Annotated in this window: 102 protein-coding genes and 5 tRNA genes (1 of these 107 running past the window's edge); 48 read left to right on the forward strand and 59 right to left on the reverse strand. The window is 35.3% G+C overall.

Going from position 1 to position 115,343, the window contains the following annotated elements:
• Positions 1-100: 100 nt before the first annotated feature.
• The 8 genes from dnaA (at position 101) to scpA (ending at position 8,514) form a co-directional block, all read left to right on the forward strand.
• The gene (dnaA, locus tag LPC21_RS00005; protein ID WP_229317207.1) at positions 101-1,528 is read left to right on the forward strand and encodes a chromosomal replication initiator protein DnaA; all 1,428 of its coding nucleotides are present in this window, start codon (positions 101-103) and stop codon (positions 1,526-1,528) included.
• Between the two features lie 7 nt (positions 1,529-1,535).
• Positions 1,536-2,003, forward strand: a complete 468-nt coding sequence (locus tag LPC21_RS00010; RefSeq protein WP_229317208.1) for a low molecular weight protein-tyrosine-phosphatase — start codon at positions 1,536-1,538, stop codon at positions 2,001-2,003.
• Positions 2,004-2,037: 34 nt separating this feature from the next.
• The gene (locus tag LPC21_RS00015; RefSeq protein WP_229317210.1) at positions 2,038-2,760 is read left to right on the forward strand and encodes an SAM-dependent methyltransferase; all 723 of its coding nucleotides are present in this window, start codon (positions 2,038-2,040) and stop codon (positions 2,758-2,760) included.
• A gap of 82 nt (positions 2,761-2,842) precedes the next feature.
• On the forward strand, positions 2,843-3,724 hold the full coding sequence (locus LPC21_RS00020; protein ID WP_229317212.1) for an SDR family oxidoreductase: 882 nt from the start codon (positions 2,843-2,845) through the stop codon (positions 3,722-3,724).
• Between the two features lie 152 nt (positions 3,725-3,876).
• Entirely contained in the window at positions 3,877-4,488 is a 612-nt protein-coding gene (gene udk, locus LPC21_RS00025) for a uridine kinase (RefSeq protein ID WP_229317214.1), read from the forward strand.
• Between the two features lie 126 nt (positions 4,489-4,614).
• Positions 4,615-4,941 (forward strand): FtsB family cell division protein, encoded by a 327-nt coding sequence (locus tag LPC21_RS00030; RefSeq protein ID WP_229317216.1) that lies wholly within the window; start codon positions 4,615-4,617, stop codon positions 4,939-4,941.
• Between the two features lie 35 nt (positions 4,942-4,976).
• Positions 4,977-6,341, forward strand: a complete 1,365-nt coding sequence (locus LPC21_RS00035; protein WP_229317218.1) for a methylmalonyl-CoA mutase subunit beta — start codon at positions 4,977-4,979, stop codon at positions 6,339-6,341.
• Between the two features lie 46 nt (positions 6,342-6,387).
• Positions 6,388-8,514: a methylmalonyl-CoA mutase gene (gene scpA / locus LPC21_RS00040; RefSeq protein ID WP_229317224.1), complete on the forward strand. Its 2,127-nt coding sequence runs from the start codon at positions 6,388-6,390 to the stop codon at positions 8,512-8,514.
• A 56-nt stretch (positions 8,515-8,570) separates the two neighbouring features.
• On the opposite strand, the gene LPC21_RS00045 is transcribed toward scpA, so the two are convergent.
• The 4 genes from LPC21_RS00045 to dapF form a co-directional block, all read right to left on the reverse strand.
• A complete protein-coding gene (locus tag LPC21_RS00045) occupies positions 8,571-9,203 on the reverse strand; it encodes a peptidoglycan-binding protein LysM (protein ID WP_229317226.1) in 633 nt (210 codons plus the stop codon).
• A gap of 210 nt (positions 9,204-9,413) precedes the next feature.
• Positions 9,414-10,454, reverse strand: coding sequence for an endolytic transglycosylase MltG (gene mltG / locus LPC21_RS00050; RefSeq protein ID WP_229317228.1), 1,041 nt, complete (start codon positions 10,452-10,454; stop codon positions 9,414-9,416).
• A 12-nt stretch (positions 10,455-10,466) separates the two neighbouring features.
• A complete protein-coding gene (locus LPC21_RS00055; RefSeq protein ID WP_229317229.1) occupies positions 10,467-11,000 on the reverse strand; it encodes a GNAT family N-acetyltransferase in 534 nt (177 codons plus the stop codon).
• 9 nt (positions 11,001-11,009) lie between these two features.
• Positions 11,010-11,792, reverse strand: coding sequence for a diaminopimelate epimerase (gene dapF / locus LPC21_RS00060; RefSeq protein ID WP_229317230.1), 783 nt, complete (start codon positions 11,790-11,792; stop codon positions 11,010-11,012).
• Between the two features lie 133 nt (positions 11,793-11,925).
• On the opposite strand from dapF, the gene LPC21_RS00065 reads away from it, so the two are divergent.
• Positions 11,926-13,326, forward strand: coding sequence for a Do family serine endopeptidase (locus LPC21_RS00065; RefSeq protein ID WP_229317231.1), 1,401 nt, complete (start codon positions 11,926-11,928; stop codon positions 13,324-13,326).
• Between the two features lie 50 nt (positions 13,327-13,376).
• On the opposite strand, the gene LPC21_RS00070 is transcribed toward LPC21_RS00065, so the two are convergent.
• Complete coding sequence (locus LPC21_RS00070; protein WP_229317232.1) at positions 13,377-13,841, reverse strand: Lrp/AsnC family transcriptional regulator; 465 nt, start codon at positions 13,839-13,841, stop codon at positions 13,377-13,379.
• Positions 13,842-14,045: 204 nt separating this feature from the next.
• Here LPC21_RS00070 and ald point away from each other — a divergent pair, with 204 nt between their 5' ends.
• Positions 14,046-15,158, forward strand: a complete 1,113-nt coding sequence (ald, locus tag LPC21_RS00075) for an alanine dehydrogenase (protein ID WP_229317233.1) — start codon at positions 14,046-14,048, stop codon at positions 15,156-15,158.
• Positions 15,159-15,220: 62 nt separating this feature from the next.
• Here the strand turns inward: ald and LPC21_RS00080 are convergent, their stop codons facing one another.
• The 4 genes from LPC21_RS00080 to LPC21_RS00095 all read right to left on the reverse strand — a co-directional run bounded on the left by LPC21_RS00080 (position 15,221) and on the right by LPC21_RS00095 (position 22,993).
• The gene (locus tag LPC21_RS00080; protein ID WP_229318590.1) at positions 15,221-16,633 is read right to left on the reverse strand and encodes an APC family permease; all 1,413 of its coding nucleotides are present in this window, start codon (positions 16,631-16,633) and stop codon (positions 15,221-15,223) included.
• 130 nt (positions 16,634-16,763) lie between these two features.
• Complete coding sequence (locus tag LPC21_RS00085; protein WP_229317234.1) at positions 16,764-18,218, reverse strand: peptidoglycan endopeptidase; 1,455 nt, start codon at positions 18,216-18,218, stop codon at positions 16,764-16,766.
• Between the two features lie 256 nt (positions 18,219-18,474).
• On the reverse strand, positions 18,475-21,246 hold the full coding sequence (locus LPC21_RS00090) for a bifunctional aconitate hydratase 2/2-methylisocitrate dehydratase (RefSeq protein ID WP_229318591.1): 2,772 nt from the start codon (positions 21,244-21,246) through the stop codon (positions 18,475-18,477).
• Positions 21,247-21,562: 316 nt separating this feature from the next.
• Positions 21,563-22,993, reverse strand: a complete 1,431-nt coding sequence (locus LPC21_RS00095; RefSeq protein WP_229317235.1) for a peptidylprolyl isomerase — start codon at positions 22,991-22,993, stop codon at positions 21,563-21,565.
• Between the two features lie 323 nt (positions 22,994-23,316).
• On the opposite strand from LPC21_RS00095, the gene LPC21_RS00100 reads away from it, so the two are divergent.
• Positions 23,317-24,906 (forward strand): peptide chain release factor 3, encoded by a 1,590-nt coding sequence (locus tag LPC21_RS00100; protein WP_229317237.1) that lies wholly within the window; start codon positions 23,317-23,319, stop codon positions 24,904-24,906.
• Here the strand turns inward: LPC21_RS00100 and LPC21_RS00105 are convergent, their stop codons facing one another.
• Entirely contained in the window at positions 24,907-26,067 is a 1,161-nt protein-coding gene (locus tag LPC21_RS00105; RefSeq protein WP_229317239.1) for a histidine decarboxylase, read from the reverse strand.
• Between the two features lie 146 nt (positions 26,068-26,213).
• On the opposite strand from LPC21_RS00105, the gene LPC21_RS00110 reads away from it, so the two are divergent.
• On the forward strand, positions 26,214-26,669 hold the full coding sequence (locus tag LPC21_RS00110; protein WP_229317241.1) for an Lrp/AsnC family transcriptional regulator: 456 nt from the start codon (positions 26,214-26,216) through the stop codon (positions 26,667-26,669).
• A gap of 31 nt (positions 26,670-26,700) precedes the next feature.
• On the opposite strand, the gene LPC21_RS00115 is transcribed toward LPC21_RS00110, so the two are convergent.
• The 19 genes from LPC21_RS00115 to LPC21_RS00205 all read right to left on the reverse strand — a co-directional run bounded on the left by LPC21_RS00115 (position 26,701) and on the right by LPC21_RS00205 (position 44,235).
• Complete coding sequence (locus LPC21_RS00115; protein ID WP_229317243.1) at positions 26,701-27,003, reverse strand: DUF3467 domain-containing protein; 303 nt, start codon at positions 27,001-27,003, stop codon at positions 26,701-26,703.
• Positions 27,004-27,064: 61 nt separating this feature from the next.
• On the reverse strand, positions 27,065-31,375 hold the full coding sequence (gene rpoC, locus LPC21_RS00120; RefSeq protein ID WP_229317244.1) for a DNA-directed RNA polymerase subunit beta': 4,311 nt from the start codon (positions 31,373-31,375) through the stop codon (positions 27,065-27,067).
• Between the two features lie 266 nt (positions 31,376-31,641).
• On the reverse strand, positions 31,642-35,454 hold the full coding sequence (gene rpoB, locus LPC21_RS00125) for a DNA-directed RNA polymerase subunit beta (protein WP_229317246.1): 3,813 nt from the start codon (positions 35,452-35,454) through the stop codon (positions 31,642-31,644).
• A gap of 260 nt (positions 35,455-35,714) precedes the next feature.
• A complete protein-coding gene (gene rplL, locus LPC21_RS00130; RefSeq protein ID WP_229317248.1) occupies positions 35,715-36,086 on the reverse strand; it encodes a 50S ribosomal protein L7/L12 in 372 nt (123 codons plus the stop codon).
• An 82-nt stretch (positions 36,087-36,168) separates the two neighbouring features.
• Positions 36,169-36,663: a 50S ribosomal protein L10 gene (rplJ, locus tag LPC21_RS00135; protein ID WP_229317254.1), complete on the reverse strand. Its 495-nt coding sequence runs from the start codon at positions 36,661-36,663 to the stop codon at positions 36,169-36,171.
• Positions 36,664-36,685: 22 nt separating this feature from the next.
• Positions 36,686-37,375, reverse strand: coding sequence for a 50S ribosomal protein L1 (gene rplA / locus LPC21_RS00140; RefSeq protein ID WP_229317256.1), 690 nt, complete (start codon positions 37,373-37,375; stop codon positions 36,686-36,688).
• A gap of 13 nt (positions 37,376-37,388) precedes the next feature.
• Positions 37,389-37,826 carry a 50S ribosomal protein L11 gene (gene rplK / locus LPC21_RS00145; RefSeq protein WP_229317257.1) on the reverse strand — a complete coding sequence of 146 codons (438 nt, stop codon included), beginning with the start codon at positions 37,824-37,826 and terminating at the stop codon, positions 37,389-37,391.
• Between the two features lie 67 nt (positions 37,827-37,893).
• Positions 37,894-38,445 carry a transcription termination/antitermination protein NusG gene (gene nusG, locus LPC21_RS00150; RefSeq protein WP_229317258.1) on the reverse strand — a complete coding sequence of 184 codons (552 nt, stop codon included), beginning with the start codon at positions 38,443-38,445 and terminating at the stop codon, positions 37,894-37,896.
• Positions 38,446-38,456: 11 nt separating this feature from the next.
• A complete protein-coding gene (gene secE, locus LPC21_RS00155) occupies positions 38,457-38,654 on the reverse strand; it encodes a preprotein translocase subunit SecE (protein WP_229317259.1) in 198 nt (65 codons plus the stop codon).
• A 13-nt stretch (positions 38,655-38,667) separates the two neighbouring features.
• Positions 38,668-38,741 (reverse strand) — tRNA-Trp (locus LPC21_RS00160).
• Between the two features lie 61 nt (positions 38,742-38,802).
• Positions 38,803-39,987, reverse strand: coding sequence for an elongation factor Tu (gene tuf / locus LPC21_RS00165; RefSeq protein ID WP_229317261.1), 1,185 nt, complete (start codon positions 39,985-39,987; stop codon positions 38,803-38,805).
• A 57-nt stretch (positions 39,988-40,044) separates the two neighbouring features.
• A tRNA-Thr gene (locus tag LPC21_RS00170) sits at positions 40,045-40,116 on the reverse strand.
• Between the two features lie 177 nt (positions 40,117-40,293).
• A tRNA-Tyr gene (locus tag LPC21_RS00175) sits at positions 40,294-40,374 on the reverse strand.
• A gap of 35 nt (positions 40,375-40,409) precedes the next feature.
• Positions 40,410-40,483 (reverse strand) — tRNA-Thr (locus LPC21_RS00180).
• A gap of 92 nt (positions 40,484-40,575) precedes the next feature.
• Positions 40,576-40,878, reverse strand: a complete 303-nt coding sequence (hpf, locus tag LPC21_RS00185; protein WP_229317263.1) for a ribosome hibernation-promoting factor, HPF/YfiA family — start codon at positions 40,876-40,878, stop codon at positions 40,576-40,578.
• 32 nt (positions 40,879-40,910) lie between these two features.
• On the reverse strand, positions 40,911-41,807 hold the full coding sequence (locus LPC21_RS00190; RefSeq protein WP_229317264.1) for a tyrosine-type recombinase/integrase: 897 nt from the start codon (positions 41,805-41,807) through the stop codon (positions 40,911-40,913).
• Between the two features lie 70 nt (positions 41,808-41,877).
• On the reverse strand, positions 41,878-42,072 hold the full coding sequence (gene rpsU / locus LPC21_RS00195) for a 30S ribosomal protein S21 (protein WP_229317267.1): 195 nt from the start codon (positions 42,070-42,072) through the stop codon (positions 41,878-41,880).
• A 72-nt stretch (positions 42,073-42,144) separates the two neighbouring features.
• Entirely contained in the window at positions 42,145-43,314 is a 1,170-nt protein-coding gene (locus LPC21_RS00200) for an acyl-CoA dehydrogenase family protein (protein WP_229317268.1), read from the reverse strand.
• A 36-nt stretch (positions 43,315-43,350) separates the two neighbouring features.
• Positions 43,351-44,235 (reverse strand): ComEA family DNA-binding protein, encoded by an 885-nt coding sequence (locus LPC21_RS00205; RefSeq protein WP_229317270.1) that lies wholly within the window; start codon positions 44,233-44,235, stop codon positions 43,351-43,353.
• 201 nt (positions 44,236-44,436) lie between these two features.
• Between LPC21_RS00205 and LPC21_RS00210 the strand changes: the two genes are divergently transcribed.
• Complete coding sequence (locus LPC21_RS00210; RefSeq protein WP_229317271.1) at positions 44,437-45,903, forward strand: APC family permease; 1,467 nt, start codon at positions 44,437-44,439, stop codon at positions 45,901-45,903.
• A 53-nt stretch (positions 45,904-45,956) separates the two neighbouring features.
• Here LPC21_RS00210 and LPC21_RS00215 read toward each other — a convergent pair whose 3' ends face one another.
• The 5 genes from LPC21_RS00215 to LPC21_RS00235 form a co-directional block, all read right to left on the reverse strand.
• A complete protein-coding gene (locus tag LPC21_RS00215) occupies positions 45,957-46,178 on the reverse strand; it encodes a PspC domain-containing protein (protein WP_229318592.1) in 222 nt (73 codons plus the stop codon).
• A gap of 42 nt (positions 46,179-46,220) precedes the next feature.
• Positions 46,221-47,492, reverse strand: coding sequence for a DUF2851 family protein (locus tag LPC21_RS00220; protein ID WP_229317273.1), 1,272 nt, complete (start codon positions 47,490-47,492; stop codon positions 46,221-46,223).
• 80 nt (positions 47,493-47,572) lie between these two features.
• Entirely contained in the window at positions 47,573-49,531 is a 1,959-nt protein-coding gene (locus LPC21_RS00225) for a putative porin (RefSeq protein WP_229317275.1), read from the reverse strand.
• Between the two features lie 111 nt (positions 49,532-49,642).
• A complete protein-coding gene (locus LPC21_RS00230; protein ID WP_229317277.1) occupies positions 49,643-51,010 on the reverse strand; it encodes a RagB/SusD family nutrient uptake outer membrane protein in 1,368 nt (455 codons plus the stop codon).
• Positions 51,011-51,015: 5 nt separating this feature from the next.
• Positions 51,016-54,072 (reverse strand): SusC/RagA family TonB-linked outer membrane protein, encoded by a 3,057-nt coding sequence (locus tag LPC21_RS00235; RefSeq protein WP_229317278.1) that lies wholly within the window; start codon positions 54,070-54,072, stop codon positions 51,016-51,018.
• Positions 54,073-54,276: 204 nt separating this feature from the next.
• On the opposite strand from LPC21_RS00235, the gene LPC21_RS00240 reads away from it, so the two are divergent.
• Entirely contained in the window at positions 54,277-54,876 is a 600-nt protein-coding gene (locus tag LPC21_RS00240) for a ribonuclease HII (protein ID WP_229317279.1), read from the forward strand.
• A 19-nt stretch (positions 54,877-54,895) separates the two neighbouring features.
• Here LPC21_RS00240 and lipB read toward each other — a convergent pair whose 3' ends face one another.
• On the reverse strand, positions 54,896-55,606 hold the full coding sequence (gene lipB / locus LPC21_RS00245; protein WP_229317280.1) for a lipoyl(octanoyl) transferase LipB: 711 nt from the start codon (positions 55,604-55,606) through the stop codon (positions 54,896-54,898).
• A 275-nt stretch (positions 55,607-55,881) separates the two neighbouring features.
• Here lipB and lysS point away from each other — a divergent pair, with 275 nt between their 5' ends.
• Positions 55,882-57,591, forward strand: coding sequence for a lysine--tRNA ligase (gene lysS / locus LPC21_RS00250; protein WP_229317281.1), 1,710 nt, complete (start codon positions 55,882-55,884; stop codon positions 57,589-57,591).
• 54 nt (positions 57,592-57,645) lie between these two features.
• Here lysS and LPC21_RS00255 read toward each other — a convergent pair whose 3' ends face one another.
• From LPC21_RS00255 to LPC21_RS00270, 4 genes are all read right to left on the reverse strand, one after another.
• Complete coding sequence (locus LPC21_RS00255; RefSeq protein ID WP_229317283.1) at positions 57,646-58,599, reverse strand: transporter; 954 nt, start codon at positions 58,597-58,599, stop codon at positions 57,646-57,648.
• An 11-nt stretch (positions 58,600-58,610) separates the two neighbouring features.
• Positions 58,611-59,651, reverse strand: coding sequence for a cytochrome-c peroxidase (locus LPC21_RS00260; RefSeq protein ID WP_229317285.1), 1,041 nt, complete (start codon positions 59,649-59,651; stop codon positions 58,611-58,613).
• A 53-nt stretch (positions 59,652-59,704) separates the two neighbouring features.
• On the reverse strand, positions 59,705-60,499 hold the full coding sequence (locus LPC21_RS00265; protein WP_229317287.1) for an MbnP family protein: 795 nt from the start codon (positions 60,497-60,499) through the stop codon (positions 59,705-59,707).
• A 130-nt stretch (positions 60,500-60,629) separates the two neighbouring features.
• Positions 60,630-61,004, reverse strand: a complete 375-nt coding sequence (locus LPC21_RS00270; protein WP_229317289.1) for a hypothetical protein — start codon at positions 61,002-61,004, stop codon at positions 60,630-60,632.
• Positions 61,005-61,144: 140 nt separating this feature from the next.
• Here LPC21_RS00270 and LPC21_RS00275 point away from each other — a divergent pair, with 140 nt between their 5' ends.
• A complete protein-coding gene (locus tag LPC21_RS00275; RefSeq protein ID WP_229317291.1) occupies positions 61,145-61,576 on the forward strand; it encodes a hypothetical protein in 432 nt (143 codons plus the stop codon).
• 45 nt (positions 61,577-61,621) lie between these two features.
• On the opposite strand, the gene hemL is transcribed toward LPC21_RS00275, so the two are convergent.
• The 3 genes from hemL to LPC21_RS00290 are packed head-to-tail and all read right to left on the reverse strand — an operon-like array spanning position 61,622 to position 64,635.
• The gene (hemL, locus tag LPC21_RS00280; RefSeq protein WP_229317292.1) at positions 61,622-62,908 is read right to left on the reverse strand and encodes a glutamate-1-semialdehyde 2,1-aminomutase; all 1,287 of its coding nucleotides are present in this window, start codon (positions 62,906-62,908) and stop codon (positions 61,622-61,624) included.
• A 19-nt stretch (positions 62,909-62,927) separates the two neighbouring features.
• The gene (locus LPC21_RS00285) at positions 62,928-63,731 is read right to left on the reverse strand and encodes a glucosaminidase domain-containing protein (protein WP_229317294.1); all 804 of its coding nucleotides are present in this window, start codon (positions 63,729-63,731) and stop codon (positions 62,928-62,930) included.
• Entirely contained in the window at positions 63,724-64,635 is a 912-nt protein-coding gene (locus LPC21_RS00290; protein WP_229317297.1) for a 1-aminocyclopropane-1-carboxylate deaminase/D-cysteine desulfhydrase, read from the reverse strand. The genes LPC21_RS00285 and LPC21_RS00290 overlap by 8 nt, the downstream gene beginning before the upstream one ends.
• A gap of 86 nt (positions 64,636-64,721) precedes the next feature.
• Here LPC21_RS00290 and LPC21_RS00295 point away from each other — a divergent pair, with 86 nt between their 5' ends.
• The 3 genes from LPC21_RS00295 to ilvA all read left to right on the forward strand — a co-directional run bounded on the left by LPC21_RS00295 (position 64,722) and on the right by ilvA (position 66,848).
• Positions 64,722-64,901, forward strand: a complete 180-nt coding sequence (locus LPC21_RS00295) for a C1orf53 family protein (protein ID WP_229317301.1) — start codon at positions 64,722-64,724, stop codon at positions 64,899-64,901.
• Between the two features lie 64 nt (positions 64,902-64,965).
• Complete coding sequence (locus LPC21_RS00300; RefSeq protein ID WP_229317303.1) at positions 64,966-65,505, forward strand: DUF4136 domain-containing protein; 540 nt, start codon at positions 64,966-64,968, stop codon at positions 65,503-65,505.
• 98 nt (positions 65,506-65,603) lie between these two features.
• Complete coding sequence (ilvA, locus tag LPC21_RS00305) at positions 65,604-66,848, forward strand: threonine ammonia-lyase IlvA (RefSeq protein ID WP_229317305.1); 1,245 nt, start codon at positions 65,604-65,606, stop codon at positions 66,846-66,848.
• Here ilvA and LPC21_RS00310 read toward each other — a convergent pair whose 3' ends face one another.
• Positions 66,849-67,802, reverse strand: a complete 954-nt coding sequence (locus LPC21_RS00310) for a GSCFA domain-containing protein (RefSeq protein WP_229317307.1) — start codon at positions 67,800-67,802, stop codon at positions 66,849-66,851.
• Positions 67,803-67,905: 103 nt separating this feature from the next.
• Between LPC21_RS00310 and LPC21_RS00315 the strand changes: the two genes are divergently transcribed.
• Positions 67,906-68,292, forward strand: coding sequence for a hypothetical protein (locus LPC21_RS00315; protein ID WP_229317309.1), 387 nt, complete (start codon positions 67,906-67,908; stop codon positions 68,290-68,292).
• 48 nt (positions 68,293-68,340) lie between these two features.
• Here LPC21_RS00315 and alaS read toward each other — a convergent pair whose 3' ends face one another.
• Entirely contained in the window at positions 68,341-70,980 is a 2,640-nt protein-coding gene (gene alaS, locus LPC21_RS00320; RefSeq protein ID WP_229317311.1) for an alanine--tRNA ligase, read from the reverse strand.
• A gap of 174 nt (positions 70,981-71,154) precedes the next feature.
• On the opposite strand from alaS, the gene LPC21_RS00325 reads away from it, so the two are divergent.
• The 8 genes from LPC21_RS00325 to LPC21_RS00360 all read left to right on the forward strand — a co-directional run bounded on the left by LPC21_RS00325 (position 71,155) and on the right by LPC21_RS00360 (position 78,243).
• Positions 71,155-72,132, forward strand: a complete 978-nt coding sequence (locus tag LPC21_RS00325; RefSeq protein ID WP_229317313.1) for a M23 family metallopeptidase — start codon at positions 71,155-71,157, stop codon at positions 72,130-72,132.
• The gene (locus tag LPC21_RS00330) at positions 72,132-72,464 is read left to right on the forward strand and encodes a MerR family transcriptional regulator (protein ID WP_229317315.1); all 333 of its coding nucleotides are present in this window, start codon (positions 72,132-72,134) and stop codon (positions 72,462-72,464) included. Before LPC21_RS00325 ends, LPC21_RS00330 begins: the two co-directional genes overlap by 1 nt.
• A gap of 56 nt (positions 72,465-72,520) precedes the next feature.
• A complete protein-coding gene (locus LPC21_RS00335; RefSeq protein WP_229317318.1) occupies positions 72,521-73,114 on the forward strand; it encodes a LemA family protein in 594 nt (197 codons plus the stop codon).
• A gap of 19 nt (positions 73,115-73,133) precedes the next feature.
• A complete protein-coding gene (locus LPC21_RS00340; protein ID WP_229317320.1) occupies positions 73,134-73,571 on the forward strand; it encodes a TPM domain-containing protein in 438 nt (145 codons plus the stop codon).
• Positions 73,571-74,371 (forward strand): TPM domain-containing protein, encoded by an 801-nt coding sequence (locus LPC21_RS00345; protein WP_420828057.1) that lies wholly within the window; start codon positions 73,571-73,573, stop codon positions 74,369-74,371. Before LPC21_RS00340 ends, LPC21_RS00345 begins: the two co-directional genes overlap by 1 nt.
• Positions 74,372-74,425: 54 nt before the next feature.
• Positions 74,426-74,839, forward strand: a complete 414-nt coding sequence (locus LPC21_RS00350) for an RrF2 family transcriptional regulator (protein ID WP_229317322.1) — start codon at positions 74,426-74,428, stop codon at positions 74,837-74,839.
• Positions 74,840-75,057: 218 nt separating this feature from the next.
• Positions 75,058-77,628: a TonB-dependent receptor gene (locus tag LPC21_RS00355; RefSeq protein ID WP_229317324.1), complete on the forward strand. Its 2,571-nt coding sequence runs from the start codon at positions 75,058-75,060 to the stop codon at positions 77,626-77,628.
• 102 nt (positions 77,629-77,730) lie between these two features.
• Positions 77,731-78,243 (forward strand): hypothetical protein, encoded by a 513-nt coding sequence (locus LPC21_RS00360; protein ID WP_229317327.1) that lies wholly within the window; start codon positions 77,731-77,733, stop codon positions 78,241-78,243.
• A 17-nt stretch (positions 78,244-78,260) separates the two neighbouring features.
• Here LPC21_RS00360 and LPC21_RS00365 read toward each other — a convergent pair whose 3' ends face one another.
• Positions 78,261-79,049: an SDR family oxidoreductase gene (locus LPC21_RS00365; protein WP_229317328.1), complete on the reverse strand. Its 789-nt coding sequence runs from the start codon at positions 79,047-79,049 to the stop codon at positions 78,261-78,263.
• A 69-nt stretch (positions 79,050-79,118) separates the two neighbouring features.
• Between LPC21_RS00365 and LPC21_RS00370 the strand changes: the two genes are divergently transcribed.
• Positions 79,119-79,853: a DUF2490 domain-containing protein gene (locus tag LPC21_RS00370; protein ID WP_229317329.1), complete on the forward strand. Its 735-nt coding sequence runs from the start codon at positions 79,119-79,121 to the stop codon at positions 79,851-79,853.
• 35 nt (positions 79,854-79,888) lie between these two features.
• Here the strand turns inward: LPC21_RS00370 and der are convergent, their stop codons facing one another.
• Together der and era are read right to left on the reverse strand one after the other, a co-directional pair.
• Complete coding sequence (der, locus tag LPC21_RS00375; RefSeq protein ID WP_229317330.1) at positions 79,889-81,199, reverse strand: ribosome biogenesis GTPase Der; 1,311 nt, start codon at positions 81,197-81,199, stop codon at positions 79,889-79,891.
• A gap of 151 nt (positions 81,200-81,350) precedes the next feature.
• A complete protein-coding gene (era, locus tag LPC21_RS00380) occupies positions 81,351-82,232 on the reverse strand; it encodes a GTPase Era (protein ID WP_229317332.1) in 882 nt (293 codons plus the stop codon).
• 117 nt (positions 82,233-82,349) lie between these two features.
• On the opposite strand from era, the gene LPC21_RS00385 reads away from it, so the two are divergent.
• From LPC21_RS00385 to LPC21_RS00405, 5 genes are all read left to right on the forward strand, one after another.
• Positions 82,350-82,422: transfer RNA gene (locus LPC21_RS00385), tRNA-Met, on the forward strand.
• Between the two features lie 114 nt (positions 82,423-82,536).
• Complete coding sequence (locus LPC21_RS00390) at positions 82,537-83,472, forward strand: polysaccharide deacetylase family protein (protein ID WP_229317334.1); 936 nt, start codon at positions 82,537-82,539, stop codon at positions 83,470-83,472.
• Positions 83,473-83,574: 102 nt separating this feature from the next.
• On the forward strand, positions 83,575-84,693 hold the full coding sequence (locus LPC21_RS00395; RefSeq protein WP_229317336.1) for a vWA domain-containing protein: 1,119 nt from the start codon (positions 83,575-83,577) through the stop codon (positions 84,691-84,693).
• Positions 84,694-84,709: 16 nt separating this feature from the next.
• On the forward strand, positions 84,710-86,179 hold the full coding sequence (locus LPC21_RS00400; protein WP_229317338.1) for a magnesium chelatase ATPase subunit I: 1,470 nt from the start codon (positions 84,710-84,712) through the stop codon (positions 86,177-86,179).
• Between the two features lie 68 nt (positions 86,180-86,247).
• On the forward strand, positions 86,248-87,399 hold the full coding sequence (locus LPC21_RS00405; RefSeq protein ID WP_229317339.1) for a peptidogalycan biosysnthesis protein: 1,152 nt from the start codon (positions 86,248-86,250) through the stop codon (positions 87,397-87,399).
• A gap of 4 nt (positions 87,400-87,403) precedes the next feature.
• Here the strand turns inward: LPC21_RS00405 and LPC21_RS00410 are convergent, their stop codons facing one another.
• A complete protein-coding gene (locus LPC21_RS00410; RefSeq protein ID WP_229317340.1) occupies positions 87,404-89,314 on the reverse strand; it encodes an ABC-F family ATP-binding cassette domain-containing protein in 1,911 nt (636 codons plus the stop codon).
• A 64-nt stretch (positions 89,315-89,378) separates the two neighbouring features.
• Here LPC21_RS00410 and LPC21_RS00415 point away from each other — a divergent pair, with 64 nt between their 5' ends.
• Positions 89,379-89,762 carry a DUF983 domain-containing protein gene (locus LPC21_RS00415; protein WP_229317341.1) on the forward strand — a complete coding sequence of 128 codons (384 nt, stop codon included), beginning with the start codon at positions 89,379-89,381 and terminating at the stop codon, positions 89,760-89,762.
• 5 nt (positions 89,763-89,767) lie between these two features.
• Here the strand turns inward: LPC21_RS00415 and LPC21_RS00420 are convergent, their stop codons facing one another.
• The 7 genes from LPC21_RS00420 to topA form a co-directional block, all read right to left on the reverse strand.
• Positions 89,768-90,817 (reverse strand): NAD(P)/FAD-dependent oxidoreductase, encoded by a 1,050-nt coding sequence (locus tag LPC21_RS00420; protein WP_229317342.1) that lies wholly within the window; start codon positions 90,815-90,817, stop codon positions 89,768-89,770.
• A gap of 95 nt (positions 90,818-90,912) precedes the next feature.
• Positions 90,913-91,803: a type IX secretion system ring subunit PorN/GldN gene (gene porN, locus LPC21_RS00425; protein ID WP_229318594.1), complete on the reverse strand. Its 891-nt coding sequence runs from the start codon at positions 91,801-91,803 to the stop codon at positions 90,913-90,915.
• A gap of 36 nt (positions 91,804-91,839) precedes the next feature.
• Positions 91,840-93,378: a type IX secretion system motor protein PorM/GldM gene (gene porM, locus LPC21_RS00430; RefSeq protein ID WP_229317344.1), complete on the reverse strand. Its 1,539-nt coding sequence runs from the start codon at positions 93,376-93,378 to the stop codon at positions 91,840-91,842.
• Positions 93,379-93,428: 50 nt separating this feature from the next.
• Positions 93,429-94,064, reverse strand: coding sequence for a type IX secretion system motor protein PorL/GldL (gene porL / locus LPC21_RS00435; RefSeq protein ID WP_229317346.1), 636 nt, complete (start codon positions 94,062-94,064; stop codon positions 93,429-93,431).
• 32 nt (positions 94,065-94,096) lie between these two features.
• Complete coding sequence (porK, locus tag LPC21_RS00440) at positions 94,097-95,512, reverse strand: T9SS ring complex lipoprotein PorK/GldK (protein ID WP_229317347.1); 1,416 nt, start codon at positions 95,510-95,512, stop codon at positions 94,097-94,099.
• Between the two features lie 109 nt (positions 95,513-95,621).
• Complete coding sequence (locus LPC21_RS00445; RefSeq protein WP_229317349.1) at positions 95,622-96,773, reverse strand: formimidoylglutamase; 1,152 nt, start codon at positions 96,771-96,773, stop codon at positions 95,622-95,624.
• A gap of 3 nt (positions 96,774-96,776) precedes the next feature.
• On the reverse strand, positions 96,777-99,293 hold the full coding sequence (gene topA, locus LPC21_RS00450; RefSeq protein WP_229317351.1) for a type I DNA topoisomerase: 2,517 nt from the start codon (positions 99,291-99,293) through the stop codon (positions 96,777-96,779).
• A 285-nt stretch (positions 99,294-99,578) separates the two neighbouring features.
• Here topA and miaB point away from each other — a divergent pair, with 285 nt between their 5' ends.
• From miaB to groL, 8 genes are all read left to right on the forward strand, one after another.
• A complete protein-coding gene (miaB, locus tag LPC21_RS00455; protein WP_229317353.1) occupies positions 99,579-101,024 on the forward strand; it encodes a tRNA (N6-isopentenyl adenosine(37)-C2)-methylthiotransferase MiaB in 1,446 nt (481 codons plus the stop codon).
• Positions 101,025-101,074: 50 nt separating this feature from the next.
• Positions 101,075-101,581, forward strand: a complete 507-nt coding sequence (locus LPC21_RS00460) for a YcxB family protein (protein WP_229317355.1) — start codon at positions 101,075-101,077, stop codon at positions 101,579-101,581.
• Between the two features lie 84 nt (positions 101,582-101,665).
• A complete protein-coding gene (locus LPC21_RS00465) occupies positions 101,666-102,925 on the forward strand; it encodes a sigma-54 interaction domain-containing protein (protein WP_229317357.1) in 1,260 nt (419 codons plus the stop codon).
• A gap of 46 nt (positions 102,926-102,971) precedes the next feature.
• Entirely contained in the window at positions 102,972-103,475 is a 504-nt protein-coding gene (locus LPC21_RS00470; RefSeq protein ID WP_229317358.1) for an LptE family protein, read from the forward strand.
• A gap of 66 nt (positions 103,476-103,541) precedes the next feature.
• Entirely contained in the window at positions 103,542-104,372 is an 831-nt protein-coding gene (locus LPC21_RS00475) for a tetratricopeptide repeat protein (RefSeq protein ID WP_229317359.1), read from the forward strand.
• A gap of 2 nt (positions 104,373-104,374) precedes the next feature.
• Entirely contained in the window at positions 104,375-104,701 is a 327-nt protein-coding gene (secG, locus tag LPC21_RS00480) for a preprotein translocase subunit SecG (protein WP_229317360.1), read from the forward strand.
• A gap of 136 nt (positions 104,702-104,837) precedes the next feature.
• Positions 104,838-105,113 carry a co-chaperone GroES gene (locus LPC21_RS00485; protein ID WP_229317362.1) on the forward strand — a complete coding sequence of 92 codons (276 nt, stop codon included), beginning with the start codon at positions 104,838-104,840 and terminating at the stop codon, positions 105,111-105,113.
• Positions 105,114-105,146: 33 nt separating this feature from the next.
• Positions 105,147-106,772, forward strand: a complete 1,626-nt coding sequence (groL, locus tag LPC21_RS00490; RefSeq protein WP_229317364.1) for a chaperonin GroEL — start codon at positions 105,147-105,149, stop codon at positions 106,770-106,772.
• A 60-nt stretch (positions 106,773-106,832) separates the two neighbouring features.
• Here the strand turns inward: groL and LPC21_RS00495 are convergent, their stop codons facing one another.
• The 4 genes from LPC21_RS00495 to LPC21_RS00510 form a co-directional block, all read right to left on the reverse strand.
• On the reverse strand, positions 106,833-107,510 hold the full coding sequence (locus LPC21_RS00495) for a DedA family protein (protein ID WP_229317366.1): 678 nt from the start codon (positions 107,508-107,510) through the stop codon (positions 106,833-106,835).
• 97 nt (positions 107,511-107,607) lie between these two features.
• Entirely contained in the window at positions 107,608-107,949 is a 342-nt protein-coding gene (locus tag LPC21_RS00500) for a heavy-metal-associated domain-containing protein (RefSeq protein ID WP_229317368.1), read from the reverse strand.
• A gap of 52 nt (positions 107,950-108,001) precedes the next feature.
• The gene (locus LPC21_RS00505) at positions 108,002-110,011 is read right to left on the reverse strand and encodes a TonB-dependent receptor plug domain-containing protein (RefSeq protein ID WP_229317370.1); all 2,010 of its coding nucleotides are present in this window, start codon (positions 110,009-110,011) and stop codon (positions 108,002-108,004) included.
• Positions 110,012-110,081: 70 nt separating this feature from the next.
• Complete coding sequence (locus LPC21_RS00510) at positions 110,082-110,486, reverse strand: HYC_CC_PP family protein (RefSeq protein ID WP_229317372.1); 405 nt, start codon at positions 110,484-110,486, stop codon at positions 110,082-110,084.
• Between the two features lie 129 nt (positions 110,487-110,615).
• Between LPC21_RS00510 and LPC21_RS00515 the strand changes: the two genes are divergently transcribed.
• From LPC21_RS00515 to LPC21_RS00535, 5 genes are all read left to right on the forward strand, one after another.
• Positions 110,616-111,071 (forward strand): GAF domain-containing protein, encoded by a 456-nt coding sequence (locus LPC21_RS00515; RefSeq protein ID WP_229317374.1) that lies wholly within the window; start codon positions 110,616-110,618, stop codon positions 111,069-111,071.
• A 15-nt stretch (positions 111,072-111,086) separates the two neighbouring features.
• On the forward strand, positions 111,087-112,058 hold the full coding sequence (locus LPC21_RS00520; RefSeq protein WP_229317380.1) for an energy transducer TonB: 972 nt from the start codon (positions 111,087-111,089) through the stop codon (positions 112,056-112,058).
• Positions 112,059-112,077: 19 nt separating this feature from the next.
• Complete coding sequence (locus LPC21_RS00525) at positions 112,078-113,022, forward strand: energy transducer TonB (RefSeq protein WP_229317383.1); 945 nt, start codon at positions 112,078-112,080, stop codon at positions 113,020-113,022.
• A gap of 99 nt (positions 113,023-113,121) precedes the next feature.
• Entirely contained in the window at positions 113,122-113,391 is a 270-nt protein-coding gene (rpsO, locus tag LPC21_RS00530; RefSeq protein WP_229317385.1) for a 30S ribosomal protein S15, read from the forward strand.
• A 142-nt stretch (positions 113,392-113,533) separates the two neighbouring features.
• Positions 113,534-115,343, forward strand: partial view of a polyribonucleotide nucleotidyltransferase gene (locus tag LPC21_RS00535; protein ID WP_229317387.1) — the 5' portion only. It continues 326 nt past the right edge of the window; only the first 1,810 of its 2,136 coding nucleotides appear in the window; the start codon lies at positions 113,534-113,536; the stop codon falls past the right edge of the window.

Consider the following 115,343-nt stretch of genomic DNA (forward strand, 5'->3'; position numbering starts at 1 on the left):
AATTTGTTCACATATTTGTTGTCCCAGAAAAATACAAGAATTGCCCCATCTTTTTTTCTACTAATATAGTAACCAAACTTAAATAATTTTAACCGAATATATGAACAAAACTGCTCAATCAGTATGGGAAAACTGTTTATCTTTCATAAAAGATAATATTCAAGACCAAGCCTACAAAACTTGGTTTGAACCAATCAAGTCAGTTGAGCTTACCGATAACGCATTATATATTCAAGTACCAAGTAAATTTTTCTACGAATGGTTAGAAGAACATTACGTTAAATTATTAAAAGTTGCGTTGACCAAAGAACTTGGAAAAAACGCAAAGTTACTTTATAAAATTAAAATGGAGAATACTTACGGTAATAAACAACCGTATACGGAACAACTACCTTCTGCCAACAGAGCGCAAATGAAACCGCAAGATGTTGATGCTCCATTAAAAAATTTAAACCCTGAACTTAAAAATCCGTTTGTAATTCCTGGAATTCGTAATTTAAAAATCGAATCCCAGTTGAATGCCAACTATAGCTTTGACAATTTCTTAGAAGGAGATTCTAATCGATTGGCTCGTTCTGCAGGTATGGCAGTTGCAAACAAACCTGGTGGAACTTCTTTCAATCCATTGTTAATCTTTGGAGGAGTTGGTTTAGGAAAAACACACTTAGCGCACGCTATTGGTGTTGAAATTAAAGACAAATACCCAGAAAAAACAGTTTTATATATTTCAGCTGAAATTTTCACCCAACAATATATCGATTCTGTAAAGAAAAATACTCGAAATGATTTTATTCATTTCTACCAATTGATTGATGTATTAATCATTGACGACGTTCAATTCCTTTCTGGAAAATCAGGAACGCAAGATGTATTCTTCCATATTTTCAATTACTTACATCAAAATGGTAAACAAGTGATCTTGACTTCTGACAAGGCACCTGTTGACATGCAAGATATTGAACAACGTTTGTTGTCTCGTTTCAAATGGGGATTGTCTGCTGAATTGCACCAACCCGATTACGAAACTAGAGTGTCTATTTTGAAAAATATTCTGTATCGTGACGGTGTTGAAATGCCTGAAGAAATCATTGAATATGTGGCTCGCAATATCAAAACGAATGTTAGAGAATTAGAGGGTGCTATCATTTCTTTAATTGCTCAATCTTCTTTCAACAAAAAAGAAGTGACTATCGAATTAGCGAAAAGCATCGTAGAGAAATTCGTTAAGAATGTCAAACGCGAAATCTCCATCGACTACATACAAAAAATTGTTTCCGATTACTTCCAATTGGATTTAGAAACATTACAATCCAAAACTAGAAAAAGACACGTGGTTCAAGCAAGACAATTAGCGATGTTTTTTGCTAAGAAATTTACCAAAGCTTCTCTAGCCAATATTGGATCTCAAATTGGAGATCGCGATCACGCTACAGTATTACACGCTTGTAAGACCGTTGATAACCTAGTTTCTACTGACAAACAATTCAAAAAGTTTGTTGAAGACATCCACAAAAAATTAACTTTATAGACAGCAAATGTCCGTAAAAATCCTAATGGTATGTTTGGGTAATATTTGTCGGTCACCTTTGGCCGAAGGAATATTAGCCTCAAAATTATCTCAAAACACATTTCATGTTGATTCTGCAGGAACAGGTTCATGGCATATTGGCCAATCTCCTGACGAACGCTCTATTGCCGTAGCCCAAAAAAACGGCCTTGATATTTCTAAACAAAAAGGAAGACAATTCAGCAGTGCTGATTTTGATACTTTTGATTACATTTTTGTAATGGACAGATCCAATTATGACAATGTTATCGCTTTGGCGGAAACTCACGAACATAAACAAAAAGTAAAACTCATCATGAATGAGTTAACGCCAAATCAAAACCAAGACGTGCCCGATCCTTATTTTGGAATGCATAACGGTTTTGATATTGTGTATGCCATGCTTGACAAAGCTTGCGAAGTAATTGCTCATAATTTGATTGCTAAACATCAATAAACCCTATTTTTTTTAAATCTAACAACTCAACCCTATGAACACCAACATATCATTAGGAAAACTGTATTTAATTCCAGTTACAATGGGAGAATGCGACCCTATGGATGTACTGCCTCAAACGGTAAAAAGAGTTGTTGCATTAATTGATTACTATATTGTAGAAAATGAAAAAACGGCGCGCAAATCAATAAAAGGAGTACTTCCAGAAAAGAAACAATCTGAACTAGTCCTTTTTGCCCTGAATAAACATACTGATGCAAAAGAACACCTTAGTTTTATTCAGCCTTTATTAGCTGGTAAAAACATGGGGTTAATGAGCGAAGCTGGTTGCCCTGGCGTAGCAGATCCGGGCGCTGTAATTGTAAAGTTGGCGCATGAAAAAGGAATTCAAGTCATTCCGTTAGTTGGCCCTTCTTCTATTCTATTAGCCATGATGGCATCAGGCATGAATGGGCAAAGTTTTACTTTTAATGGCTATCTACCCATTGATAAAGGTGAGAAAAAATCAGCTTTAAAAAATTTCGAAAAATTATCTTTTGATAAAAATCAATCGCAAATTTTTATCGAAACACCCTATCGCAACAACAAATTACTAGAAGACATTCTGCAAGCTTTACAGCCATCAACACACCTATGTATTGCAACCGATATTACCTTACCTACCGAATACATCAAGACCCTTCGTGTAGCCGATTGGAAAAAAACAAAAGTAGATTTACACAACCGTCCTACTATTTTCATCATTCATAAAATGTAATGATTCCCATTCATTCTTTTTACTTTATTATTATGCATGCATAATAATAAATACCTATATTTACTTTTCAAAATAGCAGATTATGAGTTATACAGATAAAATGTTGCGCGATGACGCATTGAAAGGAAAAGTGATAGTAGTTACTGGAGGCGGAAGCGGTTTAGGAAAAGCCATGACCAAATACTTTTTAGAATTAGGCGCCAAAGTTGCCATTACTTCCCGTGATTTAGACAAACTTAAAAACACCGCAGCAGAACTGGAAACACAAACTGGTGGAACTTGTTTGCCAATTCAATGTGATGTTCGTCATTATGAAGAAGTTGAAAATATGCTTCAAGCAACCTTGAAAGCTTTTGGCAAAGTAGACATCCTTTTGAACAATGCAGCAGGAAATTTTATATCACCTACAGAGCGTTTATCTTCGAATGCTTTTGACACCATTATCGACATTGTACTAAAAGGAACCAAAAACTGCACATTGGCTTTTGGAAAACATTGGATCGATACTAAACAAACTTCTTCAACTGTTTTAAATATAGTTACCACTTACGCTTGGACTGGTTCAGCATATGTAGTACCAAGTGCAACTGCCAAAGCAGGAGTTTTAGCAATGACTAAAAGTTTAGCCGTAGAATGGGCCAAATACGGTATCCGTACCAATGCCATTGCGCCAGGACCTTTCCCAACAAAAGGAGCATGGGATCGTTTACTACCCGGTGATCTAGCCGAAAAATTTGATATGGCTAAAAAAGTACCTCTTAAACGTGTTGGAGATCATCAGGAATTAGCCAATTTAGCTGCTTATTTAGTCTCTGACTTTTCGGCCTATATCAATGGTGAAGTAGTAGTGATTGACGGAGGCGAATGGCTGAAAGGCGCAGGACAATTTAATCTATTAGAAGATATTCCGGCTGAAATGTGGGACATGTTAGAAATGATGATCAAAGCCAAAAAAAATAAATAAACCCCAATAAGAAAGAGCACTACAAATAGTTGCTCTTTTTTTTATAAATAAGTCAAAAATAAATATATCAATTTAGCAAACATTTAGCAAAAATGGAATTCACTCTGAATTAAATTCCTATTTTTGTTAGGTTAACTTAAGAATACTATTTTATGCTCATTATTGGAATTGCAGGCGGAACAGGAAGTGGAAAAACGACAGTAGTCAATCAAATTGTTAATGAATTACCCGAAACCGAAGTAGGTATTATTTCGCAAGATTCTTACTATAAAGAAAACGTAGGAATGACTTATGAAGAAAGAGCCGCCATCAATTTTGACCACCCAAGATCTATCGATTTTGAGTTATTGGTACACCATCTTAAAGAATTAAAAGCAGGGAATAATATTAATCAGCCGGTATATTCGTTTGTATCTCATAATAGAACCAGCGACACTGTATTTACACATCCCAGAAAAGTAATGATTGTAGAAGGTATTTTAATTCTAACTAATCCTGAATTAAGAGATCTTTTTGATGTGAAAATTTATGTTCAAGCCGATCCGGATGAGCGTCTCATTCGCCGACTAAAAAGAGATATTGCTGATCGTGGCCGTGATATGGATGAAGTGTTGAACAGATACCAAACTACTCTGAAACCAATGCACCAACAATTTATTGAGCCTACTAAAGCATTTGCCGATATTATCATTCCGAATGACAAATACAATACCGTAGCCATCGATGTGGTTCGCGCTGTAATTAATCAAAAACTAAACGTTTAATAAATATAAACCCTCCAAAATTCTAATGTAAGCAATGTTAATTTTGGAGCTATTTCCCGCTTTCCGTTACAATCCATTCTAAAAAGAATGGGATTTTCACTGCAATCGGGGCTAAAAAAAGGACTCATGACAAATCCACTTAAAAACAAATCTTGGTTCAAGCTATTGAGCAATAAATACATTTTAGTGCTGGTATTTTTTACTGCCTGGATGCTTTTTCTAGACAACTATTCGTATTTCGACCATCGTTTCCTAGACAAACAAATTGACGAACTAGAAGATAACAAAACCTACTATCAAGAAGAAATAAAAAAAGATAAAAGACATATAAAAGAGCTCAAAAATATTGAATATGTTGAGAAGTATGCTCGTGAAAAATACTATATGAAAAAAGACAGCGAAGATATCTATATCATCGAATTTGAAGGAGACAGCGCCATCAAAACCAAATAACCTCTTTCTTTCTTTAATACGAAACAACCAAGCCAATGAAACCTCTTTTTACAAATTTCGCTCCCGTTTCTGCCAAAGAATGGAAACAAAAAATTCAGTTTGAACTCAAAGGAGCTGATTATAACGAAACCTTGATTTGGAACTCACCAGAAGATATTAAGGTCAAACCGTTTTATGACAAAGAAGATATAAAAGAAGTACTATCTGTTGCTACTAAAGCAACTGATTTTAATATCTGCCAAACTATTTTTGTACATGATGTTGACAAATCAATTGCACGGGCTTTAGATAGTTTAAACAGAGGGGCAGAAAGTATTGCTTTCACTATAGAAGACGAGTCTACAGATGTAATAAAATTGTTAGAGAAGTTGCCATTGAACAATACACCTATTTTCTTTGATTTCAATTTCATTTCAATCGATTTTGTACAAAAATTGGCAACCATAGCCAAAACAAAAAAAGCAATCATCTATTGCAACCTAGATCCTATAGGCCATTTAGCCAAAGAAGGAAATTGGTTTACCACCAATGAAAAAGATAATTTTGAAACTTTAAATCAACTCGTACAGAAAGACAATTCGCTTTCATTGTTTAGTGTAAATGGATCGTTATATCAAAATGCCGGCGCTACCATTGTTCAGCAAATTGCTTATACTTTGGCCCATGCCAATGAATATTTTAACCGCATTGAGGTAACTACACCACACACTATGGTGCTAGAAATTGCGGTAGGAACCAATTACTTTTTTGAAATCGCTAAACTAAGAGCCATCCGATTATTGTTTGATACGATTACAAGAGAATACAATCAAAATTGGAATTGCCACTTACTGGTTAGACCAACAAAAAGAAATAAAACCTTATACGATTACAACGTAAATATGCTTCGCACCACAACCGAATGCATGAGCGCAATTCTTGGAGGTGCTGATACAATTGCCAATTTACCTTATGATGCTTTGTACCACAAAGACAATGAGTTTGGAGATCGTATTGCTCGAAACCAATTGTTGATTTTGAAAAACGAAAGCTATTTCGACAAGGTCAATAACCCTTCCGATGGTAGCTACTACATTGAAAGTTTGACCCATCAATTAGCAGATAAAGCCTTGGTACTATTTAAAGATATCGAAGCCAATGGAGGATTCTTAAAACAACTGAATGAAGGAATCATCAAAAGAAAAATTCAAGAAAGTGCCGACAAAGAACAAGACTTATTTGATACCGGAAAAGAAATTTTACTAGGTACAAATAAACATGCTAATAAAGACGATCGGATGAAACACGACTTGGAACTTTTTCCATTTGTCAAAATAAAACCAAGAAAAACATTGATCACTCCCATTATTGAAAAACGTCTTGCCGAGAAAATAGAACAAGGACGATTGGAAAAAGAATAATTGTACTGTTTCAAAAAACACTGTCAAATAGAAATTTGTCACCAAAATGAAAAGAAAAGACCTCCAACATATTCAAATCAAGTCTGTAGAAAATGGTCCTGTTGCAATTAAAGCAGAAGCTCATTTTCAAACAGCAGAAGGAATTGGTTTGAAACCAACCTATACCCAACAAGATATTCAAAAATTAGAGCATCTGGATTTCGGGGCAGGGTTTGCACCCAACCTACGAGGACCCTATGCGACTATGTATGTACGTCGTCCTTGGACAGTGCGGCAATATGCAGGGTTTTCTACTGCCGAGGAAAGTAATGCTTTTTACCGACGCAATTTAGCCGCAGGCCAAAAAGGACTTTCCATAGCTTTTGATTTACCTACCCACCGTGGCTACGATTCGGATCACGAACGCGTGGTGGGCGATGTTGGAAAAGCAGGTGTCGCCATCGATTCTGTAGAAGATATGAAAGTCTTGTTTGACCAAATTCCGTTGGATGAAATGTCAGTATCCATGACGATGAATGGGGCTGTACTTCCGATTATGGCTTTTTATATTGTTGCTGCAGAAGAACAAGGCGTGTCTCCAGAAAAATTATCAGGCACCATTCAGAATGATATTTTGAAAGAGTTTATGGTTCGAAATACCTATATCTATCCTCCCACTCCTTCGATGAAAATTATTGCTGATATTTTTGAATACACTAGCAAAAACATGCCGAAATTCAATTCTATATCTATTTCGGGCTACCATATGCAAGAAGCTGGTGCTACCGCTGATATTGAGTTAGCTTATACTTTAGCCGATGGACTAGAATACATTCGTACAGGTTTAGCGGCAGGAATGAAAATTGACGAATTTGCACCTAGACTTTCCTTCTTTTGGGCCATCGGAATGAACCATTTTATGGAAATTGCCAAAATGCGTGCAGGACGAATGATCTGGGCCAAATTAGTCCAACAATTTGAACCGAAAGACGGTAAATCATTAGCATTGCGAACACATTGCCAAACATCAGGTTGGAGCTTAACCGAACAAGATCCGTTTAATAATGTGGCAAGAACATGTATTGAAGCAGCTGCAGCGGCTTTTGGCGGTACGCAATCCTTACATACCAACGCTTTAGATGAAGCTATTGCATTGCCGACCGATTTTTCAGCAAGAATAGCTCGAAACACACAGTTGTATCTTCAAGACGAAACCAAAATCACTAAAACAGTAGATCCTTGGGCTGGGAGCTATTATGTAGAGAACCTAACCCATGAAATTGCTCAAAGCGCTTGGAAGTTAATCGAAGAAGTGGAAGAATTAGGGGGGATGACCAAAGCTATTGAGTCAGGTATACCAAAACTACGAATTGAAGAAGCCGCAGCTAGAAAGCAAGCACGTATTGATAGTGGACAAGATATTATTGTAGGAGTAAATCAATATCGTTTAGATAAAGAAGATCCGCTACAAATTTTGGATGTGGATAATCAAATGGTGCGTAAGCAACAATTAGAACAATTGGATTGTATTAAATCTAGTCGTAATAATGACAAGGTTAAAAAAAGTCTAGATCAATTAATTCAATGCGCCAAAACAGCTGAAGGAAATTTATTAGAAATTGCAGTTGAAGCAGCTAGAAACAGAGCAACTTTAGGAGAAATTAGCGATGCTCTAGAGACGGTTTTTGGAAGATATAAAGCACAAATTAAATCATTTAGCGGTGTGTATAGTAAAGAAATAAAAAATGACGAAAGTTTCGAAAAAGCAAAACAACTAGCCAATGTTTTTGCAGATAAAGAAGGTAGAAGACCTAGAATCATGATTGCTAAAATGGGCCAAGATGGACATGATCGTGGTGCCAAGGTAGTTGCTACGGGGTATGCCGACGTGGGTTTTGATGTGGATATTGGTCCGCTTTTTCAAACACCTGCTGAAGCAGCTAAACAAGCCGTAGAAAATGATGTGCATATACTTGGCGTTTCATCATTAGCAGCTGGCCACAAAACCTTAGTGCCTCAAGTGATCGAAGAATTAAAAAAATACGGCAGAGAAGATATTATGGTTGTTGTGGGTGGCGTTATACCAGCACAAGATTATCAATTCTTATTTGATGCTGGAGCGGTAGCGGTATTTGGTCCCGGAACCAAAATTAGTGATGCTGCCATCAAAATATTAACTATTTTAATTGATTAATTCACATAAAAAGGGCGGTCTAAATAGACCGCCCTTTTTATATATGTTCAAACACATTATATTGAAGCGTGTTTATCTGGCTCTATAAATGAAGTATCATAGCCCCCAAAAGCCTTCATATAACTCACAATCGAAGTGCCATAAACATCCCTAAAGTAACGCTCACCGTTGGATCTAAAGAATCGCTTTACTGTACGAACTCCTCCTAAATGGGCAGCGGCCAAAATTCCAGATTCTGTAATAAGAATTCCATTAATAACAGCCCCTTCATACTTTGAAATTTCTTTTCTGAGTAGCCATTTGTTTTTTGCTAATAGCGCTATAAATGCTTTTTCTTGCAAATCGGGATTTTTCAAAAAAGCGGAAGTATTGTGAACCCCAATTGTACGCAAAGTTCCAGGTCCAAATTGGTATTTTCCTAAATAACCTAAGGAATTGATTTTTTTGTACTTTCCTTGCGACTCTTTGAAAGCAATTGCTTCTTTAAAACCAATGAAAAAATTTCCAGTATACGGAATATTCAATTTGGCGTAGTCTTCTTGTTTGTGAGATGGAAATAGATAATCGGATTGATTTAATCCGTCTGTAAGAAACCAAGGATTGGAATCTAAATTGAAAGGTTTAAAACCTAAGCTTAAAAAAGCGATAATCAGTAGTAAAGTGGAATAATAATGCCATTTCTTTATCATAAATTGTTTTTCTTCTGAGCCCTGTCACCATCAGAAATTTCTACACGGCAAATATACAACAAAAAATATAAGGCTTAAAATCAGACTATTAAAGTTTTGTTAAACAATTTATTAACAGTAAAGATATGGTATCGAAACACCGAATTCAAAAAATAGAAGCTTTTGCACAAGAAATAAAAAAAAGGCGAAAAATACTTTTCGCCTGTTTTATTATCTTTTTACGCCTTGACTGTTAATCCAATTGTAATATTTCTTTGCATTTTGTTCATGTTCCGCTTGAGTTACGGCAAAATCATGGTAACCAAAACGTGTTACACTAGCGCAGAAATAAATATAGTTGTGTTTTTCTGGATTCAACACTGCCTCGATTGCTGTAATATCCGGCATTGCAATTGGACCAGGAGGTAAACCTGCACTATAATAAGTGTTGTATGGCGAGGCTACTTGTAAATCTTTATTTAATACTCGTTTAATTACTTGTTTAAAATCGTTGGATTTCTTTTTCACAGCATAAATAACCGTAGGATCGGCTTGCAATAAAATACCTTTGTGCAAACGATTCAAATACACCCCCGCAATTCTGGGTCTTTCATCTTTTTTTACCGATTCTTTATGGACAATCGAAGCTAATATTGTTGCTTCTGTTGGTGTCAAACCTTGTGATTTGGCTTTAGCAACACGCTCTTCATTCCAAAAATTGCGGTATTCTTTAATCATTTTATCGCGAAACTTAGTGGCCGTAGTATTCCAATACAATTCATAGGTATTGGGAATAAACATAGTCAACACATTTTCTTCATTAAAACCATTTTCTTTTAAAAAGGTAGTGTCTTTAAAAGCAGCCAGTAATGAAACACTATCCGCTTCAATTTCAGAACCTATTCGTCCAGCAAAGTCTTCTAATCGTTCTTGATTATTGAATGATAATTTTACTTCATTATTGATTCGCAATGCATTAATCAATTCGTTGCTATTCATCCCTTTTTTGAATAAAAACTTACCTGGCTTAACATTGTTAGGGTACTTCTTTTTATTTGCAACTGCATCAAATCGATCCATATCATTCACATAAGGAGCAACAATTTGTTTTACGGCTTCATAATCTGAATCGGTTGGGATGTAGACATAAACTTCAGTTGCTTCGAATTTAGTATTGTCGGAAAATATTTGGCGCACCATAATCAATCCGTAAATGATTAATGCGGAAATTACAACGATACTTACTGAAGTGATACTTTTTTTGATATTCAAAACTCTATATTTTTAAAATGAATGATTAATTAATTGATAAAGGGCCTCGTCTTTGTAACTTCCGCTGACTAAGGTCCAATCCTTTTTAACGCCTATTTTTTCAAAGCCAAATTTAGTAAAAAGTGCTATACTAGCCGTGTTTTCAGTAGCAATATTTGCATACAATTGGTGCAGGTTCAAATTGTGAAAAGCATATTTGATAAGCAATTCTAATGCTTCTGAACCGATGTTTTGTTTTCTATTCTCAATGGATTGAATTACAATTCCTATTCCGGCGCGTCTATTATGAGGATCAAAATCAAACAAATCAATTAAACCCAAAGCTGGAAAATCTTCGTCTTGACAAATGGCCATTCGCAATTGTTTGGCCTCATAAATATCTTGATGGGCGTTTTCTAAATACTGTTTTACCAAAAAACGACTATATGGAGTTTGTGTATTACTTACCTCCCAAATGCTCTGGTCGTTTTCCATTGCATAGACAAACTCCAAATCATTAGGTTCCAATGCACGCAAATAAATAGTTTCGCCTTTTAATGTTATCATCGGATTGATTTAGATTTCGATTGTTCCTTTAAAAACAAATTCGGCTGGACCTTTTAAAAATACATTGGTATATTTCTCATTTACTTTATCAAATGAAACCGCTAATTTTCCGCCTTCAACATTCAAATTAATTTCATTTGAATTAGTTTGACCTGTTGCATTCATTGCTATAGCAACCGCAGTAGCCCCTGTTCCACAAGCCAAAGTTTCATCCTCAACTCCTCTTTCATACGTTCGTAAAGAAAAAGTTGTTTCGTCAATTTTCTTTACAAAATTGATATTACTCCCAGCTTGTCCGTACAAGTTTCCGTAACGAATGGCAGCACCATTTTCTTTTACATTAAAATGTTTTAAATCCTCTACAATTTGAACATGATGCGGAGAACCAGTATTTAAAAAAGAATAGTCTTGTGTATTTTTGATTTCGGCAACATCAATCATCTGCAAAGAAACAATTCCATCCGCTCCCACTGTAGCATGATGCAAACCATCGGTAGCCATAAAAGTAGTTTCGTTTTGAATCACATTTAGTTTTTTGGCAAAAGCCACCAAACAACGACCTCCATTACCACACATCGAACTTAGATTTCCATCCGAATTGTAATACACCATTCTGAAATCAGAAGTGGCATCAGTATCTAATAAAATCAATCCATCCGCACCAATCCCAAAACGACGGTCGCACAAATGAGCTACTAATTGCGTATTTTCTTTAGGAAAAGTATTCGAACGATTGTCAATCATGACAAAATCGTTTCCGGTTCCTTGGTATTTATAAAATTCTAATTGCATTTTTTTGATTTATAAAGGACAAAAGTACGAACTATTAATGAAATGTTAATCATTGTTAAAGAGCGTTAAACTGTTTTTTACAAAACTATTTCTCCATTAAATTTACGCTCAGTAATTTAAAAACGAAAACAATATGAATCGCTTTTCAAATCTATTTTTAGTTTCCCTCATGAGTGGGGCTGTAACCTTAAGTGCGTACAAACTGTTATTTGACCAAGATGGTTATTTTTCAAAAAACAACAATGGATTAGTTACTGTTGCCAATGATTTTTATGGCAAACGAATAGGATTCTCACCAGAGAATGTAGATTTCACCGAATCGGCAGAGAAAACCATTCATACCGTTGTTCACGTTAAAAATGTTTCTCGAAGAACCATTACCAATCCCATTATGGAATTCTTTTATGGCTATGGCGGCAGCCAACAACATGAACAAATTGGTACCGGTTCGGGTGTGATTATTTCCGAAGATGGTTATATTGTAACAAATAATCACGTGATCAAAGACGCTACCGAAATAGAAATTACGTTAAATAATAAAAAATCGTACAAAGCAAAACTTATTGGTACCGACTCCAAAATGGATATTGCTTTGTTGAAAATCAATGCCGATGAAAAATTACCCTACACGGCTTTCGCTAATTCCGATTCAGTAAAAATTGGAGAATGGGTTTTGGCTGTTGGAAATCCGTACAACTTAACCTCAACAGTAACTGCTGGAATTGTATCTGCCAAAGCACGAAATTTAAACACCAGTGGCATTCAATCTTTTATTCAAACCGATGCTGCGGTGAATCCAGGAAATAGTGGTGGTGCCTTGGTGAATACCCGTGGCGAATTAATTGGAATTAATACCATGATCAGTTCTCCAACGGGAAGTTACACCGGTTATTCATTTGCTGTCCCTTCCAATATTGCCCGAAAAATAATCGAAGATATTATGGAATATGGGAACGTTCAAAGAGGAATCCTAGGTGTTGAAGGAGGCGAATTAAATTCAAAATCATCAAAAGAATTAGGTATTTCACAGACTGAAGGTTTCTATGTCAATAAAGTAACCAAACGATCTGGAGCTGAAAAAGCAGGACTTCAAAAAGGAGACGTTATAATTAAATTGGACAATCAATCAATAGCAACTTTTGCTGATTTATCGGGCTACATCAACACCAAACGCCCTAATGATAAGGTGGCTGTGACTATCATACGAGAAGGAAAAAACAAAGTAGTTCCAGTAATTTTAAGTAAAAACGAATACTTTAATACCGAATTCAAAGGTTTAGAATTGGAAAATATTGACGCTAATGATAAAAAAAGATTCCGCTTGAATTATGGTGTAAAAATCAAATCGATAACCAATGAAAATTTAAAAGCCTACGAAACCGAACTTTTAGGGAATATCATTCTTAGTATTGATAACATAAAGGCAACAGATATTGAAACTGTTTCCAAATTACTCAATAATAAAGAAGAAAATCAGAGCATTCGCATTGAAATGATCAATCAAAATGGAGAAATTTTTCGAATAATTATTTAAGTTATTCCTTTTAGTTTACAAAAGCCGACTTAAAATAAGTCGGCTTTTTTTTAATTTATTGGAATAACCGTAGTGGTCTTTACCTCCGAGATTATAAAGAAACTATTAATCAAAGAAACTTCGGGCAATACCGATAATTTTTGTTGGTGAAAATGATGGTAACTATCCATATCAGGTAACACTACTTTGAGTAAATAATCAAAATTTCCAGAAACAAAATTACATTCGATTACTTCGGGCATGTTCAAAATTGAAGCATTAAATCCTTCCGACACATCATGGGTTTGCTTCACTAAAGTGACCTGACAATAGACCGTTAGATGCATTCCTAGTTTCTTTTTATTCAGAATGGAAACGTATTTTTCTATTATCCCTTCTTTTTGCAAACGTTTTACTCTATCGTGAACTGGCGTCAACGATAAATTAATCTTATTCGAAATGTCTTTAAGGGTTAAATGAGCATCTTCTTGTAGTAAACGAAGAATTTTTTTGTCAATAGCATCAATAGTAATCATAACCAGCAATATATAAGTTGATCAAATAAATGAAACGATTATTTTTCTTCTAGACTTCAAAAAACAAAACATTAAAAGAATAATAATATACAAATATACAATATAAAAGAAAATATTTCTTATTTAAGTGTCTAAATGCCATAATTTTTCCTTTATGCCTACATTTGATATTGTGAAATAATTCTAACTTAATAATTACTACTCATGATAATAGGTGTTCCAAAAGAAATTAAAAACAACGAAAATCGTGTAGCCCTAACACCTGCAGGTGTGGCTGAATTCAAAAAGCACGGACATGTGATTTATGTTCAAGCTAGTGCTGGTGAAAATAGTGGTTTTAACGATAGCGCTTACACCAATGCGGGGGCAATCATATTACCCACTATCGAAGCGGTATACGAAATTGCAGAAATGATTGTTAAGGTCAAAGAACCTATCGCTTCTGAATACCCTTTAATTAAAAAAGACCAATTACTATTTACTTATTTCCATTTTGCTTCATCAGAAGCATTAACCAAAGCCATGATCGAACGCGATGCGGTATGTTTGGCTTATGAAACTGTTGAAAAATCAGATCGCAGTTTACCTCTTTTGGTACCTATGTCGGAAGTAGCAGGAAGAATGTCGATTCAAGAGGGGGCTAAATATTTAGAAAAACCTATGCAAGGAAAAGGAATCCTTTTAGGAGGAGTTCCGGGTGTCAACCCTGCTAAAGTAGTCGTTTTAGGAGGAGGAATTGTAGGAACTCAAGCAGCAAAAATGGCTGCAGGTTTGGGTGCTAAAGTTACTATAATGGATGTGAGTTTGGCTCGTTTGCGCCAACTATCAGATATCATGCCTGCTAATGTGACTACCTTAATGTCGAATCATTATAACATTTGTGAAGCTATAGCTGAAGCCGATCTTGTTATTGGAGCCGTATTAATTCCAGGAGCCAAAGCGCCTCATTTAATTACAAAAGACATGTTGCAATTAATGAGTCCAGGAACAGTTGTGGTTGACGTAGCTGTAGATCAAGGAGGTTGTATTGCAACTTGTACACCAACTACTCACGAAAATCCAACTTTCGTTATCGACGGAATTGTTCATTATTGCGTAGCTAATATGCCAGGAGCAGTACCTTACACTTCAACTTTGGCTTTGACCAATGCTACTTTGCCCTATGCTTTACAACTGGCTAACAAAGGTTGGAAAAAAGCCTGTAACGAGAACGAAGAGTTGAAAAAAGGATTAAACATTGCCAATGGTAAAATTGTATACAAAGGAGTGGCTGACGCTTGGGGTTTACCTTTTGAAGATGTAGCCAGTATTTTATAAAATCAAATTTTGTCTATCATTAAAAAAGCCGTCTTGAAATCAAGACGGCTTTTTTATTTAAATTATTCTTTAGGTTTAGTCGCATAATATATTGGGATTCCTGTTAACATAATCAATACTCCCCAACCACAAGTGGAAAATTTAGTAATCAATAAGGAAATACAAACTGCAGAAGCAATTACAATATATACCAAAGGTAAGAATGGATATCCAAACGCTTTATAAGGACGTTCAGCTTCTGGCATTTTTTTGCGAAGAATGAAAATTCCATAGATCGTTAGAATGTAAAAAATTAACACAATAATGATCACAAAATCTAATAAATCACCATATTTCCCAGTCAAGCATAAAACGGAAGCCCAGACACATTGTACCCAAAGCGCCCATTCAGGAACACTTGCCGAATTCAGATTAGCTGCTTTTTTCAAAAACAAACCATCTTTAGCCATGGTATAATACACTCTTGCTCCTGCCATGATCAATCCGTTGTTACAAGCGAAAGTAGAAATCATAATCATTACCGCAATAATAATGGTTCCAATATCACCAAAAGTATATTGAGAGGCAACCACAGCTACTCGATCCGATTTGGCTGTAGCAATTTCATCCAATGGAATTACTGCTAAATACATCAAATTGGTCAATACATAAATGATCGTAACAATAAAAGTTCCAAGAAACAAACTCAAACCAACATTGCGTTTTGGATTCTTAATTTCGCCTGCTATAAATGTAACGCCATTCCAAGCATCACTTGAAAACAAAGATCCCACCATAGCAGCAGAAATACCCGTCAATAAAGCAGTTCCGCCAATTGGTAACCATGAACCAGTTTCCGTATTGAAGGAACGCGTGTTCCAAGCATCAGACCAGTTGGCATTCCAAACTTCAGCCTTAGCGGCCAATAAAAATCCGAAAATTATCAAACCGAATAAAGACAGAATTTTAATTACAGTTAAAACGGTTTGCAATGTTTTGCTGTTTTTAACCCCTCGGCTATTTACATAAGTAAGTAATACAATCGTAACAATAGAAACAATTTGGGCTGCATTCAATTTAAATGATCCCAAATCCAATAGAATATTCTCATCACTCAAAGAAGGAATTAAATAAGCAGCAAATTTTGAAAAACCTACCCCAACAGCAGCAATAGTTCCAGTTTGAATTACAGAAAAGAAACTCCAACCGTATAGAAATGCAATTAATTTATTATAGGCCTCTTTTAAATAGACATATTGACCACCTGCTTTTGGAAACATAGCGCTCAACTCTCCATAACTTACAGCTGCAATCATGGTAATTAATCCTGAGATTAACCAAATTAAAGTCAACCATCCAGCCGATCCTACTTGCCTAGCAATATCAGCACTTACAATGAAAATTCCAGATCCAATCATTGATCCAACGACCAACATGGTTCCGTCTAACAATCCTAATTCACGTTTAAAATCTCCTGGTTGGTTATTTTCTGTCATAATTGGTTTTAGTTTTTGGTTGGTTAAAGATATACTTTTTTTCAAAAAATGAGTTTTTGAAAGTAAAAGAAAAGTGAACCGAGTATATAAAATAAAAAACTCCTCATTATGAGGAGTTTAAATTATTATTCTATTGTTGTAACACCCTGTTAATTTGAGTGAAATTTTTCTCGTAATATTTTTCTTTTGTAGAGGAAATAATCACACCACCGTGAGTAGCAGAGTGTATGAATCGAATCTCGCCCTCGTTAACTTCGACAACCATTCCGACATGATTAATCTGATTACCGCCTCTGGTTTTGAAGAAAATCAAATCGCCCTTTTGAGCTTGATTAACATCTATAACTGTTCCAATTGTAGCCATTTCTTGGGAAGATCTTGGCAATTTAATATCCAAAGAACTAAAAGTAGCATACATTAAGCCCGAACAATCAAAACCATTTTTGTTAGTTCCTCCTGATCGGTAACCAATTCCTAAATTATCCGATGCCATACGAATCAATTCATCCGCAAGCTCTTCATTGGTATTCCATTTGGCAAGACTACTTGCAATAGTCAAATTATCCTTAATTTCTTCGGTATCTGAATTGTCATTATTCACTGCTACAACAACAGCTTCCTGAATCGCTTTAGCGCCCGAAATATTTAATTTTGCACCCACATATAGATTTTTAATTATGTTGGGATTTTGAGCTTCTAAATCGGCTACCGAAATACCATACTTTTTAGCGATACCATATTTAGTTTCTTTCGCCAGTACTTCGTGAGTAACAATTGCAGCATTTTCTTCAACCTTTTCTTTATTTATTACTACTATTGGTTCTTTTGCATTTTCTTTTACCTCTATTTTTATTGGAGACACTACCTCAGCTTGTTTCACGATTGGCTGACTCACTACGGTTCCTTCTTTTACAGGAATTAGAATTTTTTGCCCTGCTTTAAGCGCTTCGTTTTCCAATATCGGATTTACTTTATCTAAATCGGCTACTGAAATTCCGTATTGTTTTGCAATTCCAAATTTTGTTTCTGAAGGCAATACTTCGTGAGTTAGAGTTGTTGTTGTAAGCACAACAGATTCAGCAACGCTCTTACCATTTTTATCTTTAAGAACTACCTCTTTTTTAGGTTCTAATTTTGGGGTATCTTTCTTGATTAGAGCTGCATTGTTTTGATTGTCTTTAGTTGGAATCTTAATTTTTTGACCTGCTTTTAATCCTGTTTCTACTAATTCTGGATTGGCAGTATTAAGTTCCTCTAGAGAGATTTCATATTGTTTCGCAATCCCAAATAAAGTTTCTTTTGGCTGAACTTCGTGAGTCTTTTCAATAGAAGTAATCTTCGATTCTGTTTTGACTTTCGATCCTTTTGATGTCGAACGCGGAATTAAAATAATAGATTCTAATTTGAGTACTCGGCTACAATCTGGATTAAGTTCATATATAGCGGATGGTTCCACTTGGTATTTCTGTGCAATAGCAGAAATGGTTTCGCCTTTTTTTACCGTATGTTTAATCAGTTTTTCTTGAGAAAAAACATTCGAAAAATTGATGAATGCTATTATAAAAAGTAGTTTGTAGAATTTCATTAGGTCTTTAATTTTACTCTCAATTTACGTGAAATAATATTTTAATATCCATCATTAATAAAACAGAGAGTTTATTTCAAGGAGTACAAAGGTAGCCTTTTTACTCACTAATTAAGTTAAAGCATTTATAAAATTGAAAAGAAGAGTAGTTATTACCTAATAAAAACTACCTTTTTAACAGTGAATATAAATCAACTATAAACAAAAAAGCCTAAGTTTTTACTTAGGCTTTATACTATATAATAATATTAGTTTGTTATCTAACTAACAATTTATGTGGTGGAGCAAACTTAGTTAAGTTAATTCCTTCAACCGCTTTTTTGTATTCTTCTATCGAAGGAGTTCTTCCTAAAATAGTAGATAAAACAACTACTGGAGTAGAAGAAAGTAGTGACTCTCCTTTTTTCTCAGCTGTGTCTTCAACCACTCTTCCTTGGAACAAACGAGTAGATGTTGCCATAACAGTATCTCCTTTAGACGCTTTTTCTTGGTTACCCATACATAGGTTACAACCAGGACGCTCTAAATACAACATGTTTTCATACTCAGTACGTGCAGCACCTTTAGGGGCATTATCATCAAATTCAAAACCAGAATATTTACGTAATACGTCCCAATCTCCTTCTGCTTTCAATTCGTCAACAATATTGTAGGTTGGTGGTGCAACTACTAAAGGTGCCTGGAACTCTACCTTACCTTCATGTCTTTCGATATTTTTAAGCATTTGTGCCAATATTTTCATATCGCCTTTGTGCACCATACATGATCCAATAAATCCTAAATCAACTTTTTTAGTACCTCCGTAGAAAGATAATGGACGGATAGTATCGTGAGTATATCGCTTAGATACATCCTTATTATTCACATCTGGATCAGCAATCATTGGTTCATTGATAACATCCAAATCAACTTCTAATTCAGCATAGTATTTTGCATTGGCATCCGGACGTAAAGCAGGCTTATCACCCGTTTTAATTTCCTCAATTCTTTTATTTGCTTTATTGATAAGACCTTGTAACACTTGTTTAGCATTGTCCATTCCCTTATCGATCATGATTTGGATTCTACCTTTGGCGATTTCCAATGATTCAATCAAGGTTTCATCTTCCGAAATACAAATAGACGCTTTGGCTTTCATTTCAGCAGACCAGTCAGTAAAAGTAAAGGCTTGGTCAGCAGTTAAAGTTCCAATATGAACTTCAATAATACGACCTTGGAATACATTTTCTCCTCCAAATTTATGTAACATTTGTGCCTGAGTTGCATGCACCACATCACGGAAATCCATGTATTCTTTCATAGTTCCTTTGAACGTTACTTTAACCGATTCAGGAATTGGCATAGAAGCCTCCCCTGTTGCTAAAGCTAATGCTACTGTACCAGAATCCGCTCCAAAAGCAACTCCTTTTGACATTCTTGTGTGTGAGTCACCACCAATAATGATCGCCCATTCATCAATAGTAATATCGTTTAATACTTTATGGATAACGTCTGTCATCGGGTGATACACTCCTTTTGGATCACGTGCAGTGATTAATCCAAAATCGTTCATGAATTGCATCAATTTCGGAATATTAGCTTGCGCTTTTTTGTCCCAAACCGAAGCAGTGTGACATCCAGATTGGTAAGCTCCGTCAACAATTGGCGAAATTACTTTGGCTGCCATTGATTCTAATTCTTGAGCAGTCATCAATCCAGTAGTATCTTGCGAACCAACAATGTTTACTTCAACACGAACATCCGAACCAGCGTGTAATACTTTTCCAGGTGTTGTTCCAACCGCATTTTTGTTGAATATTTTCTCTACTGCAGTTAACCCTTGACCATCATTTGATACTTCTTTCGAAGGAGCAAAAACAGTTGGAATATCGATTCCAAGTACTTTACAGGCAAAAGTTTGAATTTTTTTACCAAATACAATGGCATACGAACCACCTGCTTTGATAAATTCGATTTTTTGTGGGGTGAAAGATCTTGATAAGTCAATCAATTCTTGATCACCGTTATATAATTTTTTAGCTTTCGTATTGATGGTCAAAACTGTTCCTGTAGCAACAGAATATACTTGCTCCAAAATTGGATCTCCATTTTCATCACGAACAAGCTCACCATTCGCATCCGTTTTCTTAACCCAGTTTTTCAAATCAATTCCAATACCACCTGTAACGTCTACAGTAGTAAGGAAAATTGGCGAAATACCATTAGTTCCACCTACAATTGGTGCAATATTGACAAACGGAATATAAGGGCTTGCTTTTTTTCCAGTCCAAAGTGCCACGTTATTTACACCAGACATTCTAGAAGAACCTACTCCCATTGTCCCTTTTTCTGCAATTAACATTACACTTTTATCAGGATATTGCGCTTGAAGCGCTTGAATTTCTTCTTGAGCTTGAGGCGTAATCATACATTTACCATGCAATTCGCGGTCTGAACGAGAGTGTGCTTGGTTTCCAGGAGACAATAAATCGGTTGAGATATCACCTTCGCCAGCAATAAAAGTAACCACTTTGATCTCTTCTGGCATTTCAGGCAATTTTGTAAAAAACTCCGCTTTTGCGTAGCTTTCTAAAATGTCTTTTGCAGTAGCATTGCCATTTGTATAGGCTTCTTTCAAACGAGCTGTATCTGCATCATAAAGATAGACTTGTGTTTTAAGTACATCCGAAGCTTGTTGAGCAATTGCCACATCATTCCCTAAAGCCAAGTCAAGAAGTACTTCAATAGAAGTTCCCCCTTTCATGTGCGACAATAATTCAAATGCAAAAGCAACTGTGATTTCATTCACCACCTCTTTACCAAGAATAATATCTTTTAAGAAATACGCTTTTTTACCAGCCGCACTCGTAGTTCCTGGAAGTGTATTGTAAATGAAAAAATTAAGACAATCTTTTCTATTTGGGTTGTTTGTATCTTTGATTTGCGCTATAATTTCACTTAGTAAATCTGCGCTATCAATTGGTTTTGGATGCAATCCTTGACCTTTTCTTTCTTCTATTTCTTTGATGTATTCGTTATAAAGATTCATTGCATTATCAATAGCCATAATATAGAGGGTATTTGTGTTTTTATATGTTAAGCAAATTTAGAAATTAAAGCCGAGATTTAAAAATAATTTAATAAAACTAGCCTTGTTGATGATTATTATTATAAAATAACAAATGAGAGTAAAATTATTTACCAAAACAATAATTTAACCAAGTAAATACTAAATAATTAACAAAATAATTACAGAATTTTACAATCAATAAAATCCAAAATAAAAAAGGATTAAAAAACAAAAAGAGTTAGCAAAATGAATTTGATTTCATAAGGCTAACTCTCTATTGAATTATTTGAAGCATTTATTTTTTTAACCAATTGTTGGTAAAAACACAATCTCTATACTCACCCACAATTTTAATATAAGTATCCTTTATTTTCGCATCAAACCATTTTCCAATGGCTTTTATTTGTTTTTCTTTTAATGCCAATTCTTTAATCTTTGGATAATCTTTTGCATAATCAGCAGTATGTTCGTTGATACGATTGGTTACTGTAATTAGTTTGTATTGTTTTTTTCCTTCTTGAGGCTCTTCAGCAAAAGCCGATGAAACTTCATTCTCCTTTAAATTAGATACCTGTGCATATAAAGCTGGGTCCATTTTAGTCAATTCAAAACGAGTATCTTGTGTTTTAGGATTGATTAAAGTTCCGCCATTGGTTTTGGTTTCTTTTTCATCAGACAAGGTTCTTGCTGCCTCTGCAAAAGTAATTTCCTTATCCATAATTCGCTTACGAATCAAATTGATTTTTTCTTTGGCTTCTTGCAAGGATTCCTCCGTTACTTTGGGTGCCAATAAAATATGACGCAATTCTACTTCTTGTCCTTTGATCTTCTCCACATAAATAATGTGGTACCCAAAATCAGTTTCAAATGGTGCTGAAATTTCGCCTTCGGCCAAACTGAATGCCACCTCTTTAAATTCTTTAACAAAAGGTGTTTTACGATTCATTTTGTAATAACCACCACTCGCTCTTGAACCTGGATCTTGTGAATACAAAACAGCTTTGGTAGCAAAACTAGAGCCTTCTTGAATTTCTTTTTTGAATCCATTCAAACGATCGATTACCTTTTGTTTATCAGCATCTGAAATTTTGGGTTTAACTACAATTTGAGCTACTTCCATTTCGGCACCAAAAACAGGTAATTCTTCTTTTGGAATTTTTTTGAAAAAGTTACGCACTTCCTCAGGTGTAATTTGAACATCGTCAACAATTTTCTTTTGCATTTCCGATGTAAGCTTGTTTTCTTTTAAAATATCAAAGAAATAAGTTCTGAATTCTTCTTCATTATTCTTTTTATAATATTGCACAATTTTATCCATAGAACCTAATTGTTCTGTCATATAACCCAAACGCTCATCCATCATTGCTTTTACTTCAGTGTCTGTTACCTTCACACTATCTTGAACAGCTTGGTGGGCATACAATTTATCTTCCATTAGTTTTCCTAACATCTGACATCTGGAAATATCCTTTACAGAACCTCCTTGACTTGAAATCTCCAAATAGGCTTTATCAATATCCGAATCTAAAATAATGTACTCCCCAATAGTAGCAATTACACCATCTATTTTCATTTTTTTGGACGAATCTGCTTTAGGTAATTCTTTTGCGGGTTGGTCTTTAATTACCTCTTGGGCAAAGACTGTTACTACAGAAAAAAGAACCAAGAAAAAAGAAAGTACCTTCTTATTCATAAAAGTGGTCATGGATGGTAATTGAAATCGCATTGTTTGATTTTTATTTATTAGCACTTCTATTACTAATTCAAGAAGCCTAAATTTATTATTGCCAACAAAAATAACAATTCAATTAGAGAATGCAAGTACTATGCGTACTATTAACAAAAAATTAGTAGGGCATCTACTTAATCTGTAATACTAAGAAATATTGGAAAATAAGTACAACCCTAGCCCTGATGGCAGCGGCATCCTGTGGTGGCAGGGTTCGCCAGCACAGATAGAGCGCACAGCAGGATTAGCTCTCTAGAAAAGCATTTGGAATTAGTTAATTAATGAAGTAAATAGTATTTTTGCAATCCATTATAGCAATTATGAGTTTTTTAGAAGAAATACAACGTAGAAGAACCTTTGGAATTATTTCGCATCCCGATGCAGGAAAGACAACATTAACTGAAAAATTACTTCTTTTTGGAGGGGCGATTCAGGAAGCGGGTGCTGTGAAAAATAATAAAATCAAGAAAGGCGCCACGTCTGACTTTATGGAAATTGAGCGTCAAAGAGGGATTTCGGTTTCGACTTCGGTTTTGGCATTCAATTACAAAGAGAAAAAAATCAACATTTTGGATACGCCTGGGCATAAGGATTTTGCCGAGGATACGTTTCGAACGTTGACTGCCGTGGATAGCGTAATTGTAGTGATTGACGTTGCTAAAGGGGTCGAAGAACAAACGGAGAAATTAGTTTCGGTTTGTAGAATGCGAAACATTCCGATTATTGTTTTTATCAATAAATTAGACCGAGAAGGAAAAGACGCTTTTGACTTGATGGACGAAGTGGAGCAAAAATTGGGCTTGACCGTTACGCCTTTGAGTTTTCCTATCGGAATGGGGTATGACTTCCAAGGAATTTATAATTTATGGGAACAAAACATTAATTTATTTAGCGGAGATAGCCGTAAAAATATAGAAGAAACCATCGCTTTTTCAGACGTTCAAAGCCCTGAATTAGAAAAAATAATTGGTCAAAAACCAGCAGATAAATTGCGTGAAGAATTGGAATTGATTGACGAAGTCTATCCGAAATTTGATCGTCAAGATTATTTAGACGGAAAATTACAACCCGTATTTTTTGGTTCGGCTTTGAATAATTTTGGAGTTCGAGAATTGTTGGATTGCTTTGTTGCCATTGCACCTTCGCCTCGCGCTAAAGATTCAGAGACGCGTTTAGTGGATCCAAAAGAAGAGAAAATGTCTGGTTTTGTATTTAAGATTCACGCGAATATGGATCCTAAACACCGCGACCGTTTGGCTTTCATCAAAATTGTGTCGGGAACTTTTGAACGTAACAAACCGTATTATCATGTGCGTCAAAAAAAGAATTTAAAATTCTCGAGTCCGAATGCCTTTTTTGCTGAGAAAAAAGAAATTGTAGACATCTCCTACCCTGGAGATATTGTAGGATTGCACGATACGGGTAACTTCAAAATTGGCGATACCTTGACCGAAGGCGAAGTGATGAGCTTTAAAGGAATTCCAAGTTTCTCTCCAGAACATTTCCGTTACATCAATAATGCCGATCCATTAAAAGCCAAACAACTAGACAAAGGTGTTGACCAGTTAATGGACGAAGGTGTAGCACAGTTGTTTACTTTAGAAATGAATAACCGTAAAATTATCGGAACGGTTGGAGCCTTACAATACGAAGTAATTCAATACCGTTTGCAACACGAATACGGCGCTAAATGTACCTATGAAAACTTCCCGGTACACAAAGCGTGTTGGGTAAAACCAGACGATGCTAAAAGCGAGGAATTCAAAGAATTCAAACGTATCAAGCAAAAGTTTTTGGCACACGATAAATACGGCCAATTGGTATTTTTAGCTGATTCCGATTTTACGATTCAGATGACACAGAGTAAGTATCCAAATGTGAAGTTATTTTTTACTTCGGAATTTGAATAATTAAAAACTGAATTCGTATTCGTTTTCAACGACTTCTTCGCAGTTTTGAATATCTAAAATCAAATTGTCAATTTGTTCTTTGGTCACATTGGGCATACAAATGATATGAGAAATAGTTTCTTGAGTGGCCAACTGCCATTTGGAAATGATGGAATCGTGTACTTTGGGAAACACAATTGTAATCGCACTCGGATTTCTCCAAGCTGGAATCCCAATTTCATTCAATCTTTTTTCGCAATAAGCTGCTACTTCAAGACTGTTTTGGAATCGTTGTCTCAAACCTTCTACTCCCATTCTTTTTAACGCATACCACAAAAATAAGGGACTATGACCGTTTCTTGAACCGGTAATCGTAGTGTCAAAGGAACCGATATAAGAAACACCTTTAGCAATTCTATCGCGATTGGATTTTTTGGTAATAATAACCCCAGAAGGTATTGGAGAACCAATAAACTTGTGACCACTAATCGCCACACTGTCGGCACCATCTTTAAAGTCAAAAGGGACTCTAGGTTCTACAAAAGCACCATAACTTCCTGCAAGTGCAGCATCACAATGAATGTAAGTATCTTGAATAGCTAAGCTTTTTAGAATAGATTTTATTCTAGATACATCATCCTTGGCTTCTTTCATCGTGGTACCGTAATTAGCTAACACAATAGCTGGCTTATCGCGATTGATGCGCAAGGTGTTTTCTAAATCGGCATAATCAATTTCTCCATTTTCTTGCGAACGAATCACAATACTTGGAATGTTTAACAAATGGATGTTCTTACGAATACTATAATGCGTCGATTCTGAATAATACACCATGCCTTTTGGATATAACTCTCTGGCTAAATACAAGCCATACAAATTACTTTCGGAACCACCATTGGTAACATAACCCCAATAATCATTTGGGTCAGCTCTAAATAGCTTAGCAAAAAAACCAACTACTTCTCGCTCGAGCTCGTGCGTTTTAACTTTATTAATAGAATTTTCAAACGGATCGCCTACATTGTTAATTGGGTATTTTAAAAATGGCATGATTTCCGAAAAATCAAAATCTTTAGACACCGGATAACCAATAGAATTCTCATTAGAAATATCAATTAGTTGTTCCAAAGTTACTATTCGTTGCTTGTCTGTATCGGTAAGAAAGGCTGAATGTAATTCCATTGTTTTTATTGTAAATGTAGATTTATTTTTAAAATTTTCTAAATAATACAAATATTCGATATAATTATTCTAAAATATGTAAATTAGCAGAATAAAATTATTAAAACCGTCATTTAAAATAATTAAAACAATAAAAAAATTTCAAAATGGATGCCATTGACAAGCGAATTTTAATGGTCTTGCAGGAAGATGCTAAAGCCAACATCAAAATGATTGCTGAAAAATCAGGTTTATCAGTCTCTCCGACATTTGCAAGAATTAAGAAATTGGAACAATTGGGCTATATCAAAAAATATGTAGCATTATTAGATGAAGTAAAAATTGGTAAATCCATTCAGGTATTTTGCCAAGTAACCTTATCGATTCATTCCAAGGAAGTAATTGATAATTTCAAAAAGAAAATCGCAAAATTATCTGATGTGATGGGGTGTTATCATGTTTCGGGCAACTATGATTTTTTATTAAAAATTGCAGTCAAAGACATGAATGAATACCAACGATTTGCAGTAGAAAAATTGTCTGTCATTGAGGGAATATCCAATGTTCAAAGCACTTTTGTTTTAGAAGAAATTAAAAACGAAGTAGCGCATAAACTACAATAAAAAAGGCTCCATTTCTGGAGCCTTCTACTTATTAAGCTTGTCCCGCAGGACCAAAATTCAATGGAATCGGAGCTTGTTCAGTGTCTTTGATTTCGCCATGAGCGACTTCAAATCGGTGAATATTTTCTCCAATGGCTTTCAACAATCTTTTAGCATGCTGAGGGGTCAAAACAATTCTTGACTTTACTTTTGCTTTAGGAATGCCTGGCATAATGCTTACAAAATCTAAAACAAATTCAGAAGAAGAATGATTGATAATCGCCAAATTAGAATAAATTCCTTCGGCTGTTTGCTCATCCAACTCAATGTTAATTTGGTCTTGTTGCTCTGTCATAATAAAAAGATTAAAAAATCAAAGTCTGTATTGCTACAGACTTTGAAACTTGATATTTGAATTAATAAATATACTCTTCTTTGCTAGCCATCATTTCATTGTAATCGTCTTTAGATCCTACAATCGTGTGATCGTATTCTCTCATACCTGTACCAGCAGGAATTCTGTGACCTACAATAACATTTTCTTTCAAGCCTTCTAAGTAATCTACTTTACCTGCAACTGCAGCTTCGTTTAATACTTTAGTAGTCTCTTGGAAAGAGGCTGCCGAAATAAATGATTTCGTTTGAAGAGATGCTCTCGTAATACCTTGAAGTACTGGAGTAGCAGTTGCTGTAATGACATCACGAGCTACAACTAAGTTTTTATCCGTACGTTTCAACAATGAATTTTCATCACGTAATTGACGAGGCGTAATGATTTGTCCTGGTTTCAATGAATCAGAATCACCTGCATCTTCCACCACTTTCATTCCGTACAACTTATCGTTTTCAAGGATGAAATCTTTAGTGTGGATCAATTGATCTTCTAAGAATAAAGTATCTCCTGGATCTTGAACTCTTACTTTACGCATCATTTGACGAATCACAACCTCGAAGTGTTTGTCATTGATTTTTACCCCTTGTAAACGGTATACTTCTTGAATTTCGTTTACCAAGTACTGTTGAACAGCAGCTGGACCTTGAATTCTTAAAATATCGTCTGGAGTAATAGCACCGTCTGACAAAGGAACACCTGCTCTTACAAAGTCATTTTCTTGAACCAAGATTTGACTAGATAATTTCACTAAGTATTTCTTCACTTCACCAAATTTAGATTCGATGATGATTTCGCGGTTACCACGTTTGATTTTTCCGAAAGAAACAACACCGTCGATTTCTGAAACTACTGCTGGGTTGGAAGGATTACGAGCTTCTAACAACTCTGTAATTCTTGGTAAACCTCCTGTGATATCTCCTGATTTAGAAGAACGACGTGGGATTTTTACCAATACTTTACCAGCTTTAATTTTCTCACCATTGTCAACCATCAAGTGGGCACCTACTGGTAAGTTATACGAACGGATTAATTCATTGTCTTTACCGTAAACCAATAAAGTAGGAATTAATTTTTTGTTTCTTGCTTCCGAAATTACTTTTTCTTGGAAACCAGTTTGCTCATCGATTTCAACCATGAACGATTGTCCTTGCTCTAAATCTTCGTAAGCAATTTTACCAGTAAACTCAGAAACAATAACTCCATTATATGGATCCCATTTACAGATTACTTCTCCTTTTGCAACCGACTGTCCGTCTTTAACAAAAATACTCGATCCGTAAGGGATGTTATTTGTACTTAATAAAATACCTGTTTTTTCATCGATTAATTTCAATTCAGTAGAACGAGAAACAACAATATCAACTGCGTTTCCTTCGCTATCTTCTCCTTTAACTGTTTTTAAATCTTCGATTTCTAATTTTCCTGGGAAACGAGCTACAATGCTTGATTCTTCAGAAATACCTCCTGCAACCCCTCCTACGTGGAACGTACGAAGTGTCAACTGTGTACCTGGCTCTCCAATAGATTGCGCAGCGATAACTCCAACTGCTTCTCCTCTTTGAGTCATTTTTCCAGTAGCTAAGTTTCTACCGTAACATTTAGCACAGATTCCTTTTAATGCCTCACAAGTTAATGGAGAACGAACTTCTACTTTTTCAACTGGAGAAGCGTCGATAGCTTTCACAATTGCTTCTGTAATTTGTTGTCCAGACGCCACTAAAACTTCGTTGGTCAAAGGATTGATTACATCTTGTAATGCAACACGTCCAAGGATTCTTTCGCCTAAAGATTCTACGATTTCTTCGTTTTTCTTCAAAGCTGAAACTTCAACTCCTCTTAAAGTACCACAATCTTCAATGTTCACAATAACGTCTTGAGAAACGTCGTGTAATCTTCTTGTTAAGTATCCTGCATCTGCAGTTTTAAGAGCTGTATCCGCAAGACCTTTACGAGCACCGTGAGTAGAAATAAAGTACTCAAGGATCGAAAGACCTTCTTTAAAGTTAGATAAAATCGGATTTTCAATAATTTCACCACCACCAGCAGTCGATTTTTTAGGCTTAGCCATCAAACCACGCATACCAGTTAACTGACGAATTTGTTCTTTAGATCCCCTTGCTCCAGAGTCAAGCATCATGTACACAGAATTGAAACCTTGTTGGTCTTCTCTAATGTTTTTCATTGCTGCTTCTGTCAATTGAGCATTGGTAGAAGTCCATACATCAATAACTTGGTTGTAACGTTCGTTATTAGTGATAAGACCCATGTTATAGTTAGCAGAAATACCTTCAACTTGCTCTCTAGCATCTGCAATTAATTTTGTTTTTTGTTCTGGAATTCTAATATCACCTAATGAGAATGACAATCCACCTTTAAAGGCAAATTTATACCCCATATCTTTCATATTATCCAAGAAAGCAGCTGTGGTAGGTACATCAGTTACACTTAAAATGTGACCGATAATATCTCTTAAGTTTTTCTTAGTTAATACATCATTGATGTATCCAGCAGCTTCAGGAACTACTTCATTAAACAAGACACGACCTGCAGTAGTTTGGATTATTTTGTAAACCAACTCTCCATTTTCGTTAAAATCTTTTGCTCTAATTTTCACACGAGCATTCAATTCTAATTGTCCTTCGTTTAATGCAATGTTTACCTCTTCAGCAGAATAGAAAGTCAAATCTTGACCTAAAATTTTATGCTCAGGAGTTGATAAACGCTCTTTGGTCATATAATATAGACCCAAAACCATGTCCTGAGAAGGTACCGTGATCGGTGCTCCATTAGCAGGGTTCAAAATATTGTGAGAAGCCAACATTAATAATTGTGCTTCCAAAATTGCTTCTGGTCCTAATGGCAAGTGAACCGCCATCTGGTCACCATCAAAATCCGCGTTGAACGCCGTACACACTAAAGGGTGCAATTGGATTGCTTTACCTTCAATTAACTTAGGTTGGAACGCTTGGATTCCTAAACGGTGCAAAGTAGGAGCACGATTCAGTAATACTGGGTGTCCTTTGATTACATTTTCAAGGATGTCCCAAACTACAGGCTCTTTTTTGTCAATTATTTTTTTAGCTGATTTTACCGTTTTAACAATACCTCTTTCAATCAATTTACGGATTACAAAAGGTTTGTATAATTCAGATGCCATATCTTTTGGGATACCACATTCGAATAATTTCAACTCAGGTCCAACAACAATTACCGAACGAGCAGAATAATCTACACGTTTTCCAAGTAAGTTTTGACGGAAACGTCCTTGTTTCCCTTTTAATGAATCTGATAATGATTTTAATGGTCTGTTAGATTCTGTTTTTACTGCAGATGCTTTACGAGTATTGTCGAAAAGTGAATCAACAGATTCTTGCAACATACGTTTTTCATTTCTCAAGATTACTTCTGGAGCTTTAATCTCCATCAATCTTTTCAAACGGTTGTTACGAATAATTACACGACGGTATAAATCATTCAAATCAGAAGTAGCAAAACGACCTCCATCAAGTGGTACCAATGGACGTAATTCTGGTGGAATAACTGGAACTACTTTCATAATCATCCATTCCGGACGATTCTCACGGTTCAAGTTAGACTCACGGAAAGACTCCACTACTTGTAATCTTTTTAATGCTTCTGTTTTACGTTGTTTAGACGTTTCGTTATTCGCACTGTGACGCAAACTGTAAGATAATTCATCTAAGTCGATGCGTGCCAATAAATCCATAATACACTCTGCTCCCATTTTGGCAACAAATTTATTTGGATCAAAATCGTCTAAATATTGGTTGTCCGCTGGAAGGGTATCTAAAATATTCAAATACTCTTCTTCTGTCAAGAAATCTAATCTTTGTAATGGTTCACCCTCAGCATTTTGAGCAATACCAGCTTGGATCACTACGTATCTTTCGTAGTAAATAATCATATCTAATTTCTTAGATGGCAATCCAAGGATGTATCCAATTTTGTTTGGAAGTGAACGGAAATACCAGATGTGAGCAATTGGCACAACAAGGTTGATGTGTCCTACTCTATCTCTACGTACTTTTTTCTCAGTAACTTCTACACCACAACGGTCACAAATGATTCCTTTATATCGGATTCTTTTGTATTTTCCACAAGCACATTCGAAATCCTTAACAGGTCCAAAAATTCTTTCGCAGAAAAGTCCGTCACGCTCTGGTTTGTGCGTTCTGTAGTTGATAGTTTCAGGCTTCAATACTTCACCTCTTGATTCCTTTAAAATCGATTCAGGAGAAGCAAGTCCTATTGAAATTTTATTGAACCTTTTAACCGGGTTCTTATCTTTGTTATTATTTCTATTATTCATCATAGTTTTTACTATTGATTTAATTGCAATTAAAAAATTGATTTAGATTTATGACTTGTTCCAATTAGTGATTGCACTTTTCAAAACAAACCATTCAGCTAATACCTCGAATTACTTCTCTAAACTTCAAACTTTCTTTGAAGTGCTAGTTATAAAAACCGGTAGGTTTCAATAAAAAATCGGAACGGTTTACGGGTATAAATCCTTAAAAACTTATTATAAATAAGTATTCAGTTCCAAAAAATTGGAACTGAATACAGCATTCTTTTTTATTCTTCTAATCTGATATCTAAACCAAGACCTTTCAATTCATGCATTAATACATTGAATGATTCTGGCAATCCTGGTTCTGGCATTGATTCACCTTTAACGATAGCTTCGTAAGATTTAGCTCTACCAATTACATCATCAGATTTAACAGTCAAGATTTCTCTCAAAGTACTTGATGCGCCATACGCTTCAAGTGCCCAAACCTCCATCTCTCCAAAACGTTGTCCTCCAAATTGAGCTTTACCACCCAATGGTTGTTGTGTAATCAACGAGTATGGTCCAATAGAACGTGCGTGCATTTTATCATCTACCATGTGTCCTAATTTCAACATATAGATTACACCCACTGTAGCTGCTTGGTGGAAACGTTCTCCAGTACCACCATCATAAAGATGGGTATGTCCAAAACGTGGTACACCTGCTTCATCTGTCAAGGCATTGATTTCGTCTAAAGAAGCACCATCAAAAATTGGAGTAGCAAATTTTCTACCCAAGTTCATTCCAGCCCATCCTAAAACGGTTTCATAGATCTGACCAATGTTCATACGAGATGGTACCCCAAGTGGATTCAATACGATATCTACTGGTGTTCCGTCTTCCAAGAAAGGCATATCTTCATGACGAACGATACGAGCAACAATACCTTTGTTACCGTGACGACCCGCCATTTTATCCCCTACTTTCAACTTACGTTTTTTAGCGATATATACTTTCGCTAATTTCAAGATTCCAGCTGGCAATTCATCACCCACAGTAATCGTGAATTTTTCTCTACGTAACGCTCCTTGCAAGTCGTTCAATTTAATTTTATAGTTATGAATTAAATCATTCACCATTTTATTAGTCGCTTCATCAGCTACCCATTGACCTTTACTTAAGTGAGCAAAATCTTCAACGGCATACAACATTTTTTGAGTGTATTTTTTACCTTTTGGTAATACTTCTTCACCCAAATCGTTCATTACACCTTGCGATGTTTTACCGTTAACGATTACGAACAATTTCTCTACTAATTTGTCTTTTAATTCGACAAATTTAGTTTCGAATTCCAATTCAAGAGCTGTTAAAGCATCTTTATCTTGTGTTCTCTTACGTTTATCTTTTACCGCTCTTGCGAATAATTTTTTATCTAAAACCACACCGTGTAAAGATGGAGATGCTTTTAATGACGCATCTTTAACATCACCTGCTTTATCCCCGAAGATTGCACGAAGCAATTTCTCTTCTGGAGTAGGATCTGATTCTCCTTTTGGTGTAATTTTTCCAATAAGAATGTCACCAGGTTTTACCTCGGCTCCAATTCTAATCATACCGTTTTCGTCCAAGTCTTTAGTAGCTTCTTCAGAAACGTTTGGAATATCATTCGTTAACTCTTCGTTACCTAATTTAGTATCTCTCACTTCCAATGAATAATCATCCACGTGAATAGAGGTAAAGATATCGTCACGAACTACTTTCTCAGAAATTACAATCGCATCCTCAAAGTTGTACCCTTTCCAAGGCATGAAGGCTACTTTTAGGTTTCTACCCAAAGCCAACTCTCCATTTTGAGTAGCATATCCTTCAGATAAAACTTGACCTGGAACTACTCTATCCCCTTTTCTTACGATTGGTTTCAAGTTAATACTTGTTCCTTGGTTGGTTTTTCTAAATTTAATTAAGTTGTATGTTTTCTCATCGGTATCAAAACTTACCATTCTTTCTTCTTCAGAACGGTCGTATTTGATAGTAATGATATTGGCATCAACGTATTCAATTGTTCCGTGTCCTTCAGCATTTATTAATACTCTAGAATCCGAAGCAACTTGACGCTCTAAACCAGTTCCTACAATTGGAGCTTCTGGGCGAATCAATGGTACTGCTTGACGCATCATGTTTGATCCCATCAACGCACGGTTCGCATCATCATGTTCCAAGAAAGGAATCAATGAAGCTGAAATCGATGCAATTTGATTTGGTGCAACGTCAGTATAATGAACATTAGATGGTTCAATTACAGGGAAATCACCTTCTTGACGTGCAATTACGTTATCGGCAGTAATTTTTCCTGAATTATCCATTTGAATGTTAGCTTGCGCTATCATCATTCCTTCTTCTTCTTCAGCGCTTAAGTAAACAGGAGTCGACTCTAAATCAACTACACCATTAGTTACTTTACGGTACGGAGTTTCAATGAATCCCATACCATTCACTTTTGCATACACCCCAAGAGATGAAATCAAACCAATGTTTGGTCCCTCAGGAGTTTCAATTGGACATAAACGTCCGTAGTGAGTATAGTGAACGTCACGCACCTCAAAACCGGCTCTTTCTCTAGAAAGTCCACCTGGTCCTAGGGCAGATAATCTTCTTTTGTGTGTGATCTCAGCTAATGGATTCGTTTGATCCATAAATTGAGACAATTGGTTTGTACCAAAGAAAGAGTTGATTACTGATGATAATGTTTTAGCATTAATCAAATCAATAGGTGTAAACACCTCGTTATCTCTAACGTTCATTCGCTCTCTAATAGTTCTAGCCATACGAGCTAAACCAACACCGAATTGTTGCGACAATTGTTCTCCAACTGTTCTAACACGACGGTTTGATAAGTGATCAATATCATCAATCTCTGCTTTAGAGTTGATCAATTCGATCAAATATTTAACAATGGTAATGATATCTTCTTTGGTAAGCACTTGCTTTTCCATTGGGATATCCAAACCAAGTTTTTTGTTCATTCTGTAACGACCTACTTCACCTAAGTTGTAACGTTGGTCAGAGAAGAACAATTTATCGATAATGCCTCGAGCAGTTTCTTCATCAGGCGGTTCTGCGTTACGCAATTGTCTGTAAATATGCTCAACAGCTTCTTTTTCAGAGTTTGTTGGGTCTTTTTGTAACGTATTGTGAATGATAGCATAATCACCTTGATTAGCATCTTCTTTATGTAACAAAATAGATTTAACGTTCGATTCGATGATTTCTTCCACATTATCTTTGTCGATAATGGTATCTCTATCAAGGATGATCTCGTTACGTTCGATAGAAACTACTTCGCCAGTATCTTCATCAACGAAGTCTTCGTGCCATGTATTCAATACACGAGCGGCTAATTTTCTACCAATATATTTTTTAAGTCCTGTTTTAGAAACTTTAATTTCTTCAGCAAGGTCAAATATTTCAAGGATATCTTTATCTCTTTCAAAACCAATAGCTCTAAATAAAGTAGTTACTGGTAATTTTTTCTTTCTATCGATATACGCATACATTACGCTATTGATATCGGTAGAAAATTCTATCCAAGAACCTTTAAAAGGAATTACTCTGGCAGAATATAATTTTGTTCCATTAGCATGGAATGATTGTCCAAAGAATACACCAGGTGATCTATGTAATTGAGAAACAACTACACGTTCAGCACCATTGATAACAAAAGTACCACTTGGAGTCATGTAAGGAATTGTTCCAAGATATACATCTTGTACAATAGTTTCAAAGTCTTCGTGTTCTGGATCGGTACAGTACAGTTTTAAACGTGCTTTTAAAGGCACACTATATGTTAGACCTCTTTCTATACATTCTTGAATTGTATAACGTGGTGGATCTACAAAATAATCGAGAAATTCTAATACAAAGTTATTTCTTGTATCTGTGATTGGGAAGTTTTCCATGAAGGTGTTGTACAACCCTTCGTCGCCTCTTTCGTCAGATTTGGTTTCCAATTGGAAAAAATCTTTAAACGATTTTACCTGAACATCCAGAAAATCTGGATAAGCAGGAATATTTTTAGTAGAGGCAAAATTCAATCTTTCAGTCTGATTCGTTATCATCGATGGACAAAATTTTGATTTAAAAAAAGTAATTTTTTGTGTAAAAACACTGTTTAATTTATACTTTCTTTTTGTAACCAATACATCTTTAAAAGCAAACTAAAATAGGCCACTCTTTTTCTTCGTATTGATCAAAAACTTTTTCGTATTTTAAACTAATTTATAATAAAAATGGGCAACCATTTTATTATACGAAAAATGGTTTAGGTCATTGAGTACAGTACTCAAGACCTAAACCTTGTTCTAAAACTATGTAAAAGTTATTTTAACTCAACAACAGCTCCAGCTTCTTCTAAAGATTTTTTAAGCCCTTCAGCTTCTTCTTTAGATACACCTTCTTTCACGTTGCTTGGAGCACCGTCAACTACATCTTTAGCTTCTTTCAAACCTAAACCTGTAAGTTCTTTTACTAATTTAACAACTGCTAATTTAGAAGCACCTGCATCTTTCAATACTACTGTAAATTCTGATTGCTCAGAAGCTCCACCAGCATCAGCACCACCAGCAGCAACTACTACAGCTGCAGCAGCAGGCTCGATACCATACTCATCTTTTAATATTGTTGCTAATTCGTTAACTTCTTTTACTGTTAGGTTAACTAATTGTTCTGCGAATTGTTTCAAATCTGCCATTTTTTCTATCGTTTTAAAATGATTTGTAAAATATAATTTATTATTGTGCGCGTTATCTACACTTAATATAAGCTGAGCTTAATTAAGCAACCTCTTCGTCTTTGAAGTGGTTTTGAAGAGCAGAAATAACTCGTTGTGCTGGTGATTGAAGTAATCCAATGATTTCGCCAATAAGTTCTTCTTTCGATTTGATAGTAGCCAAAGCTTCTAATTGATCGTCTCCAATGTAAATTTCAGAATTAATGAAAGCTCCTTTTAATACGGGCTTATCCGATTTTTTTCTGAAATCTTTAATTATTTTTCCAGGTGCATTAGCTATATCTGAAATAAAGATAGCGCTGTTACCAGTTAACACTGATGGCAAGTCACCATAATCATTATCAGAAGCCTCCATTGCTTTTGCAAGCAAAGTGTTTTTCACAACCTCTAATTTAATGCCTGCTTTAAAACAAGCTCTTCTTAAGTCTGAAGTAGTCTCTGCATTAAGTCCAGAAATATCAGATACATAAATGATATTTGTACCAGCTAACTGTGCAGTTAATTCTTCAATCGCGATTGATTTTTCTTCTCTAGTCATACTAAAAATTATTAACTACCAATTATACTGCTTTTGGATCCAATGCAATTGCAGGACTCATTGTGCTTGTAAGGTGAATACCTTTAATATAGGTACCTTTAGCAGCAGTTGGTTTAAGTTTGATTAATGTTTGAATAATTTCGTGTGCATTGTCATAGATTTTATCAGCATCAAAAGATACTTTACCTATTCCAGCATGTACGATACCAGTTTTGTCAACTTTGAAATCGATTTTACCAGCTTTAACTTCTTGAACTGCTTTAGCAACATCCATAGTTACCGTACCTGTTTTTGGGTTTGGCATTAAACCTCTAGGTCCTAAAACACGACCTAATGGACCTAATTTACCCATAACAGCAGGCATAGTGATGATTACATCAATATCAGTCCAACCGTCTTTAATTTTTTGAAGGTAATCATCTAAACCAACGTGGTCTGCACCAGCCGCTTTAGCTTCAGCTTCTTTATCTGGAGTAACAAGAGCCAAAACTCTTACATCTTTACCAGTTCCATGAGGTAATGTTACCACACCTCTAACCATTTGATTCGCTTTTCTAGGATCTACTCCTAAACGTACTGCGATATCAACAGACTCATCAAATTTTGCAGAAGCAATCACTTTAATTAATGCCGCAGCATCTTTTAAAGAATACAATTTGTTCTTTTCAATTTTTGAAGCAGCCTCTTTTTGCTTTTTTGTCAATTTTGCCATGTCTTTCTCTTAATTAAAAAGGAGCGTCTCCTGATACAGTTATACCCATAGATCTAGCTGTTCCAGCAACCATACTCATAGCAGACTCAATTGTGAATGCATTTAAGTCAGGCATTTTGTCTTCAGCAATAGCTCTAATTTGTTCCCAAGTAACACTAGCTACTTTTTTACGATTAGGCTCACCAGAACCAGATTTTAGCTTTGCAGCTTCCAATAACTGAACTGCTGCTGGAGGAGTCTTAACGACAAAATCAAATGATTTGTCTTTGTACACAGTGATTTGCACTGGACAAATTTTGCCGGGTTTATCTTGAGTTCTAGCATTAAATTGCTTACAGAACTCCATGATGTTTACCCCAGCAGCTCCTAAAGCAGGTCCAACCGGTGGCGACGGATTCGCAGCACCTCCCTTAACTTGTAGTTTAACTACCTTACTAATTTCTTTAGCCATTTTTTAAAAAATTTAACATTACACTCAATGGAAGCGAGAGTAATGGTTATTATAGATGTAACAAAAATTATACTTTTTCAACTTGCATAAAACTCAACTCTAATGGTGTTTTTCTTCCGAAAATTTTCACCATTACTTCAAGCTTACGCTTTTCTTCATTTATTTTTTCAACTGTACCGTTGAAACCATTGAAAGGTCCATCAATAACCTTAATTGTTTCTCCTAAGTTGAATGGTATCGCTTGAGTATCTGTAGTAACAGCCAACTCATCTACTTTACCTAACATTCTATTTACTTCTGCTACTCTCAAAGGAACTGGTTCCCCGTTTTTAGTTTCACCTAAAAAACCAATAACACTAGTGATAGACTTAATAATATGAGGAATCTCACCAACTAAGTTAGCTTCAATCATAACGTAACCAGGAAAATATACTTTATCCTTAGCTATCTTCTTACCGTCTTTAACGGTAACAATTTTTTCTGTTGGAACTAGTACTTGAGATACATAATCTCCCATACCCAAACGAGCAATCTCAGTCTCGATATAAGCTTTAACCTTATTCTCTTGACCGCTCACTGCACGAACGACATACCATTTCTTACTATTATTATCTGTCATCACAAAAAAAATTACGCTTTTAACCAGTTAAAAAATCCGGCTAATGCTTTCGCAAAAACCTCATCTACTCCCCAAGTTGCCAAGGCGAATACTACTGAAAAAACAGCAACAACAATTGTTAGACGTTGTACTTCAGACCAAGCTGGCCAAGTTACATTTGATTTTAACTCTTCAAATGCTTCCGATATGTAATTAACAACTTTTGTCATTATGATATATATTTGGCACGGGCGGAGGGATTCGAACCCCCATCAACGGTTTTGGAGACCGCTATTCTACCCTTGAACTACGCCCGTTTGTTAATAAAAGCCAGTAATGTTTCCACTACTGGCTTTAAAAATTTATACTTTAAAAGTACTATAGAATTTCAGTTACCTGACCAGCACCTACAGTTCTACCACCCTCACGGATAGCGAAACGTAGACCTACATTCATAGCGATTTCGCTCAATAATTTAACTTCAATAGTTAAGTTATCTCCAGGCATCACCATCTCTACACCAGCAGGTAAAGTAATTACACCTGTTACGTCTGTTGTACGAACATAGAATTGTGGACGGTAGTTATTGTGGAATGGTGTGTGACGACCACCTTCTTCTTTTTTCAAGATATACACCTCAGCTTTGAAGTGTGCGTGTGGTTTAACAGAACCTGGTTTTACAATAACCATACCTCTTTTGATATCTTCTTTAGCAACACCTCTTAACAAGATACCTGCGTTATCTCCAGCCTCACCTCTATCAAGGATTTGACGGAACATTTCGATACCAGTGATAGTAGATGTCAATTTCTCAGCACCCATACCGATGATTTCAACTGGATCTCCAGTATTACAAACTCCAGTTTCGATACGACCTGTAGCAACAGTTCCACGACCTGTAATTGTAAATACATCTTCGATTGGCATCAAGAATGGTTTTTCAGTATCACGAACTGGCTCTTCGATCCAAGCATCAACAGCTTCCATCAATTCAATGATTTTAGGAACCCAGTTTGGATCATTGTTCAATCCACCTAAAGCAGAACCTTGAACAACAGGACCATTATCTCCATCATATTCGTAGAAAGATAATAAATCTCTAATTTCCATTTCTACTAATTCTAATAATTCCGCGTCATCAACCATATCCACTTTGTTCATGAATACAACGATTCTTGGAATACCTACCTGACGTCCTAAAAGGATGTGCTCACGTGTTTGTGGCATTGGACCATCTGTAGCAGCAACTACTAAGATAGCACCGTCCATTTGAGCAGCACCAGTAACCATGTTCTTAACGTAATCCGCGTGACCTGGACAGTCAACGTGAGCGTAGTGACGGTTAGCTGTTTCATACTCTACGTGTGAAGTATTAATTGTAATACCTCTTTCTTTTTCTTCTGGAGCATTATCAATTTGATCAAATGATTTTGCTTGACAGTAACCAGCATCAGATAATACTTTCGTGATTGCTGCTGTTAAAGTTGTTTTACCGTGATCCACGTGTCCGATCGTACCAATATTTAAGTGTGGTTTCGAACGGTTAAAGGTTTCTTTTGCCATTTTACTTAATTTTTAATCTTAGTTTATATTTATTAGTGTTCAAATATTCATTTATTGAGCCAATGACGGGAATTGAACCCGTGACCTCTTCCTTACCAAGGAAGCACTCTACCCCTGAGCTACACCGGCAAGGATTGTAAAGTTTTCACCGGCGTACTTAAATTTAAATCCTATAAAAGATCTAACTTTAAGACATATTAGGATTACAAGCTAGCTTGTGATCCGTAAGGGTGAACCCTTACTAAATTTTCAAATTTAATTTTTATCTAAGCAAGCTTTATAAAAATTTCATTTCTGAAAATTTTGTGGGGAGAGCAGGATTCGAACCTGCGAAGTTCACACAGCAGATTTACAGTCTGCCCTCGTTGGCCGCTTGAGTATCTCCCCTAACTTTTTTTATTTTTTGAAATCAATCGACTTTGAGCCGGCGGAGGGACTCGAACCCACGACCTGCTGATTACAAATCAGCTGCTCTAGCCAACTGAGCTACGCTGGCAATTTCAATAAAAAAAGTCCGCTATTTCTAACGGACTGCAAATGTATAGATTTTATCTCTCTTTCAAAACATTTTTTGAAAAAAATTTCAATTTAAACCGATGTTCTGATTTTTTCTTTTCTTTTTACTAATAATCGTTCTAACGATTCTGTTGCTAAATCAACTGCCTCTTCAAAAGATTTACATTGTTTTTTGACTACAAATTCATCTCCAGGCACATTGATCTTAATCTCTACCCATTTATTCTCTTTATCACTAGTCTTTTCGACTTTTAAAAAAGCGTCCGACGAAACCACCTTGTCGTAATACTTTTCCAATTTATCCATTTTTTCTTGAATGAAATCAACTAGCTTTCTGTCAACTGTAAAGTTAACCGCATGAACACTTACCTTCATAATCAAATTAATTAATAATTAAACACTTAGAATTATTTTTGATTTCTAGGATGCGACTGTTTGTATACTTTTTTCAGTTCAGTTAAACTATTATGTGTATACACTTGAGTCGACGCTAAACTAGAATGTCCTAATAATTCTTTGACTGAATTCAAATCGGCTCCGTTATTCAATAAATGTGTCGCAAACGTATGACGTAATATGTGCGGACTCTTTTTTACTTTTTCGGAAACAGAACTAAAGTACGAATTAATTAATCGGTACACAAAAGATTCATTTATTTTAACGCCTTTTTTAGAAAGAAAAAAATACTCCTCATCTATTATATTTTCCAACCCATTGCGTTCTTTAAGATAACTCTCCAATTGACAGTTAATTAGGGGTAGAATTGGAATAATTCGCTCTTTGTTTCTTTTACCTAAAACTTTTATTGTGCTAGCACCAAAATTAACATTTGCTAATTTCAAATGAATTAACTCTGTTCTTCGCATTCCTGTTGTATACAAAAGATCAACAATCAACTTGTCTCGAACCGCTTCAAAACCAACTGGGTTTTGCATAAATAGTAAAACAGCATCTACTTCTTTTTCAGAAAATGGGATTTGGATTTTTTTAGGAGTTTTTAAGGCCTTATGCTTCAAAAGCGGACTCGCTTCAATTTGTTTCGTTTTCAATAGAAATTTATAATAGGCTTTAAGCGAAGCCATTTTTCTATTAACAGACACATTAGACAAATTAGCATCCACCAACGACACAATCCAACTTCTAATTTGGCTATAGTTAGCTTGGTCAATATCGTGTTGATCAAAATGTAAGGAATTGAACGATTCAAAAGAAACAATATCATTCCAATATGCTAATACCGTATGCGGAGAATAGTTTTTCTCCAACTGCAGGTACTCTCGAAATGCTTCTTTGTTATTTTTCATAAAAAAACCGTTAGCATCAAAATTATACAATTTCAATGACTAACGGTTAGTATTTGACTAAATTTAGATATTAACTTTCTAAATTATCTCTCATGTTTTGGATGTAAGCCGCTTTCTGGAATTTCATTCTATTCGTTACAGATGGCTTAATGAAAGCTTGACGTGCACGCAGCTGACGAACAGTTCCTGTTTTATCAAATTTTCTTTTATAGCGCTTTAATGCTCTATCGATATTTTCTCCGTCTTTAATTGGTATAATTAACATAATATAGACACCTCCTCTCGTTAAGGCTGCAAATGTAGAAAATAAATACGAATTAAAAACTATAATTTAAAATTATTCTACAGCTGGCTTATAATTTTGTTTATCCAATATCATTTTGGACAAAATTTCCTTCATGATTTCTGAAGTACCACCACCAATAGGTCCTAAACGACTATCTCTAAATAATCGAGCCAATGGGTATTCTTCCATATATCCATAACCTCCCAACATTTGCAAACAACTGTATATAGCTTCATCGGCTACTTTGGTAGATTTTAGTTTAGCCATGGTTGCCTCTTTAACAACATATTCGCCCTTATTTAAACGTGCCATGGCCGCATAATTGAATACTTTACAGTGTTCCACTTCGGTCGCGTGTTCTACTAAAGTATGACGTAACGCTTGAAATTTATTAATTGTAGTACCAAAAGCCTGGCGTTGTTCCATATACTCAATAGTATAGTCTATAGCATACTCGGCTCTGGCGTGCGCATTAATTGCCATAATCAAACGTTCTGATGCAAAATGCTGCATGATGTATGGAAATCCTTTATTGACCTCCCCCATTAAATTGGAAATCGGAATTTCTACATTATCAAAGGCAATTTCAGCCGTATCCGATGCTCTCCATCCCAATTTATCTAATTTGGTGGCCGAAATCCCTGGCGTATCAGTATCAACTAAAAAAACGCTAATTCCTTTATTCCCTAGTCCAGGTTCTGTTTTAGCAGCTACAATATAATAATCAGCATAAACTCCATTAGTAATAAAAGTTTTGGATCCGTTAATAATATATTTATCTCCTGACTGAACAGCAGTGGTTCGCATTCCAGCTACATCACTTCCTCCAAAAGGTTCTGTAATACACAAGGCTCCAATTTTATCTCCATTAATACTTGCTGTTAAATAGTTTTGTTTAATGGATTCACTTCCTTCAGTATTCAAATGCGTCATGGCCAAATAAACGTGTGCCCACATCGCCGCTGCAAATCCAGAAGATTTTATTTTTTGAAGTTCTTCAAGAAAAATAACGGTATAGAACAAATCCAAGTTCATTCCTCCATATTGAGTAGGATAATTGATTCCGAAAAATCCCATCTCACCAAATTTTTTCCAAATAAAACGGTCAATTGTTCCTGACTTTTCCCATTGTTCAATGTAAGGCACAACTTCTTTTTGTAAAAAATCTCGAAAACTTGCTCTAAATAGTTGATGCTCTTCTGTGAAATACATTGAATTCATTAGTGAAAATTAAAATTGTAAGAATTAATTCTTTTTTTAGAAATCCAAATATAGTGCGATTATTTTTATTTTATCGTTAGGCATTCCCTTAATTTTTGTTAAATCCGTAGTTTCAACAATAGGTTCGTTCATACTTCTATAAATTACTATTTGTTTGGCTAATGCATATTTGAAGTAGGGAAACTGTGCCAATTCTTTTATCGAAGCGTTATTAATATTCACTTTTTTTATTCCTAACTGTGATTTCACTTTGAACCTTTTGTTCAAATTAACTAAAACCTCTGGCGACAAACCCCAAACCTCATTTAACTGTTCCATTACAACAAAACTTCCCAAACTTTCTCTATAACTTAAAATACGCTGTGCTATCACTTCGCCTATTCCATATACTTTAACTAAATCTTCCAAACTGGCGGTATTAATATCGAGCACTACTAATTTTTCGCTTGTGGTAAAAACAGGATTCCTGTAACTCGAAATTGAACTACTTTTTCTTTTTTCATTTACCCAATCCGGGAATTTAAAATAAGGAGCAATCCTACTTATTAATGAATCGGATACTTTTGTTACTTTTTGAAATTCTTCGGCCGAATTGACAAACTTGTTTTGTTTTCTATAGGCAAGCAAACGATCAATCTCTTGGACGGACATTCCTAATTTATACCCTTTGTAATCCGAAATGTAATTGGGATTAAATGGATATAATCGTGAACCTGAAAACCTAGCTTGCTCTTTTAACGAATCAATTTCTGATTGAACACTCAACCATGTATTTTTTTTAGGATTATTCTTTATTGGCAAACTGAAATCAACAAAAAAATAAACCGTTTGTAAAACAACAATTAAAACTAGCAATACTAGCAATCCTGTGCGTTGTGATTTAGAAAATGAAAAATACGAGGAGAACCATTTGAAATTCATAGATTGGGGACATTTTAAAATTTGGGTAATTAAAAATAACTAAAAATTGAATATTACAAGAAAAAATAAAGACAGAATTCTATTGACAATCAATCCTCTTTAATTTATAATTCATGTTTTATCACTTTATATCTAATTATTGTTTTTATTTTTTACAAAAAACTATACATTTGGAATCTAATAACTAAAACTTATATAACCATGTCAATTTGGAGAGTTAAACCTATTTCGGCTTTTGAAGCTGATATGAAAAAAAGTACTTTAAAGAGGGTTCTAGGAAAATGGAGCCTAACAGCTATTGGTGTTGGAGCCATTATCGGAGGTGGAATTTTCGTTCTTACAGGAACCGGAGCCTACTACCATGCAGGTCCAGCATTAGCAATATCGTTTATTATTGCAGGTATCGCCTGCGTTTTTGCCGCACTTTGTTATTCTGAATTTGCTTCAATTTTACCGGTTGAAGGATCTGCTTATGCTTATGCTTACGGAACTATTGGAGAAATTTTTGCCTGGATCATTGGATGGGGTCTTATTTTAGAATATGCCATGGGATCCATGACGGTCGCCGTTTCATGGTCTGGTTATTTCAATAAATTATTGTTGAAATTTGGAATTTCATTACCTGATTGGCTTACCACCGATCCGGCTAGTTATACTGGCGAGGGTTTTTCAATGAATCTTCCTGCATTTTTAATTGTATTATTGGTGATTTCAATATTGATTAAAGGAACACAAAATGCCGCTAAAGCGAACAATATGATTGTAATTTTGAAAGTTTCAGCTGTATTATTTGTAATCATAGCTGGAGCGTTTTTCATCAACTTTGACAACTGGTCTCCATTTATTCCAGAAGCTACTCAAATTGTTGAAAAAGAAACTACTCATAACGCGTATGGTTTAACCGGTATTGTTTCTGGAGCTGCTGCAATTTTCTTTGCTTATGTAGGTTTTGATGCTGTTTCTACTCAAGCCGGAGAGGCAATCAATCCTAAAAAAGATGTTCCATTTGCTATTATTGCCTCTTTATTAATTTGTACCACTTTATACATTCTAGTTTCTCTTGTATTAACTGGAATGATGAATTATCAAGATTTTAACCCACTAGGGAAATATCCAGATGCAATTAAAGCACCTGTAGCTTATGCGTTTGATATTGCTGGGCAAGGTTGGGCAGGATTAATTATTACAATAGCAGCTACTATTGGTTTAGTATCGGTATTAATGGTAATGATTATGGGACAATCTAGAATCTTCTTGGGAATGTCTAAAGACGGATTAATTCCGCAAGTATTCTCTAGAGTAAACCCTATTTCTGGTACACCAAAAACAAACCTAATGATACTTGGTGGTATTATTGCTGTAGTAGCGGCATTTACTCCTATCAATGAATTAGCTGATATGACAAGTTTCGGAACCTTATTTGCCTTTACAATGGTTTGTATTGCGGTTTGGATTTTGAGAGTTAAGCAGCCTGAATTAGTTAGAACATTTAAAGTTCCTGCTTTACCTGTAATTGCAGTTTGTGGTATTTTAATCAATACCTACTTAATGGTAAATCTAAGCCTAAAAGCACAATTGTTTTCTGGTGCTTGGTTATTGATCGGTATATTAGTTTATTTTGGATATAGCAAAAGCCGTTCAAAATTAAATAACGACAAAGCGGAATAAGACTTCCATATATTTAACTAAAAAGCTCTAGTAAACTAGAGCTTTTTTTATGTTTATATATCAAATACCGAACTTCGTTTGGCACGAATCAGATCTTTCAGACGCATCCAAAAAGCTAATATTAAATACACTGCAAACCACAAACCGGCCGTGACAAAGGATAAATAAATAAAAAACAATCGCACGCTACTGGCTCGCATCCCTAAAGCGTCTGCTAATCTAGAGGAAACATGAAACCCATGTTTTTCAAAAAAAAATTTTAGCCGGTTCAACATCATTAATGAATTTGAATCCAAAATTACATAATTATTTCTGAGTTATATATTCTTTATCACTTCAATTCCGATAGCACACGACAAGCATTTACTTTTATTGCAATATTCCTTTTTTAATTGCAATAAAGACTGGGTTTCAAATGCATTAGTTGTAGCAATACCAAAATAGTTGAATTTATCGATAGTCCCATTTTTTTCTGGGGATAAATACTGTAACAAATCTACTAAATCTTGACTATTATCTTTTCCATGACTTTGAGCATACGTAAATCGTATAGGCACTATTGTATTTACAATTAACAAATCCATGAAAGGTTTGGAGAGTTGCTTATTTTTCTTTGGACTCAATTTATCAAAATGATAATGGTCCAGCCAATAAGGCGAGGCGGTAACTTGTAATAGTTGGTACATCGAGTCAAGAGAATTGGTTGCACAAATTTTGGAAAATAAATTACTGTGGGTATGCCATAATACAGCCAATTGAGATAGTCGAATCGTTGGAAAATTATCGGGGCGGTGTTTAAAGAATTGGACCGGAGCTAGAATAGGTTTAGTCAATTGGTATTTTTGAAGCAAATAGGTATAGCGAAATTTCAAATCAGTAAAGTAGTGATCTTCTTTTTCAGTATCTAACAAACCTGCATTGCCAAAAAGTAAGGCTTCTATATTAGCCAAGTTGGATGCTTCTTTACGAATTATAGAAAAAGGGATCGAAGAAACGATAGCGAAAAATTGGTCTCCATTAGTATTCAAACCGAAATTTTGAGATAACATCCAGAAAAACACAGCTTCCCAATCTGAACTTGTTTGTGTGAGCCAATTTGAAATGGGTTTTGTTTTTTGCTCTAGACGCTCAACAAACAATCGTTCTTGCCAATGTCTTAGTAGAAATTGATCCAAACCTGCCAATTGATTTTCGCAATATAACCAGGATTTTACAGATCGTAACACATTGTAATTTATCACTGTTTTGGGAGCAACATAATACTTTAATTCCAATACAGGAATAATTGAATTATCACTACGGTAAATTGCAACATCATGTTCCCAAACTACATGCAAAATCACATTTTCATAGGCAGGGTCATTCTCATGATGATGTATATACCAATCGGAAGATTTTAAATGCATTTCTACATTTCCGGCCCATTTTTGATTATCGATTCGAATTTGAGCATTGAAAAAATCAGGTCCAGCTTGTTCTAAATACTGACCCACGTTTACGATAGTAATAGATTCTCCAGAAGTAGTTTTGAGATCTAAAGTGTTGAAATATTCAAATTTCCATAAATAATGTAAAAAATCTTCTTTCATTCAGGGGGCTTTTAAATGAAAATCTAAGATACAAAAAAGATCTACTTATCTCATTTTCAACCCAAACGAAAATACAATCATTATTCAAAGAAATTCCAAGTCAATCCGAAACGGATGGTCATGTCCCTATAAGGATTGTTAGGAGCTGAATAAAAGGTATTACCCGTCAAAGAAGAATTAAAATGTTCTACTTTAAAAAAGATACGTGTACGTTGGATTTTTGCATTTACAAAAAAGTCAAGGTTCGGGAAATTTCCAATTTGCTTGTCTCTTTGTACAAAAAATTCACCGATCACTGGATTGTAATCATTTGCATAATAGTTTGTGAAATAATTAAAAACGATACCCGTTTGTAAATACAATGCTTTTTTGAAGAAGAAATCTGTAAAATAAATCGAATTTCTAGTTACTATTTCAGGCACATTCAATACCGATTGATTTTGATCTACTTTTTGAAACAATACGGTATTATCCAAAGCAAATTTTCCAAACTGAAACTCTTTATTCATCTTCAAAGAGAGGTATTTGATAGTTCCAGCATATTGGGAAGGAGTTACGATTTGGGTTTGTGCCAATTTTTCCGCTTGAGAAGAAATATAATTAAAATACAAATGATCTTGAATGGTAGCGAGTTGCAAGGAAGCACTAATCCATGGTGTGATTGCATTCGCCGAAAGTGAATTTATTTTTTCGTTATTAAAATTATTGGACCAATTGTAAGCTACATAACTACTTTGGTGAAGATTGTAGTTGTTGTTGGGTAATTTATTTGTGTTTTGATATTGAAAGGTAAATTGATTATCCTCATCCAAATCAAATTGCATTGTGGCATCTAAATTAGACAGCGATTGATTGGTAATTGATCTAGCATATAATAACCTACCATTCCATTTTCCTTTTCGATATTCGTATTGACCACCTGCTGAATTAATTGTCATAGAAAGCGAATTGGGAACCGTTCGATTATCAAAAATAAGAATCTGATTATAATAATAATTCGATCTAAAGTCGTCTACAAAAAATTGAAATTTGCCTAAAAAAGTATTTTCATATTGTAAACCCACTTTGTTGTACATTTTATTGTAACGTGTTTGATCATTGATTTCAGTTGATCTAAAAGAGTCGCCAAAACGATTAATAATATTGCCGTTAGCATTAGATGAAACTGTAAGTTGGTTATATTCAAAAAACTTATTTTCGTAATTGAATTGATGTTTTAAATACAGATTATTAGTGCCTTGTTTAGAGTTAATTCTAAAGCCATGATCGATAAAAAAACGTTTTCCCTTCAAAAAAGATTTAGCATCCGTAAGATAAACTTCTAATCGTTGTCTGTTTTTATAATCACTATTTTCACTTTCAAAATCATCAATAGTAGTTATTCCACCATTTTCTTCATTAAGAATATCTTGTTGGGTAAAATGAAAGTCAAACCAATACCGTTTGGATTGAGTGCTATAACTTGTAGTAAAACGAAAATTACCGGTGCTTGCTAATTGATTGATATATTTTCCTTGAGAACGCAAACCTCTATACGCCAAAGAAAAATTGAGATTGGGTGAGGTATTAATGGCAATATAGGAATCGACCGACTGCCCTTTCAATTGAGTTGATTTAAAATACAACTCCGTTAAAGGCGTTGCTACAGAGGCATAACGAATCTGATTGGCTTCAATAAAATTAAAATGTTTGGCTTTAAAACCAAATTCCGGATAAGGGTTAACAGCCGTTAAACTGTATTGTAAGGTATTGTACGTTTGTCCATCATTTGCAAAAGGCAACAAGCCAAAAGTATCTCTTCGAAGATAATTATGACTGTACTCTTTTTTTATCGTTAAGGAAGTATCTATGTAGGTAGTATCTCTATCTAAAGTAATGATTCGATAAAGATCTAGGGTAGCTACTTTTTTGGGTTGACGCGATTTAGTAGAATCTGATGCACTTTGGTATTGGGTATTAAAATCTAGTTTCTTTGATTTGTTTTGTGAAAACAAAAAAGAAGTAATAAACAGCAATACAATACAACAAAACATTCTCATGAAACAATACTTTTAATTCTATAGAACGACAAAGGTAATTGATCTATTGGGATAAAAAAAACAGCAGTAAACATATGCTTACTGCTGTTTAATTAAATCAGATATTATAATCTAGTAATTATAATTTTGTTTCATTGCAGCATTACCATTGATTTCTGATTGAGGAATTGGGAATGCCATTCTGTAATCGCCATAAGCAAAAGCAGTAGTTGCTTTTGGACTTGTAGGAGTACCTAAACCATTTCTAACTCTATCATCAAAACGGAAACCTTCAAATGCTAGCTCTCTTCTTCTCTCTAGCAATACATTCGCTTTATTTGCAACAGTATAAGCAGTAGCTCCTCTTTGTGCAGTAATTCTATTAATTTGAGTTAAAGCACCTGCAGCATCACCAGTTTCTAACAATGCCTCGGCATAATTCAATACAATTTCTTCGTATCGAATTACTTTAGTATTGGTAGCTAATTTGGTATACTTACCAATATTTCTCTGGAATCCGGCAATAGTACCAATCATGAAGGCTGATTTTCTTACATCTGCAGTCTCATAAATAGCTTGGAAATTTTGAGTATCGTTAATCACAACATCACCATAATTTGTAGCTCCATAAATTTGGTACAAACCATTAATACCGTTGTTGTCGTTTGACAATTGAACTAATTCAAAAACAGAATTCACTTGCTTTCCATCAGCTGCAAATGAAGATACAAAACCAGATTGAGGAACAATTGTAGCAGTTCCTAACCCTAGTGCAGTAGCAGCAGCATCTTTAGCTATAGACCAATCACCAAAATAAATTCCAACTCTAGACTTAATTGCATAAGCAGATTGTTTATTAATTTTAGTATAATCTAAAGTGGAACCAAATAATGGCAAAGCAGCATCTAAGTCAGCATAAATAAATTGTTTTACTTCTGAAACTTTGTTTCTAGCTGGTGCTAATTGATTCAAATCTCTATATGTTTTCACATAAGGCACACCTAAAGCCTCAAGACCACCTTGACCAGTAACATGATGTTGACCATATAATTTTAACAAATCGAAATGAGCTAATGCTCTAGCTACTAAAGCTTGCGCTTTTAAATCATCAGCTGCAGCTCCAGTAATAGAAGAGTTAATAATCAAATTAGCATTTGCGATTACTCTATAAATTTGTGTCCACGTATCCGTTGGAAAAGCCGCAGAAGCTGTTAATGTCCCAGTCCCAACATTTAGAAAACGACCTGAAGCATTATTTGAATAGGCATTATCAGTCCTAACCTCATTATAGATAATTAAATCTCTTCCATAGTAAGGAACAGCAACCATACGCTTGTACATACCATTAGCCAATAAGTTCAAATCTTGAACAGTACTTGGTGGGTTTAAGGTAAAATCTCTACTTTGAACCAAACTAGGCTCTAAAGAATCTGAGGAACATGATGTAATCAATACTGACAATGCAGTAATTGATAAAATTTTCGAAAATATTTTTTTCATAATTCTTAGAATTTAACATTAATTGAAAATACTACTGATTTCACTGGAGGAGATGTTAATCTTGTAAAACCATCAGCACGAACTTCAGGATCATATTTCAAGTCTTTATCTTTAACCCAAGTCATAAGATTTGTTCCTCTTAAAGAGAAAGACAAACCGTCTAAATTGAATTGTGATAAAATTGAAGATTTAAAGTTATAACCAATAGTTACATCTCTTAATCTCATAAAATCACCATCATGTAAAAAACGTGTAGAAGTACTAGTAGCTTGAGCATTTCCAGCTGTTGGAGAATATTCTACTTTAGGAACATTAGTGATATCCCCAGCTTTTTGCCATCTGTTTAACAATGGTTCAGAACCATTGTAAGAAACTAAGGTAGTTGTACCTTGACCTTGGGTATATGCTGCCCAGTCTTCGTAAACTTTATGACCTCCAGCTACATATAAAGTAGCATCAAAATAAAAATTGTTTAAATCAACATGAGTATTGAAACCACCTGAATATTTAGGTAAAGCACTATCACCTTGCCAAGTTTGAGTGGCAGTATTATAGTTCGTAGTTGTAGCTCCATCAACGCCATTAACATACCATAAAGCATTACCGTTAGCAGGATCTACACCAGCGTATTTTCTCATAAACCAGCCTGAAACTGGGTATCCAACTTGAGTTTTTGTTGTACTACCAGTAATAGTAATTTGAGTACCATTAACAACTGGCATATCGGTAACTTCATTATTTACTGTAGAAAAGTTTCCACCAACACTCCAATTAAAATTGTCTGAACGAATTAAATCTAAATCCAATTCAAATTCCAATCCGTTGTTATTTAATTTTCCTAAGTTTTTAGTTTGAGATGTATGACCTGTTGTCAACGACATTGGCAAACTCAATAACAAATCTTTTGTATTATTATCAAAATAGGCAACCGAACCAGTTATTCTATTATCAAATAATCCAAACTCTACTCCAGCATCTAATTTATTCTGAACTTCCCAAGTTAATCCAGTTGTTCCAAATTGAGATGGGAACATACCTCCTTGGTTGTTATAACTTGATGTACCTAGTAATGTTTGGTATTCGTTTAGACCAATAGAATTATTTCCAGTAGATCCATAAGAACCACGTAAACGCAATAAATCAACAAAAGATACATTCTTCATGAAACTTTCTTTATCAACATTCCAAGCGGCTCCCGCAGAGTAAAAGCTACCCCATCTTGTTGCTTCACTGAAACGTGACGAACCTTCTCTTCTAATTGTTAAGTCTAATAAGAAACGATCTTGGAATTTGTAATTTGCAATTCCTAAATAACTTAAGTTAGACCAATCATCAAAACTTGAACTAGCATCTTTGTTAGCTGCAGCATTGGCAACATTAGTAAATCCTAAAGGTAAAACCTCACCATAAGCACTTATAAAGTTTAATTTGTTTTGTTGAAATTCAATTAATCCTTTGAAATCCAATTTATGGTTTTCACCTAAAGATAAGCGATAGTCAATCGAATTTTGAGCCACATAGTTAAAATTTCTTGAAACTGATGCTGACGATGTACCTCCATAGGCAACACCATCACCATGAATAGCATCATTAAAGCCTTTATAAGAATTCATTGTGTAATCCAAAGATATAGACCCATTATAAACTAAATCTTTTGAAATTTTATAAGAAACTGAATTGTTTGACATCAAACGAGTCAACTCATTATTTCTAATATTATTAGCGGCAGTATACAAAGAGTTATGCAATCCAGTAGCTGGTAAAAAATAAGTACCATCTGCATTATATGGAGCATTCCATGGACTCATAAAATATCTTGTCAGGTTTGGATTCGAAAAGAAAGCACCTTGCTCTAATACACCAGATTGTTTTACATTTGAAACATTAACTCCTGTTTTTAAATCCCATTTATCAGTTAATTTTCTAGTGTAATTTAAATTAGCAGTTACACGTTTGAAATCTGAACCAATAACAGTAGCCTCTGTTTTGTTATACCCTACAGAAGCATATAAAGTAGATTTATCATCACCAGCAGAAACTGAGAAATCTAAATTGTTCATCAATGCATCTTCATTTTTCATCAATTTAGTCCAATCGTATTCTGTTGATCCACGAGCAATCCATGCTCTCATAGCACTAGTACCTGAAGCTAAATTTGTTGTAGCCCAAGTTAAAGCATTAGCTTCTGTAAAATTGTAAGCTGTACCATAAGTATTATAAATTGCTTCAAGCAATAATTCTTTTTTCTCTGCACCTGTAAATGGTCTTAATCCATCTACCGCATTGTTTTGGAAACCTACACTTGAGCTTAAGCTAAATTGTGCATCTCCTTTTTTACCTTTTTTTGTAGTAATCAAAATTACACCATTAGACCCTCGTGCTCCATATACAGAAGTTGCACCTGCATCTTTCAATACAGTCATAGATTCAATATTATCTGCTGCAATAGAAGATAAGGTAGACAATGAACTAATATTAGACGAACCAGAGAAGTTACCATTAATCATTGGAACACCATCGATAACAAATAATGGATCATTTCCAGCATTAATCGAATTTCTACCTCTAATACGAATATCTTGAGTAGATCCTGGTGTACCAGATGAAGTTGACATTTGTAAACCAGCTACATTTCCTTGTAGAGCTTGATCTACAGATACCATCGGAGCTGCTTTAATTTTATCAGCACCTACTGTTGAAACATTACCTGTAACTTCGTTTCTCTTTTTTACTTGACCGTAACCAACTACAACAACTTCATTAAGAGAGTTACCCGCTTGTAATTTAAAATTGATTGTGTTCGAAGCACCTACTTTTGAAGAGGCATCTAGCATTCCTACAAAAGAAACAACCAAAACATCTCCTACTTTCGTTTTGATAGCAAATTTACCATCAAAATCGGTTTGAACACCATTTTTAGTTCCTTTAACTATTACGTTAGCACCTGGAACCGGACCTGTCCCGTCTGAAACAACTCCTGAAACTGTTTTCTCTTGAGCAAAAGAAAACTGCATAGACAACGCTAATAAAAGCGTATAAATCCACTTGAATTTTAATCTCATAGTAAAATTAATTTTGAATTAGTTAATCACAAAAGTCTTAATTATTTCTTAATAAACAAACATATAATGAAATATTTGTTATTTTAACATTTGTTAAAGGTTAATTAATTATTTTTTTTTGTGAATAGCATTAAATTTAATAGTTCGTTATAATTTGATTGTAGAATAAAATATACTAATTTTATTTTTTTTGAAACTACAAAAATGCTCTCTCTTAATTTCTCATCATTTCTTTTGGAAGTTGGAACCGACGAAGCAGGTCGCGGCTGTATCGCAGGCCCTGTTACTGCTGCCGCTGTAATTTTACCTGCTCATTTTGAAAATTCAATTTTGAATGACAGTAAACAATTGACAGAAAAAGCGAGAGAAAAATTACGCCCCATTATAGAAGAACAAGCCGTTTCATTTGCCGTTACACATTTAGAACCAATCATTATTGATGAAATCAATATTTTAAATGCTTCAATCAAAGCCATGCAGGAGAGCATTTTGAAATTGAATCCAAAACCAGAATACATTATAGTTGATGGGAATCGGTTTAAACCTGTTTTAGATATTCCGTACAGTTGTATTATCAAAGGAGATGCTAAATTTATGTGTATTGCTGCGGCTTCTGTTTTAGCAAAAACCTACCGAGACGAGTACATGAACAAAATTCACGAAGAATTTCCCATGTACAATTGGAAACAAAACAAAGGCTACCCTACTCAAGAACACCGAGAGGCTATTCGTAAATATGGGGTAACCAAATACCACCGTATGAGTTTTAGATTGTTGCCTGAGCAATTAAAATTAGATATTTAATCCGATCAGCAATTTCGAATTACAAATCGCCGTTCACGAATTCCGATTCAAACAATGAAGCAAAATGATGCAGAATTTTAGCTTTCACTTCGTTTTCATCCAATTTTTCAACTCCCAATTCTACATGTAAAGAAGTCACTGCTTTGCCACGAATTCCACAAGGAATGATATTGTCAAAATAACCCAAATCGGCATTGACGTTTAAGGCAAAACCATGCATGGTAACCCAACGCGAAGCACGCACTCCCATGGCGCAAATTTTTCGAGCAAAAGGGGTTCCAACGCCCAACCAAACTCCCGTTTCTCCATCACTTCGACCACAAGTCAAACCGTATTCGGCTAGCGTTAGTATAATGGCTTCTTCCAATAATCGCAAATATTTATGAATATCGGTAAAAAAATTTTCTAAGTCTAAGATAGGATAACCCACAATTTGTCCAGGACCGTGATAGGTAATATCTCCTCCTCGATTGATTTTATAAAAGGTGGCGCCTTTGGCCTCCAATTGTTTTTCAGAAAGCAACAAATTACTCAAATCGCCACTTTTTCCTAAAGTATACACATGCGGATGTTCTACAAAAAGGAAATAATTGGGTGTAGGTAAACAAGTTTCGTCTTTTCTATTTTGGATTTTCAAATCGACAATTCCTTTGAACAATTCTTCTTGGTATTCCCAAGTAGCTTTGTAATCCTTGTTGCCTAAATCGTATAATTGGATTTGTTTGTTCATTTGTCATTGCGAGGAACGAACTCATTTTAAATCGTTCCTTTTTATATTGCGAGCCAAAGGTACAAAGTTTTGAAAACAAATTCGTCATTTCTAGCCCTGATGGAAGCGACATCCTTTTAACGCTTCCCAAGCGTTAAAAGATACAGCGTACAGCAGGACCCAACGAGATAAAAAACAAAAAGTGCTGCTTCTGAAAAAACTGAGATGTTTTTCAAATTTTGAAATTGCTACGTTTTCAAATTTAACTATCTTTGCGCTCTTAAAATCCGAATACAATGGCATTATCCGAACAAGAAATTTTACGTAGAGAAGCACTTACCGAATTACGCAATTTAGGTATTGAGCCGTATCCAGCAGCCGAGTTTACCACCACCGCTTATTCGAGCGAAATCCTAGCTAACTTCGAGAAATACGAAGGTAAGGAAGTGATTTTAGCGGGTCGATTGATGGGAAAACGCATCATGGGAAAGGCGTCGTTTGCCGAATTGAAGGATTCTGAAGGACGTATTCAAGTTTATGTTTCGAGAGATGACATTTCGGATGATGAAGAAAAAACCATGTACAATGTGGTTTTCAAAAAACTATTGGACATTGGTGATTTCATTGGGATTCGCGGAACGGTTTTTAAAACACAGGTGGGCGAAATCTCGGTTCATGTATACGGTTTAACGGTTTTGGCGAAAGCCTTAAAACCACTTCCTGTAGTGAAAATGGATGCCGATGGAAAAATCCACGATGCCTTTGCCGATCCAGAACAAAGATACCGTCGTCGTTATGTAGATTTAACGGTGAACGACCATGTGAAAGATACGTTTATCAAAAGAACTAAATTGTTCAACGCCATGCGTTCGTTTTTTAACGACAAAGGATATTTGGAGGTAGAAACACCCGTTTTACAACCGATTCCGGGTGGAGCTGCAGCGCGACCATTTATCACGCACCACAACTCGCTTGACATTCCGCTATACATGCGTATTGCCAATGAGTTGTACTTAAAAAGATTGATTGTAGGTGGATTTGAAGGAGTGTATGAGTTCTCTAAAAACTTCCGTAACGAAGGAATGGACAGAACCCACAACCCAGAATTTACCGCTATGGAAATATATGTAGCCTACAAAGACTACAACTGGATGATGAACTTTACCGAAAACTTGTTAGAGCATTGCGCTATTGGAGTGAACGGTACTAGTGAAGTGACTTTTGGCGAACATAAAATCAATTTCAAAGCGCCCTATGCCAGAGTCACCATGACCGATGCGATCAAACAGTTTACAGGTTTTGATATTTCGGGAAAATCAGAATCGGAATTGTTTGCTGCTGCTAAAGGCATGGGAATTGACGTAGACGAAACCATGGGGAAAGGAAAATTGATTGACGAAATTTTTGGCGCTAAATGCGAAGGAAATTACATTCAGCCAACTTTTATCACCGATTATCCAAAAGAAATGAGTCCACTTTGTAAACAACACCGTGACAATCCAGAACTGACAGAACGTTTTGAATTGATGGTGTGCGGAAAAGAGGTGGCCAATGCCTACTCGGAATTGAATGACCCAATAGATCAAAGAGAGCGTTTTGAAGACCAAATGCGTTTGGCCGAAAAAGGTGATGATGAAGCCAATGGGGTGATCGATGAGGATTTTTTACGAGCTTTGGAATACGGAATGCCACCCACTTCTGGATTGGGAATTGGAATGGACCGATTGATGATGTTCTTGACAAATAATGCCTCTATTCAAGAAGTGTTGTTCTTCCCGCAAATGCGTCCGGAGAAAAAACAAGTTCAAATTGAATTAACAGAAGAAGAAAAATTAATCGTTGATTTATTGAAAGCAAACAACAACCAAATGGATTTGGCTGCATTGAAAGCCAAATCGGAATTGAGCGGTAAAAAATGGGATGCTGCCACCAAAGGCTTGTCTCAAAACAAACTTATCAAAGTAAGTGTGGCTGGCGAGAGTAAAATAATGGAATTGATTGGATAAATTAATTTCGAAATGATAAAAAAAGGAGCTTCAATTGAGGCTCCTTTTTTGGTTTTACAACGAATAATTCAGATTAAAGCTCCAACGACAATTGGCTTCTACATTACCTCCAGTTAAATTTTGCTTAATAGGCAACATGACATTGGCTCCAAAAGAAAAAGCATTACGCCCCACTTCAAAACCTACTTTACCAAATAATGCATTGCCTGACGTTTTATTCAATTGGATTCCGTATTGGTAATTGCTTTCGTAATTTTCTCCTGCAATTCCAATTTGAGGAGCAAAGGAGTACGCATCCTTTTCATTCAAATAGAAGAAAGTAGCAGCATAATTCAATTGATTTCCAAAACGGTAATTTTTCTGATTTTCGGTTTTAATCACGTAATTCAATAGCGTGTTGAGTCCGAATTGTTTTCTTCTAATTATATATTCGGTTGCCAAAAGATAATCCCAACTCCCCGTTCCTACTTGAAAACTCGGATTGACATTCCCAGAATTAGCTTGGTTGAATTTGCCTGATGGCATTTTTACACCACCGCCCATTTGTAAGGTATGTACCAAAAAAGTACTGTCTTTATGTGTTTGATACAATCGATACATCGCTAAAAGTGTAATATCTCCAACACCATTAATCGCTTGATCTCCTGTAGCCGTGGCTCTGTTGTGCGAATGATATGGAAATAAAACCGAAAGCTGCACATTTTCCTTTACGGGAATTCGAGCCCAAACTTGAGTAGTATTGAAATTTTCTTTGTACCAAAGTGAATTACTATACAAGCCATCTGTCGATTGGTATTGCTGATTAAAATAGCGAATGCCGACGAAGTTAGAATTCAACATCGATGCAAATCCCATACTTCCACCACTAGCCGAGCAACCGCAAGCATCACAATCATCTTCCAAAAAATGATGAAATTGAGTAAACGGATTTTTGAATTGTAAACTGTCTTTTTCGGTGGCATTAGCTAATTGAAAAACTAATACTAGTACTAATGTTATTTTCTTCATTTTACAATAATTTAATATTCAGAAAAACGTTTATCGGTTAAATACTGCGTATCCGTTAGGGTTTTCAAAAAAGCTATTAATTGTGATTTCTCTGATGCAGTTAATGCAATTCCTAACATTCCATTTCTTTTTAAAATAGGATCCAATGTCGCAGAATTTTCGACCCCTGAACTGTAATGATCTAAAACTGCTTCTAAAGTATACAAACGACCATCATGCATGTACGGAGCAGTTTTTTCCACATTACGCAAACTTGGCACTTTAAATTTATGCAAGTCCTGAGCTAATTGACTAACACGAAAACGTCCGACATCATTAATTAAAGGATTAACAGGTAACCCATTATTTCGAAACGAATTGTCGGTAAATAAATCGGTTGCGTGACAGCTGGCACATTTTTTATTAAAAACAGTATATCCATCTAATTCTTGTTGAGATAAAGTTCCACCTGCTTCATTGCGTCGGTATTTATCAAAACGAGAATTGGACGAAGTCACCATCAACATGAATTGACCTAGGGCTTTCAGCATATTTTCCGAATTGATTTGACCATCTGTAAACGCCAATTGAAACATTTTTTGATATTCGGCATCTCCTTTCATCATAGCAATTGCTTTGCTAAAATCACCGTTCATTTCTATTGGGCTTGTAAACGGAATAATCGGTTGTAAATCCAAATGTGTCGTTGCTCCGTCATACATAAAACTCGTTTGATAGCCTAAGTTCTGGATCGAAGGTGTATTTCTGGTTCCAATAGCATCATTTACCCCATGACTAAGTGAATGTCCGTGATGTGTAAAAGCATCCTCTTGTATGTGACAAAACCCACACGAAACTATTCCATCAGATGCCAAACGTCCTTCATAAAATAGTTTTTTGCCTAGTTCAAATCCTTTTTGCGTAGGAGGATTATTTGCTAAATCATACGCTAATGGAGGAAAATTAGAAGGTAACTTGAATTCCAATGGAATGTTTTGGTACACATCATCTTGATCATTGGAACAACTCCACAACAATGGTAAAATGAGTAACAATAAAAAATTTGTTTTCATTTTCTAAGATTTTTAAAGCGGTCAGCTAGACACCAACCGCTTTGAGATTAAATTTAGTCGTTATGTACGTGTTCTACACTAAACATAGTAGGAAGATTTGAAGTAATTAAAGGTAATTTATCACCACTCATAATCATTGCTCCCATTCCCATTCCATTACTTGCTGTTAAACTAATTTTATTAGTTCCATTTAGCACTTTTGAAATATCAGCCATAATATGGACTTGTGGAGTAATAGTAGTTCTTACCAATGCATTTGTTGGCAAATTCAATGTAACAGTGGTGTAGTTGTAATCTGTTCCTGTTTGTCCTGTATGTACCATAAAACTAGTCGCCGTAGTTACTGTTGACGAAGTAAAAGTTCCTTCGAAAGCTAAAAACTTATATCCTGCCGACCATGACCACATCATACCAGCAGTTTGTGCTAATGCTAAAAAATCACCTTGACCCGTGGCTCCTATATTAAATTGGGCTTGATCCACTCCAATTCCAAAACTTACTTTAGTATAATTTGCTGCAGGAATATTTGGAAGATTTAATAAAGCACTTGCTGCAGTAGCCTCATCCACAATAAAATAACTCTGAGATTTTGGCAATGTAAATGTTGTTCCATCTGCTTTTGTCAATACAATATTGCTTACAATATATTTTAGCTTATTTATCTTGACTACTTCACCATTAGAATTAGTATATGGTGTATTAAAAGCTAAATTATTAGCATTGTACACATTGTCAAATTCTAATTTTAAGTTTCCATTTCCTGAAATAACTTCATCATCATTAGAACAAGAGAATAAACTGATTGCGATTACAACAACCGCTGCGATTTTTTTTAATTGAAATTTCATTTCTTAAATTTTATGTAAATAATAAATAGTATCAGTCTGCTTTTCATTTAGATAATTCTAAAAAAAAAGCACACCAATTTTATATTCGTTTGTATAACGAATACAGGGCAAACACATTGCCAACTATAATTTAAGAAAGGATTGTGGGGGGATGAAAAACCGAATTGGTTATCAAATAGGAATAAAAATCCAAATAAGTAGATCGATTTTTGGGTTGTTTAGAACATCCGCATGACACCAGTTTATAAGAGCCAACTTCATTAAAAAACAACACTTCTTGTATTGGTGAAAAAGATTTTTTGTCGGAAGATTTTGGATTTTCTGTCTCAGCCGCTTTAGCTAATTCTTTCATCAAATGACATTTTCCGTTACATTGTAGTTTGGGTTTGTCTTTGTTTTCACAAAGCACTTTGCTAATGTATTCATAGTTAATAACATAATCTACAACCGGAAGAATTGGCTTTAGAAACAAGGCGATAACTAGTATGAATAGGATGTTTTTCACCTTGCAAAAGTAAGTAATACTTGTGTTTTTAAAAAATTATAACTTTAAAAATAGTAATTCTAAATACTAAACTTATGTTAAGAATTAAACCTTATCAATAGCCTTAGGTCTTACCCTGCAGTAACTTAAAAATTAAAATCATGAAAAAAGTATGTATTGTTGCCCTATTAGTAATTGGACTAAGTAGTTTTGCCCAGGAAAGAAAAGAAAGACACCCCAAAGGAGAAATCGAACAAATGACTCTGGAACAACGCAATCAATTGCACCTTAAAAAAATGACCTTGGATTTGGATCTCAATGCCAAACAACAAGAACAAGTTGGCAAATTAATGACGGAGCAAATGGCTAAAATAGAGAAAATGAAAGCCGAACACAAAGCCAAAATGGAAGAAGCAAAAGCGCTTCGTTTTGAGATGAAAAATAAAATGCTCGACGAGCAAATTGAATTGAAAAACAAAATGAAAAGCATTTTATCCGCTGACCAATTTGCCAAATGGGAATTGAGAAAAGACAGAAACAACAAGCGAATGGGCGAAAAAAGAAAATTACACAAAGAACATCAAAGGGATTAATTCAAACAAAAACTTCCGGTTATACCGGAAGTTTTTTATTTTAATTTAAAATGTTTTAGACACTTTGTCAATTGCCTGAATGGTAACATCCAAATCTTCATAAGTCAACGCATCCGTAATAAACCAGGTTTCGTAGGCTGATGGCGCAATATAAATTCCTTCTTGCAATAAGCCGTGAAAGAATTTCTTGAAAGTAGCATTATCGCCTTTGGCAGCCGATTGAAAATCAACCACCGGATCGGCGTCAAAATGAACCGAAATCATAGAACCTACTCTATTAATTGTAAATACTACATTGTTGGCTTTTAAAACACGGTCAATTCCTGCTGCTAAATAAGCTGTTTTTTCTTCCAATCGCTGAAAAATAGCAGCATCATTATTCAAGGCTTGTAACATAGCCAAACCAGCAGCCATAGCCAATGGATTTCCTGATAAAGTTCCCGCTTGGTATACTGGTCCAAGTGGAGCCAAATGATTCATAATTTCTGATCGAGCTGCAAAAGCACCAACAGGCAAACCACCTCCAATTACTTTTCCAAAACAAACAATATCCGCTTGAATGCCATATAATTCTTGTACACCGCCTTTGGCTAAACGGAAACCCGTCATCACCTCGTCAAAAATTAACAAGATTCCATTATCTGAACACAATTGGCGCAAGCCTTCTAAAAATCCGTTTTGAGGCGGAATACAACCCATATTTCCTGCAACAGGTTCTACAATAATCGCGGCAATTTCATTTTTATTGGCTGCAATTAAGGTCTCCACATTATCCAAATCATTGTAACGGGCTAACAAAGTATCTTTAGCGGTTCCTTCTGTTACACCAGGACTGTTAGGTGAACCAAAAGTAATGGCTCCACTCCCCGCTTGAATCAAAAACGAATCGGAATGTCCGTGGTAGCATCCTGCAAATTTGATGATTTTGTCTCTTTTAGTATAACCACGCGCTAATCGAATGGCGCTCATACAGGCCTCAGTCCCTGAATTCACAAAACGGATTTTATCAATATTCGGCACCATCGAAACCGCTAAAGCCGCAATTTGCGTTTCTAATTCGGTGGGCATTCCAAAAGAAGTTCCCAATTGCGCTTTCGCCACCACCGCATCCACCACTGGTGCATAGGCATGGCCTAAAACCATCGGTCCCCAAGAGTTGATGTAATCAATTAAACGGTTACCGTCTTCATCATACAAATAAGCGCCTTTCGCACTTTTGACAAAAATAGGAGTTCCTCCAACCGCTTTAAATGCTCTAACTGGTGAATTCACACCTCCTGGAATTACTTTTTCAGCTTCAGCAAAGAGCTGACTACTTCTTTGGTATATCATTGTTATTGTGTTTTTACTGTTACTTTAAGCGAAGTTTTTGCCCCACATAAAGTGCATTATCCAACATATTATTTTTTTGTTTGATGTCTTCTAAACTCAAATTGAATTTTTTGGCAATTGAAAATAGTGTGTCTCCTTTTTGCACTTCGTATTCGCCTAGAGTTGAACTATCCGCGATGGCTGTTGCTTCCATTTTCTTTTTGTTCAATGTAAATTTCTTGTCTAAAACCTGGCTGTCGTATTGGTACAACTCATAACGCTCTATGTACGAAATTAATTTTTCTGGGTAATTAGGATCCGTAGCGTAACCCGCTAATCGCAATCCTTTTGCCCAAGCTTCGTAATCGTCTTTGGGCAATTCGAACAAGCTCGCATAACGGTTTCTTCCTGTTAAAAAAGTCGCATGATCTTTAAAGGATTCTGCTGGATCATTGTATTTTCTAAAACATTCTTGTGCCGCATCATCATCTTTCAAAACTGTTTCTCCAGTCCAATCGTTATGACATTTAATACCAAAATGATTATTGGCAGTAGCTGCTAAAGACCCTTTTCCTGCACCCGATTCTAAAATTCCTTGTGCCAAAATAATACTAGCCGGAATACCGTAATTTTTCATATTACTCATCGCTACGTCTTTGTAATTAGCAATATAATCATTCACTGTTCCATTGACAGCTATTGATTTTGTAGGCGTCGAACTTGTATTTCTTTTGTATTTACTGGAATTATATCTACTGTCTTTTTGAGTCACAATCACCGATTTCTTGGCGTGACATCCAACTAGCAGTAACAACACAAAAACGACTAGACTCTTTTTAATCATGTGTATGAAGTATTGGTAAACCTTTATTTTTTAGTTTTAAATTCATGCCTTGAATACCTTGCAATCCACCAGTATGAATTAATAAAATTTTGGCGTTTTCAGGAAAGTAATTTTTTGCAATCAAATCTACTATTCCAAAAACCATTTTTCCAGTATAAACTGGATCTAACGGAATTTGGGTTTGATCATAAAATTGATTGATCCAATCAATTAAATCATTAGTTACTTTTCCATAACCTCCAAAATGATAATCGGTAATTAACTTCCAATTGTCCTGGCGCACAAAATTACGAATTTCATCTTGTAAAAAGTTACCTTTCAAGGCAGGAAATCCCAAAACTTTTTGATGAGGCAAAACACTATTAATTATTCCAGAAATAGTTCCTCCCGTTCCAATGGCACAAGCCACATAATCAAAGGAAGCATCATCTGGAGTTAAAATTTCTTCGCAACCTTGTATGGCAAAAGTATTGGTACCGCCTTCGGGAATTAAATAAAATGCACCGTATTGTTGTTGTAATTGTTCCAAAAAAGTCGCTTCTGTTTTTAAGCGATAGGTTTCTCTGTACACAAATTCGAATTGCATGCCACATTCTTGGGCAAATTTTAAAGTAGGATTGCTTTCTATTTTATCACCTAATTCGTCGCCGCGAATGATTCCAATAGTTTGAAAACCATTTTCTTTTCCAGCATACGCAACCGCGGCAATATGATTGGAATAGGCCCCTCCAAAAGTTAAAAGTGTGGATTGATTTTCGGCTTTTGCTTGCAGCAAATTGTACTTTAATTTCCTGAATTTATTGCCCGAAACAAAAGGGTGTATCAAATCTTCTCTTTTGATAACAAGAGAGATACTCTTTGGCAAATTAATCGGAATCGCTTGATTCAAGGAATACGAAAACAAATGTTAAATATTTAGTAAGGTATTACAACGGCCGCTTTTAATTTCTAAATTTGTTTGCAAACCAATTACGGTTGTAATACGCATTTATGGATAAGCAAAGTAATGAAAATAAATTAACAGCTGAGGAAGATTTCTACTATACTCCCGAAGGTTATAAATGTTTTACCGAAAAATTCCATTTGAAACGCGGGTATTGTTGCAAAAGTGGTTGTCGACATTGTCCGTACGGATTTGATAAAAAGACCAATACCATTCGAAAAAAATAAATTAAAGCCAACTCATTGTTACAATAAAAAGAACTTCATTATTAACATATAAATTAGCACAATCATGAAAGCAATTCAATTTCTTTTCGCAGCCCTACTTTTGACCATGGTTTCTTGCGGTTCTATGGTAAGTGTCAATACAGATTACGACAAAAAAGTCGATTTTTCAACTTACAAAACCTTTGCCTTTTATAAAACGGGTATCGACAAAGTTGAAATTTCCGATTTAGACAAACGCAGAATTCTACATGCCATTGACCAGCAAATGCTTGCCAAAGGCTTTACTAAAAGTGAAAACCCAGACCTACTTATCAATATTTTTACCAAATCCCGAGAGCAAGTGAATGTGAACCAATTCAATGCCGGTTGGGGTTACGGTTGGGGATGGGGTTGGAATCCATTTATGATGGGCGGTCAACAAACTACTGTTACTTCTTCAACTGAAGGCACTTTATATATTGATTTTATTGATGCTAAAAAGAAAGAAATGATTTGGCAAGGAGAAGGTACAGGAGTGCTTACCAAAAACACCTATAAAAAAGAAGAGCGCATCAACGAATTTGTCACCAAAATTATGTCGCAATATCCTCCCGTCGCAAAATAATAAATGATACTTAACCTCCTCTTCAAGGAGGTTTTTTTATTAATAACACAACCAAGAGAAGAAAACAATTCGTATTTTTGAATTAAAATTAATAAAATATGAATCTTTTTAAGGAAGCCATAATTGCCAAAGATCAGTTGGAAGGGGTTGTTTCTCCCACTCCACTGACTGAAAATACCAATCTTTCTAATGAATTTGACTGTACTATTTTATTAAAAAGAGAAGATTTACATATCGTTCGCTCGTATAAAATACGAGGAGCCTACAATAAAATAAGTTCCCTTACTGAAGCCGAAAAAAAACAAGGAATTGTATGTGCGAGTGCTGGAAATCATGCGCAAGGCGTTGCTTTTTCTTGTAATTTATTGCAAATAAAAGGCAAAATCTACATGCCTAAAACCACTCCAAAACAAAAAATAAAACAAGTTCAATTGTTTGGTAAATCCTATGTAGAAATTGAATTAATTGGAGATACATTTGACGATGCTTATGCTCAAGCAGTGACCGATGCAAAAAAGAACAACAAAATATTCATCCACCCATTTGACGATGCCAAAGTAATTGCAGGTCAAGCTACAGTAGGTTTAGAAATTCTAGAATCGCATCAACAACCTATTGATTATATTTTTGTCCCAATTGGCGGAGGCGGATTATCAGCAGGATTATCGACTGTATTCAAAGAATTGAGTCCCAATACTAAAATTATCGGTATAGAACCAGAAGGCGCACCCACCATGAAAACAGCTATTGCTAATGGTAATAATGCACCGTTAGCCGCTATTGACAAATTTGTGGATGGTGCAGCTGTAAAACAAGTGGGCAACCTGACTTTTGAAATTTGCAAAGAGTACTTAAGCGATATTATACTAGTCCCAGAAGGAAAAGTGTGTACAACAATTTTACGTTTGTATAATGAAGAAGCGATGGTGGTAGAACCAGCTGGCGCTTTAACTATTGCTGCTTTGGATTTTTATAAAGACAAAATCAAAGGTAAAAATGTAGTGTGTATTGTCAGTGGAAGTAATAATGATATTGAACGTACTGCCGAAATTAAAGAACGCTCTCTTTTGTATGAGGGATTGATGCATTACTTTATCATTCAATTTCCGCAAAGACCGGGTTCGTTAAAAGAATTTGTCAACGAAATTTTAGGACCAGAAGACGATATTACCTATTTCCAATTTACCAAAAAGAACAATAGAGAATCAGCTCCCGTGGTGGTAGGTTTGGAATTGAAAAACAAAAATGACATTCACGCCATTAAAACAAAAATGACAGAACGCGGTTTTCAATACAACTACATCAATGAAAAGCAAGATTTATTCAATCAGTTAATTGGCTAACTAAAACTTCATAAAGGGATACCTTTCTTGTAATTTCGAGATCTTCTCTTGCAATTTAGATTGGAATTTTTGGTGACTTTCAGCCAATGAATTAAAAGGTTTGTGTAACAAACTTTTCTGAATAGCCTCCACCTCATCTAGGGTTGACCATGCCGTTTCCGAAATGGAACTGGCTCTAAATCGTTGCCAGATATATTCAATCGCCATCGAACTTGGGTGCAATAAATCGTCTCCATAAAAACGATAATCTCGCAATTCGTCCATTACAATTTCATAGGCCGGAAAATACCCGGCTTGGTCTAACAGATGATCCGAAAGCAAATTTTGCAAAGCAGTAATCAAATGCGCTTTACTACGTTGATTTTCAACAAAACCATCTTTAATATGTCGCACGGGAGAGAGTGTGAATACAAAGGAACAATTGGGATTGACTTTTCGAATCGCATCAACGGTATTTTGAATTGCAGCTTCAATCGAAGCTACTGATAGCAAATGCTTGTCAAAATGAGATTGTGGCATTTTATGGCAATTCGACACGACAGCACCACTATTTTTTTCTTGGTACACCCAAGAAGTACCGTAGGTAATTAAAATGTGCGTAGCAGTCTTTATTTTTTGATAGGTGAATTCTAAACTTGTATTTAAACTATTAAGTAATTCTTGTTGATTAGTCGAACTCAAATCAGAATGTACTTCGTAACAATGAAACCGTTCGTTTTGAAAAAAGACGTCTTCTTCGGTAAATTTCTTTTGATTAATTGATCGAACGATTAATTTTTCGATAGAAACGGGATTAAAAATGATCCCAAATGGATTGGTCGTATTTTTAAATTTAAAATAATCCAATTGCGCTCCCATGTTGACAGCAAAACAGGAACCTATCGTTATTATTTCCGATGAGAAATCCACACAATGCATAGATTTAGTAATGTTAACAGGGGTAGTAAAGTTCATACATTTTTTTTTCAACACAAAAATATCGAATTATATATGAAATACAATTTTTAAATTGATATCAAAATTGATAGTTTTACGTTATATTAGAATACAAAATGAAATGACAAAGCTAAATGCAATAGGAATCTTAGTATCATTTTTAGGATGTATATTAGAATGGCCACCTAACAACTCTTACTATGTATTTCAGCTTGAATATCAATTGCTTTTTGAAACGAAAGGCATTCTAAAATCATTAGTTCACCCAGTACTTCTTGCGGGAATTTTTGGTCATTTTAGTATGATATATACTATCATTTCAAAAAACCCAAAACAATGGATTGAACTAAGCGGTTCGATCTTACTTAGTGCATTAGTGGCATTGTTCTTACTCTCTGGACTATTTTCAAAAAATAGTAAAATGATACTGTCTACCCTTCCATTTATTTTGATAAGCAGCAATTACTATTATCATTTATACAAAAACAAAAAACTCAAAATCAATTGATTGATTTTGAGTTTTTTTATTTTTAGCTAATGTTTTATTAAGCTCTTCTTAATTATTTATAAAATCAACTGCTTTTGCTAATGCTTCAGGAATTCCAGCTACATTTTTACCACCAGCAGTAGCAAAGAACGGCTGTCCTCCTCCTCCACCTTGAATGTACTTCCCAAGCTCACGAACCACTTGTCCGGCATTAAGATTTTTAGACGCTACTAATTCTTTAGAAATATAGCACGTTAACATCGGTTTGTCTTCTTCGGCAGTAGCCAAAACTAAAAACAAATTAGTCCCTAAATTTCCTAACTCATAGGCTAAATCTTTAGCACCTTCTGGATTCAAATCTACTTGAGTAGCCAAGAATTGAACGCCATTTACTTCTTGTATTTGAGAAGCTAAACTCGCTTTTAAATGCTTCACTTTGTCTTTCATCAAAGCCTCAATTTGCTTCGCCAACTTGGCGTTGTCTTCTTGCAAATTATGAACCGCTTTCAGAATATCTTGTGGGTTTTTCAAGGCCCCTTTAATCTCATTTAATGTATTTTCATAGGAAGCAAAATGCGCTTTTACTGCCTCACTTGTAATCGCTTCGATACGACGAATACCAGCCGCAACAGCACCTTCAGATACAATTTTAAAATGCCAAATTTCAGCGGTGTTGGTCACGTGAATTCCACCGCACAATTCCATGCTATCGCCAAATTTAATAGCACGAACGTTATCGCCATATTTTTCCCCAAACAAAGCCATTGCACCTTCGTCAAGAGCTTGTTGAATTGGAATACTACGTCTTTCAATTAATGGCAACTGCTCTTGAATTCGAGCGTTGACAAAATTTTCTACCGCCTCTAATTCTTCGTCGGTCATTTTAGAAAAATGCGAAAAGTCAAATCGCAAGTAATTTGGGTTTACCAACGATCCTTTTTGCTCCACATGCGTTCCTAAAATACTTCTTAAGGCTTGATGCATTAAGTGAGTAGCCGAGTGATTACGCGAAGACAAGGTTCTTAAATCGGTATTTACTTTTGCCACAAAGCTAGCTGTTACATTTTCAGGTAATTGCTTTGCCAAATGCAAAATCAAATTATTTTCTTTCTTGGTGTCGATGATTTCAATAGTTTCATTCGCCGAAACTAAAGTTCCTTTGTCTCCCACTTGTCCACCACCTTCTGGATAGAAAGGCGTGCTGTCTAAAACGATTTGGTACAAAACACCATCCTTTTTACTATCTACTTTTCTAATTCTAGAAATTTTAACTTCATTTTCAGTTTGGTCATACCCCACAAATTTTTCCACATTTCCAGGAATCAAAACCGACCAATCTTCTGTAGACACTTCAGAAGCAGCGCGCGAACGTGATTTTTGCTCCTGCATCGCTTTTTCAAAACCAGCTTCGTCTAATTGGTAGCCTCTTTCTCTTAAAATCAAAGCCGTTAAGTCAATTGGGAAACCAAAGGTATCGTACAATTCAAATGCTTTTTCTCCAGAAATTTCAGTTCCAGTAGTTTGATTCATCACATTTTCTAACAATTGCAATCCTTGATCCAAGGTTCTTAAGAAAGAAGCTTCCTCTTCACGAATCACATTGGTTACCAAAGTTTGTTGTGACTTGATTTCAGGGAAAAATTCACTCATTTGGTTCGACAACACCGCTACCAATTCATAAATAAAAGGCTCTTTGGTGTTTAAGAAGGTAAATCCGTAACGGATAGCACGACGCAAGATTCGGCGAATTACATATCCTGCTCCGGTATTCGATGGCAATTGACCATCTGCAATCGCGAAAGCTACTGCACGAACGTGATCGGCCACTACACGAATGGCAATGTTCGTTTTATTTTGTTCTTCTGAACTATTTTGTATTTCGTTTGAAGTATATTTCAAACCCGTGATTTGTTCTACTTTTTCAATTAGTGGAGTAAACACATCGGTATCGTAATTCGAAGTTTTTCCTTGCAAAGCCATACACAAACGTTCAAATCCCATTCCGGTATCCACGTGTTGTGCTGGTAGTTTTTCTAGAGAACCATCTGCTTTACGGTTGAATTCCATAAATACATTGTTCCAAATTTCCACCACTTGCGGATGGTCGTTGTTCACCAAGCTTTTACCCGAAACCAAGGCTTTTTCTGCTTCTGAGCGTAAATCCACGTGGATTTCAGAACAAGGTCCGCAAGGTCCTTGGTCACCCATTTCCCAGAAATTATCTTTTTTATTTCCTAAAATGATACGGTCTTCATCGATCAACTCTTTCCATAAATCCCAAGCTTCTTGGTCAAAAGGTACATTTTCGTCAGGATTTCCTTCAAAAACAGAAACGTACAAGTTTTCTTTTGGAATTTTATAGACTTCGGTCAATAATTCCCATGCCCAGTTGATGGCTTCTTTTTTGAAATAATCGCCAAAAGACCAGTTTCCCAACATTTCGAACATGGTATGGTGGTAGGTATCAAAACCTACATCTTCTAAATCATTATGTTTTCCTGAAACACGAAGACATTTTTGTGTATCGGCAATTCGTTGACTTTTTGGAGTTCCGTTACCTAAAAAGTATTCTTTAAACTGTGCCATCCCTGAATTGTTAAACATCAAAGTGGGGTCATCTTTAAGAACGATTGGTGCCGAAGGAACGATCAAGTGTCCTTTGCTTTGAAAAAAGTCCAAAAATTGTTTACGTACGTCTTGTGATTTCATTTGTAGTGTTTATTCGTTTATCAGCTTACTATTTTATTGGTTTCCGAACTTCGGAAGAACCAAATCAACAGCTCCCCTTTTTTTATTCTGAAAAAAGCTGCGAACCAATGAAACATTTATTAAATTTGTTCGACTAACTTTTTTGCGAAGTGCAAAAATAGGGTATTTTAAAATATGTCGAAAGTAAAATATTATTACGATTCTGAAAATCTGGCGTATCGAAAAATAAAAACTAAAAAAACAACGAAATTTGGTTTCGTTTTCTTGTTTTTATTGGCCTCTGCCTTATTTGGTTTTCTAAGTTTCGTGATTTTATTAAATACTCCCTATTTTGAAACCCCAAAAGACCGGTTACAAGCACGTGAAATTGACAATTTGAAATTGCATTATGCCATTTTAAATAAAAAAATAGACGAATTAAATGCTGTTACAGCAGCAATAGAAGATCGTGACAACAATTTGTATCGAACCTATTTTAATACCGCTCCCATTTCAGATGAAGAAAGAAAAGCTGGTTTTAAAACCAAAAATAGGTATGCCGAATTAGAAGGTTTTGACAATGCCGAATTGGTAAAAAACACCACTAAAAGAGTGGATGTCTTGAGTAAAGAATTGGCTATTCAATCCCAATCGTTGGATGAAATATTGAAATTAGCGAAAGCAAAAGACAATTTACTGAGTGCGATTCCGGCCATTCAACCGGTGAAAAATGAAAATTTAAGACGCATGGCGTCTGGTTTTGGGTACCGTTCGGATCCGTTTACTAAAGCGCGAAAGATGCACGAAGGAATGGATTTTACTGCCAAAACCGGAACCCCAATTTATGCCACAGGCGATGGTATAATTGTCAGAGCTGACAATACGGCATCGGGATTTGGGAATCATATGGTAATTCGACATGGGTATGGATACGAAACTTTGTATGCGCATTTAAGTAAATACAAAGCCCGCAAGGGACAACGAGTTAAAAGAGGAGATGTCATAGGATATGTAGGAAGTACAGGACGATCTGAAGCTCCTCATTTACATTATGAAGTTCATCAAAATAATAGAGCTGTGAATCCACTTAATTTTTATTACGGAAACATCTCAGCAGTGGAATATGTGGCCATTTCAAAATTGGCGAATCAAGAAAATCAATCATTAGACTAATGCACATCAATTTATCACCAGACAAAAGGTATTACAGTATTGGCGAAGTAGCCAAAGCATTTGACGTAAACGCTTCACTTATTCGTTTTTGGGATAGCGAATTCGACATTTTAAAACCCAAGAAAAATGCCAAAGGTAATCGTATGTTTACCCCTGAAGATGTTAAAAATCTCCAACTGATATATCATTTGGTCAAAGAAAGAGGCTTTACGTTAGAAGGTGCCAAAACGCATTTGAAAGAAGGTCAAAAGAAAACTCTAGACAAATTTGATATTATCAATAAATTAGAAACCATCAAGGCACAATTATTGAGTATCAAAAGCGAATTATAAATATCAACAATCATTAAAAAAAACAATTAAACAATCAACCTTAAATTTAATTAAACATGGACTTTAAAAAATTCTTACCTTGGATTATAGCAGCTGTAGTAGTATTTGGAATCTACGGTTGGGTAAAAGGAATCAACAACACGGCAGTAACTTACGAACAAGACATTAATGAGTCTTGGGGTAACGTACAAACTGCTTATCAAAGACGAAATGACTTGATTGGCAACTTAGTAAACACAGTAAAAGGAGCCGCTGATTTTGAAAAAAGTACATTAACTGCTGTAATTTCAGCTAGAGCCAAAGCAACTTCTGTAACTGTTGACCCAACAAATGTGAGCCCTGCACAATTGGCAGCCTTCAACTCGGCACAAAGCGGTGTAAGTAGCTCTTTATCTAAATTATTAGTATCAGTTGAAAAATACCCTGACTTGAAAGCCAATGAAAATTTCTTGAAATTACAAGACGAATTAGCCAGTACTGAAAACCAAATTTTAACTGCTAGAACTCGTTTCAATGAAGCAGTTAAACCATACAACACCCACATCAAAACCTTCCCAAATTCTATTTTTGCAGGGATGTTTGGGTTTAAAGAAAAACCGTATTTTGAAGCAGCTGTTGGAGCTGACAAACCTGTAGAAGTAAAATTCTAATTCAAAACAAAACCGACTCATGCAACCAGACTCTATTTTTTTAAGCAAAGAAGACGAAAACGAAATTGTAGCCGCTATTCAATTGGCTGAAAAAAATACGTCGGGTGAAATCCGAGTACACATAGAACAAACGACTTCCAAAGTTCCTTTTGACAGGGCTTTGGAAGTTTTTTATGAATTAAAGATGAATGAAACGCAATTGCAAAATGGCGTTTTGATATATTTGGCTAGTGCCGACAAACAATTTGTCATCTGTGGAGACAAAGGAATCAATGAAGTGGTAGCTACTGATTTTTGGGACAGTACCAAAGAAATTATGGCGGCTCAATTCAAACAAGGTAATTTCAAACAAGGATTAATTGACGGGATTACCCAAGCTGGAGAGCAGCTTAAAACTTATTTTCCTTGGCAAGCCGATGACACAAACGAATTATCAAACGAAATCTCAAAAGGATAATGAAAGCACTTTTACCTACTCCTACTTTTATTCAACTATTCGTTTGTTTATTATTTACACAAATTGGATTGGCACAATATACCATTCCAGAAAAACCCGAAATGCAAACTTCGGTCTACGACTATGCTAAAGTCCTTAGTGAAACCGAGAAAGCCCAACTGGAAGAAAAACTAGTACGCTATTCGGATTCTACCTCAACACAAATTGTCATTGTTACCATTGAAAGTTTGAAAGGTGAAGATGTAAGTCAACTAGCCACCAACTGGGCACAAACCTGGGGAATTGGTCAAGCCAAAGAAGACAATGGTGTCATTATTTTATTGGCGAAAGCTGAAAAGAAAATCGCCATCAATCCGGGTTATGGATTAGAAGATCGATTGACCGCAGGAACGGGTGGAGAAATTATTCGAAATATTATTATTCCGGAATTCAAAGCGGGAAGTTATTTCAACGGATTGGACAAAGGAACCACGGCTATCATTGATGTTTTCAAAGGCAAATACAAAGCAACACGAAAACAAAATAAAGGAGAGAAATTTCCAATTCTTCCTTTTATAGTGATCATCGTTATTGTCTTAATTCTTTTTTCAAGAAATAAAAAAGGGGGTGGTAATTCAGGTGGATCAGGTGGTTTTGGCGGAGGCCCAAGCATTTTAGACATTCTGGTTTTAAGCAGTCTTGCTAGCGGTAACCGAGGTGGTTTCGGAGGTTCGTCAGGTGGTGGATTTGGAGGCGGTGGCTTCGGAGGCGGTTTTGGCGGAGGCGGATTCTCTGGCGGTGGTTCCAGCGGAAGTTGGTAATTTATTTTGATTTCTGAAAAATTGCCACTTTATTTGTAACCCTAACTGTAGTAGATGCTTTCACATAAAACCAAATACGCACTCAAAGCTTTACTGTTTCTTGCTCAACAAGAACCCGGTTATATTGCGCGTACTATTGAAATTGCCGATACAGCCGCTATACCTAAAAAATTTCTAGAACAAATTTTATTGGATTTAAAACGCGCCCATTTAGTTGGCAGTAAACAAGGAAAATTTGGAGGTTATTACCTAATTAAATCCTCAAATGAAATTACAATGGCTGATATTCATCGGTTATTTGATGGTGCCATCGCATTATTACCTTGTGCTTCTTTGAATTTCTACGAACCTTGTTCTGATTGCAAAAGCGAGTCAGAATGTGCTCTGCGACACGGTTTAATAGCCATTCGCGAAGAAACTTTAAAGGCGATGCAAGGGATTACTATAGCTTCTTTAGTAAATAAATAAAAAAATATTTTTTAAACCCTACTATTTTGATAGAATTAATTATATATTTGCACCCGAAAACAAAAAAATTAATTATGAAAACGTATCCAATTCATTTTAGTGCGAAAAAAACAGTAAACCATTTTAGTCAACTTGAAAATTCCTTTCAATATATGTGTATGTGCTAGTTCTAAAAAAAATAATTTTAAACTCTACTAATCACATATAATTAAAATACAATGAAAATCAATACTTTACAAAACACAATTACAAGTCTATTTATACTAATTACAACTACACTTTTTGCTCAAGCCGATGTAGAAGGAATAGTCAAAGATAAAAACAACCAACCTTTAGAATTAGCCAATGTGCTTTTAAAAGGAACAAAATACAATACTACCACTGATGCCAATGGAAAATTTACTATTGACACTCGTGAACGATTACCTTTTACATTAATTGTTCAATATGTGGGTCACCAAACCGCTGAGGTTCGATTTACAACTTTACCAACTAGTCCTATTGAAATCATTTTGAAAAGCGAAAATCAATTGAATGACGTGGTAATTACTTCTAGACGTAGAATTGAAAAAGCACAAAATGTACCTATTCCAATCTCGGTAGTAGGTGGACGTCAAGCTGAACAAGCAGGTGCTTTTAATGTGAATCGTTTAAAGGAATTAGTACCTTCTGTACAACTATACTCTTCTAATCCTAGAAATACAACCATCAACATTAGAGGTCTTGGTTCTACTTTTGGCTTGACCAATGACGGAATTGATCCAGGAGTAGGATTCTATGTAGACGGAGTGTACTATGCACGTCCTGCAGCCACTACACTTGATTTTGTTGATGTGGATCAAATTGAAGTTTTACGTGGACCACAAGGAACACTTTTTGGTAAAAATACTACAGCAGGTGCCTTTAATGTTACTAGTCGTAAGGCGAGTTTTACATCGGGTGCTAACTTTGAATTGAGCTATGGAAATTATGGTTTCATTCAAGCAAAAGCTTCCATTACAGGAGCTTTAAGCAAAAAAATCGCCGCAAGATTATCATTTTCAGGAACGCAACGTGATGGATTATTGGAAAACGTAGTAACTGGAAAATCAGTTAACGATTTGAACAACCAAGGTTTACGTGGACAGTTGTTGTATACTCCAACTGAAAATACCGATATTACTTTGGCTGTTGATTATTCTAAACAAAGACCTGATGGTTATGCTCAAGTAGTAGCTGGTGTAGTTCAAACCAACAGAGCGGCTTACCGTCAATTTAACAATATCATCTCTTCATTAGGATATAGCTTACCAAGTACCAATCCTTTTGATAGAAAAATTGATCATGACACTCCTTGGCGCTCAGGCCAAGATTTGGGTGGTGCCTCATTGAACATTAATAGTAAAATTGGCAACGGAAAATTAACCGCCACCTCAGCATGGCGTTTCTGGAATTGGGATCCGTCAAACGATAGAGATTTTACTGGATTGTCTGTTTTACGTTTATCTCAAGCGACTTCAAAACACCAACAATGGTCACAAGAAATTCGTTATGCAGGAACATTTTTACCAAAAGTAACTGGAGTTATCGGTATTTTTGGAATTGGTCAAGATTTAAAAACCGACCCTTATCATATCGAAGAATCAGGCTCAGCACAATGGCGTTTCTCACAAGATTCAACTGATCCCCTTTGGCAAACCGCTGGTTTATTCAATGGTTATGGAATCAAAACTAAATCTACTTTAAATACAGTGAGTGGTGCTATTTTTGGTCAAACTGATTGGGAAATTACGGATAAATTACACTTGTTAACAGGTTTGCGTTACAACTATGATTCGAAAAAAATTGATTATAGTAGAACCACTTATGGCGGACTACAAACAACCAACTCTGCCTTATTAGCACTTAAGAAAAAAGTATATTCAGACCAGGCTTTTAAAGTGGATGTAGAAGATACTAACTTTTCTGGGAACATCACATTAGCTTATAAATTAGCAGAGAAAATTAACACATTCGCCACTTTTGCTAATAGCTACAAACCGATTGGAATTAATCTTGGTGGAATTCCTTCGGACGCCAATGGCCCAATTATCGAATTAGCCAAAGTAAAACCTGAAAAAGTAAATCATTACGAGTTGGGTATCAAAACTACTCCGTTTAACAATACTACTTTGAACTTGACTGTATTCAATACGGATATTGACAACTATCAAACCTTAGTACAAAGTGAAGATCCTACATTAAACAGAGGTTATTTAGCCAATGCTGAAAAAGTGAGAGTGCGAGGTTTTGAAGCTGATTCTAGAATTACTGTTAATCAGTACCTTTCCTTTAATGCAGCCTTGACCTATAATGATGGTAAATACATTAGTTTTAAAAACGCCCCTTTACCATTGGAAGAAACCGGATTGAAAGTAAATGGCGTTTCTATTTATTCTAAAGATGTTTCTGGGGGTAATTTACCAGGTGTTTCCAAATGGGCAGGAACCTTAGGTGGAGATTTATCAAAAGAAGGACAGTTTTTTGGTAACAAAGGAAGATTCTTTATTGCGATCGATTCGTATTCAAGATCAAGCTTTTCATCAAGTGCCACTCCTTCAAAATATTTGAATATTCAAGGATATAGCATCTTCAATGGCCGTGTTGGATTTAGAGCTTCAGAAGGACTATCTGTTTATGTTTGGGGAAGAAACTTATTGGACAAAAATTATTTTGAACAATTGTTGCCAGCCTCTGGAAATGCGGGACACTATGCTGGAGTTTTAGGAGATCAAAGAACCTACGGAATTACATTGCGTTACAATTTGTAATACCCTTTCATACTATTACAAACACCACATCCAATAAATTGAATGTGGTGTTTGTTTTTTTAAAAACTATATTTGCAAACTATGAAACTCGAATTTACTCCAATGAAAAAAATACACCTAGTTGCTTTCTTCCTATTTACAATGCTACTTTCATTGAATGCAACAGCCCAAAATGAAAAAGAAACCTTTCCTAAAATTACCGGATTTGTTGCTATTCTTCATCCTTTGGTAACTATTTCAGCGAATGAAACTATCACTAATTTTAAAGACTATTATGCGGTTGGAATGCCAATAGGTATTAATATTTGGAAAAGTGAAAAAATAGGATTTTCATTTGAAATCGTTCCTACCATAAAAAGCGATAGCCAAGTGAGTAAAGTAAGCAACATCCTTATTCATCCTGGGGTATTGGTTCGCTTAAAAAAAGGATTTACATTTGCGGGTAGAATTGCTTTTGAAACTTCTGGCCGATACGGTTTTACACCTGTTATTGCCAAAGTAATTAAAAAATACAAAGACCATAACTATTACGTTTCCATGCCATTTCCTGTTCGATTTGGTAATAATCACGAGACAACCGCTACAGTTGGATTTCAAGTAGGAATGGGGTTTTAACTACTAGAATTGCGTATTTAGTTTACTTTACTTTTCAATACTACTTTATGCAAATACTTGGGTAAAAATCGTTTTAAATAGATTCCTAACACTTCTTTCTTCCCAATATACACCTCAAATTTCTTTTGTTCCATGGCTCGAACCATTTTCGGAATGAAATCAGCCAGTAACATCCCATTAGCCGTGGTTTCACTATTTTTAATTTGCGGACTTCCATCAGCGGTTAAGGCATTAATAGCAACGTTAGTTTGAACAAATCCGGGACAGACTAAAGTGACAGCCACACCGTCTTTTTCATGTTCCATTCGCATCACATCAAAATATCCATGCAACGCGTGCTTGGCTGCGCAATATCCGGATCGATAGGGTGAACCGAATTTTCCCATTAAACTAGTCACTGTTACATAATGACCGGATTGATTTTGAATAAAATGTGGCAAAAGCGCTTTGGTTAAAGCAATAGTTCCAAAATAATCGACATCCATTATTTTTTTGTCTACAGCAAAATCGGTTTCAGCTATCAATGAACGCTGACTAATTCCGCCATTATTGACTAGAACATCTACTTTCCCATAAAACGAAATGGCTTTAGCCACTATAGCTGGAGTAGTATCAAAATCCAATAAATCAAAAGGCAATACTTCAATCAAAGCAGAAGGATAATTGGTCTTGATAGCCTGCAATGCCGCTTCATTTCGAGCCGATATAATTAACCTACTATTTTTGGCAACTAAGGCATGTGCTAACGCCTCTCCTATTCCGCTGGAAGCTCCCGTGATCCAAATGACTTTATTGTGTAAACTCATGCTGTGTTTTTTTTATAAAATTAAAATTAATATCTAGAAGACTGCTTTATATTTGCAAAAAAAATAAAAATGCCAATTCGTAAATTCATATATGCTTTTTTCTTATTGACTATAGGAATTAGTCATGCACAAACTGAAAAAAAAATTGACAACCAATCTATTCTTTGGTCAAGATATTACACCATAGTAAATCTAAATGAAAAATGGTCACTTCATTCGGAATTTGACAACAGACTCTTTTTAAAACCAGTTACTGAAAATCTATTTGTCATTCGTTCACAAGTTCGTTACAAGGCATCGAACTCGGTGGAATTAGGCGGAGGACTTGGTTTTTTTCATGTTGCAACACAAGATCCTGAAAACACGACTGATTTTATGATTCCCGAATACAGAGGGCAGCAAGACATTACTTGGAAAAACACCATTGGCAAAATTCAACTTAGTCAACGGTTTCAAATAGACGAACGTTTTATTCGAAATGCTTCCAAAACAGAGTTACTATCTGGCACTACATTTAATTGGCGATTCCGATTTAGAATTCAAGCGGAGTATGATCTTTGGAAAAAAGACAACCGTTTTTTGAAAACGATTGTTCACGAAGAAATCTTATTAAATGCCGGGAAATCCATTGTAAAAAATAAGTTTGATCAAAATCGAATTTATGCTGCCTTTCAATATGGAATAAACCAAAAAATTGCCATCGAATTAGGCTATTTGAATAGCTTTCAGCAAAGAGCTAGTGGTGTCGATTACTATGATCGCGATATCATTCGGTTTAGTATATTCCACAAATTGAAATTATAACATAAAAAAATCCCGACGAATCGGGACTTTTTGTATTATTTCTCTCTGATATAAATATCGATAGGCACTCCGGAGAAGTCCCATTTTTCTCTGATTTTGTTTTCCAAATACCTTTTGTACGGTTCTTTTACATATTGTGGTAAGTTAGCAAAGAACACAAACTGCGGCGTTTGCGTAGGCAATTGCATGCAATATTTAATTTTCACATACTTCCCTTTAGTCGCTGGTGGCGGATAGGCCTCCACTACTTTCAACATGAATTCGTTGAATTTAGAAGTTGGAATACGTTGTTGTCTATTTTCATACACCTGAACTGTTGCTTCTAAAGCTTTTAACAAACGTTGTTTGGTCAAAGCCGAAACAAAAAGAATTGGCACATCGGTAAACGGCATTAATTCTTTTCTGATTTTTTCTTCGTAATCGCGGGTTGACATGGTATCTTTTTCAACCAAGTCCCATTTGTTGACCAAAATCACCACTCCTTTACGGTTTTTCTCAGCCAACCAAAAAATACTTTGATCTTGGCCTTCAAATCCACGGGTAGCATCGATAATTAGGATACACACATCGGCATGTTCAATTGCTCGTACCGAACGCATTACCGAATAAAATTCCAGATCTTCTTTCACCTTAGCTTTACGACGGATTCCAGCAGTATCTACTAAGTTGAATTCAAATCCAAAACGGTCAAATTTAGTATCAATTGCGTCACGTGTCGTTCCTGCAATATCAGTAACAATGTATCGATCTTGTCCAATCAAAGCATTGATAAAACTAGATTTTCCTGCATTAGGACGACCTACTACTGCAAAACGAGGCAATACTACTTCTTCTCCTGTTGGTTCGGGTTTGATTGGAAACGCATCAATTAAGGCATCCAATAAATCGCCTGTTCCACTTCCAGAAATACTAGCAAAGGTATAATAGTCACCTAAACCTAGGTTGTAAAATTCGATGGCATCTTTTTCACGCATCGCATTGTCTACCTTATTGACAGCCAATAAAACGGGTTTAGTTACTTTACGAAGTAATTTGGCCACCGCATCGTCCATTGGGGTAATTCCTTCTTCGACATCCACCACAAAAATGATTACATCAGCTTCATCTATAGCTAATTCAACTTGTTTGCGAATTTCACCTTCAAAAATATCATCGGAACCACGTACATAACCACCGGTATCAATAACCGAAAACTCTTTTCCATTCCATTCACTTTTTCCATAATTTCGGTCACGGGTTACCCCTGAAACTGAATCTACGATAGCTTCTCTTCTTTGGATCAATCGGTTAAAAAGGGTCGATTTTCCTACGTTAGGTCTTCCTACTATGGCTACTATGTTGTTCATAATCTAATTTCAAATATTTTGCAAAGGTACACTATTATTTTGTAAGCTACTACAGTGGTGCGTGAAGGATGGGAGTAAAAATCCTTTGTTGCCCCTCTTGGGCAATAAAGATTGAAACGGATAGCCTGACCCTTGTGGTCACGCCAAAAAATTAGTTGTTGTAGCCAAAACGTTTTAGCATATTGGCATTGCTACGCCAATTTTTATTGACTTTGACATACAATTCGATGTGAATTTGTTTGCCAAAGAATTTTTCTAAATCGGCACGCGAGTCCATTCCTACTTTTTTCAAAGCAGCGCCTTTGTGGCCAATGATAATTCCTTTTTGGGTATCGCGTTCCACCATAATTAAGGAACGAATGCGAATGATATTTTCATCTTCAAAGAATTCTTCGGTAACGATTTCAACCGCATACGGAATCTCTTTGCTGTAGTTCAACAAGATTTTTTCACGGATGGTTTCGTTGACAAAGAAACGTTCCGGTTTGTCTGTCAATTGATCTTTGGGATAATAGGCTGGCGATTCAGGTAGTAATTCGATAATGCGACCAAAAACTTCTGGTACATTAAAATTTTGCAAAGCTGAGATTGGGAAAATTTCGGCATTCGGCACTTTTGCTGTCCAAAAAGCCACTTGCTCTTCCAATTGTTCTTGATTCGAATTATCGATTTTATTCAACAACAATAATACTGGAATTTTGGCGTGGATAATTTTATTAAAAAAGGCATCGTCTTTTAATTCTTGTTCGCCAATTTCGACCATATAAATCAAAATATCTGCGTCTTCAAAAGCCGACTTCACAAAGTTCATCATCGATTCCTGCATTTCGTAGGCCGGCTTGATGATACCAGGCGTGTCTGACAAAACCAATTGAAAATCTTCTCCATTCACAATCCCCAAAATTCTATGACGAGTGGTTTGTGCTTTAGAAGTAATTATGGACAACCTTTCGCCTACGAAAGCGTTCATTAAGGTTGATTTTCCTACGTTTGGATTTCCAATGATGTTTACAAAACCTGCTTTGTGTGCCATTTACTGCGTTTTAATTTTTGCAAAGGTAGTTATATCAAGCTAATAGAAGAAATAAAAGATTTTTAATTTTTTTTGTTGCAATAGTCAAATTTGGTTGTATATTTGCACTCGAAACATCGCGGGATAGAGCAGTAGGCAGCTCGTCGGGCTCATAACCCGAAGGTCACAGGTTCGAGTCCTGTTCCCGCTACTAAGACAAAACCTCAAAAGCAATTTTGAGGTTTTTTTATGCAAACAATTCAATTTATTTTGTTTACTTTAGTTTGTGTATCCATACTTACTTAAAGAAATTAAATTATATAAAATGAAAAAAACTATTGTATTGTTTTTTCTAAGTTTCGCTTTATCATCCTATGCTCAAACCAATCAAGAAATAGCCAAAAGCGCTTTAAAAATTGAAATGCTATTCCCGGAGGCTAAAACCAAAGCAGTCATTTTAAGTTATGATGACGGAGCAATGCAAGACAGACAATTGGTAGCCCTATTAAATAAATACAACCTAATAGGAACCTTTCATTTGAATTCAAATAAATTAGGAACTGACTCCTATTACAATTATTTAAACAAAGAGGAAATAAAAGAATTATTTAAAGGTCATGAAGTATCAGTTCATTCAGCCAATCATCCGAATTTACCGGACATTTCTAAAGTAGATGTTGTCTATGAAATTGTTGAAGACAGAAAAGAATTAGAACGTTTAGTAGGCTATCCTGTAAGAGGAATGGCCTATCCATTTGGCAATACCAATGATGCTGTCATTGAAACTATCAAGGGAACTGGAATAGAATATGCAAGAACAGTGGGTGATACTTATAATTATGAAATTCCAAAAGATTTATTAAGATGGCACCCAACAATGCATCAATTTGGAAAAGCCTATTGGGAGACAAATCAACCTGAAAAAGACAAAAAAGAACTGGCTCTTTTTTATAAAACTATTGAAGATTTTATGAATACAAAAGAGCTAGCTCTACTAGACATTTGGGGTCATAGTTGGGAAATGGGATCTGACCAAAAAAAATGGGAGGAAGCTGAAAAATATTTAAAACTAATTGCTAATAACCCAGCTATTTTTTACGCAAAACAAATTAATATTGTGGATTATATTACTGCTTTTAGAAATCTAAAATTCTCCGTTGATAAAAATATAGTAATTAATCCGAGTGCCCTAAAAGTGTATTTCAAAATTAACAATATTGTTTATACTGTTGAAGGGGGATCTACAATAAAACTCTTATAACATAGCTGCTATTCTTTACGTTCAAATAAATAATTTGCTTTTAACTAAATATTAATAGTCGTTGTATTTTATTCTGTAGAATAAACTTTAATTTTAACGACTATGAAAAAGAATAGTACAAAAGGTTTTTTCTTCAAACCCTATGAAGCTCCATTTGAGACTCCATTTGAAAAACTGTTTAAAATTTTCAAAGAGTTAATTACCCATACTTCAGGCGATTTTGACGAAGCAATCGATTGGCTGCGCCAATTGGATGTAGAATACAAATTGACTGATTCCAACTACACTATTGATGATTTTGTTGAAGACTTAAAAAAGAAAGGCTACATCAAAGAAGAAGTCGATGGCGATGGCAACTCGGGTACTAAAATCACTGCCAAAACAGAAAGAGCAATTCGGCAACAAGCACTGGATCAAATTTTCGGAAACCTGAAACAATCCAAAACCGGAAGTCACAATACTAAATCTTCTGGTAAAGGCGACGAACAAACTGGAGAATTCAGAGAATACCGCTTTGGTGACGGATTGGATAACATTTCGATAACCGAAAGTTTGCGTAATGCGCAAATCAATAATGGTTTGGATGAATTCAAACTCACCGAAAACGATTTGATTGTTGAGGAATCCAAATTCAAAGCACAAATGAGTACGGTGTTGATGATTGACATCAGCCACAGTATGATTTTGTATGGCGAAGACCGAATTACGCCTGCCAAAAAAGTAGCAATGGCTTTGGCCGAATTGATTACTACACGCTACCCAAAAGATACCATTGACATTTTGGTTTTTGGCAACGATGCCTGGCCCATCAAAATCAAAGATTTGCCTTATTTGCAAGTAGGACCGTATCATACGAATACGGTTGCCGGATTACAATTGGCCATGGACATGCTCCGCAGAAAACGAAATACCAACAAACAAATTTTCATGATCACCGACGGAAAGCCAAGTTGTGTTAGAGAGAAAAACGGCGACTACTACATGAATAGTAATGGACTAGATCCTTACATCACGGAGCAATGCTATAATCAAGCGGCTCAGGCTCGAAAATTACACATTCCGATTACTACGTTTATGATTGCCAATGACCCGTATTTACAACAATTTGTGAATCATTTTACCGAAGCCAATCAGGGAAAAGCGTTTTATACCGGCTTAAAAGGTTTGGGAGAAATGATTTTTGAAGATTACGAAACCAACCGAAAAAAGAAAATTAATTAGACATTCAAACTGAAATATGACACTAGATACCATCACTACCTTAGGTGAATTAAAAAAATCCAACTACGTTTCCAAGAACATAAAAGACGAATTACGAGACAACCTGCGTAACAAAATTAAAGCAGGTGAAGCAGCTTTTGAAGGCGTTCACGGATTTGAAAACACAGTAATTCCAGAATTGGAACGTGCTATTTTGTCGAGACATAATATTAATTTATTAGGGCTTCGTGGTCAAGCCAAAACACGTATGGCGCGCAAAATGATTGAATTATTGGACGAATACATCCCAGTGGTGGCCGGTTCCGAAATTAACGACGATCCTTTGAACCCAATTTCGCGTTTTGCCAAAGATTTAATTGCCGAAAAAGGAGATGCGACACCAATTGAATGGTTGCATCGTTCGGAACGATTTTTCGAAAAATTAGCAACACCCGATGTAACTGTAGCCGATCTAATTGGTGACATTGATCCAATCAAAGCCGCTACTTTAAAATTGTCTTATGCCGATGATCGAGTGATTCATTTTGGAATGATACCGAGAGCCAATCGCTGTATTTTTGTCATCAATGAATTACCTGATTTACAAGCGCGCATTCAAGTGGCTTTGTTTAATATTTTACAAGAAGGTGATATTCAAATCCGAGGTTTTAAATTGCGATTGCCTTTGGATTTACAATTCATTTTTACGGCCAATCCAGAAGATTATACCAATAGAGGGAGTATTGTTACACCGCTTAAAGACAGAATTGGTTCCCAAATTCTTACGCATTATCCGGAAACAATCGCCATTGCACGCACTATTACCCAGCAAGAAGCTAAATTGCTACACCAACAATCCGAAACGATTCACGTTCCTTCTTTAGCCAAAGATTTGTTAGAACAAATTAGTTTTGAAGCGAGAGAAAGTGAATACATTGATAGTAAAAGTGGGGTGAGTGCCCGTTTAAGTATTACAGCCTATGAAACATTATTAAGTACAGCTGAACGCAGAGCTTTGCAATCGGGAGTAGAAACAACTACTGTTCGTTTATCCGATTTTATGGGTATCATTCCAGCTATCACTGGAAAAGTCGAATTAGTTTACGAAGGCGAACAAGAAGGAGCCGCAGCTGTCGCACAACATTTAATTGGCGATGCCATTCACACCTTCTTTCCAGCTTATTTCCCAAAAATAGAAAAACTAGAACGCGACCTAGAAGCTAGCCCTTATGCCCAACTATTAGAATGGTTTTTTGCTGAAACTGGTATTGAACTATTAGACAACGCCACTGATGAAGAGTATCGAAATACCTTAGACGCAATACTTCCTTTGAATGATTTAATCGAGAAATACCAAGCTGATTTTCCATTGGAAGACCGCTACTTCTTAAAAGAGTTCATTTTATGGGGATTGGTTGAATACGATAAATTGAGCAAAGACCGATTCGAAAAAGGCTACCAAATTAAAGACTTGTATAGTAATTATATTAATAAACTGAAAAGTTAAAAGGAAAGCTATTATTTCTTAACTTATTAGTTCTTAATTAGTATTTTTGAAAAATATCCAGTTTCAATTTGAACACTACTTATTCGTACCAAATCTATTCCTCGGCTTCTCAACTTCCTGAAAATTGGAACGAATTGGCCGTTTCCACGATTTTTTTATCCAAAGAGTACCTTTCGATTTTAGAAAAATCGGCACCTGCTAATATGAGTTGCCATTTTATTGGACTATTTGAAAATGAGACTTTAGTGGGTATAGCAGTTTCTCAATTTTTAGATTTAAACCTGCTAGAATCTTTTGGTAATCGAGATAAATGTATCAAATCATTTATACGGAATATAGTATTCAAAAATTTCTGTTCCCATATCTTATTGATTGGAAACAATACTTTGACAGGTCAAAATGCATTTGTATTTTCTGAAAATGCCCATCCAACTGAGGTATTAAAAACACTAAAAAAATCTGTTTTAGCGCTAAAAGAAATTTTCAAGAAGCAAGGCAAAAAAGTCCATATGTGTGGATTAAAGGATTTTTGCGAACCGGAATTAAGCCGATTTGAAATACCTGAATTCAATCCTTATTTACGTTTTTCGACCCAACCCAATATGATTTTTAAAGTCAGAGACAATTGGAAAACCGAAGAAGATTATGTGGCTGCCTTGTCCAAAAAATACCGAGATCAATACAAACGCGCCCGAAAAAAGGCAAGCGGACTAGTTAAAAAACAATTGTCTTTAGAGGAAATTATAACGCAAGAAGAAGTAATTTATGATTTGTATTTACATGTAGCCAAAAGTGCCCCTTTCAATACGTTCTTTTTGCCCAAAAACCACTTTGCTGTTTTTAAAGCTCAACTGCAAGAGAATTTTTTATTCTATGGCTATTTTGAAAATGGAAAATTAATAGGTTTCAATACCTTAATTAAAAACGGAAGCGATTTAGATACCTACTTTTTAGGGTATGATGACAGCATTCAAAGAGAAAAGATGTTGTATTTGAATATGTTATACGACATGATTGGCTATGCCATCAAAGAACAATTCGAAACCATTATATTTGCTCGAACTGCCCTTGAAATAAAAAGTTCTGTAGGCGCAACACCTTTAAAAATGTTCGGCATGATGCGTCATGACAATACCTTTATCAATAGTCGTCTGAATTTCTTTTTTCACTATTTAGAACCCCAAACCGTTTGGACCGAGCGTCATCCGTTTCAGGATTAATTTTCTAATCCAAATTATCTATCTCTTCCTGAACAATTTCCCAGTCCAAAAGCAATTGGTCCAAGTCGGCTTTCTTTTTATTATAAGCAGTAAAGAATGAAGCGTCTTCAATATGTTTGTCGAAATTTGACGCTAGCATTTTATCATCGTGTTGGATGTCTTTTTCCAATTGTTGGATTTGACTTTCAATCTTACTTAACTTATTTTGTAACGACTTCCCTTTTTTCTGATCTTCGTAGGATACTTTTTTGTTTTCTTTTGGTGCTTCTTTTTTGGCAATGTCTTTTTTCTCGACTTCACGCATGTTTTCTAAATTGCGCTGTTCCAAGAAGAAGTTAATATCCCCTAAATATTCTTTGATTTTTTGGTCTTTGAATTCGTACACAATATTGGACATGCCTTGCAAGAAATCCCTGTCGTGAGAAACTAATAACAATGTTCCTCCAAATTTTTGCAAAGCCGCTTTCAGTACATTTTTCGACTTGATATCCAAGTGATTCGTCGGCTCATCCATCAACAACACATTGATGGGTTGCAACAACAATTTACACAAGGCCAAACGGTTTCTTTCGCCTCCAGAAAGCACTTTTACCTTCTTCTCAACATCATCGCCACGAAACAAGAAAGAACCCAACATATCACGCACTTTAGAACGATTCGTATCCATAGCCGCATCTTCCATAGTTTGCAACAAGGTAATTTCGCCATCCAAATATTCCGCTTGGTTTTGAGCAAAATATCCCAACTGTACATTATGACCTAATTTAATGGTGCCTTCGTATTCAAATTCGTTTACAATCGCCTTGATAAAAGTCGACTTTCCTTGTCCGTTTTGACCCACAAAAGCAATTTTACTTCCGCGTTCAACCAATAAATTAATGTCTTTTAAAATTGTTTTATCGCCGTAGCTTTTAGTCACATTTTCTGCCTCTACTACTACTCTACCTGGTTCTTTAGATACCGGAAACGAAATATTCATCACCGAATTGTCGTCTTCGTCGACTTCAATTCGCTCTACTTTATCTAATTTTTTGATTAAGGATTGTGCCATCGAAGCTTTGGACGCTTTGGCACGAAACTTCTCAATCAATTTTTCGGTTTCTTCAATTTTCTTAGCTTGATTTTTTTGAGTTGCCAATTGCTTTTCGCGAATTTCATGACGCAATTCTAAATATTGCGAATAAGGTTTGTTGAAATCGTAAGCCTTACCAAGAGAAATTTCAATCGTTCTATTAGTAACATTGTCCAAAAACATTTTATCGTGCGAAACAATCACCACCACCCCCGGAAAATTACGTAAAAATCCTTCTAACCAAATAATACTCTCAATATCCAAGTGATTCGTGGGCTCATCTAGCAACAAAATATCATTGGATTGCAATAATAATTTAGCCAACTCAATACGCATTCTCCAACCTCCAGAAAACGTCTCCGTTTGATTATTGAATACCTCTCTTTTAAAACCCAATCCTAACAGAATTTTTTCGGTATCGCCAACATAATTGTAGCCGCCTAACAATTCAAATCGGTGGGTGTAATCGGATAAATCATTAATAATTTGGGAATATTCTTCACTTTCATAGTCGGTTCTTGTAACCAATTGGTGATTGATTTCTTCCAACTTTTTTTCGACAATTTTAATTTCAGTAAACGCTTCATAAGCCTCTTCCAAAACCGTTCTTCCTTGTTCAAAATCGATGTCTTGACGAAGAAAACCCATCTTGATTTCTTTCTCTTGAGCGATACTTCCTGAATCTGGAGCAAAATCGCGCGCTAAGATTTTAAGCATGGTCGATTTACCAGCCCCATTTTTACCTACAAGACCTACTCGGTCTCCGGCGCCAAGGCGAAAAGTAACTTCTTCAAATAAATAAGAACCTCCGAATGAAACGGACAAATTGTGGATATTAAGCATAGTTTGTGACTAATGTTACAATGGTACTTTTAAATTAATGTACCTTTGTTAAAAATTTTTGCAAATGTTAAAAAAAGGATCCAAACTAAATAGTATTTTAACAGGAAGTTGTCCTAAATGTCAAAATGAAAGCATGTATGTGGATAAAAATCCACTACATCTTGGAAAAGTGCTCAAAATGAATGAAAATTGCAGCCATTGCGGTTTAAAATATCAAATTGAACCTTCTTTCTTTTATGGTGCTATGTATGTGAGTTATGGATTAAATGTTGCGGTGGGTGTAGCAGCATTTATTATCGCCAACGTATTTTTAAGTTTGGACTTGGTACAAAGTTTTATAGCCATTATTGGAATGGTAATATTGGCCTTTCCATTTGTGGTGCGTTGGGCAAGGAATATTTATATCAATATGTTTATTTCCTACGATCCAGACGCTTCTAAAGAATAAATCAATTACTTCTTTTTATTGGCAAATCGCTGAATATCAATTTCCTTAACCAACGGAATTTGGTTTTCAATAGCATTGTATAATGCTTTAGCCATGGCAGGTCCAAGCATTACTCCTCTGGTTCCGAGACCATTCAAAACGTGAATTCTATGCAGTTCAGGATGAGTTCCCACCAAAGGTCTTCGGTCTCGAACGGTTGGTCGCACACCGGCAAAGTGTTGTACAATTTCAAAATCGCAACCAATTATTTCTTGAATTCGTTCTACTAACTCCGTTTTACCCTCTTCAGTAGGCAAATCGGTTTTATCTTTCCAATTATAAGTTGCTCCTACTTTGAATAAATCATTGCCTAAAGGCAAAATAAAGACGCTGGTGTTCACAATTACGTCCAAATCCAAGTCAGGAGCTTTAATAATAAACAACTCCCCTTTGGTACCGTCTAATGGCAAATGATTAAAATACGGATTGGCATGCAAACCGAAACCTTCTGCAAAAATGATATGCTTAGCTTGTATTCCTTTATACTGTACAAAATCTCCCTCAACAACAACCTCTAAATAATCGAATGCTTCTTGGCGAAACCAGCTGTTGTTAGTCAAATAATCTCGGTAAGCTGACAACAAAGAAGCCGTATCGACATAACCCGAATGCAGTACTTCTCCGTATCCAAAAGGAGCTGAAATACCTTTGTATTCTTTGAAATGTAATTCGGTAGACAAAAATGGACTTAAGTTGGGTTTGTCAGAAGCGGCAAACCAATTGTTCTGTTCTTCTACAGAAAAGAACTTTCTAAGAATTGGCATTTTATAATCAAATTGCTGTACGATTCTAGGCTTTAATTGCGCATAAAAAGCATTCATAGTAACCAATTGTGATTGCGCTTCCCAAACCTCACTAAATCGCTTTAAAATAACTGGATTGTACAAACCACCAGCTATTTTTGAAGAGCTTTGCGAATCGTTATCTAGAACTAGAATCGTTTTGTTGTGCTGCAAGGCTTGTTCGGCAAAAGAAATTCCTGCCAATCCACAACCCACAATTAAATAATCAATCATACTGCAATTTTGAATAGTACAAAGAAAGTATTTAAAAAGAAAAAACTCCTACCGTTGAGTAAGAGTTTTTTCTTTTATTATATAAATCAAATGAATTAATAATTCCACATGTCTTGTTCAAAACTACGAATCTTATCTTTGATTCGATCCGATTCTAATAGTTGGTTCTGTGCATTATCCTTCATGTAATCTTTAATATCTCTGTCGCCATACACATTTTCTTCCTTATAAATCACACTATTAAAACGGCGTGAATTTAATATTTGATCGAATGAAATGGGCATAGAGGTATTTTTTTCATTAAATGCTTTCGCGCTATATAACGTTTCTCTAGCGTCAGGGAAGAATACCCAGAACAATTCAATAAAATCAGGATCTTCACTATTCATAGTATAAACATCCGGTGTTACAGGACAAATGCCTAATAAACGATATTTTAATTCACTTTGACGTTTGTCAAAATACCACAAGCCTTTAATTTTATATTGTGTTACATCTTGAGAAGTCAAATCTTGTTTTACAATGTACTCTGGAGAAATTTTAGACCCTGCATTCAATTGTTCTCTACCTGCATCAGTAGTATCAATTCGAGATAATGAGGCTGTAATATCTTTATAGGATTTTTTAGTATTGAAATAACTATCAGTATATACTTCAGTAATTTTACCTTTTTTTATCCCTTTAATCAAAACATCATATAAAGAACGTCTTTCTGGGCCTACGTTAGCGGTATCAATTGGGAAATATAACGGAAAATTAATTTTTTCTCCCAAGTCAATAATTTCCCAAGTTGTTCTACTCATCAATATGTCTCTATCATGAACATACCCATACGCTATAGGTTTATCATTTTCAGAATTCAACTGAGCGGTAGATTTAACTCCAATTTGTTTTGGCGATTTTGCGTTAAGCAAATTAGCTTGTCCATAAGAAGCTATACCACAACTGATAGAAAAAATAGCAATTAAAAAACTTTTAACGTTCATCATGTTTTAATTTATTAGATAATAAACCTAACTTATTTATTGTATTTCATAAATTACCGGTGCTGTTCTTGGTAACATATAACTACCTGCTCCAACTAATTTGGTTTTGATTTCAGAAATGGTAACTTGATCCCCTCTTCCTGCTTTAGCTAAAACAGCTTTGCATTGTGCATTCAATTTATTTCCCGGAACCACAACAGTAGGTTGCCCAGTAACTTTAAAATTAAATCCAACTACATCTAATCCAACTTCGAAATCGAAATCAACTAGTTTAGCCCCTACAGTTGAAATTTCTAAACTCGATTTAGGCCCTTTAACTACACCCATTTCTCCTCTAATAGTTCCTACAGGACCTGGAATTCCTTTAATTCTAAATTTCTTTTGATCGGTAACTTTAGAACCATCAGGTAAAGTTCCAGTAACACTAATTACTGCTTCATTTCCTGCTCCTGGATTCATTACATATTTACCAGCGCCAACAGAACGTAAACCTGGACCACTAGCAGAAACTTTATCAGCAGACACACCTGCAAAGGAAATAGACATTGGATTCGAAACACCTCTGTATACCACATTCATTTTATCAGCAGAGATTGTTGCTGAATTAGGACGAGGAACTACTACATATTTACCTTCAAAAGCCAAAGGTATGGTTTCGCCATCTTGAACAAAAGTAAATTTACCATTGATCTTTTGTTCGCCAACACCTCCCGCTGTAAGTGAAATTTTAGCCTGACCATTTTCTAATTTACCTGGACCTTGGAAAGATGTTGGTTTTGTATTGGCATCGTATTTACCTAACACAACTTTACCAGTAACTTTCTCTCCTTGGTAATAGGCATTTTTATCCAAAACTACCAAAGCGGTAAAGTTTTTCATAGAAGATGCTTCAACAGCAGCCTTTCCTAATAAAATACTGTAGATATCGGCCTCCGCTTTTTTTACATCATTTTGAAATGAAGTTAATTTTGTCAAAGAAGCAATAGCTGGGAACCCTTTGAAATGGTAGTCCAAGTACATTTTAGTAACTCCTTCACCATCCTTTACATCAGCAGTACTGAACTTTGAACTAATTTCTTCAATAACCCCTTTCAGCTTACTATTGTTTCCAACAGCTGCTTTCATATCTGACACATATTTAGAAAAATGATTTACGATATCTTTTCCTTTTGCCGAATATCCATCACCTTCAAACCAACCTTCGTCAATTACTGGACCTTTATCCATTGCCTCATATGGCAATTTACCCGTTTCTTCATCTAATTCAACTCCTTCAGTTGCGTCAGATTTCAGTGTACCTATAAATTCGTAAAATTCTTTAGAAATTTCAGCTACTTTTTTTGCATCAGCTGCCGCTTGGATAAAGTGGGCATCTTCTCCTGCTTTTTTATCTAATGCCTGCAACATACTTGCATTCATTGATTCTGCACTCAAATTTGCAGCATCAAATTTTTCGTTCATTAATCCAAATGCCGATAAGACTTCTTTGGACATATTTAAAGCTAACATTGCGATGAAAACCAGATACATCAGGTTAACCATCTTCTGTCTAGGACTTAATTTTCCTCCTGCCATTGTATTTTAAATAATTAGTTAGTAAAGTGATTTAGTTTAAAACTAATTATTTATCCTTTGTTACTCATTGCCGAAAGCATTCCGCCATACACTGCATTCAATGAAGTAATATTAGCAGTCATCGATTGCATTTGTTGTTTTAACATAGCTGCATTTTCAGCAATATCTTTGTTTGCCTCAGCGTTTACAGATGCACTTTCTAATTGTAATTTATACAAATTATTCAACGACTCCATTTGGGCCGCTGCTTTAGTCAATTCTTCACTATATTTTTTAGTAGAAGCCAAAGAATCAACTGTAGGTGCAATACCTTTTGCTGCTGATTCAAAATTTTTGATACTATTTCCTAAGCTCGCCATCAACTCCCCATCAATTTTAGCTTCTTTCAACATTGTATCTAATTTTTGAGAAAGTAATCCGTCCGCATCAGATGCATCTGCAGTCTTTTTAGATTTTTGTTTAGCTTCTCCTCCAGCTAATTCTGGATAAACAAGGGTCCAATCTAAATCTTCATCTGGCTTATCAAAAGCAGACAAACCAAAAATAAAGGCCTCAGTTAAAAGTCCAATAACTAATAATTCACTTGCTCCAGTCCAGTGTTGGATTTTGAATAAAGCTCCTACAATTACTACTGCCGCTCCCATACCGTAAGCGAAATTCATTACTTTTTTGTTAATTAATGCCATAATTATTTTTTCTTAAAAATGATTTAAATTATTTATTTTTTTACTGTTTTTTTGGTGGAAATTTTTTTAGTACCCATATAATCTTGAACGGTTCTAAATCCAATATAACTTCTAGCTGAATCTGCATACTCGTAATCTCTTGTAGACACTTGCAACATATAGGCAACATCTTTCCAAGATCCTCCTCGAACTACTTTTCGCTTATTTTTTGAATCTTGAATGTTTGGACTCATTGTAGATACATACTCATAAGATCCTGAATCATAGGCTGTAGAAGTCCATTCAGATACATTTCCTGCCATATTATATAAGTTATAGCCATTAGGATCATATGATTTTGCTTCTACTGTATATAAAGCATTATCTGCTGCATAATCTCCTCTACTTGGCTTAAAGTTAGCCAAAAAACAACCTCTATCATTTTTAGTATAGGGACCTCCCCAAGGATAAGTTGCCGATTGTAATCCGCCTCTTGCTGCATATTCCCATTCTGCTTCCGAAGGCAATCTAAACCTATTCACTAAGTCTCTCCCTTTCTTTTTGGACTTTACATAGGAATTTTTATATAAGGTTCTCCATTCGCAAAATGCCACCGCTTGAGACTGTTTAACTCCTACTACGGGATAATCTCCATAGGCTTTGTGCCAAAAGTAGTCGTTGTGCATAGGCTCATTATACGAATAATTAAAATCTTTTATCCAAACGGCAGTGTCAGGATAGACTTTGATTTGTTCAGTTCTTATAAAATCTTGTCTTTTGCCACCTTTAGATTTAGCCATAGCTTGAATATCCAACCAAGTGTAACGGAATTTTAATTTATCCACATCAATAGACCTCAAACCATTATAGGATGCTTCTAAAGGTAAATACATAGAATCCATTACTTCTGTGTAAGCTTCATCTGGATATTTCTTAGTGTCTTTAATCAACTTTGCTTTTCTATTTAGTTTCCTGTAGGCATTAGGGTCCTCTTTGGTACCAATACTATAATAGTTATCCCACATGTATTTTTCGTAAACCGTATTGCTTTTGGAATTTTTGACATTTTTTTCATCAAAATCGTTGTATGCAAAACTTGAAATCGTAATATTTTTACCTTTTGCATCTGCTGAATTAGGACTTCCTTCAGCCATAATCGCTAGACGAACTTTAATTGTAGAATCTTTTACCCATTCTACAAACTGACGGTATTCACTATTGGTAATCTCTGTTTCATCCATATAAAAAGAAGGAACTGTAACGGTTTTGGTAGGTGCATCTTCAACACCGGCAAGGTCTTGATCTGACTTACCCATAATAAACGAACCTCCTGATACTAAAGACATTCCGAATGGTTTTTCAGGGTGCCACTTTGCTCCTTTTATCCCTACTAATTCTCCTTTGTCTCCAGATTTTCCGCAACTAATTAACAGGGTCAAAATTGCTGTAAATGCAATGAATTTCTTCATATAAATTTGCGTTATATTTTCTTTATTTTTCAATGTGTAAACCTATTTATTATTTTTTTAAAAAGCAATTTTTTTATTTAGAAAGCTTTTTACTACAAAATCAATGTTTTTAAATACTATTTTTTCGTTGTGCCTTCCACCATCGTTCTGGCAATTCTTGATCACAAGCTGCTAGATATTCTTCATGCGAACAGGGTAATAACGTGTTTCTTTTTAATTTATTATTACCATTGGTAATAAACGGGATTTCTATCCACCAGCGATCTGTTTTATCACTCTTGTAAAAAATCAATTCTTCCTCTTCTGAAGGCACTATGTATTTTAAATAATTCTCTCGACTTCCAAAAGGATATTCATTGGAACGGTAATGATAGCCTTCGATGAAATACCAAATAATTTGAGCCATCAATACCGATTCTTGCTCGGTGTCGTTGTGATTAAAAATTCCAAATGAGGTCACTTTATCACTAATTCCTGCATATCTAGAAAGAGCACAAATTTCTTTTCCATTAAACCCATTAGGCACAAAAGGAGTGAAATTTCCTGAATCTGATGATTTCACGGCATGCATATCAAAACTCACTACATCAGCATCGCGAAAAACTGGCTCAGCTATTGCAATGTGATTCGAAACTTCCCCCAAACGATAGGCATCAAAAAACAATTTTTCTACCAAATCAATTTCTTCTTGCGAATTGTAATAGGTTTGGTAACCAATGTTGCAGTAGTTGAATAAGTTGTTCGGTTCTTCAATCACTATTTTTGTCAAATAAGACGAAGCCGATACCACATCGCTTTCTTTTCCAAAATCGAATTGACTATCAATTGCAACTAAATTGACCATTTGTTCTAAATCGTCATAGGCTCTATAAAGTGAGTAGGTCAAATCCTGAGATCCTCCAATTACAATAGGAATAATGTTGTTTTTGATCAAACTAGAAGCCACTTTCTTTAAAGCAAAATAGGTGTCTTCTTTAGAATTTCCGGACAATATATTACCAAAGTCAGCAATCGAAGCATCCCAGTTTCCAGGATACAAACCGTACAATTCTTTTCGGACAGCGATTAGGTCAATTTCTTGATTTCCATTACTATTGCCGCGATTTTCAAGAACACCAATGATTCCAATAGTTACTTTGCTTAGGTCAGGAAAAGCTTCCGAAGTATGCAATACTATTTTGCTTCCCAATTGTTGAGAAGACAAGCCATTGATATAATCAATGATTTCAGAATCTAGTGGTGAAAGAAAATCAAATTCCATGTATTATTTCTTTTTTGCAGTAGTCTTTTTTGTAGTAGTCTTTTTTGCAGTAGCTTTTTTAGCGGGTGCTTTTTTGGCCGGGGTTTTCTTCGCAATCAGTTCTTGTACTGCTTCCAAAGTCAATTTGCTTGCATCCACGTCTTTGCTCAATTCAATTTTGATTTTACCTTTTGTAATTACCGAGCGACCCCAACGGGCTTTTTCTACAATAATTCCTTCTTCAGACCAATTATGAATTACTTTATCAATATTTTTTTGCAATTTATCTTCAATCAATTCTTCAATATCTTCTTGAGATAAGTTGTCAAAATTGTATTTCTTACTAACATTAATAAAAAGGCCATCCCATTTGATAAAAGCACCAAAACGACCCACTCCTTTTTGTACGCCCAATCCTTTATAGATAGCAATTGGCGCATCAGCCTGAGCTTTTTCGTCAATTAATTCTTGGGCTCTTTCCATAGAAACATCTAGAGGATCTTCGCCTTTTGGCAACGAAATAAAAGCCGCTCCGTGACGAACGTATGGTCCGTAACGTCCATTACTCACCTCAACTTCTTCTCCTTTGTACAGCCCTAAATTTTTAGGCAATAAAAACAAATTCAAAGCATCTTCTAAACTAATATTTCCAATATTCTGATCGATTTTTAAACTGGCAAATTTCTTGTCTTCATCTTCAGCATCGCCAATTTGTGCCATCGGTCCAAATTTTCCTAAACGAACAGAAACCGGTTTCCCAGTTGCTGGATCCGTACCTAATATTCTCTCGCCACTTTCTCTATCAGCATTAGCCTCTACATCTTTCACATTGGGGTGAAATTTATCGTAGAATTCCTGCATCATCTTAGCCCATTCAATATTTCCTTCGGCAATTTCGTCAAAATCTTGCTCTACTTTTGCCGTAAAATTATAATCTAAAATAGCTCCGAAATTTTTAACCAAGAAATCGGTAACGATGGTTCCAATATCTGTAGGAACTAATTTACCTTTATCTGATCCGGTGTTTTCTTTTAACACTTTCTCAGCTAGTTTACCTGATTGCAAAATCAGTTGCGTGTATTTTCTTTCTTGACCGTCAAGGTTTCCTTTTTCAACATAATTTCTGTTGATAATGGTAGAAATCGTTGGTGCATAAGTAGAAGGACGACCAATTCCCAATTCTTCTAATTTTTTCACCAAAGATGCTTCGGTGTATCTCGCCGCAGGTCTAGAATATCTTTCGGTAGCCGTAATGAAATTATTGTCTAAACGTTCGTTTACTTTCAACGCTGGCAACATTCCTTCTTGTTCTTCATCATCCTCATCATTTCCTTCCAAATACACTTTTAAGAACCCTTCAAAAAGTAATACTTCGCCAGAAGCGGTGAATACTTCACTGTGATTGTCTGCTTCAATTTTCACATTGGTACGTTCCAATTCAGCATCACTCATTTGCGAAGCCAAAGTTCGTTTCCAAATCAAATCATACAAACGGGCTTGATCTCTATCAATGTTCACCGTATGACGCGACATATCGGTTGGACGAATTGCTTCGTGAGCCTCTTGAGCGCCTTTGCTTTTGTTTGTAAATGTGCGTGGTTTGGAAAATTCTTTTCCGTACGATTTAATAATCTCTGCCTGAGCTGCCTCCATGGCCTCTTTCGACAAGTTCACACTATCGGTTCTCATGTAAGTAATTAACCCTGCTTCATATAAACGTTGCGCTAATTGCATAGTAATTCCAACAGGGAAATACAATTTACGTGCTGCTTCTTGTTGTAAAGTAGAAGTGGTAAAAGGTCCAGTAGGTGATTTTTTAGTAGGTTTTGTTTCTAACTCTCCTACTTTATAGGTGGAACCAATATTCTTATTCAAGAAATCTTCCGCTTCTTTTTTAGTATTGAAATTTTTAGGCAATTTCGCCTTTACTGTTTTTCCAGCTTCGTTAGTAAACTCAGCGGTTACAGAATAACTAGCTACGGGTTTGAAGTTTTGAATCTCGCGTTCGCGTTCTACAATCAAACGAACCGAAACCGATTGTACACGACCTGCTGAAAGTCCGCCTTTTACTTTTCTCCATAAAACTGGCGACAATTCATACCCTACTAAACGGTCTAAAACTCGACGTGCTTGTTGCGCATTGACTAAATTATAGTCAATTTCGCGAGGATTGTCAATCGCTTTAAGAATAGCTGTTTTTGTAATTTCGTGAAAAACTATACGTTTTGTTTTCTTTTTGTCTAATTTTAATTCTTCGGATAAGTGCCAAGAAATGGCTTCTCCCTCACGGTCCTCATCGGAAGCCAACCAAACCATTTCGGCATTTTTGGATAAGGTTTTTAGTTTACTAACCAGCGCTTTTTTGTCGGCAGAAACTTCATATTTAGGTTTGAAACCATTTTCAACATCTACTCCAATTTCTTTGGAAGGCAAGTCGGCAATATGGCCATAACTTGATTCAACTTGAAAGTCACTTCCTAAAAATTTTTCGATTGTCTTAGCCTTTGCAGGTGATTCCACTATAACTAAATTCTTTGCCATATCCCGTTTGTTTGTGACCGCAAAAGTATGGGATTTTTTTAAATTTTAAGATTTTTAAATTTTAAAAGTCAATTTTAACGATGAAAAACGATTTTCAACGATTCTAATTTCTGCTAATTCTAAATAAACTAGAAATCCTAGGTTTCCTCCTTTTATAAAGAGTAAATTTATTTAAAGGATGTGTTTTCATTTTTTTGGTTCACTATAAAATACTGTTAAAAGTTCGACTGCCATCTTGTCATATTTCTTTAATTTGACTTATCTTTGCACTATTGAAAATGAAAAATGGAAAAAGTAATTGAAGAAAGCAAACAAGGCGAAAGTCTCGTTTTAGAACATAAAAAAGAAAACACCAAAAAACTCTTTATAGAAAGTTATGGTTGTGCGATGAATTTCTCTGATAGTGAAATCGTGGCTTCTATTCTATCCGATAATGGATTTAATACGACCCAAAACTTAGAAGAAGCCGACTTAGTATTAGTGAACACCTGTTCTATTCGTGACAAAGCCGAGCAAACAATTCGCAAGCGTTTAGAAAAATACAATGCCGTAAAACGCATCAATCCCAAAATGAAAGTGGGTGTGTTAGGCTGTATGGCTGAGCGATTGAAAAGTCAATTTTTGGAAGAAGAAAAAATAGTAGACCTAGTTGTGGGTCCCGATGCCTATAAAGATTTACCCAATTTACTTGCTGAAGTCGAAGAAGGACGTGATGCCATAAATGTGATCCTTTCTAAAGAAGAAACCTACGGAGACATTGCTCCCGTTCGATTGATGAGTAATGGGATTACCGCTTTGGTTTCCATAACCCGTGGATGCGATAATATGTGTACATTTTGCGTAGTGCCTTTTACACGAGGTCGTGAACGCAGCCGCGAACCCCAAAGTATCTTAAAAGAAATTCAGGATTTGTGGGACAAAGGATTCAAAGAAATTACCTTGTTAGGACAAAATGTAGATAGTTATTTATGGTACGGTGGCGGATTGAAAAAAGATTTTGAGAATGCTAGCGAAATGCAAAAAGCGACCGCAATTGGTTTTGACCAATTATTAGAAACAGTTGCAATTGCATTTCCTAAAATGCGCATCCGATTTTCGACATCTAACCCGCAAGACATGCACGAAGAAGTACTTCATGTGATTGCTAAATACCCAAACATTTGCAAACACATTCACTTGCCTGTTCAATCTGGAAGCAATCGAATTCTGAAGGAAATGAATCGTTTGCACAGTCGTGAAGAATACATGACATTAATTGACAAAATCAGAACCATCATACCCAATTGTTCTATTTCTCAGGATATGATTGCAGGGTTTCCAACTGAGACTGAAGAAGATCATCAAGACACCTTGAGTTTGATGGACTATGTCAAATACAATTTTGGTTATATGTATTCCTATTCCGAACGCCCAGGCACATTAGCCGGACGCAAAATGGAAGATGATGTTACTGAAGAAACCAAAGCGAGACGCTTACAAGAAATAGTCGACTTACAGCAGCAACACGCTTGGTTCCGATCAGAAGAATTTATTGGACAAACCGTGGAAGTTTTAGTTGAAAAAGTATCTAAAAAATCAAAAGAAGAGTTTTCAGGACGTAATTCACAAAGCATCACGGTAGTTTTTCCAAAAGAAAATTATAAAATAGGTGATTTTGTCAATGTCAAAATCACTTCTTGCACTAGCGGAACCCTAAAAGGAGAAGCCGTTGGTTTAAGCGAAATGAATTAGAAAAAAGTTTAAAATTGTTTAAGGTTTAAGTGATTAAAAGTTATAGAATTATGGATAAAGAGATTATAATAAAACCGAATTTTGTTTTTAAAGATTATTTTAAAGCTAATCTATTTTTAGCTTTAAACAAGCCTTATTATTACATTATGTTACCAACAATTTTGTTTTTTTTATGCTTTGATTTATTTTATATATCTCAAGGTTCAAAAAAAATTATAGAATTGTTATATTTCCCTGATGTAGTTTTCATTTTATTACCTTTAATTATTTTACTTTCAGTTTATAAACTTACCAAAACTAGATTATCAAATGTAAAATTGAAAGAAAATATTTTTATAAAATTTAATACTGAATATCTTGAAGATGTTGGAGACAGCTTTAACATGAAGTACTTCTGGAAAGACATTTTTAAAATTTTAGAAAAGAAAGAGTGGTTTTTGATATATATAGATAAAAAGTGCGCAAAGGTCATCCGAAAAGCTGACCTAAACGACAATCAATACAATGAATTAAAAGAATTATTTGATTCATTAAATATTAAAAAGAGTTTAAAATAATGTCTAGAGATTCTTCCATCGCGAAAATATTGCGATTGCTTAGTAACTTTTAAACCATAAACTTTAAACTTTTAAACTAATAAAATGGAAACAGTTCAATCAATAAAACAACGATTTGAAATTATTGGAAATGACCCAAAATTAAATCGTGCCATAGAAAAAGCTATTCAGGTGGCTCCTACCGATATTTCGGTATTAGTAATTGGTGAAAGTGGGGTTGGAAAAGAAAGTATTCCAAAGATAATCCATTCTCTTTCGCATCGAAAACACGGAAAATATATTGCTGTCAACTGCGGAGCAATTCCCGAAGGAACTATTGATAGTGAACTTTTTGGTCACGAAAAAGGGGCTTTTACAGGTGCTACCAGTACCCGTGAAGGCTATTTTGAAGTTGCTAATGGCGGAACTATTTTCTTAGATGAAGTAGGCGAATTGCCTTTAACCACTCAAGTGCGTTTGTTGCGTGTTTTGGAAAACGGCGAATTTATTAAAGTAGGTTCGTCACAAGTTCAAAAAACCAATGTCCGAATTGTGGCTGCTACCAATGTGAATTTATTCAACGCCATTGAAAAAGGAAAGTTTAGAGAAGATTTGTATTACCGTTTGAGTACGGTTGATATAGGCTTGCCGCCATTGCGAGAGCGCAAAGACGATATCCATTTATTGTTTCGAAAATTTGCAGCTGATTTTGCTCACAAATACAAAATGCCGGTATTGAAATTAGATGAAAATGCGATTCAATTGTTACAAAAATTTCGTTGGAGTGGAAACATCCGTCAGTTACGAAATGTAGCCGAACAACTATCGGTTTTAGAAACCAACCGAGAGATTTCTGCACTCACACTGCAATCTTATTTGCCTTCGGAAGGAACAAATCTCCCTTCGATCATTAGCGACAAAAAAAGTGATAGCGATTTCAATACCGAAAGAGAAATTTTATATAAGGTCCTTTTCGATATGAAAAGTGATTTGCATGATTTAAAAAAATTGACTTTGGAATTGATCAAAAATGGTAGTTCCAAAGTGCAAGAAACCAATCAAAGTTTAATCAAAAAGATCTACGGCTCTCAAGAAAATGAAAATGAAATTCATTTTGAAGAAACTCCTAGAGCAGCCATTTTGAAAGCGCCTAAAGAGGAGGAAGAATATGATGATGAAGAAGACAACTACCTTTTTGCAGAAACGATTGAAGCCGAAGAGGAAATCCTAAAATTAGAGCAAAAGGAAATTGAAATGATCAAACGTTCTTTGGAAAAAAACAAAGGAAAAAGAAAAGCCGCAGCAGATGAATTGGGAATTTCAGAGCGAACTTTATATCGAAAAATAAAACAATTCGACCTTTAATAATTATCAATTGATTTTGAATATCTTTGGATTTTTAAACCAGAAAATGAAAAACATACCTTATATATGTGTTGTTCTAATAGCACTCACTTTTTCAAGTTGTTCTGTATACAATTTTACAGGGACTGGAAAAATTGATGCCAAAACATTCCAAGTCAACTTTTTTCAAAATAACGCTGAAATTATTGAGCCTGGCATTGATCGTACCTTTACCTTAACGCTACAGGATTTAATTCAGAATCAAACCAATTTAAACTTGGTTAAAAACGGCGCTGATTTGACTTATGAAGGCGAAATTATAGATTATAGAATAAGTCCAATGACGGCTACGGCTGACCAACAAGCGTCTCAAAACCGACTGAAAATAAGAGTCAATGTGAGGTTTACCAATAAAAAAACGGAAAAAGACGATTTTGAAAAAACATTCGAATTTTTTTATGATTACCCAGCTACTGCTCAACTTAATGGTAGTACATTAAATAAAGCTTTAGATGAAATTTTTGAAAGAATAACACAAGATATTTTTAATGAATCATTGGCCAAATGGTAATTTAAAATAAAGATTAGCGGATTCGTTGATTCGATTGAAACGCACCCAAATAAATGAACAACCTTTATGAACGTAACTGATTACACCTATTTAATTAACAAACCCGATGCGATCAACGAAAAGCAAACGGAAGCATTGAGCCATGTTTTGGAGGACTTTCCGTATTTCCAAAGTGCCAGAGCTTTGCGTCTAAAAGGGTTGTATAATCAAAATAGTTTCAAATACAATCAGGCTTTAAAAGTTACAGCGGCTCATACTACTGACCGAACTGTTTTATTTGATTTTATCACTTCAGGCACTTTTACAGCAATTCAGAAGGGCTATTACGACAAAAAAGTATTGGAACTTCTTGATATTAATGTAGTAGATAGCGAAGTTATTGCAGCTGCAACAATTGAAATCAATGAGAATCTTGAAAGCGGGATGGTCACATCTACTACGGATGAGGAGACAACCGAAACGAAATTGGCAGAAGAAAAGCTAGAGATAGGGAAACCTTTGGATTTTTCCACCAATGAAAAACATTCGTTCCAAGAATGGCTTCAGCTTTCCAGAATCCAACCTATTGTTAGAGAGAACCAAGAGAAATCAGGTACAGCATCGCTAAACGAAACGCAAAAGAAAAAACTGGAATTGATCAATAAATTTATCGAAACCAATCCGAAAATTCCAGCAGTAAAAAACGAAACTACCTCAAATGCTACTTTCGATTTAAATAAAGAAGATCATTCAATGTTGATGACAGAGACTTTAGCAAAAGTATATTTAGAACAAAAAAAATATCAAAAGGCGATTCAAGCTTATGAAATATTAATTTTGAAATATCCAGAAAAAATTAGTTTCTTTGCAGACCGCATTTCGGACATTAAGATTTTACAACAAAATAACAATAATTAACAATGAGCACATTTTCAATTTTTTTAGTTTTAATTACAATAGTTTGCTTTCTATTGGTAGTAGTAATCATGGTTCAAAACCCTAAAGGAGGCGGTTTATCTTCTTCTATTGGTGGATCTCAAATGTTAGGTGGTGTACAAAAAACTACTGACTTTTTAGATAAAAGTACTTGGACATTAGCGACTATTTTAATTGCACTTATTTTACTTTCAAGCTTAAGCTTTACTGGTTCTTTAAGTGATACTGATTCTAAAATCATTGAAAAGACAGAAGCTCCAGCTACTACACCTACTTCGCCAGCAGCTCCAGCAGCTCCGGCTACAAAATAAATAGTAATACATATATTAAAATGCCAGCCTGTCAAAGCTGGCATTTTTTTTAGGAAAAAATGTCAGTCAAAATGGGATGGCACAATTTCTGAAATAGCAGAAACATTCAAATACAATAATTTTAAAACATACAATCATGGGATTAAACATTAAACCACTTTCAGACCGCGTTCTTATTGAACCAGTTGCTGCAGAAACTAAAACTGCATCAGGAATTTTTATTCCAGATACTGCTAAAGAAAAACCACAAAAAGGAACTGTTGTTGCTGTTGGTAACGGAACCAAAGATCACACGATGACTGTGAAAATTGGCGACACTGTACTTTATGGGAAATATGCAGGTACCGAATTAAAATTAGAAGGAAAAGATTATTTAATCATGCGCGAAGACGACATTCTAGCAATTATCTAAATCAAGTAAACGAATCAATAAAAAAACAGTAAAATGGCAAAAGATATAAAATTTGATATTGAAGCACGTGACGGATTAAAACGTGGTGTTGATGCATTAGCTAATGCAGTAAAAGTAACTTTAGGACCAAAAGGACGTAATGTTATTATTGGAAAAGCTTTTGGTGGACCAAACGTAACCAAAGATGGTGTTACAGTAGCCAAAGAAATCGAATTGCAAGACCCATTAGAAAATATGGGAGCTCAAATGGTGAAAGAAGTAGCTTCTAAAACCAATGATTTAGCAGGAGATGGTACAACAACCGCTACAGTTTTGGCACAAGCTATCGTAAAAGAAGGTTTGAAAAACGTGGCAGCTGGTGCTAATCCAATGGATTTAAAAAGAGGAATCGACAAAGCAGTTGAAGCTATTGTGGAAGACTTGAGCAAACAAGCCAAAGTAGTAGGAAGTGATTCTGAAAAAATCAAACAAATTGCTTCAATCTCAGCAAACAATGACGAAGTAATTGGTGAGTTAATCGCTAATGCTTTCGCAAAAGTGGGTAAAGAAGGAGTAATTACTGTTGAAGAAGCTAAAGGTACAGATACATTTGTAGACGTTGTAGAAGGAATGCAATTTGACAGAGGATACCTTTCTCCTTATTTTGTAACCAATCCTGAAAAAATGGAAGCGGAATTAGAAAGTCCGTACATTTTATTATATGATAAAAAAGTATCTTCTTTAAAAGAATTATTACCTGTATTAGAGCCAGTGGCACAATCAGGAAAACCTCTATTGATTATTGCAGAAGATGTAGATGGTGAAGCACTATCAACTTTAGTAGTAAACAAATTACGTGGTGCCTTAAAAATCGCAGCAGTAAAAGCCCCTGGTTTTGGAGACAGAAGAAAAGCCATGTTAGAAGATATCGCTATCTTAACAGGTGGAACTGTTATCTCTGAAGAAAGAGGTTATACTTTGGAGAACACAACCATTGAGATGTTGGGTACTGCAAAAAGAGTGACCATTGACAAAGACAACACTACTATTGTGAGTGGTGCTGGTGATGCGGATACAATCAAAAACCGTGTGAACCAAATCAAAGGTCAAATGGAAACTACTACTTCTGACTACGATAAAGAAAAATTGCAAGAGCGTTTGGCTAAATTAGCTGGAGGTGTTGCCGTATTGTATGTGGGGGCTGCTTCTGAAGTAGAAATGAAAGAGAAAAAAGACCGTGTTGATGATGCGCTTCACGCTACTCGTGCCGCAGTTGAAGAAGGAATTGTTGCTGGTGGAGGTGTTGCTTTATTGAGAGCAAAAGCAGTTTTAAGCAAAGTTAAAGCAGACAATGCTGATGAAGCTACCGGTATCCAAATCGTTTCTCGTGCTGTAGAAGCACCTTTGAGAACTATCGTTGAAAATGCTGGTTTAGAAGGTTCTGTGGTAGTAGCTAAAGTAGCTGAAGGAAAAGGTGATTTTGGTTACAACGCTAAAACAGACGAATATGTAGACATGCTAAAAGCAGGTATCATCGATCCTAAAAAAGTAACTCGTGTAGCACTAGAAAATGCGGCTTCAGTTGCTGGAATGATCTTGACTACAGAATGTGCTTTGATAGATATTAAAGAAGAATCGGCACCAAGTCCAATGGGCGGAGGTATGCCAGGAATGATGTAATTCAAACCACACATTAAATAAAAAAATCCGAAGTTTTCACTTCGGATTTTTTGTTTTGTATTATGTATCCTGTGGTCGTTTTTTCAATAATTTCATGAAAACCGGAAGGGTCGAAATTAAAATAATCCCAATTACGATCATTTCAATATGCTCTTTCAAATCAATCCCATAATTTAAAAAAACACCGTATAAATAGTGTCCTGAAAAGACCAAAACGAACGACCATAAAAAAGAACTTAGCGTATTAAAGAACATGAATTTCTTTTTATCCATAGAAACGATTCCGGCAACTATGGGTGCAAAAGTTCTAAAGATGGGAAGGAATCGAGCATATATGATAGCCTTTCCTCCATATTTTTCAAAGAAATCTTTGGATTGTAACAAGTACTTTTTCTTAAACCAAAAAGAATCTTCTTTTTTGAACAAATAATACCCACTTTTGGCACCAAACCAATACCCTACTGTGTTTCCAATAATTCCAGAAATAGCAATTAACAAGGCTAATAGGGTAACATTGATAAAATCATTATCGATAACAATCACATTGGCAATTAAATCCCCACTATAAATACCTGATAAAAAAAGCAAACTATCCCCTGGAAGGAAAAAGCCTGCAAAAAGTCCTGTTTCGGCAAAAATGATAAACAAAACAATGTACAAACCCACTTGGAAACCGCCAATGGAGAGCGTAATATAAAACTCTGGATTTAGTAATTGAGTCCAATCAAAATTGTTCATACAGTTAGATTTAGTTGATATCTTGGGCGTGAAAGTAAGAATAATTTAGCGCACCCACAATTTTAGGTATTCGTTTTAGACTTAAATTAACGATTGCTTAATTTCTTTCATAAAGACAACAATGGTGTAATTTTTCATAAACTGCGTCAGTAGCTTTTACCTCATCGGTATCATGACCCACCTTAGCAATTGCCTTTTTTACGTCCAAAAGAGAACATTTTTCTTCGTTCAAAATGACATTCAGTTGATGGGTTTCAATATTCCAAACTACAGATTTTACCCCTTCAACTGAAAAAGCAGCTTTCTGAATTCGTTTTTGACATTGTTCGCAATTCCCATTCACCTCTGTAACGTATTTTGCATTTTTATTTTTTTTGACTTGTGCTTGAACTGAAAATCCGATGAACATTAAAAGCACTACGGTAATATATTTTTTCATGATTTCTATTGTATTAATTTAATATTGAATTTGATTTTTGTTATTGATTGTTTTATTTGATCTTAAATCGTAAGCCAGCATAATACATTTGACCAAAAATTGGCGCATATACCATCGAAGCATCAAAACTTGCCCCAAAAGGATTGGCAGCTCCAACAATTACTTTGGACTGAGTATAATTACCAATATTTTCTCCGCCAACATACACTTCAAATACTGATGAAAACACCCGAGTTATTTGAGTATTCATCAAAGAATAGGCTGGTGAAAAATCCGGCAATTGATCTGCAATAGGATTTGATTGCGTGTTGGGCAATTGCTGCTCTCCAATCCAATTGTAGGTGAAATCAAACTTCCATTGCTTTGAACTTCCAAACGATGTAGTTTCATACTCCAGGTTGCCAAAAAATCGATTTTTAGCTTGGATGGGTTTTTGGAAAGTTCCCGACAGATAATCAGTTTGTACTTCATATCGTTTGTAGGCAGAGCGTAATCGGAGGTTTTTGACTACTTCATAATTGAATTCAATTTGGAAGCTATTGGCAAATGAATTGCCTTTTAGATTATAAAACAAAACTTGTTGCGGGCTTTGCATTACATCCACAACCACTTGATTTTGAAAGTCGGTACGATACCAATCTAATGTGATATCAGCGTTTTTTCCCAATAAAGTAAAAGCCTGTGTGAAACTTCCGCCAAAATTCCAAGCTATTTCAGGATTCAAACCATACACTTTTCCATGGGTATCCAAAATAGAAAAAACTCTAGAACTTGCAAAAAGCGATTGATTTTCGGCAAAAATATTCGCAGCTCTTTTACCTCTTCCTGCTGAAAATCGAATAACCGCTTTCTCCCACGGATTGTATCTCAAGTGCAATCGAGGCGTTACAAAGGTTCCTAAGCGGTTATGATTGTCAATTCTACCTCCTAGAATGATACTAAAATTTTCATCGTTATCATAGGTATACTCAAAAAAAGCACCGACAGATTGATCGGTTCTACTCCAATCATTAGCAAAAACTTGTTCGTGGTATTGATCCAAAGTAACGTTCAATCCTGTGGCAAATTTATTCATAGTGTTACTAATGATCGAATTAAAAATTAGATTCGAATAATAACTATTTTGCCTAATATTATAGTGTCTCAACCCAAAATACGATTCCTGATTGTGTGAGGTAAACGCATTTTGAAAACCAATACTTTGATACGGCAAATCTTTGAAAACATAACCCAATTTAGTGGCAATATCCAAACGTTCCGTATTAATTTCTGAACCCCAATAGTTGGTAGTTCCTTTATCAACAGTTGGATTGAAATGGTGCTGACCCGTTTGCTTTTCATCTTTCATGTATCTGAAATTGATAAAACTCACCCAGCCTTTTTCGGCATCATAATACTGATAACGATTCAGAATATTGAATTGTTTTGCCAATGGATTATCCAAAAACCCATCCTGGTTGTTGTCCATTTTTGCCGTGCGCGTATTGCCGTGCAAGAACAAACTACTACTCCATTTATCAGAAATAGGCCTGTTAAAATGTGTATTCAATTCAAACCTTGAATCGGTAGAACCGTAGGCATTCAAAAAAAACGGAATATCATTAATCGGTTTTATGAGTTCGGTATTGATTTGCCCCGAGATACTTTCGTAGCCATTAACTACACTCCCCGCTCCTTTAGTAATTTGAATACTTTCGACCCAAGTGCCAGGTGTAAATGATAATCCGTAAGCCTGAGAGGCGCCACGGACTGACGGGATATTCTCTTCTGTAATTACTAAGTACGGACTTGTCAAACCCAATAGTTTGATTTGTTTGGTTCCCGTTAAAGCATCTGAAAAATTCACATCAATAGACGGATTGGTTTCAAAGCTTTCGGCCAAATTACAGCAAGCTGCTTTGAGCAATTCTTTACTTGTTACCAAAGTGGTGTTCCCTGTAACTGTAAACGACTTTTGGAGCCCTTTACGTTTTGTGACTACTTTTACCTCATTTAATTTTTGTTGTCCAAAAACAAAATTTCCCAATAAAAGCAACACAAAAAATAAGTTTATTTTTTGCATATAAAACGATTTTAATGTTTGTAATAAGTAATTTGAGTCAGTAGCTGACTCGACTTATAAACCATTAAAATCAGGCGTAGAAAAGGAATTGATGAAACAACTTAAAGAGAGGAGGCGCATGAGCATCACAATAATAGGTTTCGGCAGATGTAGATACAAAAGTTGGCTGTTGAACAGTTGTAAGCTTTTTAAATTCAGGTATTAAATACAATTCAATAGGTTCGAAAGAAAACGCTTTTAGAGTAGCATTGTCTGTTTTCTTTTCAAAGTGAACCGTTTTGTTTTTACAACAAGAGTCTTTTTCAATTACTTTTTTGGCACAACAACTCTTTTTAACAGTTGCTAAAGGGGCAATTGTTTGAACCGAAAAAGAAGCTACTTTGCCGCCACAATAATGCATCGTAAAAGCAAAGCCAACATTGGAAACCAATATCATCAATGCTAAAAAAAATCCGATGCCCTTTTTACAATTCATGGTGCAAATTTAGGAAACAATTGTCCAGTACGAATTAAAATCGTGTTAAATTTGGCTTACAACCATTCTATTAGTTTCAACTTGTGTCTTGTTAATCATAAATTAATACTTTTGTTAAAAATAATAACCATGACATTTCTAGAACTACAACCGAAAATTACCTCCATAACAACAAACCAAACACTTTCGAGAGACGAAAAACTACAAGCTATTTGTCAATTTTTGAACGAAAATGTGGCTCATTATAACTGGGTGGGTTTTTATTTTGCCAATCATGAAAACAAAACGTTGCATTTGGGTCCTTATGTTGGTGCGCCCACTGACCATACTGAAATACCCTTTGGAAAAGGAATTTGTGGTCAAGTAGCCGAATCGAATGCTAACTTTGTGGTACCCGATGTAGCGGCCCAAGATAATTATATTGCGTGTAGCTTTACCGTGAAATCAGAAATCGTAGTGCCTTTATTTGTAAACGGAATTAATATTGGCCAAATCGACATAGACAGTCATGTTTTAGACCCCTTTACAGAAGAAGATGAACGTTTCTTAGAGTTTGTGAATTCTGAAGTTGCTGAGTTGTTTTAATCTGATAACAGAAGTATGAAATTACAAATTACACTCTTCTTATTATTCCTTTACTCATGGATTGGCCATAGCCAAATTGGGCCTAATGATGATGCCATTTATTTAGATTCGTTAAACAACCTGGGGAATGAAAAGAACTTTAAATTCATAAGGGTGGTAAAAGAGTACGCAGAAGACAAAGACCTTTATGATGTTTATTTTTACAGCCGATCGGGAAAACTTGTTCAGAGAGCGACTACTTCCAACAAGTTTTTTATGGCATTCGAAGGCCCTTATATATACTACTATGAGAATGGAAACAAACAAAAAATGGAAACCTATTCCGACAAAAGAGTCAATGGAAGGCAATTTGAGTGGTATGAAAATGGCAGTTTAAAATTGGAAACCGACGTCCAATATGACAAAAAAACCAAAAATTCATCGACCAAAATTATTAATTATTGGAGTGCTAACAAGGAACAAAAAGTAATAAATGGTGAGGGAGAATATGAAGAAATCGAAACAATACCCAATTCAAATAGTGCAAAATTTAGCGTCAAATCAAGTGGCAAAATAAAGAATTATGTTAAAGATGGGCTTTGGAAAGGGAAATCCGAAAAGCCTAGTTATACTTTTTATGAGCAATTTGAAAACGGAAAACTGGTATCTGGAAAACGAATTGATTCATTAGGAGTTGAAATCCAGTACATCGAAGTTTTGCAAAAGCCGAAACCCAAAAATGGAATTGCTGATTTTTACCGATTCGTAGGTGAAAATTATAACACCCCTGCGGTACAAGGTTTAAAGGGAGTAATTTATGCAACATTTGTAGTAGATAAAGAGGGCAAAGTGGCGGATGTGAAAATAATTCGAGATCTCGGTTATGGAACCGGTGCAGAAGCCATACGAGTGATTCAAAAATATGATCAATGGATTCCCGGGAGTTTTAAAGGAGAACCTGTAAGAGTCCAATATTCCTTACCCATTACCATTCAATCCAATTATTGATTAAATAATTTCAATCCATATGAAGAAACTATTCAGTGTCATTTTATTTTTTATTTTCTGCTCAGGTTTTAGTCAAATCAATTCAAATGACCAAGTAGTTTATTTAGACTCCTTAAAAAGGATCGGGACATTAGACAATTACCAGTATCTAAGAGTGGTTAAAGAATACCATCTGAAAAAAGATCGGTACGATGTTGCCGTTTACTATAAATCAGGTAAGATCCAAATGAGAGCTACTACAACCAATAAAGACATCCTAAAATTAGAAGGTTCGGCCATCTATTTTTTTGAAAATGGAAATCGAAAAAAAATTGTAAACTACATAAATAACAAACCTATTGGAAAAGAATTTGAATGGTATGAAAACGGAAAAATAAAATCTGAAATAGAAAATTTGCAAGGCGATCAAGTCGGTTCTGAAATTACCAAAATAATTCAATATTGGGATGAAAACAACATTCAGCATGTCGTTGACGGAGAAGGAGAATACACAGAAAAAGAAGAAAACTATAGTGCAATTTCCAAAGGGAGTGTTAAAAATAATTTAAAAGAGGGTGTTTGGATTGGAAATTCTTCAAGATACAAAATTAACTTTACCGAAAAGTTTATAAACGGACGATTGATTTCAGGAAAAAGCATAGATAGTTTAGGAAATGAAATTAATTATGATAAAATTATTGTAGAGCCTATACCCAAAAAAGGAATGCAACACTTTTACAACCATATTAGTAAATCCTTTAGAATTCCCAACTATATCAATAACACTGTTCATGGAACTTTGTATTTTACATTTACAATTAAAAAAAATGGAGAAATTGGAGATATAAGTGTACTTAACAAAGATGAATTTGGACTGAGCGAAATTGCTATTAAAATTATTAAAAATTACAAGGAATGGTCTATTGGTTATTTTCGAGGAATACCTATTGATCAATCATTTTACTTGCCTATTACTTTAAAATAATTTGTTGTTTTGATTTATTTATAAAAAATAAATAGTACTTTTGCAGCCGTTACGCAATAGCTGTGTAACATACATAATAATCATTTAAATAATATTGGAATGTATTTAACTAAAGAAATTAAAGAAGAAATCTTCGCTAAACACGGAGGAAAAGCAGAAAACACTGGGTCTGCAGAAGGTCAAATCGCTTTATTCACACACAGAATTAGCCATTTAACTGAGCACTTGAAAAAAAATCGTCACGATTATAACACAGAGCGTTCACTAGTATTATTAGTAGGTAAAAGAAGAGCTTTGTTGGATTACTTGAAGAAAAAAGAAATCAACAGATATCGTGAAATTATCAAAGTATTGGGTATTAGAAAATAATCAATATAAAAAAGAGGTGCGAAAGTGCCTCTTTTTATTTTTACAAACAACAAAAAAAGTTTGGTTTTTCATTGGGATTATAAACAACTACACACAACAACACAACTAGTTCCAAAGTTTTAATCAATTATTAAAAAAGTTTATGATTCCACAATTATTTGTAGAAAGTATCGATTTAGGTGATGGCAGAAACATCACAATCGAGACAGGTCGTTTAGCTAAACAAGCTGATGGATCTGTAGTAGTTAGAATTGGAAAAACTGTTATTTTAGGTACAGTTGTTTCCGCAAGAAAAGCCAGTCCTGGGATTGACTTTTTACCTTTGACGGTAGATTACCGTGAAAAATTTGCAGCAGCAGGTCGTTTTCCTGGTGGTTTCTTCAAAAGAGAAGCACGTCCAAGTGATAGCGAAGTATTGACGATGCGTTTAGTTGACCGTGTATTGCGTCCTCTTTTCCCATCGGATTACCATGCTGAAGTACAAGTGATGATTCAGTTGATGTCTCATGACGAAGACGTAATGCCAGATGCTTTAGCAGGATTAGCTGCTTCAGCTGCCTTAGCATTGTCTGACATTCCTTTTGAAACTTTAATTTCTGAAGCTAGAGTAGGACGAATTGATGGTAAATTCATCATTAACCCATCTCGTGCGCAATTAGAATTATCTGACATCGATATGATGATTGGTGCTTCTAAAGATTCTATCGCCATGGTAGAAGGAGAAATGAAAGAAATTTCAGAAAAAGAAATGGTAGAAGCCATTAAATTTGCTCACGAACATATCAAAGTACAAATTGATGCGCAAGAAAGATTGGCAAAAGCATTTGGAAAAAAAGAAGTTCGTACTTACGAAACTGAAAAAAATGACGACGCTATTTACGCTAAAGTAAGAGCGGCTGCTTATGATAAAATTTACGCTATTGCTAGCAAAGGTTCGGCTAAACACGAACGTTCAGCTGCATTTGATGCTGTAAAAGAAGAAGTAAAAGCTTTATTTACAGAAGAAGAATTAGCTGAAAACGGAGATTTAGTTTCTAAATACTTCTACAAAACAAATAAAGAGGCGGTTCGTAATGTAACTTTAGATTTAGGAACTCGTTTGGACGGTAGAAAAACTACTGAAATTCGTCCTATTTGGAGTGAGGTTAATTACTTACCATCTGTTCACGGTTCCGCTTTATTTACTCGTGGAGAAACGCAAGCATTAGCAACAGCTACTTTAGGAACTTCAAGAGAGGCAAACCAAATTGATTCACCATCTGAACAAGGAGAAGAAAAATTCTATTTACACTATAATTTCCCACCATTTTCTACAGGAGAAGCGCGTCCGTTAAGAGGAACTTCAAGAAGAGAAGTTGGTCACGGAAACTTGGCACAACGTGCCTTGAAAAACATGATTCCTGCTGACTGTCCTTATACAATCCGTGTAGTATCAGAAGTATTAGAATCGAACGGTTCTTCTTCAATGGCTACGGTTTGTGCTGGAACATTATCATTAATGGATGCTGGTATTCAAATGATTCGTCCAGTTTCTGGAATCGCGATGGGATTGATTACTGACGGAGAACGTTTTGCTGTGTTATCTGATATCTTAGGTGATGAAGATCATTTAGGAGATATGGATTTCAAAGTAACTGGAACTTCGGAAGGAATTACAGCTTGTCAAATGGACATCAAAATTGACGGTTTGAAATACGAAATCATGGAGCAAGCCTTGGCTCAAGCTCGTGATGGACGTTTGCATATCTTAGGTAAAATTTTGGAAACATTGGATAAACCAAATAACGATGTTAAAGTTCATGCTCCAAAAATTATCATGCGTACAATTCCTGGCAACTTCATTGGTGCCTTGATTGGACCTGGTGGAAAAGTAATCCAAGAATTACAAAAAGCTACAGGTTGTACTATCGTAATTAATGAAGTAGACGAACAAGGTGTAGTGGAAATCTTAG

It is taken from the genome of Flavobacterium ammoniigenes (assembly GCF_020886055.1).
Taxonomy (GTDB): Bacteria; Bacteroidota; Bacteroidia; order Flavobacteriales; family Flavobacteriaceae; genus Flavobacterium; species Flavobacterium ammoniigenes.

Bases quoted from the DNA above. Each gene is read 5' to 3' on its own strand.
- LPC21_RS00505 (WP_229317370.1), bottom strand. From the start codon at position 110,011: ATGCAAAAAATAAACTTATTTTTTGTGTTGCTTTTATTGGGAAATTTT.
- rpsU (WP_229317267.1), bottom strand. From the start codon at position 42,072: ATGTTAATTATACCAATTAAAGACGGAGAAAATATCGATAGAGCATTA.
- LPC21_RS00035 (WP_229317218.1), top strand. From the start codon at position 4,977: ATGAAACCTCTTTTTACAAATTTCGCTCCCGTTTCTGCCAAAGAATGG.
- LPC21_RS00325 (WP_229317313.1), top strand. From the start codon at position 71,155: ATGTCGAAAGTAAAATATTATTACGATTCTGAAAATCTGGCGTATCGA.
- LPC21_RS00200 (WP_229317268.1), bottom strand. From the start codon at position 43,314: ATGAATTCAATGTATTTCACAGAAGAGCATCAACTATTTAGAGCAAGT.
- LPC21_RS00300 (WP_229317303.1), top strand. From the start codon at position 64,966: ATGAAAGCAATTCAATTTCTTTTCGCAGCCCTACTTTTGACCATGGTT.
- LPC21_RS00340 (WP_229317320.1), top strand. From the start codon at position 73,134: ATGCAACCAGACTCTATTTTTTTAAGCAAAGAAGACGAAAACGAAATT.
- LPC21_RS00095 (WP_229317235.1), bottom strand. From the start codon at position 22,993: ATGCGATTTCAATTACCATCCATGACCACTTTTATGAATAAGAAGGTA.
- miaB (WP_229317353.1), top strand. From the start codon at position 99,579: ATGGAAAAAGTAATTGAAGAAAGCAAACAAGGCGAAAGTCTCGTTTTA.
- secG (WP_229317360.1), top strand. From the start codon at position 104,375: ATGAGCACATTTTCAATTTTTTTAGTTTTAATTACAATAGTTTGCTTT.
- LPC21_RS00225 (WP_229317275.1), bottom strand. From the start codon at position 49,531: ATGAGAATGTTTTGTTGTATTGTATTGCTGTTTATTACTTCTTTTTTG.
- tuf (WP_229317261.1), bottom strand. From the start codon at position 39,987: ATGGCAAAAGAAACCTTTAACCGTTCGAAACCACACTTAAATATTGGT.
- LPC21_RS00525 (WP_229317383.1), top strand. From the start codon at position 112,078: ATGAAGAAACTATTCAGTGTCATTTTATTTTTTATTTTCTGCTCAGGT.
- LPC21_RS00255 (WP_229317283.1), bottom strand. From the start codon at position 58,599: ATGAAGAAAATAACATTAGTACTAGTATTAGTTTTTCAATTAGCTAAT.
- LPC21_RS00495 (WP_229317366.1), bottom strand. From the start codon at position 107,510: ATGAACAATTTTGATTGGACTCAATTACTAAATCCAGAGTTTTATATT.
- LPC21_RS00105 (WP_229317239.1), bottom strand. From the start codon at position 26,067: ATGGAATTACATTCAGCCTTTCTTACCGATACAGACAAGCAACGAATA.
- porL (WP_229317346.1), bottom strand. From the start codon at position 94,064: ATGGCATTAATTAACAAAAAAGTAATGAATTTCGCTTACGGTATGGGA.
- lipB (WP_229317280.1), bottom strand. From the start codon at position 55,606: ATGAACAAACAAATCCAATTATACGATTTAGGCAACAAGGATTACAAA.
- LPC21_RS00370 (WP_229317329.1), top strand. From the start codon at position 79,119: ATGCCAATTCGTAAATTCATATATGCTTTTTTCTTATTGACTATAGGA.
- udk (WP_229317214.1), top strand. From the start codon at position 3,877: ATGCTCATTATTGGAATTGCAGGCGGAACAGGAAGTGGAAAAACGACA.
- LPC21_RS00315 (WP_229317309.1), top strand. From the start codon at position 67,906: ATGACAAAGCTAAATGCAATAGGAATCTTAGTATCATTTTTAGGATGT.
- LPC21_RS00285 (WP_229317294.1), bottom strand. From the start codon at position 63,731: ATGATTAAAAAGAGTCTAGTCGTTTTTGTGTTGTTACTGCTAGTTGGA.
- LPC21_RS00510 (WP_229317372.1), bottom strand. From the start codon at position 110,486: ATGAATTGTAAAAAGGGCATCGGATTTTTTTTAGCATTGATGATATTG.
- hemL (WP_229317292.1), bottom strand. From the start codon at position 62,908: ATGATATACCAAAGAAGTAGTCAGCTCTTTGCTGAAGCTGAAAAAGTA.
- ald (WP_229317233.1), top strand. From the start codon at position 14,046: ATGATAATAGGTGTTCCAAAAGAAATTAAAAACAACGAAAATCGTGTA.
- LPC21_RS00465 (WP_229317357.1), top strand. From the start codon at position 101,666: ATGGAAACAGTTCAATCAATAAAACAACGATTTGAAATTATTGGAAAT.
- LPC21_RS00470 (WP_229317358.1), top strand. From the start codon at position 102,972: ATGAAAAACATACCTTATATATGTGTTGTTCTAATAGCACTCACTTTT.
- LPC21_RS00515 (WP_229317374.1), top strand. From the start codon at position 110,616: ATGACATTTCTAGAACTACAACCGAAAATTACCTCCATAACAACAAAC.
- LPC21_RS00230 (WP_229317277.1), bottom strand. From the start codon at position 51,010: ATGAAAAAAATATTTTCGAAAATTTTATCAATTACTGCATTGTCAGTA.
- LPC21_RS00110 (WP_229317241.1), top strand. From the start codon at position 26,214: ATGGATGCCATTGACAAGCGAATTTTAATGGTCTTGCAGGAAGATGCT.
- LPC21_RS00205 (WP_229317270.1), bottom strand. From the start codon at position 44,235: ATGAATTTCAAATGGTTCTCCTCGTATTTTTCATTTTCTAAATCACAA.
- der (WP_229317330.1), bottom strand. From the start codon at position 81,199: ATGAACAACATAGTAGCCATAGTAGGAAGACCTAACGTAGGAAAATCG.
- LPC21_RS00065 (WP_229317231.1), top strand. From the start codon at position 11,926: ATGAATCGCTTTTCAAATCTATTTTTAGTTTCCCTCATGAGTGGGGCT.
- LPC21_RS00395 (WP_229317336.1), top strand. From the start codon at position 83,575: ATGAAAAAGAATAGTACAAAAGGTTTTTTCTTCAAACCCTATGAAGCT.
- LPC21_RS00100 (WP_229317237.1), top strand. From the start codon at position 23,317: ATGAGTTTTTTAGAAGAAATACAACGTAGAAGAACCTTTGGAATTATT.
- rplL (WP_229317248.1), bottom strand. From the start codon at position 36,086: ATGGCAGATTTGAAACAATTCGCAGAACAATTAGTTAACCTAACAGTA.
- LPC21_RS00055 (WP_229317229.1), bottom strand. From the start codon at position 11,000: ATGATAACATTAAAAGGCGAAACTATTTATTTGCGTGCATTGGAACCT.
- LPC21_RS00015 (WP_229317210.1), top strand. From the start codon at position 2,038: ATGAACACCAACATATCATTAGGAAAACTGTATTTAATTCCAGTTACA.
- alaS (WP_229317311.1), bottom strand. From the start codon at position 70,980: ATGAAATCACAAGACGTACGTAAACAATTTTTGGACTTTTTTCAAAGC.
- LPC21_RS00265 (WP_229317287.1), bottom strand. From the start codon at position 60,499: ATGAAATTTCAATTAAAAAAAATCGCAGCGGTTGTTGTAATCGCAATC.
- lysS (WP_229317281.1), top strand. From the start codon at position 55,882: ATGGCATTATCCGAACAAGAAATTTTACGTAGAGAAGCACTTACCGAA.
- LPC21_RS00330 (WP_229317315.1), top strand. From the start codon at position 72,132: ATGCACATCAATTTATCACCAGACAAAAGGTATTACAGTATTGGCGAA.
- LPC21_RS00115 (WP_229317243.1), bottom strand. From the start codon at position 27,003: ATGACAGAGCAACAAGACCAAATTAACATTGAGTTGGATGAGCAAACA.
- LPC21_RS00420 (WP_229317342.1), bottom strand. From the start codon at position 90,817: ATGATTGATTATTTAATTGTGGGTTGTGGATTGGCAGGAATTTCTTTT.
- LPC21_RS00215 (WP_229318592.1), bottom strand. From the start codon at position 46,178: ATGTTGAACCGGCTAAAATTTTTTTTTGAAAAACATGGGTTTCATGTT.
- LPC21_RS00400 (WP_229317338.1), top strand. From the start codon at position 84,710: ATGACACTAGATACCATCACTACCTTAGGTGAATTAAAAAAATCCAAC.
- LPC21_RS00295 (WP_229317301.1), top strand. From the start codon at position 64,722: ATGGATAAGCAAAGTAATGAAAATAAATTAACAGCTGAGGAAGATTTC.
- LPC21_RS00415 (WP_229317341.1), top strand. From the start codon at position 89,379: ATGTTAAAAAAAGGATCCAAACTAAATAGTATTTTAACAGGAAGTTGT.
- LPC21_RS00500 (WP_229317368.1), bottom strand. From the start codon at position 107,949: ATGAAAAAATATATTACCGTAGTGCTTTTAATGTTCATCGGATTTTCA.
- groL (WP_229317364.1), top strand. From the start codon at position 105,147: ATGGCAAAAGATATAAAATTTGATATTGAAGCACGTGACGGATTAAAA.
- LPC21_RS00355 (WP_229317324.1), top strand. From the start codon at position 75,058: ATGAAAATCAATACTTTACAAAACACAATTACAAGTCTATTTATACTA.
- LPC21_RS00090 (WP_229318591.1), bottom strand. From the start codon at position 21,246: ATGAATCTTTATAACGAATACATCAAAGAAATAGAAGAAAGAAAAGGT.
- dnaA (WP_229317207.1), top strand. From the start codon at position 101: ATGAACAAAACTGCTCAATCAGTATGGGAAAACTGTTTATCTTTCATA.
- porN (WP_229318594.1), bottom strand. From the start codon at position 91,803: ATGAACGTTAAAAGTTTTTTAATTGCTATTTTTTCTATCAGTTGTGGT.
- LPC21_RS00445 (WP_229317349.1), bottom strand. From the start codon at position 96,773: ATGGAATTTGATTTTCTTTCACCACTAGATTCTGAAATCATTGATTAT.
- LPC21_RS00335 (WP_229317318.1), top strand. From the start codon at position 72,521: ATGGACTTTAAAAAATTCTTACCTTGGATTATAGCAGCTGTAGTAGTA.
- LPC21_RS00020 (WP_229317212.1), top strand. From the start codon at position 2,843: ATGAGTTATACAGATAAAATGTTGCGCGATGACGCATTGAAAGGAAAA.
- rpoB (WP_229317246.1), bottom strand. From the start codon at position 35,454: ATGATAACGAATCAGACTGAAAGATTGAATTTTGCCTCTACTAAAAAT.
- LPC21_RS00310 (WP_229317307.1), bottom strand. From the start codon at position 67,802: ATGAACTTTACTACCCCTGTTAACATTACTAAATCTATGCATTGTGTG.
- rplJ (WP_229317254.1), bottom strand. From the start codon at position 36,663: ATGACTAGAGAAGAAAAATCAATCGCGATTGAAGAATTAACTGCACAG.
- LPC21_RS00485 (WP_229317362.1), top strand. From the start codon at position 104,838: ATGGGATTAAACATTAAACCACTTTCAGACCGCGTTCTTATTGAACCA.
- LPC21_RS00240 (WP_229317279.1), top strand. From the start codon at position 54,277: ATGCTCTCTCTTAATTTCTCATCATTTCTTTTGGAAGTTGGAACCGAC.
- LPC21_RS00520 (WP_229317380.1), top strand. From the start codon at position 111,087: ATGAAATTACAAATTACACTCTTCTTATTATTCCTTTACTCATGGATT.
- scpA (WP_229317224.1), top strand. From the start codon at position 6,388: ATGAAAAGAAAAGACCTCCAACATATTCAAATCAAGTCTGTAGAAAAT.
- rplA (WP_229317256.1), bottom strand. From the start codon at position 37,375: ATGGCAAAATTGACAAAAAAGCAAAAAGAGGCTGCTTCAAAAATTGAA.
- secE (WP_229317259.1), bottom strand. From the start codon at position 38,654: ATGACAAAAGTTGTTAATTACATATCGGAAGCATTTGAAGAGTTAAAA.
- ilvA (WP_229317305.1), top strand. From the start codon at position 65,604: ATGAATCTTTTTAAGGAAGCCATAATTGCCAAAGATCAGTTGGAAGGG.
- LPC21_RS00010 (WP_229317208.1), top strand. From the start codon at position 1,536: ATGTCCGTAAAAATCCTAATGGTATGTTTGGGTAATATTTGTCGGTCA.
- nusG (WP_229317258.1), bottom strand. From the start codon at position 38,445: ATGACAGATAATAATAGTAAGAAATGGTATGTCGTTCGTGCAGTGAGC.
- LPC21_RS00345 (WP_420828057.1), top strand. From the start codon at position 73,571: ATGAAAGCACTTTTACCTACTCCTACTTTTATTCAACTATTCGTTTGT.
- hpf (WP_229317263.1), bottom strand. From the start codon at position 40,878: ATGAAGGTAAGTGTTCATGCGGTTAACTTTACAGTTGACAGAAAGCTA.
- LPC21_RS00275 (WP_229317291.1), top strand. From the start codon at position 61,145: ATGAAAAAAGTATGTATTGTTGCCCTATTAGTAATTGGACTAAGTAGT.
- porM (WP_229317344.1), bottom strand. From the start codon at position 93,378: ATGGCAGGAGGAAAATTAAGTCCTAGACAGAAGATGGTTAACCTGATG.
- rplK (WP_229317257.1), bottom strand. From the start codon at position 37,826: ATGGCTAAAGAAATTAGTAAGGTAGTTAAACTACAAGTTAAGGGAGGT.
- LPC21_RS00460 (WP_229317355.1), top strand. From the start codon at position 101,075: ATGGATAAAGAGATTATAATAAAACCGAATTTTGTTTTTAAAGATTAT.
- LPC21_RS00350 (WP_229317322.1), top strand. From the start codon at position 74,426: ATGCTTTCACATAAAACCAAATACGCACTCAAAGCTTTACTGTTTCTT.
- LPC21_RS00390 (WP_229317334.1), top strand. From the start codon at position 82,537: ATGAAAAAAACTATTGTATTGTTTTTTCTAAGTTTCGCTTTATCATCC.
- LPC21_RS00220 (WP_229317273.1), bottom strand. From the start codon at position 47,492: ATGAAAGAAGATTTTTTACATTATTTATGGAAATTTGAATATTTCAAC.
- LPC21_RS00085 (WP_229317234.1), bottom strand. From the start codon at position 18,218: ATGAAATTCTACAAACTACTTTTTATAATAGCATTCATCAATTTTTCG.
- LPC21_RS00360 (WP_229317327.1), top strand. From the start codon at position 77,731: ATGAAAAAAATACACCTAGTTGCTTTCTTCCTATTTACAATGCTACTT.
- LPC21_RS00080 (WP_229318590.1), bottom strand. From the start codon at position 16,633: ATGACAGAAAATAACCAACCAGGAGATTTTAAACGTGAATTAGGATTG.
- rpoC (WP_229317244.1), bottom strand. From the start codon at position 31,375: ATGATGAATAATAGAAATAATAACAAAGATAAGAACCCGGTTAAAAGG.
- LPC21_RS00070 (WP_229317232.1), bottom strand. From the start codon at position 13,841: ATGATTACTATTGATGCTATTGACAAAAAAATTCTTCGTTTACTACAA.
- LPC21_RS00410 (WP_229317340.1), bottom strand. From the start codon at position 89,314: ATGCTTAATATCCACAATTTGTCCGTTTCATTCGGAGGTTCTTATTTA.
- dapF (WP_229317230.1), bottom strand. From the start codon at position 11,792: ATGCAATTAGAATTTTATAAATACCAAGGAACCGGAAACGATTTTGTC.
- porK (WP_229317347.1), bottom strand. From the start codon at position 95,512: ATGAAGAAATTCATTGCATTTACAGCAATTTTGACCCTGTTAATTAGT.
- LPC21_RS00210 (WP_229317271.1), top strand. From the start codon at position 44,437: ATGTCAATTTGGAGAGTTAAACCTATTTCGGCTTTTGAAGCTGATATG.
- topA (WP_229317351.1), bottom strand. From the start codon at position 99,293: ATGGCAAAGAATTTAGTTATAGTGGAATCACCTGCAAAGGCTAAGACA.
- LPC21_RS00030 (WP_229317216.1), top strand. From the start codon at position 4,615: ATGACAAATCCACTTAAAAACAAATCTTGGTTCAAGCTATTGAGCAAT.
- LPC21_RS00235 (WP_229317278.1), bottom strand. From the start codon at position 54,072: ATGAGATTAAAATTCAAGTGGATTTATACGCTTTTATTAGCGTTGTCT.
- era (WP_229317332.1), bottom strand. From the start codon at position 82,232: ATGGCACACAAAGCAGGTTTTGTAAACATCATTGGAAATCCAAACGTA.
- LPC21_RS00190 (WP_229317264.1), bottom strand. From the start codon at position 41,807: ATGAAAAATAACAAAGAAGCATTTCGAGAGTACCTGCAGTTGGAGAAA.
- LPC21_RS00260 (WP_229317285.1), bottom strand. From the start codon at position 59,651: ATGAAAACAAATTTTTTATTGTTACTCATTTTACCATTGTTGTGGAGT.
- LPC21_RS00045 (WP_229317226.1), bottom strand. From the start codon at position 9,203: ATGATAAAGAAATGGCATTATTATTCCACTTTACTACTGATTATCGCT.
- LPC21_RS00475 (WP_229317359.1), top strand. From the start codon at position 103,542: ATGAACGTAACTGATTACACCTATTTAATTAACAAACCCGATGCGATC.
- LPC21_RS00365 (WP_229317328.1), bottom strand. From the start codon at position 79,049: ATGAGTTTACACAATAAAGTCATTTGGATCACGGGAGCTTCCAGCGGA.
- rpsO (WP_229317385.1), top strand. From the start codon at position 113,122: ATGTATTTAACTAAAGAAATTAAAGAAGAAATCTTCGCTAAACACGGA.